We start from the raw sequence: 115,343 nt of genomic DNA on the forward strand, positions 1-115,343 counted from the left end.
TTACCTAAACCTGTTAAGGCACTCGCTTTAGCGACTTTAAAGCTCAGGTTGTCAGGTTGTATAGCGAGTAACTTTTCAACTTGCTGTTCTGCCATTTTGTATTTACCTAAACGAATAAGTAAATTCAGGTACTGAGAGCGCGCAGGTATATGATTGGGCGCTAACTCAAGGGCACTGGCCAGTAAAAATTCAGCATCGTCATAAATTTTTAGCTCTAACCCTATTTCAGCAAGCAGACACATGCCATCGATGTGGCGTTGATTATCTTGCAAAAAATGTCGACAAATTTGTTCCGCTTTTAATAATTTCCCTTCGTGCATTAATTCAGTTACCGCGAGTAAGGCCGGAGGTAATTTTTTTAGTTTCTCTAACTGATTGGCGGCTTTTTGCACCTTGTCTTGTTGCTTTTCATCTCGGTACAGGTGAATTAATGCTTGCCAACTAGCGACTAAACTCGGGTTAAGTTTTACCGCCTTTTCAAATGAAATTTTAGCCAGTGCGGGTTCATCTAAGGCTAAATAGATAAAGCCTTGTTCTTGATTAGCGCGGCTATGTGTTTCATCCAGTTTAAGTAATGCATTAATACTGCTTAATGCCGCAGGGATAGTTTTTGCATAGCGTTGGGCAACGGCAATTAAATACCATAATTCAATTTGGTGCTCTTGGTCTGTGGTTTGTTTTTGTAGTTGTTTACTTTGTGTAATGGCGTCATTGAATTTTGTTGTTTGGATCAATTGTTGAATTGATTTTAATTGGTCTTCATTAGCAGAGTGAGATCTTGTGTCCAATGACTTAGCTCCAGGGTAGGTTAGCGTATTATTTTTAGGTTAAAACACGATTATTTTATCAATAAAAAGCCGTTTGATACAAATATCAAACGGCTTTATTTATCACTTTAGTGTTGACTTAACTAGCTTTTAATCATCAATCTAGACTTAATAAAAGTCGTAAGAGAATCTAAAACCAATAGTGCGAGGTCGGTTAGAAACTACTTTTGGCGTATACTGTTGAGTATCAATATATAATATTGCACTTTTATCAGTTAAGTTGTCGATGAAAAGCTCAGCTTTCCATTCGTCGTTAGTTACACCAAAGCTTAAATTTGCTACCACATAACTATCCTGTATATAACGACCACCGGCAAGGGTATCGCCATTACTGTCTTGATAATTAACGCCGGTATAAACATCAGCTTCTTTTTCAATGCTCAAACCTGAACCTGTGCCATAGATTAAATTAGTAGAGTCTTCTACCATGTACGCATCCATCACCATACCGGCAAGTCTCTCTCCGGTATAACTAATTGAACCGTTAACATAACCTGTCATACCTTGACCAATTGGATAGAAATACTGGGCTTGTAAATTACCTGAAAATTCAGCTGAATAAGGTAATCTACTGCCTTCTGGTGGCGCAATACCATTAAGCTGGGCATTAACTGACGTTAGCTCGGCATTTATCAAACTAAAAGCACCAGAGATAATTAAGTTATCTGTTGCAACCCAACTAAAGTCACCATCAATACCTTTAATTTCAGCATCACCAACATTATCAGTAAATACTAAGAAGCTGATATTGGTAGGGTCATATCGTGATGTTTGCAGATTAGATATTTTTGAATAATAGGCAGTAGCGTTGAAGCGTAAGTTTTGATCAAACAATGTTGATTTAAAACCTAATTCTACGTTATCTAAGCTATCAGTTGTTGAATACACTGGTATGCGGAAACCATCAAAGGCGCCTTCTTGACTTTTAGCTGAACCACCACCCACTCGGTTAGTAACCGGCGGTCTAAAACCTTCTGAGTATGATGCAAATACCATCACATCGTCATTAACTTGCCAATCAACTGAAGTTTTGATAATCGTATCATCAACGGTTAACGTGCCGTCACTATCAAGTAAGTCAGTTTCTAGTTGGCCACTAGCAATAGCTGATTGAATTGCTGCTGCTTCGTCAGCACCAAAAAACTCAGTTAATGCTGCTTCACTTCCGTCACCAAAGGCACGTAAACGACCACTGACATCGGCGGTTGTTGTAGAGCCTTTATAAATGTCATCAATTTGATACCAACGGGCACCAAAACTTGCGGTGACTGCGTCGGTAATATCGTACTCAAACTGACCAAATACGGCGATTTGATCTATGGTATGAGTAACATCATTAACAAAACTTACTTCTGAAGGGAAAGGGCCTTCACTACTATTAACGCCTTCATTTCCTACAAGTGTTCTTGCCAAATTAGGAAACTTCTCGGTATTAGCTATTTTGAATTGACCAACAGTTGATAACTCTTGAGTGTCGTAAAATACACCTGCGGTTACACGCCAGCGATTTTCAGCTGAGGTATTCATACGCAATTCGTGCGTAGTACGAGAGGTGCTAGTTTCTTCTTTATAATACTTAGTCGGGTCAAGACATTCTTGTTCTGCTTCAGGAACACCTGAATAGTTACAAACATAATAAGCAGAAAATGAACCACCGTTAGTATAGCCAGTGTAATCAATCGTTGAATTGATATCTCTGTTGAGATAACCACCGGTATAAACCACGGTAAGTTGCTCAAGTCGGCCTTCTAATGTCCAAGTCGTTAAACCAAAATCATCATTGTTGTTTTCTGGCATAAAACGACTTGTTGATGTTTCACCTTTAAGGTTTGGATCATAAGAAAACACACCTTCTGTATCAAGTGACTGTTGAGTATGTTGAACTAAAAGGTCCCAGTCATTATTGATTAAATAAGATAAACCAAAGCGAGCACCAGCATAACTTGCCGTGTTAAAGTTTTCTTCTACTAGAGCAGCATTTTGTGGTGCGGTAACAGAAATATTTTCAGGATTAGTTAATACACCACCAGAAATTCGACTAATAACTTCTGCACTACCTGTATAACCACCTTCACCCGGAACATTGAGTACATTATCTATCCAACCACCTTGGTAGTCGTTGTAAGCAGCAACACGTACAGCCAACGAGTCAGATAAAGACATATTAAAATACGCTTCAACAGAGTTACTCATGTCGCCGCCTTTGGTGGTACTTGTGCTGGTATCAAAACCTGCAGCAAAACCATCATGGGTTGGCTTGTTGGTGATTAAGCGTACGGTACCTGATTGAGAGCTAGCACCAAAAAGTGTGCCTTGTGGCCCAGGCAAAACTTCGATACGCTCAACATCAGTAGCATAAATATCTAAGTTACGCCCTTGCATTGATACCGGTTGCTCGTCTAAATAGAAAGCAACAGAAGGTTGTAGTGCTTGAACTGATGAAACTGAGATATTAGTTTGCGTAGTTGCTGCGCCACGAATATATATTTCATTTTGGCCAGGACCTGTACCCTGAAAAACTACGTTCGGTAAAAACTCTACGTATTGGTCAAAATTAGAAACGCCAAGTTTTTCTAGGCTATCACCGGTTAAGGCGGTAACAGTTACAGGCACTTCTTGAATTGATTCAACGCGTTTAGTCGCTGTAACTTCAATAGTCTCTATTGACGCTCTTTTTTTTGTTTCTTCAGCGTACAAAGTGCCTGACGCTGCTAGTGCGGTTAACACAGCGCAGTGTAGTTTAGTGAATTTCATATTGATTTTCCCTTGGTATTTTATTGTGAAGAGCCTAATACGTTTAGAACTCTAACTACAAATACACTTAGAACTCTAAATATAAATACCATTAGAGTTCTAACTATATTTGGCTTTTGGAGTATCTTAACAAAATATAGGAATTTATTCAAAAATATAATAGAGTGCTCTTTTTTAGTGAAATCTCGTTGCACGGTTAATTGTTCACACAAGTGACTATTTACACCTTGATTAACAAGATATAATATCAACACAAATTAAATTTAGGGGAAGGCTTTGTCTTTATCCGCCAAGAGTCAATTAAATAAGACAGTATTCGTTAGTGCATCATCTATCATTATTGCGCTTTTACTTTATACAGTAGCACTACCTGAACAGGCACAGAGCTTGTTTACGCTTATTCAAACAAGCATTGTTGACAACGGCAGTTGGTTCTATGTACTCACCGTCGCTTTTATCTTCTTTTTTGTTATTTTTCTAGGATTCTCACGTTACGGGGATATTCGTTTAGGGCCTGATCATGCGACCCCCGATTATTCTATGCTGACTTGGCTTTCTATGTTGTTTGCCGCTGGAATGGGCATTGGCTTAATGTTCTTTGGTGTGGCAGAGCCATTGATGCACTATTTGTCGCCACCTACGGCAGAACAAGGCACGGTTGCTGCGGTTCAAGAAGCAATGAAAATGACATTTTTCCATTGGGGACTACATGCTTGGGCTATCTACGCCATTGTGGCCTTGGTATTAGCTTATTTTAGTTATCGCCATAATTTACCCCTAACGCTACGTTCTGCATTGTACCCCTTGATTGGTGAACGAATTTATCAATGGCCAGGGCATTTAGTTGATGTTTTTGCTGTGGTCAGTACGGTTTTTGGTGTTGCCACCTCGTTAGGTTTAGGCGCGTCGCAGGTAAATGCAGGTTTTGGTTATCTGTTCGGTATTGAGGTTTCTACGACCAATCAAATCATTATAATGATTGGTATTATTGGACTTGCCATTATCTCTGTTGCGACCGGTTTAGATAAGGGGATTAAAATACTTTCTGAAACCAACATGGTATTAGCGGTTATCTTGTTAACGTTGGTTTTTGTGCTCGGTCCAACGGTGTTTTTATTACAGGCTTACTTACAAAATATTGGTGATTATTTAGCTGATATAGTACATAACACCTTTAATTTATTCGCTTATAAAAAGACCACTTGGATAGGTGGTTGGACGATATTCTATTGGGGGTGGTGGCTTGCTTGGGCACCTTTTGTTGGCTTGTTCATTGCTAGAATCTCTCGTGGTCGCACGATTAGAGAATTCATAGTTGGTGTCATGTTAATACCCACCGTATTTACTTTGTTTTGGATGACTATTTTTGGTAACAGTGCCATTGATTTGGTGCATAACCAAGGGGTGGTTGAATTAGGAGAGATGGTCAGTAAAGACTCATCAGTGGCATTATTTATTTTTCTAGAAAACTTCCCATTATCTACATTGTTGTCTTTCTTTAGTGTCTTGATGATAGTGATATTTTTTGTCACCTCTTGTGATTCTGGTGCGATGGTAGTGGATATGCTCTGTTCGCATGGCAGTAATAACACACCCTTGTGGCAACGAGTTTATTGGGCGGTAGGTATCGGCATGGTCGCAGGGATTTTATTGTTAGCGGGTGGACTTGGTGCTCTGCAGACGATGACTATTGCCAGTGCCTTGCCTTTTGCTATCGTACTACTGCTTGCTATTGCTGGCTTGATTAAAGCATTGAGAGTGGAAGCTTTTAAACAAGACAGCCAGCTTATAACAGCGGTACCTCATTCAAACAATGGTCGTGATGATAGCTGGCAGGTGCGGTTAAATAATATTGTTGATTACCCAAACAAGGGCAATGTTAATAAATTTATTAGTAAGACAGTTGTACCTGCGTTTAAATCCGTTGCTGATGAACTAAAGAAAAACCAAATCAATGTGGTTGTTTCGGATGAAAATGGCCTAAGTTTATTGGTTGAACATGGTGAAGAACAGCAGTTTGTTTATCGGGTGCTTGCTCGAAAGCATTCACAACCAGACTTTGCTAATGAAGCCGATGATGATGAGCACAATTATTATCGAGCAGAAGTTCATTTAGGTGAAGGTGGACAAGATTATGACATTATGGGGTGGTCGAAGGCGGCAGTGATCAATAATATTATTGATCAATACCATAAACATTTGCACTTTTTGCATTTGTTACGTTAACCACTAACGGCGTCAGTTTTATCGATATTACTGGCGCTCGTTACATATAATCAGAGCCTATAACAAAATTGTTATAGGCTCTGTAATTCTAATAGCGGTGCAGCATCTATTTTGTCAGCATCCATCATATTTGATAAACGCTCCATTGAAGACAGCAGTTGCGATTGTTCCCATTGCTCTAAATTAGAAAATTTTTCAATAAAATGTTCTTGCAATGCTTGCGGTGCCTTAAGCAAAAGCGCTTTTCCATCATCAGTTAAATACAGGCCGACTTTACGTTTGTCTTGTGTATAACGCACTCTTGAAATAAGGTTTTTATTTTCTAACCGATCAATAATATTGGTCACCGTTGCGGGACTTAAATTAACTTTTTTGGCAACTTGGCTTGAATTGATACTGTATTCTTTATCGATCTCTAACATAATTAATAATTGTGGGCTGGTTAAGCCGGACGTTTTATTAAGATGTTTTGAATGTAAATCAATGGCGCGTATAACTTTTCTTAAGGAAATTAATAATTCCTGGTGTTTTTCCATAACAGTAGACTCCTAACTCCTAACTTTAAAATTCCGTAGTCTAATCAAAATTATAACGACCGACTAGAGAAATTATTGAAATAAACATTATTTAACTAAAATCACTTGGGTTTTTCAAATAACGTATAGGTATGATGGCTGAAAAGTCACGATCTCTCAATATAAAAATAACAGAGTATGTCAATATGAAATTTCCAAAAATAGGACCTGCGTTTCTTGTTACAGCAGCGTTTATTGGTCCAGGGACAATAATTACCGCGTCAATGGCTGGCGCAAATTATGGTGTATCACTTGTTTGGGCATTGCTATTTGCTATGTTTGCGACGTTAATTTTGCAAGAAATGGCGGCAAGGTTGGGTATCGTTAGTCAACAAGGCTTAGGCGAAAATATACGACAGGCGATTAAGCAGCCGTTTGCTAAGGCTTGTGTTGTTATGCTGGTGGTGAGCGCTATTGTGGTCGGTAATGGCGCTTATCAAAGTGGTAATATTTCAGGCGCAAGTTTAGGCTTAGTAGGTGTTGCAGAACAGTTAGGTTTTAAAGTGGCTTTTGGAGCTATTATTTTTCCAATCATGATTGGTTCGCTTGCTTTTGTCTTACTTATTACCGGAAGTTACAAAGTCATTGAGCGAGCTTTAGTGGTGTTAGTTGGCTTAATGAGTATTGCATTTATAGTGACATTTTTTTTAAGCAAACCACAATGGTACGAGTTAATGAATAGTTTTGTCACCTTTGAATTACCCACAGGTGCAACACTCACGGTTATTGCTCTCATTGGCACTACAGTTGTGCCCTATAATTTATTTTTACATGCTTCAACGGCGAGTAAAAAATGGCAGTCAGTTGATGATATATCAACAGCAAGGAAAGATTTACTGCTATCTATTCCGCTTGGGGCTTTAATCTCAGTAGCGGTACTTTCAACCGCGGCTTCGGCCTTTTTTGGTCAGCAACTCAGTTTGCAAAGTGCTGCCGACATAGCACCTGCGCTACAGCCGCTATTTGGTGACTCTGCAAGTTTATTTCTTGGCCTTGGCTTATTTTGTGCTGGCATATCATCTGCGATCACCGCCCCTTTAGCTGCGGCCTTTGCGTTAAGTGGTATTTTAAATTTAGACAAAAACCTTAACGCTTTTGGCTTTAGATTAACCTGGATGATTATTTTAATTATTGGTGTTGTTGTCAGCAGCGCAGGTTTTAAACCTGTTGCTGTTATTTGGTTTGCACAAGTAGCCAATGGCATTCTGCTACCTTTGATCAGCATTTTTCTCTTATGGATTATGAATACAAAAGTGCTAGGTGAGTACCGCAATAATTTATGGCAGAACATTGCCGCGGCCGGCGTTATTTTGATTACCTTGCTCTTGAGTGGGCGTAGCTTAATGTCAGCGTTTGGTTTGCTGTAAGCACTGAGTATTGATAACGATATAAAAATGCAGCTTATCTAGAACAATATTAATCGTTTGCAATAAATAAAAAGCCCTTAAATCAGCTGATTTAAGGGCTTTTTAGTGTTAACTAATGATTAAAAACCACATTGTTTACCTTGGTTTTTATCTTTTAACCAAGTATGCAAGGGGGCAAAATAATCAAGAATGGCGGTTGCATCCATCTGTTCATTGCCAGTCAATACTTTATACGCGGCTTGCCATGGCTGACTTGAGCCCATTTCAAGGACGGTATTTAACGCGGCACCGGCATCTTTGTTATTATAAATAGAACAACGATGAATAGGGTCCGTATTACCTGAAATGTCACATAAGGCACGATGAAATTCAAATTGCTGAATATGTGCTAAGAAATAACGAGAATAAGGTACGCCAGCCGGTACATGGTATTTGGCACCCGGGTCAAAAGCATCGATGTTACGATCAATTGGGGCGGTTACACCTTGGTATTTTTCACGTAATTCCCACCAAGCGCTATTATAGTTTTCAGGGGTAACTTCACCGGAATAAACTTTCCAACGCCATTGATCAACCATTAAACCAAAGGGAATAAAGGCAATTTTATTTAATGCCATTTTCATTAATAAACCAATGTCTTTTGATTCATCAGGAATGGTATCAATTAAGCCAATCTCTTTTAAGTATTTAGGCGTTACTGACAGGGCAATGGTGTCACCAATAGCTTCATGGAAACCGTCGTTAGCACTATTTTGATAATAAACGGGCTGGTTTTGGTAAGCACGTTGATAAAAGTTATGACCTAATTCGTGATGAATAACTGAGAAGTCTTCACCGGTTTTTTGGATACACATTTTAATGCGAATATCATCTTTGGCATCTAAGTCCCATGCTGAGGCATGACATGCCACATCTCGATCGGCGGGCTTAGTAAATAATGAACGTTGCCAAAATGTTTCTGGTAAGGCTTCAAAGCCAAGCGAAGTAAAAAAGCTTTCAGCGCCTTTTACCATTTTAATTTCGTCGTAATTATGGCTGGCAAGTTGTTTGGTAACATTATAACCAGGATCAGCATTTTCAGGTGCCACTAAGTCATAAATATTGCCCCACGATTGTGCCCACATATTACCTAATAAATGCGCTGGAATAGGTTGGTCTTGTGGCACTTTATCTTCGCCGTACGTTTTGCCTAATTCACTGCGCACATAACAATGTAGATCATCGTATAAGGGTTTAATTTGCCCCCATAAACGGTCAAGCTCTTTAGCAAAATCATCAGCAGGCATATCATAATTAGAACGCCACATTGCGCCCAAATCGGCATAACCTAGTCCTTGTGCGCCTTCGTTACCCAATTCTGCTTGGCGAATATATAAAGGCTTCATCGCTGGACTAATGGTGCGCCAACCTTGCCACATTTCTAATAATTCATCGTAGTTACGAGAGGTTGCCATAGTAGCGGTCATCTCGCCTAAACTTAAGGTTTCGCCCGATTTAGTGGTGTAATTGCCTTTACCATATAAACTATTTAATTCAGCGCCAATTTTTGCTAACTCAGCCGATTTAGCTGGATCTTGTGGTGCTGGCATCACTAAACTCTGCTTTAATATATTGAGTTTACGGCGTTGATCTGCACTGACTTCTACAGCGTCAAATTTAGCGGCTTGCATGGCAAATCGAACCCCAGCTTCTGTCGACTTTTGATCTGCTGCTGCGGCAAGTGCTGAAGTGTCTTGCGTAATAAAGTTTGCATTGATCCAAGCCGCACGACTGCCTTCAAGGTTAAGTTGCACCAGCTCTTTTTCGGTAGTGGCTAAGAATTTTTCTGCCTCTTGAGCGGTTAATGCTTTACTTACTACAGTGGCCGCTTTAGCTGCATTTTTTACTGTGTTATCACCATTACAAGCACTAAGGCTTGCTGCTACCAAGATAGCTGCTGTGGTTAATTTAAATGTCGATTGCATAAATATCCATTATTGTTTTTGTTAGCGCTTGATTTGCGCCTTAATCAACTTAATCTAGGGTCATGGCTAGTGTAGATTGAGATTATCATCTTGGCAATAGTCTTGATTTTGTTAAGGACATTCGGGGGGAATTGATAAATTTTGGACAAAAAAAAGCCCAGCGAAAGGGGTGCTGGGCCATCATATAAAATATACTAGGGAAAGTATGAAATTTGCTTTTCAAAAATTGCTTCAGGAAATGCCAAAAAATTATAGCTACATTAGGTGTTTTTAACTGTGTTTTTTCTGTAATAGTTTGTAATGAATGAGAGGAATAATTGCAAAACAACTCAGTAATATCATTTTAAGGTTAAAATATTATACGGAGAGTAAGTCGAAGTACATTATTTACCAAGCACCAAGCACCAAGCACCAAGAAAATATCAATTGAGATAACTTCAAGGTATTAATATTGCTGTAGAGAAAGTTAAATGGGTACGCATTTTTAATCTAGTGGCCATTAATTGACTTTTTTGGGTATTTGTTTAGACTTTTTTTAGTTCTGCATTTAATCCTAGTTGCGTTAGTTTAAACGCTTGTTTAAACTACTTGTATTAATTTGTTGATCACACTAGAACTACGGCGTTATTTACCTATGAGCACGAAGAATAAAATATTAGATGCAGCAGAAAGTTTGTTTGCAAATAAGGGTTTTAATGGTACCTCTCTACGTGAAATAACCGGTCAAGCCGATGTGAACTTAGCTGCGGTTAATTATCATTTTGGCTCGAAGAAAGAACTAATTAAAGCGGTTATGTCTCGTTACATGAATGAGTTATCTCCGCGTTTAGAAAGTGCTTTAAGACAAGTCTGTGAAATAGAATCACCTAACCTAACTGACGTGTTTTCTGCTTTTATCGATCCGCTATTATCCTTAAACAAGTTTAAAGACAATGGTACCAGTAATTTCTTGCAGCTTTTAGGCCGAGGTTATACTGACAGCCAAGGTTTTTTACGCTGGTTTTTAACCACTCAATACCCAGGTGTTATTGATAATTTTGTTTTAGCGGTACAAAAATCCTATCCAGAACTAAGTGCTGAAGAGATGTTTTGGCGTTTACATTTTACCATGGGCACAGTGGTTTTTACCATGTCTTCAAGTGATGCTTTGATTGATATTGCTAAAAGTGATTTCGACCGAGATCTGCAAATTTCAGATGTTATCCGTAATGTTATTCCCTATGTTGCGGCCGGTGTTGGCGCACCTATGCCCTTGAAACGTTAAGTTGTGCTCAGCTGAGTTAGCTAAAATATAAGATAAACATTACACAGATTTTGTTACAGGGTCCTTAGCAGGCTTATTATTTAATAGCGTCAGCATCTTTGTTTATGCATGCTAATTAGGTAAAGTAGCCGTATCTTAATATTGTAAAGTGTTGTTATGGGTCCAGTTATGTTTGATGTGCAAGGCACATCATTGTCTCAAGAAGATAAAGAAATACTTCAACATCCACTGATCGGTGGATTAATCTTTTTTACTCGAAATTATCAATCACCAAAACAAATGGCTGACTTAAGTCAGCAAATCCGCATGGCAGCTAAAAAGCCTATGTTATTAGCGGTTGATCATGAGGGTGGTCGTGTACAACGCTTTCGAGAGGGTTTTTCTTTAATCCCGGCTATGGGTAAGTTATGGCGAATGTCAGAACAAAACCTCGCCTTAGCAAAAGAACTCGCTAAACAAAGTGCGATCCTGATGGCATTGGAAGTGCAAGCGGTCGGTATAGATATCAGTTTTGCGCCCGTATTAGATATTAATAACATTAGCGACGTTATTGGTGATAGAGCCTTTCATCAACAACCCGATTACGTCACTGAATTAGCTGAGGCATTTATTAGTGGCTTACATCTAGTGGGTATGAAAGCAACCGGTAAGCATTTTCCGGGTCATGGTAGTGTTAAAGCTGACTCTCATATTGATTTACCCATTGATTCACGTACAAGCACTGAGATTTTTCAACAAGACTTAATGCCATTTAAGCAACTTATCAGCAAAGGAAAAGTGGATGCCTTGATGCCTGCACATATTATTTTCCCCGATGTTGACAGCCAAGCAGTAGGTTTTTCTCGCTATTGGCTACAAAACATTTTACGTGAACAACTCGGTTTTAATGGCGTGATTTTTAGTGATGATTTATCCATGCAAGGCGCGGCAAGTATTGGTGGTTACATTGAACGCGCTGAGGCAGCACAAGCAGCCGGTTGCGACATGCTTTTATTATGCAACAACCGTGATGGCTGTGTAGAGGTGCTTGATAATGCTAATATTTCTACATCGTTAGTCGGTAGTGAAAGGCTTAATAAGCTGCTGAAAACGCCAGATAAAAACACTAATTGGTCAAGGCTTAAAGAAAATGTAGTCTGGCAACAAGCGAGCCAATACCTTAACCAATATCGTTGATTTTTAGCTGAGATCGAAGCTGTTCAAATTACAAAGCAATAAACTTCAATAATAAACTTAAATAATAAAGAATATTAACAACATATCAAAATAAAAATATAATAATAAAAATATTGGATAAATTTATGAAACTCACTAAACAGCTATTCATTCCGTTAGCCCCTGTTTTAGCAGTAATATTTCATTTTACCTTGCAAGCTATTGGCCTGGACAGTAAAGCCTCTATCGCTGCGGCTATTACGCTATTAACGGTTATTTGGTGGGTGACAGAAGCACTGCCTATACCTGCCACGTCATTAGTGCCTTTTGCCTTGCTGCCCCTATTTGGCATTGTCGATCATAAAGTGGTCGCATCCGCCTTAGGTAGCCACGTAATTTTGCTCTTAATGGGCGCTTTTATGCTGTCAAAAGCCATTGAAAAAAGTGGCGCACATGAACGGTTAGCGGTTTACATGGTGCGCTTGGTGGGCGTTAATAGCGGCAGGCGTATGGTCTTTGGCTTTATGTTAGCGAGTGCATTGTTAAGTATGTGGATATCCAACACCGCCACAACCTTAATTATGTTACCTATTGCCTTGGCCATTCTAAAACATATTGATAATCAAAATCTTAAAGTAGCGCTGATTCTTGGTATTGCCTATGCAGCAAGTGTGGGTGGTGTTGCGACCCCGATTGGAACGCCGCCTAATGTGATCTTTATGGGCATTTATGAAGAACAAACCGGCATTGAATTTGGCTTTTTAGAATGGATGAAAATTGGCGTACCTATCGTGGTACTTGCTATTCCAATTATGGCCTTTTGGCTTACCAGAAATGTCAAACTTGAACAAGCGGTACACTTACCGGTATTAGGGCCATGGCGCGCGGAAGAAACACGCACCTTGTGGGTTTTTGGTTTAACTGCATTAGCATGGATCACACGTAAAGAACCTTTTGGTGGTTGGAGTGGAGCCTTAGATATTGAGATAGCAGGTGATAGCACTGTCGCTTTATTTGCTGTGGTGTTGATGTTTATTGTGCCTAACGGTAAAGGCTCACGCTTACTCGATTGGGACAGCGCTAAAACTATTCCCTGGGGTATGTTATTGCTATTTGCTGGCGGTATTGCCTTAGCTAAAGGTTTTGTCGCTTCAGGTTTAAGTGATTTATTGGGTGAGTGGTTAGCGTCATTTGCTAACTTACCGGCAATTATCATGATTGTTACTATTTGTTTGGTGGTGACTTATCTAACAGAAATAACTAGTAACACAGCAACAGCCACATTACTGATGCCCATTTTAGCGGCGGCGGCTATTGCCTCCGGTTATGATCCTAAAGTGTTAATGATACCTGCTGCGATATGTGCCAGTTGTGCGTTTATGCTACCTGTGGCAACAGCGCCTAATGCCATCGCTTATGGAACCGGTGAAATACAAATTAAAGAGATGGTAAAAGAAGGGGCAGTGCTCAGTTTTATTATTTCTTGCTTAGTGGGTATTACTTGTTACTTGTTATTGCTCTAACTGCCTTTAACGTCAAATTTAAATACTCGCGTTATGACCTTGGGTTATAACGCGAGTTTGATAAAAAACGGTTAAAACATTTTCTCTTTTTGCAAACGTGCTAATAAAATAATAGCAAACGCAGCACTATAAACACCAAATATAACTAGCATGACTTGTGGCATGGTAAAGCCTAAGAATTGCCAGTTAATATCACCGCAGTCGCCTGTCGCTTCAAACAAGGCCGGTAACCATTGATGTAGTGGCGCCCAAGTTGGGAAGTTTGGTATAAACTCACAACTAAATAAAAACGACATAGTTGATGATTGCATGTCGACATGTTCTAAAGCAATGATGAAGCCCCAAATAGCCCCAGTAGCCCATAAACCATAAGCGGCAATACGTATTAATACAAATTGACAACCTAAAGCCCCAACGACACCGGCTAAAAATATCCCCCAGATGGCGGTGCGCTGATAAATGCACATAATGCAGGGTTCAAGCCCCATCACATATTGAAAGTAGAGTGCGATTAATTCAAAACATAAGGCACTAACAGCGAGCAATTGCCAAGCTCGTTGATTTAAAGATAATTGGCTTAAGAAATTCACGACATATCGCCCATGATTAATTATTTAAGTAATATTGCTAGATATGCTAACAATAACAATAATAAAAAAGCGCCACAAGGGCGCTTTTGTTAAATTTTATATCAGCTTATAACTTGAACAAAACTTATTAGTGACCACCAGGGGCACTAGTTTCAGGCTTTGCACTGTGATGCTGAATAATATTTTCATCATAAAAATACTGGGTGTATTTGGTTAACTGTCCCGTTGAGATAGCCAGTAAACCAACGATAGTTAACACTATGGTATAAGGGAACGCCATAATAACCATACGACCATAAGATAAACGAATTAACGGCGCTAGTGCTGAGGTTAATAAGAACAAGAACGCTGCTTGACCATTCGGTGTTGCCACACTGGGTAAGTTTGTACCTGTGTTAATTGCTACCGCTAATAAATCAAACTGGTCGCGGGTAATTTGGCCAGCCATTAGTGCTTTTTGAATCTCTGTAATGTAAACCGTACCAACGAATACATTATCACTTACCATAGAAAGTAAGCCATTTGCCAGATAGAACATAACAAGCTGCATGTTACCTTCAAAGGTTAACACCCAAGTAATAACAGGCGTAAATAAACCCTGATCGACAATAACAGCAACTATCGCGAAGAACACAGCTAATAGAGCAGTAAAAGGTAGCGCTTCTTCAAAGGCATGACCAATTTGATGCTCTTCAGTAATACCCGTAAAAGCAGTGGCTAGAATGATGACAGATAAGCCAATCATACCAACGGGTGCTAAATGTAATGCCAGACCAACAATTAACCAAACGGCAATTGCACCTTGAATAATCAGTTTGGCATTATCAAGCTTATTACGTTTTTTACTTTCTGCAATATCGTAGTCGTTCAACACATTGTAAACATTTTCTGGTAAAGCAACGCCGTAACCAAACCATTTTACTTTCTCTAAAAGTACACAGGTTATCATACCAGCAAAAAACACTGGAATAGTTACTGGTGACATACGAATAGCAAACTCAAGGAATTCCCAGCCGGCTTGTTGACCAATAACTAAGTTTTGTGGCTCACCAACTATGGTACATACACCACCTAAAGCGGTACCCACACCAGCATGCATCATTAAATTACGTAAGTAGCCGCGAAACTGCTCTAAATCAACACGAGAGTATTCAGCTAATTCATGGTCACTGGTATGATCGTGGTCAACTTTAATATCTTTACCCGAAGCAACCTTGTGATAAACAGAGTAAAAACCAATAGCGACACTTATAATTACAGCAATGACGGTAAGCGCATCTAAGAAGGCCGACAAGAAGGCCCCAGAGAAACAAAACAGTAAAGACACCATCACTTTGGAACGAACTTTAGTGACTATTTTAGTGAATAAAAATAGTAACAAGCCTTTCATAAAGTAAATGCCGGCAACCATAAAGATTAATAATAAGATCACTTCAAAGTTTAAGATCATCTCATGCATGACTTGATTTGGACTTGTCATACCTATGGCAACTGCTTCAATAGCGAGTAAGCCACCGGGTTGTAAAGGGTAACATTTTAGTGCCATTGCTAGAGTAAATATAAACTCAACAACCAATGCCCAACCGGCAATGTAGGGGTCGACAACGAAAAATAGTAATGGGTTGATTACTAAAAATGTAATTATTGCGATTTTGTACCATTCTGGCGAATTGCCAAGAAAGTTTTTATAAAACGCATTCATGAATGATTGCTGCATGATGAACCTTTTGAAAATTAAGAGCTAGGGTTAGTGTGACTTAAACGTTTTTTAATTATTTTTTTTAATTATTTTTATAAATTTAAGAGTTCAAGAGTTTAAGCGTTAATTGAACTATTGTAAATAAGTCAGATCAAGCTTGTTGGGTATTGAAAAGGACCTTTAGGGCAGTAAATGTAATTTTCGCATCAAGAAGCACGCTTTAAAAAATGGCAAATTCAGCAGGTATAAGAAAAACTTTTGATTTTAGAATACTTAAAAAATAGCGATAAAGCTAAGGTGAATTTAACATGGCAGCTTTAGGGGATATTGGTTTATGACTAGCGCCAATGAAGTTGAGCGTTTGATGCCTCTCGCACTCATAGGTATCAAAAATCTTACTAAAATAGCTTTAAAAATTAATTTAACTACTTAGTTGCTATATAGTCGCTTTATAGTTGTTATAGAAAAAAAATACTGTTATCAGGCTGATGTTTGAACGGCTTTATCTGCTGATTCATGCACTTGATTATATTTTGAAATAGATGTTAGTATTTCCATTTTTACTAAGTTAGATTATTGCTTGAATCATTAAAGGTGTGTTTTTAATTACATCTGTGAACAAATTATCACTTTAACTTTTGGTTTTATTGTTAAGGCCCCGTGAAGTGTTTTGACTAGATTTTTGTCGGTTTATATACAATAGCTAGCTAAATTTATTGCCTGTATACAGATTAATAGATTGGGCTCTTGAGGAGAAAGTGGCTAGCAGGAAAACCAATGAAGCTACTTTTAAACACAATACATTCAACAAGTTATTCAATAATATTAAAATCATAATTTTTAACCCTTAGCTTTAAGCTGATTACTTACCAAGGATCTGTTAAATCACCTTAAGTCCTATTGCCAGTCTTTTAGACTTGGTATAGTTCACTAACGTAAAAAAGACATTACATATTGTTTTTATAGACCTTTAATTTTTACTATTTAATATGAGACCTTTTTATGCTTAAAAAATTTAATAAGTTATCCATTGTTTATCAATTAACAACGATTGTTTTTATTATTACATTGGCAGTTTTTTCGCTATTAACACTTTATGTTTCTTATGACACCAGTAGAGGCGCAATTAAAGGCGTTGAGCAACAACTGAATCGTGAATTAAAGTCGATATCAGGAAATTTTGAATTTTTTCATGAGACCTTAGAACAAAGGACCAGTCAGTTAGGTGATATTTTCTTTAATATGTTTTCAAATGACCTGAGCATTGATATGGCTAATATTAGCCGAGTAGGTAACTTTGATGTGCCGACATTAATGCATGGCGATAAAGCAATTAACGGCAATTTTTCATTACCCGATGAATTCACCAAAATGACCGGGGGAAGTGCGACTATATTTATGAAATACAATGATGACTTTATTCGTGTTTCTACCTCTTTACGTAAAGAAAACAATGATAGGGCTTTTGGTACCTTGTTAGGTAAAAGTCATCCTGGTTATTCCACTTTAATGCAAGGTAACACCTATAAAGGACCTGCCTTTTTATTTGGTCGTAACTACATGACTAAATATATTCCTTTTAAAGATGTCAACGGTGCGGTTATAGGAATTATGTATGTTGGTTTTAACTATACGGCATCGCTAGCAACATTTAAGGAAAAATTAGCTAAAATTAAGTTTGGTGATACGGGTTATTTGTATGCAATTTCAGCTAAAAAAGGCCCTAAGCAGGGAACTCTAGTTATTCATCCTTCCATTGAAGGAAAAAATCTTGTCGCAATGGAAGATGCGTCAGGCAAAAAAGTTTTTAAAAAATTACTTGATGGTGATTCAGGTGTTATGCATTACCAATGGAATAATGCCCAAGGACAGGCCCAGGATAAATTAGTTGCCTATAAGCATGTTAATGGCTGGGACTGGGTTATTGCTGCAGGAAGTTATACCGATGAATTTACAAAGGAAAGCGTTTCACTGCGTAATAATTTAATTGCAATGACCATTTTGAGTGCGTTGGTTATTTTGGCGCTAGTTTATCTTTCGTTAAAGCATTGGTTGAAACCCTTAAATGCCATTGCTCAAAGTTTGAAACTATTGGGACAAGGAGATCTCAGAACGCGTGTTACGGTAGAAGGCTCGGAAGATTTTGAAGATACCTCTAATGAAATACAATTTTTAGCGGGTCATTTAAATAAAATGGCGCAAGAATTTTCAATATTAATTAACAGTATTTTAAGTTCAGTTGATCTGATGGGCATTGCCTCAGAACGTGTCGCAGCGGTTGCTGCACAAACACGACAAGGAGCGGGTCAACAGTTAGATGAAGTAGATCAAGTTGCAACGGCCATAAATGAAATGGCCGCAACAGTGCAAGAAGTAGCATCAAGTGCGGTTACTGCCGACTCCCTAACGAAAGAGTCAAATGATCATGTTCAACGAGGTAACTTGGTTGTTAATAATGTCGCAAGTTCTATTCAAGACTTAGCTATTCAAGTTGAAGAGTCGGCAACAGCGATTGAAGCGGTTGAAAGTGAAAGTAAAAGTGTTGAAACTGTTTTAGAGGTTATTCGAGGGATAGCAGAGCAAACTAACTTACTTGCTTTAAATGCAGCGATTGAAGCTGCAAGAGCCGGTGAACAAGGTCGAGGGTTTGCTGTAGTTGCTGATGAAGTGAGAACACTGGCGCAAAGAACACAGACATCAACGGCTGAAATTCGTGTGATAATCGAGCGATTGCAACATAGCGCCACACAAGCGGTAGAAAAAATGCAATTAGGTCGAGACAAGGCCAGAAGTAGTGTTGAAGAAGTATCAAAAGCCGATGACGTACTCAATCAAATAACTGAATCTGTTGCGTCTATTTCTCAGATGACAGCCCAAATAGCGGTTGCGACTGAAGAGCAATCACGAGTAGCAGAAGATGTGAATCAACGTGTGGTAAATATTCGTGATATATCAAGCGAAACCTCCAATGGGGCAAACGAAATGCTTGAGTCAACATCACAAATGCAAGGTGCGGTAAAACAATTACACACCAAGACAACACGGTTTACAGTCTAAATTATTTAATAAATTGAGCTAGCCTGTAACAATTTTACTTGACCACTTCAGTGTAACTGCCAGTTGTAAATAAAGTGCTTAAAACGGTCTTCGAATTCAATCATAAATCGATTCAAGGCCGTTTTTTAGTTTTTGTTATAGGGCGTTGTAAATACAAAGGATGCTGCTATGAAAATTTTTGGCATTTTATGACTACTTATTAGCATCACTTAAAAAACAAAGCACACCAATTATAATATGGCATAGCTACATTTGTTGTGTGGCTAGCAATAAAAAATCAAGTATAAATAAACAATAAAAACATAGCTTTATTTTTCGATCAAACGAATTAACTACTATGCCCAGAGTAATAAAATCACTACGCTAGTAATGATTAAAGCCATCCCCAAGAACTCTATTAAGGATATTTTTTCTTTAAATATTCTATAGGTAATAAACAAGGTGATGAAAAACTCAACTTGCCCTAATGCTTTGACATAAGCCGCATTTTGAAAGCTTGCTGCGGTAAACCAACCGATAGAGCCTATTAGGCTGGTTACGCCAACAAACAAACAAATACGCCAATACTTAACCATTAACCCTAATTGATTTTTGTCTTGAAAATAGACATAAACAAAAGATATGACTGATTGAACCGTGATCATAAATACTAAGGTGACCGCAGCACTGAGTAGTAAATCGGTTTCTAATGCTAAACTTGATTGTCTTATCAGCAATGTTGTTATGGCTAAACCTAAGCCAGCAGCAAGGCCAAATCCAGCACCCGGGTTACGAAATACATCGTCAAAAGTAAATTTTACTTTTGACACGAGTAAAACACCGACAACACCAACAGCAACAGAAAACCACCCTAAATAAGTTAAACTGGTTGAAAAGAGTAAGGCGCCAACAACAGCAACTAGAATAGCCTCTGTTTTTGCTAAACTAGAAGCGACTGAAAAATTACGATATTTAAAAGCAATAACTAAACAAACTGTGCCAATGATTTGGGCAAAACAAGCGATCAGTGCATATTTTAGGAAGTTTGGATTAATTGTTGGCATGTCTAGCTGGCGATATTCAAGTATCCACCATAGATACAACCAAGCAAAAGGTAGCACATATAAGTAGCGAACACCGGTATTTGCCATGGCATTTAGGTGGCTTGAAAGCTGCTTTTGTCCGGCGGTGCGAATGGCTTGCATAAGCGCCGCTAATAAAGTGAAGTAAATCCAAATGTCCAAAAAAATTCCTAAATATTATTGTATGCTGTTTAATAAATAAAAAGCACGATACAGCAGTTTACCCTATTGGTTAAGTAGCAGTACCGTGAAAGTGAGCGTATGGCTTTCATTTCGTTCCATAGACAAAAATGAGTGAGTAATGAGCGGCTAAAGTAACTTTAAATGTTCCCGTTTTATTTTTTATTACTATCTGTTATGCTCTTATCAAACCTAAGCAGTTTTGATGTGAGGACGACCTCACCGCTCTATTTATATCAGAGGACGACCTCTATATTATTGAGTGCTTACATGTCTTGGTTTATCTTATTTATTGCAGGAACCTTAGAAGCTGGCTGGTTAGTTGGTCTTCAAAAATCCGAATCTTTTACGAAACCCTATTATATCATCTTTGCAATTTTCTCTATGACACTTAGTTTAGTGTTATTTTCAGTTGCTTTAAAAGAAATTCCTATTACTACAGCTTACATTGTTTGGTTGGCTGTTGGTGCATCATCCATTGCTATCATAAACCATTATTTTTTTGAACAACCAATCACGCTTCAGCAATTATGCTGTTTTTGCTTAATATTTATTGGCGTGCTTGGCTTAAAAATATCTAATTAATATAATCAACAAAGTGAGTAAATAAATATGTCTGGTGAAATCGATCTAAAAAAACTAATTGCTGCAATGACGCCCGTTCTTGCTGAAACAGAATATGTTTTTGGCACGCTTGATACTAACAGCTATGAACAGCTAGCCCAGTTAGAACCTATTGGTACCTTTCAAGAAAAAGAAGGATTAACGGTTATCGTTAAAAAAGAAAAAGCGGAGGAGTTTAATATTATACATTCAGGTAGGTTTAAATGTATCACTTTAAATGTACATTCTAGCCTTGATGCTGTTGGTTTAACGGCTGCTGTTGCAACCAAATTAACACAATCAAATATTAGCGCAAATGTTATTGCGGCGTATTATCATGATCATATATTTGTTGCATCTAAAGATGCCGAAAAAGCATTGGCTTGTCTAAATGAACTTGTCCTTCAGGAACAATAATAAGGTAAGCCAAGTTATGTGTTTATCAGTAAAAATTGCTTTGTAGTAGCTTAAACTTAATCTGAGGCTTTTAGATATCAGGGCTTAACTAAACCTGCCGGTGACGTTTACTTTAAGCACTTTAAGTGATGTCACACGGCGAAAATATAAGCTTGTCGGCTAATTTTGGGGATTGTAAACAAGTATAAGGTCTACTTTATGCTTGGCAATAATATATCGCCCATAGATTGCCAAAACGTCTGTATATATCTTACGGCATAGCCTATAAACACATTTACTGGAAGCTAATATTGAATGTGTTTATAGGCTAAGCAAAATATCGCTTCTAATAATATACTTCACGCCTTGAGTAATCATTTGAGAGCTATGTAAGCAATGTAATGGATGCGTACCATGTGGAAAACATAAAACACCACCAACCGGTGTGCGAACACCTTTTAATTGTGCATTGTTAGGGGTTCTAGCAGGGCGTGTAGGGTCACTTTTATCCACTAAAAATTGTGTTTCTCCACCGGTAAATTCGTCACTTAGAAAAATCAAAAAGGAGTATAAACTATAGCGATCGCCAAAAGCATCGGTAACGGGTTTTTCATTAACTATTTTACTGCCAGGCCATGCACCATCAGTATGAGTGGAAAAATAGTCACCTTTTTTATAACGATAAAAACGAAAACGTTGATTTAATCCTAATGGTATTTTACCCGCAAAAGGAGGGGTACTTTCTACGTTGACTAATGGAGCTACTCGCGACCAAATAAGTCGTTCAGTGCTTGTATCTACAATACAACTTAGGTTCATGTTATGGCGAATATTACGGCCTAACGATACTGCCGCATCTTCTGTATATTCCATGCTTTCGGTCGCATCAATTAATGCTTGGCATTCTTCTGCGCTTAATACATTTAATAACTGGAAAGCGCTCGGTACACCTTCAATTTCGCTGCGAGTAACAACTTGCGACGCTGCACGAGTAATTTTAAATGGGTTTTCTTCTCGGCTTGCCCATAACGGAATGTTACTGGCTAAACTGCCTGATTCATGGGCAGCAATATAAAATGGATGAGTATTAATATCCATCATTTTGGTGGTACCGCTTGTATTTCAATCATTAAATTCTCAGGAGCACGTACAAAAATTTGTACTTTTGATGAGTCAGAGGCTTGTTTGATAGAATAGTGTAAATCTAGCGATGAAATTCTGTCCATAACATCCTTGTAGTTATCACTGAAAAAACTGATATGGTGAACAATATTTTGTTCAGATGCTTCAGTTGCGTTGTGTTTACCAGGCTGTGACTGACCAAAAATATGGATAACATCTTTATCTCCAGCAAACAGAAAATAACCATCAAAAGAAAGCTTTGCTCTAGTACCTACTTTTACATCCAATAGAGCAACCAAAAAATCTCTCATTTTTTCAGGATTTTTAGCGCTTAATGAAATGTGATCAAATTTAATATTCATTTATATTCCTATTTAACTACAAATTAATTTTTAATCGTCAAAAAACTATTCAATTTTAGCCATATGAGTGTGACATCATCAAGTGCTTTATTTTCATAACAAATTTGATCATCAAGCTCAGCTATAATGTCATTTGAAAAACGTAAAGCAGTTAATGTTTTCAATTGTGCTTCGCTCAACCATTGCTTGCTACTTCAAATCCCATGTTAATTAAAATATGGCTAACTAATGACGCGGCAACATGATGAAAAGATAAAGTAGTGACACCTAGAGTGAGCTTGTTTGATACCTTACTTTTCATTATATTTTCCGAATAAGGTATTAACTATAACAAGGTGCTAACTATAATCAGGTGAAAGACTAAAAAGGTTTTATAAAATGTTACAAAACCTTTGGTAACTACTTAATAAAAATAGTGCTTAAACGATTACGGTCATTTCATTTAAAACAAACTCTTCAACACAACCTTCTGTTGCCGCCATATAATCAGCTAAATGCTGGTTGGCCATATGTGTTTGCCAAAGTTCACGTGTTTGCCAGTTTTCGTACAACATAAAATGTGCCGGGTTGGCATTGTCTTGATGTAAGTCATAATTGATACAACCAGCTTCAGCACGGGTAATGTCAATAAGCTTTAAAAGCTCTGCTTTTACTAAAGCAATTTTATCTGAATTTGCTTTGATGTTTGCTACTATGGTTAAAGTTGTCATGTTAATTTCCGTTGTCTTTTTAATGCGTTTAATTGTTGTTAACGTTTTTAAATATTTACTTTTAAAAGGTTTTTAAAAACCTTCTAACACTATTTTTCCGATTGATTTTCCTGATTCAAGTTCTGCATGAGCAGCTCTTAAATTTTTGGCATTAATAGTGCCTAAGTTTTTGCCCACCGTGGTTTGGATATGACCTTGGTCAATCAAGTCAGAAACTTTATTAAGTAAGCGGTGTTGCTCGCTCATATCAGTGGTTTTAAACATAGAGCGGGTAAACATAAACTCCCAATGTAGTGACAAACTTTTTAATTTAAGTTTGCTGATATCAAGGGATTTTGGATCGTCAATTAAGGCAATTTTACCCATAGGCGCTAACAGCTCAACATAGCTATCTAGGTATGAATCTGTGTGAGTTAAACTGGCAACATGCGTTACCTGGCCAATATTTAATTGTTCAATCTGCGCCGTTAATGGTTTGGTATGATCGATAACATGATCAGCACCCAATTTTTTCACCCAGGTTGCCGAACTTTCACGAGAGGCGGTTGCTATAACGGTTGCACCTGTGAGTTTATTCGCTAATTGAACTAAAATTGAGCCTACACCACCAGCAGCGCCAACAATCAATATAACCTCATTTGATTGCGTTTTTGCGTCAGGTTGTTGCTGTTTTATGGCTAAACGTTCAAACAATAATTCCCAAGCGGTAATGGCTGTTAGTGGTAATGCGGCGGCTTCGCTATCAGATAAGCTTTTCGGTTTATGACCAACGATTCGCTCATCAACCAACTGATATTCGGCGTTACTGCCTTGGCGATTTAAATCGCCAGCATAAAACACTTTATCACCGGGTTTAAAGTGGCTAACTAATTCACCTGTCGCGACGACTTCACCTACAGCATCCCAGCCGAGTACTTTGTATTCACCTTCTTCTGGTGCAGCATTCTGACGTATTTTGTAATCAACGGGATTAACCGCAATTGATGAGACTTTTACTAATAAGTCAACCCCTGAAGCGGTAGGCTGTGGTAGTTCAATATCAATTAAAGAGGCTGAATCGTTAATAGGTAATGATTGAGTGTAGGCAATTGCTTTCATGTTTTTCCCCTGAGTATGTTTCAATTAATCGTTAAGTTATCTTGGCAGTAATATTAGGCCTTGCTTGATAATAAAGAAACCGCATAATGATTGAATCTTTATCAAATTATTTTTGACAATCATGTTATTAGAAGATCTTAATGTTATTTTAAAAGTCGCTGAATTTCGCAGTATTACCGCAGCAGCAGCGAGCTTAGATATGAGTACAGCCACCGCCAGTGCGGCAATTAAACGCGTTGAACGTGCACTTGACGTTGAACTATTTATCCGAACAACTCGGCGTTTAAGGCTTTCTATTGCTGGTGAAAGATACATTCCCCATTGTGAACAAGCATTACAAATGCTCGACCAAGCTAAGCAAAATGTTAAAGACGACTTAGATATTATTGATGGTGAGTTAAGAATATCAGTACCGTCTGACTTAGGTCGGCATTTAATTTTGCCTTGGCTTGATGAATTTATGCAAACGCATAAAGGGGTTAGTGTAAAACTTCATATTAGCGATAGTAATATCGACTTTTATCGTGACCCGGTTGATATCGCGCTACGTTACGGCTCACCCACGGATGCTAATTTATATGGTTTCAAAATTTGTAATGTGCCGCGAGTACTTTGTGCAACACCTAAGTATTTAGAAAAAAATGGTGCCCCTAAACATCCTCATGATTTAACCACACATAATGGTCTATTATATCAATTGCATGACATGCTTCATGATGTTTGGGCGTTTTCCCAGCAAGGTAAAATCATTAAAGTAAAAATGCAAAGTAATCGTACGTCAAATGACGCTGAACTGGTTAGACGATGGTGCGTGAGCGGTAAAGGGATAGCGGCGAAATCTAGTTTAGATATGTCAAATGATTTGCTTTCAAATAAGATTATTCCAATATTAACCGAATTTACCCTTAACCCGACTGAGTTATGGCTTATTTGCCCAAGTAGACAAACCATTACTCCTGCCGTTAGATTACTTAGGGAGCATTTGAAAATGAAATGTGCTGAGGTATATAGTCAACTTATTGATAAAGGTATTGTAACTAAGGCAGATGTTGAATAGCAGAGTTAATTTATTACTTAAATATATTCACACCTGCACTAGACTATATAGCCACCCACCCAATGAATATGGACGATACTAATGTTAACACAATACTAAGTGTTAGGTTGCCAGTGGATAAGCGTACAGGGTCAAGAGGTTAGGTTAGTGTTTCCTGGAAGCGCATTATAGTCTTTCCGTCCTGAATTAAGTCATACTTAACTAGTTCAGGTCATGTGCCTGCTTCATACGAATAATGCCTCCAAAAAACATTGATGTTTTCAGTTTTTCTTTCGACGCTACAGGTACCACCATTGCTAACTAACGAATTCTCAGGGCATGTAATTCTTATTGCTAGCTATATTGTTTTCGAAGTGCGTGAAATATGATTGCTGTTATTTAATCAGAGACGGAAATTATGAATAAAACCACTTAAAAATCGTCAGTATGAAACTCGTTAACTAGTGTTTCGTCGAATAAAGGCGGCGAAACGTTGATGATAAAAGACGATTTACCAAGCGCTTGATAAGCGATTTTAATCAAATTCATGATACATCTAATAAAATCATTTAGACATATGCCAATTCATGCCGGTAGAATAACGGTGATCAAATCCTTTCCATGGTTTTGGTGTTTTACCATCAACAGCAACTTGATTCGAACTGCTAGATAAATCAAGGTATTCACACTTATCTAATTGTTGTTTTAAATGACAGTCCATCATAGCGAGTGTGAAATGCTTATTGGTGTTGTTTAATACCAAACTATCCCAAGAGGCCTCATGGTAATGGCCGATGTCTATTTCATTTATTTTATCTAAACTTACTTTAGAATCATCATAAGTTATTAGTTGGCCAATTTTCCTGACTAAAAGCGATATAATTATAACGAGAACTAATTTAACGTTAAGCCGATATAGATAAAATATCGGCTTTTTATACCAATCTCATTAAGTTTGTGATCTTGTTGTGCTGAGAAAAATCTATTAAACCGATCATTGCTTCTCCTATAGCTTTCAATATATCTGGAGCCGAGATTATAGGAATTGTCATAAAAAACATAGAAGTACAATACTCCGCTTGGCCATATTCATAATCTCTGGTTATGGTTGAAAAATAAGAAACATTTCTGGCCTAGTTTTGATATTATTTAGAAAAAGAAGAAGTAGTTAAATTCATGCAGACTAGACAACTTACACATGCCGAGGGTCCACTCTGGCAAGAGGCTATTGCGTTGTATTGCGATATATTTCCTCAATGGGAGCGAGAGCCGATAGTTGACATTGAACAAGCTATTAACAACGGACAATCTCGATGCATCTTGCTGTGCAAAGATAATCGAGTGCTCGGTATGTCATTAACTGAGCTTTACTCGCCCTTGTCTTTTGCCATGTTAGGTTATTTATTCATTGCGCCGCATCATCAGGGCAAAGGTTTGGGCAAACTGCTATGCAATGAATTGTTTGATTTTTTCGATGCTAACGCTGATTTAAAATGGTTATTAGTCGAGGCCGAGTCGGGACCTGAAGACTTTTACAAGCAATTAGGGTTTACCACGCTCAATGTTGAATATCTTTCACCCCATTATGATAATATGCAATCAACGCCAATGGCATTGATGTATCACGCTAGCTCGAAACACCCCCCCCCCTCTAAATATCAACTTGCTGACATCATTGAACAAATATTCTTGCAAAGCTATTACCTGATGCCTGATGATCCAAGATTAGAGCAACAACGCAACCGTATCTTATCCAAGGAAAATTAATGTCATTCGAGCAGAACATCGGACAACAAATCATTTTAACCAAGTTTTTTGAATATATTCGCTCAGAAAATTTTGAACAATGTTTCCATTGGGCAAAAACAGAGTTACAAGCCAACAATTCTCCCGCTTTTACGCTTGTTAATCAATTAGAAGACCAAGCCACAATAACCACTCAAAGTATCGAGAACATTAACAACGATGAAATATTATTATTGTTTTGTGCTTGCTATGGCTACGCTCGCCACGAGGTCGAAGAGAGTAATTGGTATAATCATGCTGAAACATTAGTGCGCTCAAGCATTACCGCATTAAAAGCGTTACCCTCGTGTGCATTCAACAAAACGCTACAACAGTTCGCCGTAATTCAAATTGATATTTGCTATATCGATCGCGGTATTTATACCAGTCAAGAATGGTTGATGGCACAAGCAGCTGAAAATATTGATGCCCACTTAGTATGTATTAACGAACTAACCGCTGAGTTTAATGACGTTGAGTGCCAATTATATTCTGAGCATTTAGTGCAAGAGTTCAGCTCATATCGTCACTTTAGTGCAGGCGTTTCAATTATTGCCCAGCTGTGTGCTATCCGCTGGGGAGATCCTGAAATCCTTACTCAACAAATGGCCAAGCTTCGGCCAAAGTTTCTGGAAGCAGTAAAGGCATTAACCGACGATGACAAATACATTATGTCGACGGATTTGGAAGCGCTTTGGCCATCGTTAAGATTTTTTAGTGAAAATAGGCCAAAAGGTTCAGGAGAACTCTTTGTCGAACGTGGGGCAATTAATATTTCATACTTTGCTTGCGTCAATCACACGGTGACACGAGAGTTAAGGCAATCGCTATCAAACATCGTTGACCAAGCACCAAAAACACATAAACTCTATCTTGAAGACTGGGGAGCAGAAGCACCTCAACGCAATATGCTTAATGATATTTGGGCTGGAATTTCAAAAAACTTTGAAGATATTTATTCATGGCAATTGCCAGAGTTAACTATGCCATTCCGCAATAAAAACGGCAAAGACTCCAATCTTAATTTTGCAGTTGAGTTGATTTATTATCCCATGGGTATTTTTGCACTAAACCTAAAAGCACAATTAAATAATGTTAGCGCAAGTGGCGTTCGACATGCCATGTCACTGGGCACCCCATTTGCTATGGACCAAAAAATGCGCTGGCACAATCAAGATATGGGCTTACTAGAAGAGTTCGCTGAAAATCGTTTTATCGAATTAGCCAATAGCCTCAATAGCAATTTTGATCATTATGAAAAACCTGTTTCTGACATCCTCTCGTTTAATAAAACAGAGAATCGCTACGTATCTACATTGCTGGACCGGATAGTTGAATGTGTCGATGGCGAGTGCGCTGCAGTCACGGCTAAATCGATTAAATCACATTTTGCTTACCCTGTTTTTGTCCTGCAGCAACGAGAGCTGCGAAGCGCGGTTGATGACTGGTGCCTTAGGACTGTGAACTCAGAATCGTTTAACTTGAACCAAGATTGCTATAACCATGAAGAGTTTGCTTATACCAATCATCATGAGTGCGTTTTAGGTCTACTTCAACAACCTAATTGGGTGATAGAACAATCTGCCGAAATGATGGGTGTTGCTGCCGCCATTAATAATCTATTTCAGCTCACCAATAAACGGTTAGATAAACAACTGAAATTTAGCTTAGATCAAGCATTGCCAACGCTGAGCGATAAAAAAATTACTGCTTCAAAGCTTAAATCACGTGTAGAAAAGTTACAAACTGAAGGTGAGTGCCTCAAACAGTTCACCAACGATGCCCATTGGTTACTGGATTTGATAAGCGCAGGTAGTATGATGACCTTTCCGGATCATACACGTATGATCCAAAAGGTCTTCAAGCATATGGATTTTGAAAAACTCCATATCCGCACTCAGAGCACTTTAGATAAGATTCAAAATCGCCAAGAAGAAATTATTTCAGAAACAGCCAAGCTGTATGAAAAGATACGCACTCGAAATAGTAAACGCTTTACCCGTGTTTTATCTGGTTCAATGGCATTGATATCTATAGGTGCACTGAAAGATATCTTTGATATCCTTAACGGCAGCAAGTTAGGGGTTAACATTTCAGGCCCCCTACAGGTGAGTATTGTGGTCTTATTCGCAATGATGCTGATTATCTTGCTAGTAAATAAGAATGGCAATGAAAAATAACAGCTAGACGAAATTGTACAGCCTAGGCAAGATATGGATTTAAAATTCTGAATTTAAAAAACAAAAAGCTCCGACTCTTTCGAATCAGGGCTTTCATATTTTGGTACCGCAGGACGGACTTGAACCGTCACTTGTTTCGAAACCGGATTTTGAATCCCCTTAAGCTGCCTAAACAATGCTAGCTGTAATCTGCTGCTAAATTTTAATGATAAAAATTCTCAACCTGCCTGAATTATCAACTTAAGTGGCACTAGTCAATTATTATCAATTCTATTGCGCTTGTGTCCATTGGATCTTCTGGTACAATCTGTTTCAATTACAGTCAACTTTAAGTGATGTGGAGCCACATGGTTATAAAAGCGAACAGCCCAGCAGGATTTGCCGAGCAGTATATTGTAGAATCTATTTGGAATGGTGGATTTCCACCGGGTACTATTTTGCCCGCTGAACGTGAATTATCAGAACTTATCGGCGTCACAAGAACGACATTAAGAGAAGTGCTACAACGTTTAGCACGCGATGGTTGGTTAACCATTAAACATGGTAAGCCGACAAAAGTTAATAATTTTTGGGAAACGTCTAGCCTTAACATTCTTGAAACGTTAGCGCAGCTTGATCAAGAAGGAATTCCTGATTTAGTGGATAATTTAATGTCGGCGCGTACCAATATTAGTGCGATATATGTCCGTGGCGCAATTAAAAATAATCCAGAAAAAACCATTGAATTATTGTCAGCCATTGAAGATGTTGAAGATACTGGCGAAGCGTTTGCTGAGTTTGATTACAAGCTTAATAAAGACTTGGTTGTAGCCTCAGGAAACTCTATTTATTTATTGATTCTAAATGGTTTTAGAGGTTTGTATTCGCGTTTAGGTACTTTGTATTATTCTCATCCGCGCGGCCGTGAAATATCACGAAACTATTATAAAAAACTGATTGAACTAGCTAAAGCGGGCCAATGCGACGAAGCTGTATTTGCGGTCAGAAAATATGGTATTGAGTCAGGTAAACTTTGGATTGAGCTAAAAGACGAAGTATTAAAAGAACTTGCTGAATAACTAATAAATAATAGCTGAGCAGCAATAACCTGAAGTTAACGTTATTACGTAAAGTAAATCATGCAAAGTAAATCAGGCAACTAAATAGTTGCCTTTTTTTTTGCCAATTCATCTGGCTCTGGGCATTGCGCAATAATTTCGTCAACCCCGTATTTATTCTCTTGTAGCAGTTTCACATCAAATTTCCACAGGTAATATAAGTGCTTTAACACCTCATCTTTAGAGTCAGCGAGTGATACTTTTTGATGCGGAATATAGCGTAAAGTTAATGAGCGATCGCCACTAACATCGGCATTAATAATTTGGATGTTTGCTTCTAGGTTACTTAAATTGTATTGGTCAGATAACATAGTTCGAATTTGTTGATAGCCACTTTGATTATGAATAGCGCCCACTTCAATGTAGTTTTTATCACTGTCATCGTGTAAATGAAATAGTTTAAAATCTCGCATTAATTTTGGTGATAAAAATTGGCTTATAAAGCTTTCATCTTTAAAGTTTTCCATAGCAAAATGCACAGTATCAAGCCAATTACTGCCGGCTATTTCTGGAAACCAAAGCTTGTCTTCCTCACTTGGATTTTCACATATCCGTCTAATATCCATAAACATATTAAAGCCTAGTGCATAGGGATTTATACCTGAATAATAACGGCTGTTATAGTCAAGTTGTGCAACCACATTAGTATGGTTATGTAAAAACTCCAGCATGAAGGTATCTGTTACTAAGCCTTCATCGTACAGATGATTTAGGATAGTGTAGTGCCAAAAACAAGCCCAGCCTTCATTCATCACTTGCGTTTGTTTTTGAGGGTAAAAGTACTGAGAAATTTTCCGAACAATGCGTACTAATTCTCGTTGCCAAGGTTTTAATAGTGGGGCATTTTTCTCGATAAAATAAAGGATATTTTCCTGGGGCTCGGTTGGAAAAGTTGCCTTGGTTTTTTTGCCTTCTGTCTCATTATCTGCACCAATTCGCCACAGCATGTTTACTTGTGACTGCAGATAAGTTTCACGTTCTTTTTGACGTTTTAATTCTGCTTCCATTGATATTTTTTGTGGTCGTTTATAACGGTCAACACCATGATTCATTAGGGCATGGCAAGCATCAAGGCAAGCTTCAACCTCGTCAATACCATGTTTATTTTCGCAGTCAGCAATATATTTTTTAGCAAACAGTAAGTAGTCAATAATCGAACTCGCGTCTGTCCATGATTTAAATAAATAGTTACCTTTGAAAAATGAGTTATGCCCATAACAAGCATGTGCCATAACAAGGGCTTGCATCGCCATGGTGTTTTCTTCCATTAAATACGCAATGCAGGGGTCTGAGTTAATAACAATTTCATAAGCTAAGCCCATTTGTCCGCGTTTATAAGTTTGCTCGGTTTGAATAAATCTCTTACCAAAGGTCCAATGATTATAACCAATAGGCATGCCGACACCCGCGTAGGCGTCCATCATTTGCTCGGCGGTGATCACTTCAATTTGGTTCGTGTAGGTATCTAAACGATAATGTTGCGCAACACGCTCAATTTCACTTTGGTATTGTTCAAGCTTAGTAAAGGTCCAGTCACTGCTATCGTCAAGTGGTTTACGTTTAGTCATAAAAGCTCCAATGTATTGAATTCCTACGCGGCTTGTACTTTTTTTCTTTTGAATAAGGCTCTAAATACCGGATAAATATCTGCCACTGTTTTAATGTGCTCAATTGAAAAAGCATCATCGGTATCAGCAAGTTGAGCATATTGTTGCCATAGGCTTTGATGAGCACGCTGAGATATTTCTATATAACTAAAGTATCGGGTTTTTGGCAGTATACTTTCGCGCATTAATTGCTGGCAGTGCGGAGAGTCATCGGCCCAATTATCGCCGTCAGACGCTTGAGCGCCATAAACATTCCATTCTTTTTCATTATAGCGCTGTGTCATTATCTCAATCATTAGCTCTAAAGCACTTGATGCGATGGTACCGCCAGTTTCTTGCGAATAAAAAAACTCATGTTCGTCAACTTCTTTTGCTTGGGTATGGTGACGAATATAAACCACGTCGATGGTTTTATAAGTACGCGTTAAAAATAGGTATAAAAGAATATAAAAACGTTTAGCAATATCTTTAGTGGCTTGATCCATCGAACCTGAGACATCCATTATACAAAACATCACCGCTTTTGATGTTGGCAGCGCTTGTTTGGCGTAATGACGATAACGTAAATCAAAGGAGTCAATAAAAGGTACTTTACTGATTTTCTCTTTAAGATTGCCAATGGCCGTAATAAGTTTATGTTTAGCTAGAGTGTTATCGTGTCTATCTTGCTCTAGCAAGGTTAACTCAGCTTCGAGTGTTTTAAGTTTACGGCGTTTATCCGCGGTCATGGCAATTCTGCGCGCTATTGAGCCTTGTAATGATTTCACAATATCGATGTTGGAAGCGGCGCCTTCAGCGCAATAACCCGCACGGACCGTTTTATAATTAGTTACTTTATCTAACTGGTTTTTTTCTAAGTTAGGTAACTCTAAATCTTCAAAAAGTAAATGTAGATATTCATCTTTGGAAATAGTAAAGACAAAGTCATCATCGCCTTCGCCAGAATCACTTGCATCACCTTGGCCGTCTTGCCCTTGCTGTTGTGGTGGTCGAGCAATGTGATCGCCACTGGTAAACTGGTCGTTACCTGGATAAACGCGGTCTTTAATGCCACCACTACCTTGATGAAAAACGGGCTCATTTAAATCTTTTTTAGTGATGGTAATATTTTCACCACTGGTTATATCAGTGACGCCACGTTTATTAACTGCCTCAGAAACAGCCTGTTTAATTTGGCTTTTATAACGTCTGATAAAGCGCTGTCGGTTGACCGTGCTTTTGTTTTTACTATTTAATCGCCTATCGATAAAGTTTGTCATTTATGCTCCTAACTTAGAGGTACTAAGTACAACCTAAGAAGATTTTCTAACGCGTAAATACCATTCAGAAAGTAATCTGACTTGTTTTTTTGTGTAGCCCTTAGTCATCATGCGTTCAACGAAATCATCATGCTTTTGTTGATCATCGTTGGAGGTTTTATTGTTAAATGAAATCACAGGTAATAAGTCTTCGGTATTTGAAAACATTTTTTTCTCAATAACGGTGCGCAATTTTTCGTAGCTGGTCCATAAAGGATTTTTACCATTATTATTAGCTTTTGCACGCAGAACGAAGTTAACAATTTCATTTCTGAAATCTTTTGGATTACTGATCCCCGCAGGTTTTTCTATTTTTTCCAGCTCATTGTTCAGTGCTTCACGGTCAAATAGTTGCCCGGTTTCAGCATCACGGTATTCTTGGTCTTGGATCCAAAAATCAGCGTAAGTCACATAACGATCAAATATATTTTGGCCATATTCAGAATAAGACTCTAAATAAGCGGTCTGAATTTCTTTGCCGATAAACTCAATATATTTTGGTGATAAGTAACCTTTGATAAAGGCTAGATAACGCTCGCTGATCTCTTTGGGTAGTTGCTCTCGTTCTATTTGCTGCTCAAGTACGTAAAACAAATGCACCGGATTTGCCGCCACTTCTAAATGATCAAAGTTGAAAACACGAGATAATATTTTAAAGGCAAAACGTGTTGAAAGCCCTGACATACCTTCGTCGACACCGGCATAGTCTCGATACTCTTGATATGATTTTGCTTTTGGGTCGGTATCTTTTAAGCTTTCGCCGTCGTACACGCGCATCTTAGAATATATGCTTGAATTTTCTGGTTCTTTTAAGCGTGAAAGTACTGAGAATTGGGCTAAGGTTTCTAAGGTGTCTGGTGCACATTGGGCATGATTTAATTCACTATTTTCTAATAGTTTTCGATAAATTTTTACTTCTTCAGAGACGCGCATACAATAAGGTACTTTGACAATATAAACTCGGTCTAAAAAGGCTTCATTGTTTTTATTGTTTCTAAAGGTTGTCCATTCAGACTCATTGGAGTGGGCCAGTAAAATACCATTAAATGGCAGGGCGGAAAGACCTTCGGTCGGATTATAGTTACCTTCTTGTGTTGCTGTTAAAAGCGGATGTAATACCTTAATGGGGGCCTTAAACATTTCAACAAATTCCATTAATCCTTGGTTGGCACGACATAAAGCCCCTGAGTAGCTATAGGCATCAGGATCATTCTGAGCAAAGTGTTCTAATTGGCGAATATCTACTTTACCGACCAGAGCAGAAATATCTTGGTTGTTGTCATCTCCTGGCTCGGTTTTAGCCACGGCAATTTGGTCCAGAATGGAAGGATAAATTTTTATCACTTCAAATTTTGCGATATCGCCTTTGAACTCATGCAAACGTTTTGCAATCCAAGGTGACATGATGGTACTGAGATAACGTGCGGGTATATTGTATTCTTGTTGCAATATTTTTCCGTCGGCATTGGCATCAAATAAACAAAAAGGGTGATCATTGACTGGACTGCGTTTGCCGTTTGCACTCAGGACATAAATTGGCTCTTGCTGTATTAACGCTTTTAATTTTTCAGCCAATGACGACTTACCGCCACCCACTGGGCCCAGTAAATAGAGAATTTGCTTCTCTTCTTCTAAGCCTTGTGAAGCGTGAGTTAAATAGGCCACAATTTGCTCTATGGCTTCCTCCATACCATAAAAATCTTTAAAAGCGGGATAACGGGCAATAACCCGGTTGGAGAAAATTCGACTTAAACAAGGCTCATTCGAGGTATCTATCATGTCTGGCTTGCCAATGGCTTTTAACAACCGCTGCGCTGCGCTAGCATAGGCCATAGGATCATGACGACATAGACTAAGGAAGTCTTGAATTGAATAGCACTCTTCTTGTGCTTCGTCGTAACGTGATTGGAAATGTTGAAATATACTCATAACCGCCTCCAGAAGATAAATCGTTCAGGTTGGGCTGATAATGCGACTACTTGAGAAATGTTACTTATCAAACCCGACATAATACTGTGACTTTTTTTTAGCATTACTGTTTTACTTAGTATATGTATAAGTCTAGATGTTAATTATGAAAGCGCTTAAATATTAGCGAAAAGAATTGTAACCAGAGGGTGGTAGTGAGGAAGCTATGTTATTGAATAGACGATCAACTTTAAGGTATGTTGGTTGAAAAGGTGTATTGGTTGAATTTAAGGCAAATAAAAAGGCCAGCAATGAATGCTGACCTTTTAAATTGAAATTAATCTGCTTTAGCGATTAAGCGAAGTTTGCTGAGGCAAAATCCCAGTTCGCTAAGGCCCAGAAAGCTTCCATGTAGCTAGGGCGAAGATTACGGTAATCAATGTAGTAAGCATGTTCCCATAAATCTACTGTGATAAGCGGTGTAACACCTTCATCAGTAAGTGGCGTCGCAGCGTTTGATGTATTAACGATAGCAAGGCTGCCGTCAACATTTTTAACTAACCATGTCCAACTTGAACCAAAGTTATTGATGGCGCTAGCAGTGAATTTTTCTTTAAATTCTGCAAATGAGCCAAAGTTTGCATCAATAGCTGTTGCTAATGCACCTGTTGGTTCGCCACCGCCGTTAGGGCTTAAGCTGTTCCAATAGAACGTATGGTTCCAAATTTGTGCCGCATTATTGAAAACACCAGCTGTTGATGTTTTAACGATATCTTCTAAAGATTTTCCTGCAAAATCAGTACCTTCAATAAGACCGTTTAACTTTACAACATAAGTATTGTGGTGCTTACCATAATGAAACTCTAGCGTTTCTTTTGAGATATGTGGTACTAGTGCATCCATAGCATATGGTAGTGCGGGTAACTCGATAGTCATTATATTCTCCAGATAGTGATTATAAAAAATTATTCTTATGCAAATTTAAAGAGGTAGTTTGTTTTTCTAAAACCTAGTAAACTACTCAAGTATTAAAGCTTACATAGTTTACTCATGTATATAGGTATTACCATAGGTTTTATCAAGGCTATTATGTTTTAATATATAAGTTTTTTGCTTTAGTATTTATTGTTCTGTTTATTTTCATGAGTTTTACTTTAAGTACTGAGCACAATAAGTATTAATTTTTGAGGTTATTATGGATACGATCGAACGCATTAAAGAACAAATCAGTGAAAATAGCATCCTTCTTTACATGAAGGGCTCACCAAAATTACCTAATTGTGGTTTTTCTTCACAGGCTTCTCAAGCGTTGATGGGATGTGGTGAAAAATTCGCTTATGTTGATATCTTACTCAATCCTGATATCCGTGCTGAATTACCAAAATATGCTGATTGGCCAACGTTTCCACAACTATGGGTTGACGGTGAACTTGTTGGCGGTTGTGACATCATCATGGAAATGTATCAGCAAGGTGAATTACAAACCTTGATCACTGAATCTGCCGCTAAGCATAGCGCAGCAGAAAGTTCAGAGTAACTATTGAATTATCACCTAACATCACCATATCAGGTGGAGTTAACATTAAGTAATTTAAATTTATTTTAAAAATTGGAGAATATAATGAGTGTATTAGTAGGTCGCGCAGCACCAGACTTTACAGCAGCAGCAGTTTTAGGATCAGGTGAAATTGTAGATAGCTTTAATCTTGCACAAGCCATTAAAGGTAAAAAAGCGGTAGTATTTTTCTACCCACTTGATTTTACTTTTGTATGTCCTTCAGAGTTATTAGCTTTCGACCACCGTATTGAAGAATTCAAAAACCGTGGTGTTGAAGTTATCGGTGTTTCTATCGACTCTCAATTCTCTCATAACGCATGGCGCAACACCGCAATAAACGATGGTGGTATTGGTCCGGTTCAATATACTTTAGTTGCTGATGTTAAACATGAGATTTGTAAAGCATATGATGTTGAGCATCCAGAAGCTGGTGTGGCTTTTCGTGCTTCATTCTTAATAGATGAAGAAGGCAATGTTCGTCATCAAGTGGTTAACGACTTACCCCTTGGTCGTAACGTTGATGAAATGATCCGTATGGTTGACGCTTTACAATTTCACCAAGAACACGGTGAAGTATGTCCTGCAGGTTGGAACAAAGGTGATAAAGGTATGACAGCGACGACAGAAGGTGTTGCTGCTTACCTTAAAGATAATGCCGATAAACTTTAACGCTTAAGTTAATTTATCAGTTAAAAAGCCGCTTTTAGCGGCTTTTTTTGTGGCTGAAATTTACTGAAAATTTTAAAAGGCATATAAAAACCATTGAAAAATAGCATTTTATAACTAAGCTAATATCGAGAACGCTGAGAATTAATTTGTTTGGTATGAAAAAAACACTCTTTACTACAAAGACCAGCTAATACTGCAAAAACCAGCTAAAAAATAAACTCACCAAGGAATGTTGATGTTTTATCCAAAATGCATTTATGAAAATCTGCCGTACGCTTATTTTTTAGTTTGTGGCTATTTAATTGCTTTTTACGATACTTGGCCTGTGTTTGCCTCTGTCGGTTTATTCTATCTGGCGGGTTGTGCAACTTTGGTCACTCGCTCAGGCTATCGTCGCCTTGACCGTTATAAAGCTAATGAAAAGCAGCCAAATAACAAAAACACTTTACCTGAATGGCTTTACGAATACCTACCTTATACCTACTTTGCTTTTGCTACGGTTATGTTATTAAACACCAGTTTACCCAGCTTACAGTTTTTAGCTTTTTTTTTAATGATGCTAGCATTAAGAAATTTGCTTTTCAGAGTCAATAATCGCCGAAAAGCAAAGTCATTATTTTAATTTTAGCCAGTTAACTGTTGAGATGTGTAGCACAGCGATAGGGTCAAAATAGAACTGAAATTATTCTTCAGCAGCACTTTCCTGTGCAGTTTCTTCGGGTTGAATTAATGGCCAACCACCTAATTGTTGCCATTTATTCACGATATAACAAAATAACTCAGCGGTTTTTTCTGTGTCATATAGTGCCGAATGCGCTTCACTATTATTAAAATCAATTTGCGCTGTTGCGCAGGCTTTTGCTAATACCGTTTGCCCTAATGCTAAGCCTGACAAGGTTGTGGTGTCGAAACTAACAAAAGGATGAAAAGGTGAGCGTTTAATTGAACAACGTTGAGTGACCGCATTAACGAAACCTAAATCAAAGGCTGCGTTGTGTGCCACTATAATCGCACGCTGACAACCAGCCGCTTTCATTTTTTTTCGCACAAGTTTGAATATTTCCGTAATCGCTTTTTTCTCATCTACTGCGCCACGTAACGGATTAGTGGGATCGATACCGGTAAATTCTAATGCGGCTGGCTCTAGGTTAGCGCCTTCAAAAGGGTCAACATTAAAATGTATGGTCTCATCTAAACTTAATTGGCCAGTAGTTTCATCTAAGGTCAGTGTGGTGGCGGCAATTTCCAGTAACGCATCAGTTTGTGAATTAAAACCGGCGGTTTCAACATCGATAACGACGGGGAAGTAGCCGCGAAAGCGTTGAGCAAGTAGTGATTTTTCAGTAGTGGTGTTAGTCGCTGTTTTATTATCAGACATAAAGGCAAAGGGTACGGGTTAGCAAAAATATTATTTGAGATTATCGCAGAAATAAACGGTTAAGACATCACCCAACACTAAAAGCGTGAATTTATTTTTGGCTATATTTTAATTAACTGTTAAAGTTATTGACGATTTTGTCGATAGTAAAGATGTCGCTATAAAATTTACCTAAATTGACATGAAATTATTTTTATGAAAAAAACTATTACGCTGGTTACATTATCATTACTGATTGCCCAAACAAATGCAGGGACTAGGCAATATCGCGCAGATATTTCAAATTCTAGCTGGCAGTTAACCGATAATTCTCGCTTGCAATGCACCTTATCACATCAAATTCCACGTTATGGTCAAGCCAAATTTTATAGTTCGGCCAATCGAAAAATGAATATGGAATTTGAACTGGAAATGATGCGTCTGCCTGACAGCTATTCTTTAGCCGAAGTACGTTCTGAAGCGCCTAATTGGCGACCTGGCATTGCCGGTAGAACGTTAGCGAATATGACACTACATAAACAATTTTCTCCCGGCTTACCGAAAAAAATTGCCTGGAATATGCTTAATGAGCTTGATCAAGGCATGAGCCCAACATTTTACTATAACGACTGGTATAGTGATGACGATAAAATTACCGTTGGTTTATCTACCGCACGTTTTCAGCAAGCGTATCAAGCCTTTGTTAGTTGCGTGAGCAATTTACTAGACTTTAACTTTGATGATATCTCTTACACAGTGCTTAACTATCAATTTGGCTCTGATAAATTAACCAAAGCATCACAAAAGCGGATGAATATGATTGTTGAGTACTTAGCACTTGATTCCAAGCTAGACTTAGTGCTAATTGATGGCTATTCAGACAGTTATGGTGGCCGAAACACTAACTTGAAAATGTCACAACGCCGGGCAAATAATGTCAGAGAACTTATTGTTAGCAGCGGTATCGACGCGAGTCGCATTGAAGCGAATGGTTATGGCGAAAAGCGCCACGTAGCGTCTAATGAAACCATTATTGGCCGTGGCAAAAACCGTCGAGTTGTTATCCGTATGGAACAGCCATAGTTTTATCTTAAGCGGTTAAAAATAAATAGCACTTGAAGAGGCCTGTAGATTCACTGTAATCTACAGGCCTTTTTAGCTTTGGATGTGATTTATGAAATTTTTAGTTCGCCTTGTTGCCACTACGTTTTGCGTTGTACAGCTTGCCTGGGTTCAATTAGCCTCGGCGCAAGCAGCTGATGCCTTAACTTATGCAAACTATGACCAAGTAAAAATTAGCCACCTTTATCTAGACTTGAACGTTGATTTTGAGCAAAAGTCATTAAAGGGCTTTGCTGAATTAAGCCTTAACTGGCTAGACGACGATGTTGCTGATATTTATTTAGATACCCGCGATTTAGACATTCATCGTGTGATGGCAAAAAATGCCAGTAATCAGTGGGTAAAATTAAATTACCAGTTGGCTACGCGTGATGATGTGATGGGTTCAAAGCTAACTATTAACACACCTTTTCAAACGCCAATGATTAGAGTTTATTATAACTCACTGCCGCAAGCCTCTGGCTTACAGTGGTTATCTCCTGAGCAAACCGCCGGTAAAGACAAACCCTTTATGTTTAGCCAAAGCCAAGCAATTCATGCCCGCTCTTGGATACCCATACAAGATACGCCTAGTGTGCGCATGACTTACAACGCTCGCATTACCACCAGAGATGACTTGTTAGCTGTGATGAGTGCGAACAATGAACCTGATGCTTTGCGTGATGGCGATTATTCTTTTGCTATGCCGCAAGCTATTCCCGCTTATTTAATTGCTATTGCCGTGGGTGATTTAGAGTTTAAAGCGATGAGTAAGCAAACCGGTATTTATGCCGAACAATATATTTTAGATCGGGCCGTTGCTGAGTTTGATGATACGCAATTGATGATCGATGAAACTGAAAAGCTTTTTGGCGCCTATCGTTGGGGGCGATATGACTTATTAATATTACCACCAAGTTTCCCTTTTGGTGGCATGGAAAACCCAAGATTGTCATTTATTACGCCAACAGTCATTGCGGGCGATAAAAGTTTAGTCAATTTAATTGCTCATGAACTAGCACACTCTTGGTCGGGTAACTTAGTGACCAATGAAAGCTGGCGCGATTTATGGTTAAACGAAGGTTTTACCAGTTATGTTGAAAATCGTATTATGGAAGCGGTATTTGGCGCCGATAGAGCCTTAATGGAACGCGCATTAGATGCGCAAAATTTAAGTTATGAAATGGCTGAACTACCACCAGGCGATACTCAGTTGTATATCAACCTTAAAGGTCGTGACCCTGACGATGCTTTTTCTGGCGTACCTTATACCAAAGGGCAGTTATTCTTAGTTTACTTAGAAGAAAAGTTTGGTCGAGACAAATTTGATACCTTCATCATGCAATATTTTGATGATCACGCCTTTCAAAGTTTAGGTACCAAAAACTTTGTTATTTATCTCAAAGCTAACTTAACTGATAAATACCCCAATATCGTGAGTGATGTCGAACTCAATGAATGGATTTATGAGCAAGGTTTACCTAGTTACGCCCCTAAGCCACGCTCAAATGCATTTATTAAAATTGATGATACTATTGCAAAATGGACCAGTGATCAGCTCGAGTTGGCGCAAATACCGACCCAAAATTGGACCTTACATGAATGGTTACACTTTATTAATAATCTGCCTTTGAGCATTTCTAATCAGCGTATGGCAAGTTTAGATAAAGCCTTTAACCTCACCAAGAGTAGCAACGCCGAGGTTGCTCATGCTTGGTATTTGTTAGCATTACGCTCTGGTTATGACGTGGTGTATCCGGCGATGGCAAACTACTTAGAATCAATAGGTAGACGTAAGCTCATTGTGCCTTTATATAAAGAGTTGGCAACATCAGCAAAAGGCAAGCGTTGGGCACAAGCAGTATATAAAAAGGCACGTCCAGGTTATCACCCATTAGCACAGGGTACTGTTGACGCTATTTTGTTAAATTAAGTTCAACTTAAGTCCAGTTGTTGCGAGCAATGATTGCATTAATGAGCGAGTTAGCTAGTTAATATTCAAAAGTTAAGGTAATAGAAAGTAAAAAAAACATCGCCATTTGCGATGTTTTTTTATGTCTAGCCATTAGCTTTTGAATTTTTCATATAAATAATTATGGCTCTACTGTGCGTTTATCAACAATGATATCAACTTGGCGCAGCTTGTTTTGCTGTGAAATAACTACACGTATTTGCTGTAAATCTTTTTGGTAGTGTAAAGTTAAGCGGCCACGTTTGCGCTCTTGCTGAATCGGCTCACCATAACTTTTATTATAAAAGGCTATTACGCCATTTTCAGTTACTGAGGTGAAGTAATTGATCACCACAGGTGTTTTATCATCAAATTTGGCAAATACGCGCGCGCCTTCAATGACCGGAATATCAATTGTTTCTGACTCAATACCGGCGGCGTTGATGCTAAAACTTAACATCAGCAGTAATAAAGTACGGGATAAAAATGAGGTTTTGGGTATATAGCCCAGTGATTGCATTGCCAGTTCCTTTTAAATTTCAATGTAATGTGAATGTAATATGAATGATAAATTTTAACCTAGATCACCAAGACTATGATCACTTAGACTAAATAAAATCAGCCATGATAGGCTTGTTTATTTAATCATTAGAACGACAAATTATTAAATAAAGGCCGTAATAAAGTCGGTAATCTAGATCATTTAATTAATAACACAGGTAGAGTATTAAGTGTGCCCGTTGATTTTTTTGCTGTCAAATGATAGTAAAACCTTCGTTGAGAGCATTGAACCGCATGTCAACGCACGTTTAAACAAACATCACAATATGCATAATGTTTGGGCTTATCGTTTAAAAGCTAGCAACTTATTGATTGTTATTTGATTTGTTATGAACGGTCAACAAATTCATCACGATAATGGTCAACCCACAGTGCTGTAGCACCGCAAATAGCCACAGGCATCACAACTAAGTTTACTATTGGGATCATCGAGAATACGGCAGTTGTTATCCCAAAACTATAACTTAAGCCTTGGCGTTGCTTCAAGGCTTGACGCATATGGTTAAAACTAATTTTGTGGTTATCAAACGGATAGTCTTTATATTGAACTGCCATCATCCAAGCAAGAAATAAAAACCACAGCACTTGGCCGATAACCGGTAGTAGCCAATAAAGTAAAAAGAAAGCCAGTGCGCGTGGTAAATAGTAACCCAGTTTAGTTAACTCGCGACTTAGCGTTCTAGGAATGTCTTTAACAACGTCGAAAGCCCCAGCATTATTTAAGGGTTGATTAGTCAATAACGCCTCAACTTTCTCTGATAACAAACCATTAAAGGGGGCGGCTAACCAATTGGCAACAGAGCTGAAAATAAATGAAAAAACAATCAAGACAAACAACACAGCTAATGGCCAAATAAAATTACTGAGCCAAGAAAACGATTCGCCCAGCCAATTGTCTAAAGTCAGCATATAACTTTCGAGCTGCAAAAACATATAATAAAAAGCATAACTAAAAAGGATCAAATTAACCGCTAAGGGTACAAATACAAAACGTCGAATGCCAGGTGTGCGGATCAACTCAAAGCCTTTGATAAAATATCCAGCACCACCGTCGGCCAAAGGGGGTTTATTATTATTGTTCATTGTTGTTTTATTAACCTAACTAATTGATATTCATAGCCCGATTATAGGTTCCTTAGGCTAATATGAACAGTATTGTGATGTTACAAAGTACATCAATCTCTGATACAGTAAGCTTAGTTACTGATGTTTTATTTTAATTTTATTGGCTGACAGGAATTTAGCGAGTTGCTTGCTTTAATTTTAGCCAATAAAATATTGCGATTAGGTTTTTCGATTTAATGCGACTCAAGCATATAAAGTTGGCAGGTTTTAAATCCTTTGTTGATCCCACCAAAGTTCACTTTGAACAACAAATGACCGCCATTGTTGGACCAAATGGCTGTGGCAAGTCCAATATTATTGACGCTGTGCGTTGGGTCTTGGGCGAAAGTTCTGCAAAAAATCTGCGTGGCGAAGCCATGACTGATGTCATTTTTAATGGTGCAGCCAGTCGAAAACCTATTGGCCAAGCGAGTGTCGAGCTAGTTTTTGATAATACTCAGGGCCGCATTCAAGGTGAGATGGCCGACAGAAGCCAAGTTTCCGTGCGTCGTGTCGTTAATCGCGAGAGTATCAATACTTACTTTTTAAATGGCACAAAGTGCCGGCGTCGCGATATTACCGATATTTTTCTTGGTACCGGTTTAGGGCCTCGCAGTTATGCCATCATAGAACAAGGCACTATTTCTCGTTTAATCGAATCAAAACCACAAGAGTTACGGGTGTTTCTTGAAGAAGCGGCGGGCATATCAAAATATAAAGAACGCCGTAAAGAAACCGAAACTAGAATACGTCACACCAGAGAAAACTTAGCACGGCTCAGTGATATTCGTCTTGAACTTGATGTACAAATTGACAAATTGCATCAACAAGCAGAAGCAGCCAAACGCTTTCGTACCTTGAAACAACAAGAACGCAAATATAAAGCCGAGCTGGCGGTGTTACGCTGGCAAAAATTTGATCAGCAACGTCAACAACATCAAACGCGAATTCTAGCGCTTGAAAGTAAAGTTGAAAGTCAAAATGCTGAACTAAGTCAAAATGATTTAGTGATGATTGAATTAAAAGCCACAATGCAGGCATGCAATGATAATAATCAAACACTGCATCAGCAAAAGCTTAATGTAACGCAAAATATTGCTCGCGCTGAACAGCAAGTTAAGTACTTAAAAGAGCAGTCAGAAAAAAGTCAAACCGACAACGAACTCACTCAACAGCAATTACTCAATGCACAACAGTTAATTTTAACCGAGCAAGCGCAGTTGCAATTGTATAATACACAATTAAATGAACAACAACCGCAGCTGCAAGCGACAGAGGCGGCGTTAAAAACTTGTCAAACAGCATTGGCGGAACAGCAAGTAGAACAGAAAGAATTGCAAAGCCAATGGCAACAACACCAGCAAAAGCGCGACAAAAATCAGCAGCAAAAATTGACCATACATGCTCATATTACTCAACAACAAACCATTATTGAACAGGTTACTCAGCAAAGCATTAAATTGCGTCAGCAAATAGCTTTATTACCACAACAAGACCCTGCTGCTGAACAGGCATTAGTACAAGAAAAAACGCTGGTAACAGGCGCTATTGAACAGTTGCAAAAACAACAGGATCAGAACACTGATAAAGCAGCAAACCTGCAGCAAGTGTCTCAAGAATTAAGTCAAACCTTTGCAGTAACTGCTGGCCAGCACACGGTTAAAAGTCAAGTGATTGCAGCATTGCAGATAAAGCTTGCTGACACATCGCCTTGGAGTGAAAAACAAGCCCTATGGTTTAGTCAGCAAAGCATTACTGACGTTGTGTCGTTGCAGAGTCAACTTGATGTGGCTCATGGCTGGGAGCAGGCGGTTGAAGTGGTATTATCACATTGGTTAGCAGGCCATGTTATTGAAACCTTGCCTAACGCTGATACGGATGGCAACTTAACGGCAGATAACTTGTGTTTTGTTTATCGAAACAGTGCTGAAATTTCGGCTCAAAGCTCTGATCAAAGCTCTGATCAAAGCCGTGATCAAAGTATGGATAAACATAGCATCGAGTTAAGCACAATTAACGCTAATACTTTAGCCCATAAAGTGAGGGGTGTTAGCGCGCTAACTCGCTATTTTAATAATATTTTTCTGGCTGAAAATTATCGTGAAGCTAAGCAAGAATTATCGAGTTTAGCGAGTCACCAAAGTATTATTTGCCCAGACGGCACTTGGTTGCATCATCACATGCTAACCAAAGGCAAGCTTGAACAAGGTTACGACTATATTAGCTTGCAACGCCAGCTTGCCAGCGAGCAAACTGCGATTCAGGATTTATCGAGCACACAACAAAATACCGAGCAGCAGCAAAGCCAAATCAGCGAACAGCAAGCGCGATTAGCAAGTGAAAAAAGTACTATTAGTCAAAACATAACCTTAAAACACGCTAAACTTAATGAGCTTAACAACTTGATTTCATTAAAAGCTCAGGCGAATGAACAACAACAAAGTCAGCAGCAAAAATTAACTGAGCAAATAGATGACTTGCTAAAAAGTGAGCATATAGCTACAAAAAAGTTAGCTGATTTTCAAGCACAAATAGCACAAGTATCTGATGACAGCGGCGATAGTGTGGATGATTTTTCTGAACAACAAACACGATTACAAGCGTCAATTGAGCAAATTCAAACGCGCAGCCAAGCATTGCATCAACAACGACATCAATCGAGCTTAGTGGTTGAACAACTTAAAAGTCAGCGTATGCAAGGTGAACAAAATATTCGCTCTAATCAAGAAAATGTTAATTTACTGACCCAAAGGTTGAGCAGTAATAGCCAAGTTTTTACCGAAAACAGTCAGCCAATACAAGAATTTGAGCAACAGTTACCCGAATGGCTCGATAACCTAGTCGCCATTAATGACAAGCTGCAATTTAATCAGCAAACTTTGAATGACAGCCAAACAGGTTTAGCAACATTAGAATTACAGCAAAAAAGCAGTCAAAATAAAATCAGTGCGCTTAATCAGCAGTTAGCGCGTTTACAATTAGATAGCGAAGGTTTTAAATTAAGAGCTGAAAGTAGCCTGGAAATTCTAGCTGAGTTACAACAAAATATTGATAGCGTTATTGAGGCCATGCCCGCCAATGCGAAAGAATCGCTCTGGCAAGCGCAGTTAATTAAATTGGCTAAAGATATACAGTTATTAGGGGCTATTAATCTAGCCGCCATTGAAGAGTATGAAAGCCAGTTCAAGCGTAAAAGTTACCTTGACCAACAAGATCAAGATCTTAATAATGCAATAAGCACGCTAGAGGCGGCAATTGCAAAAATAGATAAAGAAAGCCGTCATAAGTTTAAACTGACCTTTGATCAGGTTAATAAAGACCTACAGGTGTTATTTCCTAAGGTCTTTGGTGGTGGTCAAGCGTACTTAACCTTGACCGGTGAAGACCTACTGGAAACAGGGGTTACCATTATGGCCAGACCGCCAGGTAAAAAAAATAGCACAATTCACCTATTATCTGGTGGAGAAAAAGCGCTGACCGCATTATCATTAGTCTTCGCGATTTTTAGATTGAACCCGGCACCATTTTGTTTACTTGATGAAGTGGATGCACCTTTAGATGATGCAAATGTGAGTCGTTTTTGTAATCTAGTGCGAGAAATGTCGCAAACAGTGCAATTTATATATATAAGTCATAATAAAATAGCCATGGAGATGGCGTCACATTTAACCGGAGTTACTATGTTTGAACCAGGTGTTTCACGTATGGTAGCGGTTGATATTGACGAAGCAATCGCCATGGCAGAAGCATAGGCAAGGTAATGGAAGATAATTTCAGAAACACATTAATTATTATTAGTGCTATCGTGATAGTCGCTATTTTTATTCATGGTTATTGGACTATTAGAAAACAAAAAAATCCTTATAAATTAAAAACTAAAGTAGATCCTGTAGCATCACAGCCACGGGGTTTTGATGGCTCAGGTTTTGATCAAGACGGGGTCAGTAAGCCAAAAGTAGTTGGCGCTAGCGCCCAAGATGATGAGCTTGCTGTTAAGTCTCATCGTGTTGAGGGTAGTGCAGACTTTTATAGCGAAGCACCCATGCCAAATGATGTTCCTCTAGCTGACTTTGACGAAAAAGGTCAAGAGCAAGGACTAAATTTTGGTGCTCTGCATAACGATACTGAAGCCGTACCAGAGCATTTAAAGCAACAAGGGTTGTCAGACGCCGCTGATTATGAAAAAGGCTGCTTTGAAGAGACAGCTGTTAATAAAACGGCCAGCACGGAAGCTAATAGAAAAAAAGCGCTGCAAACTAAACCGGTTTATCAACAACCAGTGACACAGGCAAAGCCAGACATATTAGTGAATAAAGCCGCTGCGCTTAATAAAGATGAGCCTAGTTCGTCGGCAACACCGGCAAATGAAAAACCTAGTGCTATCAATATTGAGCCGCAAGTTATTGTGCTCTCGGTTGTTATGCCAAAAGGACAAGTGATGTCAGGCGCTGCGTTATTACCCACATTACTGACTTTAGGAATGAAATATGGCGAAATGAATATATTTCACCGCCATGAAGATAACGCCGGTAATGGAAAAGTGACTTTTAGCCTAGCCAATATGATGAATCCGGGTACTTTTAATCTTGATGATATGGAAAACTTTAGCACCCAAGGCATCACCCTCTTTATGACCTTACCTAATCCTTGTGATGCTTTTTCAGTGTTTGAGCAAATGTTAAATGCGGCTAAACAAATGGCGGTAGAGTTTCATGGCCAATTACTTGATCACAAGCGTAGTGTGATGACCAAACAAACTGAACAGCATTATATTAGCCTTATTCGCGAGTTTGAACGCAAGAGTCGCATCGGCTCACAATAAAGACTGTTCTCCTCGATAAATTTCATGGTCAATAATGTGCAACCGTAAAATTGCCGCGCATTATTGATCGTAAAACACTCACTCTCAAAGTAAATAAAACTTATGTCTGAACAAACGGTTACTACACGCATTACTGAAATATGTCAGTTGCTTAATCACTACAATCATCAATATTACGTGCTTGATGAGCCCAGTGTACCTGACATTGAATACGACCGGTTAATGCGGGAATTAATGACCTTAGAAACCGCACACCCAGCACTGAAAACCCTTGATTCACCTAGCCAAAAGGTGGGTGGGGCGGCGCTTAAATCTTTTAGTCAAGTAACTCATCAATTACCTATGTTGTCATTAGACAATGTTTTTTCCGCAGATGAATGGCAAGCATTTGTTAAACGACTACTGGATAGGTTAAATCGAGGCGGCATAAAATCAAGGCTTGATTTTGCCATTTGCGCCGAGCCTAAGTTGGACGGTTTAGCAGTAAGTTTACGTTATGAAAACGGTGTTTTTGTTCAAGCGGCCACTCGTGGTGATGGCACTGTGGGTGAAAATATTACCGAAAACGTGCGCACCATAAAGTCTATTCCATTACGTTTACAAGGGACAAGTTTTCCTGATATTTTAGAAGTTCGTGGCGAAGTGTTCATGCCAAAAGCCAGCTTTGACGCTTTAAATAAACAGGCGATAAAAAAAGGTGAAAAAGGTTTTGCTAATCCCCGCAATGCCGCCGCAGGCAGCTTACGACAGTTAGACTCTAAAATTACCGCAAAACGTAACTTGGGCTTTTATGCTTATGGTATTGGCTTTGTTGGCGCTTTAGAAAACCTAGCAGAGCGTGGCGATGACAGAAAAAGTATTGACGAAAACTGGTTGGCAAATTCTCATTATCAGCGTTTATGCCAAATAAAAGCGTTAGGCTTACCTATGTGCCCGGAAGTAAAGCTACTGGAAAATGCCACGCAAGTAGAAGCCTTCTATCAAGATATTTTACAACAACGCGCTGCCTTAAGTTATGAAATTGACGGTACCGTGTTTAAAGTGGATGACATTGCACTGCAGCAGCAACTTGGCTTTGTTGCTCGCGCACCGCGTTGGGCTACCGCCTATAAATTTCCGGCTCAAGAAGAGCTAACCATACTGGAATCTGTCGACTTTCAAGTGGGCCGAACCGGTGCAATAACACCGGTTGCTCGCCTTAAACCGATATTTGTTGGTGGCGTTACTGTTAGCAATGCTACCTTGCATAATCAAGACGAAATCGACCGTTTAGGCATACAGATAAACGATACTGTTATCATTCGTCGCGCCGGTGATGTTATTCCCCAAATCGTCAGTGTGGTGCTTGAACGTCGCCCTGAAAATGCCGAGGTTATTAGCTTTCCAACCCTGTGTCCGGTTTGTCAGTCTGCGGTTTTAAAGGCAGAAGGAGAGGCGGTATTACGTTGTACTGGCGGTTTATATTGCCAGGCACAACGTAAAGAAGCCATTAAACACTTTGCTTCGCGCAAGGCGCTTGATGTTGACGGTTTAGGCGATAAATTAGTTGAGCAGTTAGTGGATGAAGGCTTGATAAAAACGCCTGCCGACTTATTTAAATTGACCACACTTGATGTCAGTACCATGCAGCGCATGGGGCAAAAGTCAGCTGATAATTTAATTAAAGGCCTTAAGGTTGCAAAAAATACCACCTTAGCAAAATTTGTTTATGCTTTGGGTATTCGGGAGGTAGGTGAAACTACCGCAGCAAACCTAGCACAATATTTTCTTAATTTTACCGCGATTAAATCGGCGAACGAAGCACAATTACAACAAGTACCCGATGTGGGTGTGATAGTGGCAAAAAATATTATTAACTTTTTTGCCCAAGCACATAATGTTGAAGTCGTTGAAGAGCTTGAAAATATTATGTCATGGCCAGATATTGAACCTAAGAGTGACGATGAATTACCGCTAAAAGATCAAATCTTTGTACTCACCGGCACCTTAAGTAAAATGGGCCGCAATGAAGCTAAAGCGGCACTACAAGCTTTGGGTGCAAAAGTGTCGGGCAGTATTTCAGCCAAAACCCATTATTTAGTTGCGGGTGAAAAATCAGGCTCTAAATTAGTCAAAGCACAAACCTTAGGCGTTAGCGTCTTAACAGAAGATGAGATGATCGCGCTGCTCAATAGCTAAGCAACTAAATAGCCAAGCAACTAAATAGCTAAGCGCAAAAAGGTATAAATAAACAATACTATGGGCAAGGGCAGTAATATGGCAAATAGTATTGTTTCACACCATTCAATGGTTCGATAGAACTTAAACCAAGCAGCATTTTCTTCTCGTGTTGAGGGCAGCACCTGAAAGAAAAACATAAATGCTGAAACCACTAAGCTTTCAATCGCAACAAATAAAATAAGTATCGCTAACCAAACCAATACACTAGGGGTTTTGAGTTGAATTTGTGACTGCAAAGCAATATAAAGCACAAAAAAGAATAGGCTCCAGGCTAAAAGTTGCCATTTAAAACGGGCAAAGGTAATCGCAATATAATTAAAGAGTTCTGGGGTAATTGAAAATGGCATTAAGTGAAAAGTAACTCCTGCTCGTTATTATTAAGTTAATGTAGATAAAGACTTGAGAAAACCCAAAGTGATTAATTTTTATTGTCGCTGTTGCCTTGCTATCAGGCAAAATACTGACGCAGGTTCAGTATATCGATTAACGTGATGAAATGTCAGTGGTACTATGCCAGTAAGATAAAAAATTTAACTTGTCTGCGTTAGTATATGTAAACTTTATACCGCATATTAGCTGCCTGTTTACGTGCTATTTAAGCGCGAAAATACTGTGCTGAAAAAAGTGTACTGAAACGTCTAGTGAACATAGTGCTAACTTAGGTCAAAAAATGACATAACATTAAGGTGAGCGCGCCATGAAGGAAATTAATCGCATGAATAAAAAAATACATTGGGCTGTGATCATCATGATCAGCACCCTAGCTAATTCTGCTACCGCAACCCCCTTAACAAAGCATCTAGTGCTTACACAAGAAAAAAACTCACCAGTGCAAAGCTTTGAGCAAGTTGCCAGTACTGCTGGCATTACTTATATAAATAATGATGTCAGTAATCATGCAGAAGAAAACCCTAAACTAGCAGCCAAGCCACAAAAAGCAACGCCCTTAGCTAGAATACTAGCGCAGTCGGAAAATCACTTGTCAGCAGACACCTTTAATGAAGATAAAACATTAAGCTTAGAGATTAGTGAACTTAGAGACAATAGTGGTTTAGTTTATTTAGGGGGTAAAGTTTCTCTCGCTGACCTTAGCCGTTACTTAGAGCAACTAAAAACGGCATTAGGCGAAGAGCAATATGCTATTTATCGCCAGTATCAAGCGGCGCGTGATCAGCAAACTTTTCATATTACCTTGGTCAATCCGTATGAATATCAAACGATTAATAAAGCACAATTAAAATTACCAGAGCAATTTCGTGTTGTTTTACATGGTTTAGGCCGCGTTGAAAATGATGAGAAAAAGAGCTACTTTGTGGTTGCCTCTTCTGCGGATGGACAATTTATTCGTCAAAATTTATTGTTAAAAAATAAAGACTTTCATGTCACCTTAGGTTTTTATCCTGACGATATTTATGGGGTCAGTAAAGGCCAAGATACGCTAATCAACCAATAAGTTTCATTACTTAGCATAAGCGATTAAAGTATTTATGTTAAAATAAATTTTTTACGCCATTTTTCAAGCCATTTTTTTAGGCTATATTTTTAGACTGTATTTTAGGAGAAGAGATGAAACTAACCTTGGCACTATGCCTAGCAATAATGACCTTAACCGGTTGTACAACGTCTTCAACGGGTCGTTCACAGTTAATGATGATGTCAGAAAGTGACCTTAATAAAATGGGGAGCGCATCATTTGAAGAAATGAAAAACAAAGAAAAAATTAGCCAGTCGCCTGAAATTAATCGTTATGTGCAATGTGTTGCTAATGCGATCACCAAGAATGTGCCAAAATCTGCTCATAACGGCGCTTGGGAAGTAGTGGTATTTGATTCAGAACAAGTCAATGCTTTTGCACTGCCAGGGGGTAAAATAGGTGTTTATACTGGGATATTAAAAGTTACAGAAAACCAAGACCAATTAGGCGCTATTATTGGTCACGAAGTTGGGCATGTAATCGAACATCATTCTAACGAGCGCTTATCGTCAAATCAGGTTAGCCAAATAGGCCTATCAATTGTCAGTGGGGTACTTGAAAGCCAAAATGTTGAAAGTCGAAATACCGTCATGGCAGGTTTAGGTTTAGGTGTGCAGTATGGGGTGTTAATGCCCTATGGTCGCAGCCATGAAAGTGAAGCGGATATTGTCGGCCAAGACTTAATGGCAACATCAGGTTTTGACCCAAAAGCGAGTATCAAGCTGTGGCAAAATATGGCGAAATTATCAAAAGCTGCGCCACCTGAATTTATGTCGACTCATCCATCAAACGCCACGCGTATTAAACAGTTAACCGCACACTTGCCTATATCAATGCCAATTTTCAAACAAGCAATAGCGCCTAAATGTCTACAACCGGCAATTTAACTTACCCAGTTAACTTAACTGGGTAAGTTAAGTTTCAGTTTCAAACTTAAGCTTGCAACTGAAACTAAGGCCGCTGCGCTAATATTTGTTCATGTTAAGTGACCCTATTAGCGCAGCGGTTTTTTTAGCTTGAGCAAGTCGCTTATTTTTTCGTAATACGCCAAAAAGCGAAACTAGCCACAACAAATAAAATCATTGGGTAGTAGGCATTGGCGACCACTTCTAAAGGGGATATTTTTAAGGTAGCGCCTAGCAATAAAGCTTGAGCACCGTAGGGTAATAAACCTTGGTTTATACAAGCGTAAATATCTAATAAACTGGCTGAATGAGCTGGGCTGAGTTCACCGTCAGTAGCTAAGTCTTTTGCCGTTTCACCGGTTACAATAATAGAGACAGTATTGTTTGCAGTGAAAAAATTACAACAAAAGGCTAAAGCGCCAATACCAATACCAGCAGCACGCTTTTTATTGTTTGGGCTAATTTTATGCGTTAAGCCTTCAATACTCGCTGTTAGAGCACTTAAGCCCCCTTGGCGTTTAATTAATTCACTTAGACCACCAATAAATAACGACAAAATAAAGATATCTTGCATACTGGCAAAGCCTTTATTGATATCACTTACCCAACTCGCCAATTGATAACCGTTGTTGAGCATACCAATGGCCGCGGCTAAGATAATACCGATAATGAGCACCATAAAGACATTCACACCTGACAGCGCTAATACCAAAATAACGATATAAGGCAAGAAACCGATAACATCAAGGTCTTGGCTAACCTCGTGGTTTAAGGCAACGCCATTGGCGGCTAAAATAGCTAAACAAATTAATGCGGCAGGCACAGCAAACTTAAAGTTTACCCGAAACTTATCTTTCATGTGCGCACCTTGGCTGCGGGTCGAGGCTATCGTGGTATCAGAAATTATCGATAAATTATCACCAAAAATAGCCCCAGATATAATACAGCCAGCAATAAGGCTAGCATCGATATCAGCAGACTCAATAAAGCCTAAAGCAATTGGCGCTATGGCAGCAATGGTGCCCATTGACGTTCCCATGGCGGTGGCAAGAAATGCCGCGACTAAGAAAAGCCCAGGGAGTAAAAAGTAATCAGGAAAAAAAGATAACCCTAGTTGCACACTAGCATCAACACTACCCGTTGCTTTAGCCACAGTCGCAAAAGCGCCAGCCAAAAGATAAATAATACACATAGTAATGATATTTTGATGACCAGCCCCAGCTATAAAGTGGCTAATTTGCTCATTTACTGTCTCTCTACCCATATAAATAGCTAATAATATGGCTGGAATAATGGCAATGCTGGCGGGTAGTTGGTAGAAGGCAAAGTCAACGCCTTGTAGTGTTAAAACGATACCCGTACCCAGAAATATTGCCAGAAAAGCGCCAAAAGGTAAGAGGCTTTTTAAACTTTGTTCTGGGTTGTTTTTGGGCAATGACGCTGGCGTAGGTTCAGATGAAATATTATGGCTCATGAATAGGATCTTTTTAGTTATTATTTTATTCAAACTAAACAATAACTGTATTTGGTGGAATGTCTATATTGAATAGCATTATATGGTGTAAATTTCACTTGTCAATCTAGACGTCTAGATGTTCGTTTTATTTTTCAATATCTGCCTTTAGCACAAGGAGACTACTTGTGGGGCTAACACTACTGAGCTCATGCTGAACTTATGTTTATGTTAAGTTCTGCTTGCTTAGTTAAAGCTCAGGAAAAGCTCAGTTAAGAATAGAAAATCATATGAGAAATAGTGAAATCATTCGATGAACATCAGGTGAATTGCTTGGTAGTTTCATAAAAAAATCCCTACTGGTTTTCGCCAGCAGAGATTATCTACTATGGCTGAAGTCTTGATATTATTTTCTCGCTTGATACAAGATGCGAGTTAAATCAAGATCACAACAGCTCATATTTTATTTTGGTAACTCAGATGTTAGTACCCAATAGTAGTTTAATTCCTTCATTTTTTTCGAAAAGTCATCGAATTTCAGTGGTTTAGTAATATAGCCACTAGCACCTAAACGATAACACTCTTTTATTTCTGGCTCCGTTTTTGAGGTACTTATCATCACAACCGGAATACTGCACAGGTCATCATCGGCTTTCATTATTTTTAGCGTTTCAATACCGCCTTGTCTGGGCATTCTAATATCTAAAAAAACAATATCTGGACGGGTAAATTTACTTTTGTCCTCATAAGGTGCTGCGTTTCTTAGATAAGCAATGGCCTGCTCACCGTCTATGACATGTGCTATGGTATTTTTAATATTAAAATCGTTGAAAGCATCTATCATCAGCTCTGCATGATCGATATTGTCTTCCACCATTAATGCCGAAATAGGTTTAAAATCATCCACACTTGTCTCCTTGTTGGTTTGGGTTTTTTAAAGATAAATTAGCCCATTGTTGATACGTTAAATATTAATCTTTTTATGCTTCTTTTTTGAATTTAAGGGTGAATTTACTACCTACGCCTAATACTGAGTCTGCTTCGATACTGCCATCGTGGTGTGCAACGATTCGCTTAACGATACTTAAGCCTAAGCCAGAGCCTGAAAACTTCTTACCATTAGCCAGTCGATTAAACGGCGAGAATATTTTTTGGGCGTGTATTGGATTAAATCCAATGCCATTATCCTGTAAAATAATATCAATATAATTACCATTATCTTGCATCGTTATGTCGATAATTGGTCGGTTATTATTGAACTTTATGCTGTTAGCGATAAGATTTTGGAACAGCAGTTGCAACAACGCAGGGTTGCCTGAAATGGTAGCAAGTTCGTTTGGCATATTAGCTTCGAAATCAATTTGCAGGGCGCTTTTTAGGGAAGCCACTACTTTTTTGACTACCAACTTCAAACAGACCGTTTCAAAGCTCTGGTTTACATAGCCAACCGATAAGTAACTTTGCAAGTCAGAGACTAAGTTTTGTACTTCTGAGGTACTTGTTTCAAGATAATCAAACCATTGTAATTCATCTGTTGTGCAACTGATTCTTTCCATCAAATCTGACTTTAACGCTCTGGATACACCTTTAATACGGTTAATGTGGCCATTGAAATCGTGCGATAAACTGTCACAGAATACTTGCATGTCTTGATTATATCCAGTGGTCTCCTGTTGGTGTCTGAAACGTTCAATAGCATACTGGCATGTTTTGTAGAGTAATTGTGCGGTCAGTTCGTCTTTAGATAGATAGTCTTGCACGCCCTTGTGGAGCAAGTTTTGGGCTATTTCAATGCTGTGTAGTGAGGTCAATGTTACCATAGGCAATGGATGGGTTTGTGAACTTAACCACTCTACTGTTTGTTCTATTGTTGAGTCAGGAAGCTGTAAGTCGCACAAGCAGATATCAAAGTGCTCAGAAAACAACAGTGATTTTCCGGCTGCTAAAGTGTCAGCTCGAACAACTTGAGCCTGTATTGCAGTAATAGACGCAAACGCATCTTCAATAATCTCAAAATGATCGGGGTTATCTTCTATTACTATCACTTTCATATTAGGTGTTATCCGTGGTCATTAATCCAAATACCTTGTACATAATTCAAACACAAAGCATTTACAAATCAGATACAAAATATACACATATAAAGCGGTTTATATATAAAATATACTTAGACATTATCAACTTATATTGATAATGTCTAAACATATCACAACGAAAAATTTGTGTGAAATAGGCATTGAGCGATCTAAAGTACTACCCGTAATGGATCAGAATATATTTTGCGTATTTAGCCAAACCCAGCTTTAATTTTTAAAAAAAGGCTTTCAATACACGCTTAATATGATCTGATTTTTCAAAAGTTTTAAACAGCCTTGTTAATAGGTTTTAAAGCAAATATACATACAGGGATGAGATCAAAAATGAAAATACTAATTGTTGATGATGACGAAATAGATATGGCGATCGTTAAAAGAGCGCTAACCTCGTCTTTGCAAAATAATTATGAAGTGAAATACGCCGACTCTGTTGCCAGCGGTCTTGCGATGATGGATGCCGAATCCTTCGACATTATTTTGCTGGATTATCACATGCCTGAAGTTAATGGCATTGAAATGATTATCGAAATACGTTCCCGCCCCAACTTAGGCAATACTGCCATCATTGTTATCAGTGCAGCGCAAGGCTCATCAATCGCGCTTAATTGCATTGAAGCGGGTGCACAAGACTTTATCCCCAAAAGTGATGTTTCATATATTAAACTCCATCAAGCGATTATTCATTCAACTAAGCGCTTTGAGATGGAACAAAGAATGCATCAAAGCTACCTAGCCGTAAAAAATATGGCGGAAAATGACCAGTTAACTGGCTTGCATAACCGTTACTATTTTGATGAGACACTTAAGTTCATGATTGCCAATAGCAAACGACTGAAGGTCTCAGTGGGCATGTTAGCGCTGGATTTAGACAACTTTAAGTACGTCAATGATACCTTAGGTCATGATGCAGGAGACCAATTATTGGTTGAATGGGTTGCTCGAGCCAAAAAATATCTCCGAGATAACGATGGCTTTGCACGACTCGGTGGTGACGAATTTGCTATCACCTTGGCGAATATACATTCGGTTGAAGAAGTTAACATGATTGGTAATCGCATCTTAAAGTCAGTGCAAAAACCTTTCTACATTGATGGCCATCGCATCAATTGCACGGTAAGTATTGGCGCCGCTTTGTATCCTAATGATGCTGATAGCCGTCATAAATTGGTCAAGTGTGCTGATATCGCGATGTACCGAGCAAAGCAAAACGGTAAAAACTCATTACGCTTTTATCAGTCACACTATCAGGATGAGTTGAACCGTCGCTTCCTAATCCAAAGTGAAATCAGTGACATTCTTAGAGAATCTTCGTTCAGGTTATTCTATCAACCGGTTTTTTCTGCCCATAACGAAAAAATACAAGGTGTCGAAGCGCTGATTAGATGGCCTGATACACCAAAATTTTATACACCCGATGAGTTTATTCCTATTGCAGAGGAAACACGTTTAATTCATGACTTAGGACAGTGGGTTATTAATGCCGCCTTAACTGAATTAGCCTCATGGCAAAAGCGTTTTGATCCTAACTTTACCATGGCAATTAACATTTCAGCGCTGCAATTGCAGGATGCTCAATTGACGCAAAAAATTAAAATTAAAACCGAAGAGCATGGTGTTTTTCCCGAAACCATTGTCTTAGAAATTACTGAAACAGCATTACTAGAAGATGACGAGGTGACGCGAGATACGCTGCATTCGCTTTCATCATTAGGCTTTAAAATTGCCTTGGACGACTTTGGCATGGGATTTTCCTCCATCGCCCATTTGAACAATTTCCCGATTGACATTGTTAAACTGGATAAATCACTACAGAAAAATGAATCGGATGCCAGCACTAAAAAATGTTTGTTGGAAGCGGTCACCCATATGCTGAAATTACTCAATTTTACCGTTGTTGCCGAGGGGATTGAAACAGACAGTCAGTTGGCTTTATGCCATAAGTTGAAAATTGACAAAATACAAGGTTACTTACTGGGTCGGCCTATGCCAGCGGATTTGTTAGAGGCAAAGTTACTTGAACAAAGTTAATCACCCAAGCGGCGCTTTATCATGTGACGCAATATTAAGCATACAAGTCAATACTAAACCGAGTGAACTAAAAAGATGAAATCAGCGGCAATACCCAATAATGAATTGGCTCGTCTAAACGCTTTGGATGAGTATAACATTTTAGATACGCTAGCAGAGCAGGCTTATGATCAGCTAACCGATCTAGCGTCTAGTGTTTGCGGTACACCCATTGCTTTGATTTCTTTAATTGATGAAAAGCGACAATGGTTTAAGTCTCATCACGGGCTTGACGCGCAAGAAACACCGCGCGAGATTGCTTTTTGCGCGCATGCTATTCACCATGATGAATTATTTGAAATACAAGACAGCCGCAAAGACGAGCGTTTTCATGATAACCCCTTAGTGACTGGGCCCACGCAAGTGATTTTTTATGCCGGAGCGCCTCTAGTAACACCTAGTGGCCTGCGATTAGGCACCTTGTGTGTTATCGACAATAAACCATCATCCTTGACCGCACTACAAAAAAAGCAGTTGATCATTATTGCTCAACAAGTGGTTACGCAATTAGAACTGAGAAAAGCGGGGCGAATTCAACATGATCTTTTGGCGCAATCACGGTCATTGGAGCAATCGCTGTTATTAACTAAAAGCTTAGAAGTAAAAAACAAAGAGCTAGAGCAGTTTGTCTATACCGTATCCCATGATTTGAAATCGCCTTTGGTGACCATCAATGGTTTCACCAGTATGTTAGCCAAAGAGTTATCAGCTCATACCACGGAAAAGCAGAAACATCGTTTTGAAAGAATACTTGAAAATTTAACTCATATGGGGGATTTGTTGACTAATTTATTAGAGCTTTCAAGAGTCATGAAAGCTGAAATAAGCAAAGCGCCGATTGATCTCACCACGCTGATTGAGCAAAATTGGCAAAGATTGATAACAGGGTACAAAGAGGTGGAGGTCGAATTGGTGTTAACCAAGCCGCTGCACGCCATCGGGGCTAATCAAACCCTGTTGTCTCAATGCATTGATAATTTGTTAAGTAATGCCATTCGGTACCGAAGTGCTGAGCGCGATTTAACATTAAAAATTCATACCGAAGAGTTGGAAGCTTCAGTCTCTTTGTTTATTAGTGACAATGGCATAGGCATAGCAAAAAGCGATCAAAAACGTGCTTTTAATGTCTTTGAGCAAATTAATCCAGGCCAAGGCACAGGTATTGGTTTGAGTCTAGTTAAGGCCGCCATGGAAAAACATAACGGCTTGGTAAGCCTAGTGTCTGAATTAGGTCAGGGTAGTTGCTTTGAACTGCGTTTCCCTAAAACGTAACCACTATCATTTTACTAATAACAATAACAATCAATTAAATAAGCCATAAAAGGAATGCAGATGAACGAATGGTTGCAACAATTCGCTAACCCCAATTTTATGCCTCACGGACACTGTTACCTTTGGCGACCTGACATATTATGGACCCACGTTACAGCCGATATCACCATTGGTGTTGCGTATTATCTGATCACCCTTATTATCGGTATATTGCTGTATAAACGCAAAGAAAGCGTGCCACACAAAGACATATTTGCCTTATTTATGGCGTTTATTTTCTTTTGTGGTACCACACATTTTGTGGCGATTTATGTCACTTGGTATCCCGCTTATGAATATCAAGGTTGGATAAAAGCCTTGACCGCTTTTACCTCTATTTTAACCGCGATTGTCTTGGCGCCTAAACTACCTCAGCTTATCCGATTACCAGGTGTGGAAGTCAAATATCATAGCGCTATGGCAGAGCTTGAAGTGATAAAACAAAAAAACAAGCAAATGAGCTCAATTTATTCAGTCACACTTGACCGAGAGGATCGGATACTTGAGTTGAAAAAAGAAGTGAATGCGCTAATGAGCGAACTCGATCGAGCAAAGAGCTACGATGTTTAATGAAAAAAAATACCTATGTTAAAGTTTTTTGTGCTGAGCCATTATTGTCAGGAGTATAAATGAATACCAAAAATGCTGTACTGACTACCTTGCTGTTGTTCTTTATCACACTTGAAGTGCTAATTGCCCTAGATTATGAGTCAAAACAAAAAGAGTTAAATCAAAAGCGCGTTGCGATTTATACAGAGATCAATGAACTTAAAAGCCAGATTGGCTTCGTTGGTTTAATCGATAATTTTAAAAACGCTATTTTGCGCGCTGAAGATAGCCTCTATATCGACAAAGCTTCGGAAAATTTACGTGAAGCCACCATTCAATTGTATAAGATTGAGCTGCAAGGTGGGTTAATCCTTGGCGAGCTAAAAATGCCAGCGACTAGAGATATGCTGACAGCTTACCGAGAACGCTTAACTTTGCTGCCTAGTTTACTTGATAAAAATACCAACGTGCGTGAACTTGGTCGTTATTTGAGTTACGACGACGAACCGTCTCATTTGGAAATAGCAGCGATATACCAGAAACTTTCTGCCTTATTTGCAAGCCAATTGTCTGATTTACTCGATCGAAGCTTTAAGTTGGGTTTATTGGTGATGGTTGCCTTGTTACTCACCTTAGTGGCCATAATCCGATTTTTCTTTAAAAAGCAACAAGCAGCCCTCGAGCTAAGTAAGGCGCTCAATGTCAAAATGGAAAGTCACGAAATTGATATGGCACGTTCACAAGCCATTTTATTGAGTGTGATGCAAGATGTGGAAAAAGAAAAACGTCAGGCTACCACACTTAATAAAAAATTAATCAATAAGAACAAGCAGATGGAGCAGTTCATCTACACCGTGTCTCACGATCTTAAATCACCTTTAGTTACCATCGCAGCATTTAGCCAAAAGTTGCAAGCAGAACTTGTTGATACCTTGACAGAAAAGCAAAGCTATCGATTGAACCGTATTATACAAAATGCTGATAACATGGAACTACTATTAGCCGATTTACTCGACTTATCTCGTATAGTACAACAAGCTATTACCACCACTAATGTCAATGTTAACGTCGTGATTGAACAGCAATGTCTTGCTTTAGAAGAAGCGATTGGAGAAGCGAATGCGAGGATCAAGGTTGCTAAAAATTTAGATCCCGTGAGTGCGAATGAGCGCTTACTCTCTGAAGTAATATTAAATTTATTGAGTAACGCACTACGTTACTTAGAGCCTGCCCGCCCTTTAATTATTGAGATATTTACCACAAAAACTTCGTCTGCTACCACCCTTCATATCAAGGACAATGGCATAGGTATTGACCCAAAATATCACCAATTAATTTTTGATCTATTTGAAAGATTATCCACTACAAAAGGCAGTGGGGTTGGCTTGACGATCGTGAAAACAATCATGGATAAGCACAAGGGGCGGGTGTTAATTGAATCTCAACTGGGCGAAGGATGTTGTGTTTCTGTTAAATTTCCCAATGTTGAGCAAAATACAAATACAATAGCTAGCTGAAAATGCTTGATGAGTTTTTGATCACCAAGCAGCAATTAACCGTCTGAATAATAGCTTAAATTTCGATGCTGATTTCAAGTGTTTGGCACAAAAACGCTTTAAATAACTTAAGTAATATCTTGCTGAATATTTACTTTAGCGCCTAGTTTTCTGCTAAATAGAGTATCGCGATCCACCTTAGATTTATACTCGATGAATCCCTTAACTCTTGATTTTCAACATAAAAAACTTTAACACAATATTTTTATTAGATAAAAAATTTAATGCTAGAAAGCCTTTAACTCATGTTGTTAAAGGCTTTCTAGCATTTATTTAAGGTATTATGGCGTTAAGTAATAGTACGTCTTTTTCGACAAATGTTGATCAGCCCTTTAGTTGAGCCATCCATATCTAAAGGTATATCAATATTTGACAGCTTACTAAATATGTCATTCCCGAGCGCTTTGCCTAATTCTACACCCCATTGATCAAATGAGTTTATTTGCCAGATAACGCCTTGAACAAATACTTTATGCTCGTACAGGGCAATTAAGCTACCTAAAGCTTTCGGGGTTAATTTTGGCATTAAGATGGTGTTACTGGGTTTATTGCCTTTCATGACTTTATGAGATGATAAGTAACTTATCTCATCGGTGCTGCATTTTGCTTTGGTCATCGCGGCAATAACTTGTTCTTCAGTTTGACCTTCCATTAACGCTTGGCTTTGTCCCAAACAGTTGGCAATTAACATGTCATGATGATCTGAAATATCAACATGAGGGTTAAGCGGAAGAATAAAGTCGACCGGTATGGGCGTTTTACTTTGATGAATTAACTGATGAAAAGAATGCTGTCCATTGGTTCCTTCACTACCCCAAATAATAGGGCCGGTATCGTAGTTGGTTTCTTTATTATCTAAGTTGACCGATTTACCGTTACTTTCCATATCCAGTTGTTGTATGTATGCCGGTAAACCACGTAAATAGTGGTAGTAGGGCAATAATACTTGCGATTGTGCACCATGGAAATTTCGATACCAAATACCTAATAGTGCCATAATTACCGGCATATTTTCTTCAAATGGTGCTTGTCTAAAATGTTCATCCATTTCAAATGCGCCATGTAAAAACGCTAAGTAGTTATCAAAGCCAATACCGATAGCAAGTGGTAAACCAATGGCTGACCAAATAGAATAGCGTCCACCGACCCAATCCCACATGGGGAAGATATTTTTTTCACTGATACCAAAACTTTTAGCCGCTTCAATATTAGCCGATACACAAGCAAAGTTATGTTGAATATCACTGAATTTAGCTTGTTTTAAAAACCATTCTTTCGCCGTTTCAGTATTTCTTAGAGTTTCTTGGGTGGTTAATGTTTTTGATGAGGTGATCACCAAGGTTGTTGCTGGATCTAAACCCGACAGCACATCATGAATATGACAACCATCCACATTGGCGACATAATGTACATTCAAGTGTTTTTGACGATATGGTTTTAAGGCTTCAGACATAATTTTAGGCCCTAAAAATGAGCCGCCAATACCAATAGCAACAATATCTTTAAAAGCCTTGCCGCTATAACCTTTGGTAACGCCCGATGAAACATCATTCACAAAACCTTTGATTTTTTCTAAGGTGTCATTGACCAAGGGCATAATATTTTCGCCATCAACATAAACCGGCTGATTAGAAAAATTACGCAGGGCGGTATGTAACACTGGGCGATTCTCAGTGGTATTTATTGGCGCGCCAGAAAACATTTTTTCTATTTTTTCATCAACACCGCACTGTTTCGCCAAATCAACAAGCAAGTTCTTTGTTTCTGGTACCAAATGATTCTTGGAGTAATCTAAGGTTAATCCTGATGCGGTTATGGTGAATTTATCAAAGCGTTCAGGGTCAATACGAAATAAAGATTTTAAATGTATTATTTTGCTGTCTAAATAATGAATTTGTAAGTTTTGCCATGCCAGTGAATTAGTTAACATGTGTATTAAGCCTTTCTAATAAAATTTAAGTTTTTTCAAAAAATGGAGTCGAGAGCAAAAAATGATTTTTGCTCTCGACAACAGTGTTATCTATTCAATGTTAGTGCTATTGGCTTTAACAAGCCAAAACGCTAATCTAATTTACTGAGCACTGCTTGATGAGTCGGTGGTTGGCAACCTATTTTTGAGACGTTAATCGCCGCCGCCAAAGAGCCAAATTTTAACGCGTAAGCTAAGTCTTGCTGTTTTGCTGTTGGTGTTAGCGCATTATCACGAAGTAATTGAGCTAGCATCGCTGAAAAGAAAGTATCTCCAGCACCTACGGTATCGCCCATAGGCACAGCTTTAAATACATCTTGTTTAATATTAAGGTTTTCGGTAATAAAGTGCGCACCCTGTTCACCTAAGGTCAGTACCACCATGCCGTTGGTCATCTGCTTAAGCATAGCGCTAGCGAGATGTTCTGGATCACCCGTTAAATCTTGCAATTGTAAGTCTTCATCACTGACTTTTACAATGTCGGCAAAGGTGACAAATTGTGCAATGGCGGCAACATATTTACCGTGGTCAATTTCAACACCTTTACGGACATTGACATCGATACTAATTTTTACGCCTCTAGATTTCAGCTCGGCCATCACCGGAATCAATACCTCAAGCATTTCAGGCACGAGTGCTAAAGAACCGGTATGAAAAAGATCTAAATCTTTTGGCAGCATGTCTAAAAGCTGCTCAGCGCTAATATCTAAGTCAGCAACTGACTTACGATACAAGCTGTAGTCTGGGTTACCTTGTTCATCTTTATACACTAACGCTAACGAGGTTTTTTGCATCGAGCGGTTATTAACCGGGATATTGATACCTTCTTTGACGGCAGACTGGTAAATTTTATCGCCAAATATATCAGTTGAAATAGGTGATAAGTAACTACAGTCAAGTCCCTGTCTAGAAAAGCTTCTTGCTACATTATAGGGAGAACCACCAATAAAAGGACGGTAATCGTCATTTTCTTGCTCGATCATATCAAAAAGCGCTTCACCGAAAACAGCTACTTTAAATGTCATGTTAATTCCTTTCTTTACCTGTTGCGGGTTTGTTAAAACACAACAGGTTAGTTTTAATTGTTAATGTGCTGAAATCGGCATTGTGAGGTGAAACAGGAATATAAATACCGTCGATTTTAATCTATGCTTAATAAGCGTTCAGCTGTGTATTCATTGGTGATTAAGCCATTGATTAATTTAGATCTAAGTGCTCCTAGTATGGCAAATACCTTTTCTTCACCAGCGGCAATAGCATATACCGCCTTGTCAGAGTTTATTTTTAAAGGCGTACTAGCAACCCGTTGGTTAACGGAGCAGTCAATTAAATTACCCTTGATATCTAGAATCCAACTAATTAACTCACCGACAGCACCTTTGGTTTGTAACTCTTTGAGTTCTTTTGGGGTAACAAAACCATCGATATAAAGTGGAGAATTAATAGCTAAATTACCAACGCCAACAAAAGTAACATCAGCTTGTGCGGCTAACTTTAAATTATTAGCGACATAATGTTGCGCGTGCAACTGCTCTTTTTCTTCTTTACTATTGGGTAGTACCGGTAATGGCATAGGGTAATGCTTAGCGTTAATTTGTTCAGCCATACGCATAACAACATCGTATGAAGAGGCTGAACCATCAGAAGCCATATTACCCAATAGCGCCACTATTTGATGTTGTTCACAGTTCAATAAGGAGAGTTCTTCTACACAAGCGCGTAAAACTCGGCCTGTTCCCATGGCTATCACTTTGGGTTCAGATGATTTTAAGTGCATTTCTATTTCCTGAGCACCTGCTTGAGCAAGCCCTAAGGTAGATGACGGTACACCATCGTCACTTGGCACCACAATACAAGATTTTAAGCCAAAGCGATTTCTGAGCTTTACTTGAAGATCCATGCACTTAGCTATTGGATGTTCTAGCCTGACTTTAATCAAGCCTTCGCTAACCGATAACGCCACCATGCGTTGTGCAGATTGACGCGAGACATTAAGCTTTTTGGCGATTTCTTCTTGTGTATTACCGGCAACGTAATATAACCAGCCGGCTTTAGCTGCATCGTCTAGCTTTCTTGTTTCTGCATTAGATCGCTTTAACATGGTTTACCTCTCGATTTTAAATGATGAACTTAGCGAAGGTACCTGTTCAAACAACTGGTTCCAATGTCCTATTGTACTAACACCCTCGAGTATTTGAGTAGCGCTATCTTTATTTTTTAAATGACTAGCCCCAACATATCGGATGACATGCATGTTGGCTGCGAGTGCAGCACGGATACCCGCGTTGGAATCTTCTATCACTAAACAGTTTTTCGGTGCTACGCCCATTTTTTTCGCCGCATGTAAAAATAAATCTGGTGCGGGTTTGCCATTTTTTACTTCAGAGGACGTAAATACCTGGCCGTCAAAATACTGTTCAAGTTTGGTATAATGCAGTGAGTGTTTTACTTTCTCTGGACTGCCACTGGTAGCAACACAACTGTCGACATTAAGTTGAGATAATAGCCACTGCAAATGATCCGTCTGTTGGAGCTCAGCGGCAAAAACCTCTATCAAAGCGGCTCGATAACGCTGGCGAAATTCACTGGTTAAAATAACCGCAAAGTCGGCGAAAACTTTAGCGGTAACATGCTCAAAATTAAACCCTAAGAAGTGAGTAAGAAAATAATCCTCTGACACCACTACACCGATTTCTTCAAGCATATTAAGTAATACGCGCTGGCTTAATATTTCACTATCGACTAAGACTCCGTCGCAATCAAAGATGACTAAATTTATCGAGTTATGCCGAGATAAAGCCATAGATTCAGTCATCTTTGTTTTTCCTATTGTGTGGTTATTTTAAATAAGTCTTTAGAGTAGCAAGAGTACCGATATCCCAAAGCATTTCCAACCAAAAGGTAAAGTTTTTAGTAAAGTTGTCATCATTACTAAGATTACCAAAGATATCATTCATTTGTAAAAATACTGACGGGTCTTCTTTGGCTAAAGTCGCTTGTGTTATTAACCTTGTTGCTTGTGGATCATCAAGCGTAAAGTTACTGTCACCATTACCGCCTTCAAAACAAAGTCGGCACCATAAAGCCACCACAAGCGCGAGGCCTTTACCGTCTTTATTATTTGCTATATTGGCGGCTATTATGGGTAGAATAAACTTAGGTAAGCGGTTTGATGCATCTTGGCAAAGCCTAGGCACAGTATCGCGTATCTCTGGATTAGCAAATCTAGCTTCGATAATGGCAAAATAATCATCAAAACTAACCCCAGGTACCGGTGCAAGTGTTGGGATAATTTCATCACTGACCAGCTTTTTAAGGTATTTACTGATCAAGGGATCGGCCATCACGTCATGCACAAAAGCAATATTTAACAGCGCGGCAGGGTAGGCAATAGCGGCATGACCGCCATTAAGAATGCGCAATTTCATTAATTCAAATGGTGCGACATCGTCAACAAATTCAACGCCTACTTGCTCTAAAGGTGGGCGACCATTGACAAAGTTGTCTTCTAATACCCATTGTCTGAACGGTTCACAAAAAACCGGCGCTTGGTCTTCAATATCAAACAATGTGGTTAAACGTTCACGCTCTTGAGCCGAGGTTGCAGGCGTAATGCAGTCAACCATCGAGTTTGGAAACGTCACATGAGTGTTGATCCACAAGGCTAGTTCTGGGTCAATCGCATTGGCCATTTCATTAACCACACGTTGCACTACACGGCCATTATGTGGAATGTTGTCACAAGACATGACCGTAAAAGGGGCTATTTCTTGTGCTCGGCGAATTTTAAGTGCCGCAATAATTAAACCAAATACGGTTGAAGGTGAGTCGATATTGGCAATATCGGCTTGAATTTCTGGATGAGCCAGGTTAAAAGCACCTGTTTTGTCATCCATAAAGTAACCACCTTCAGTAATGGTTAATGAAACGATGCGAATTTCACTTTCACTGAGCGCAGCAATTAACGTGGCGGCGTCATTTTCAATAAAATCGATCATCGATGCCGTAACTTGAGCGGTCAGGTTATTATCATCTAATTCAACAACCGTTGTTAACCAGTCTTGTTGCTTAAGTTTATCTCGCATCGCCGCATCGTATGACTTAATGCCAGCACCGCGAATAGCCCAATCGTGAGCCGTTCCTGTGTTAAATAATTTGTGCATATACATAGCTTGATGCGCACGATGAAAATTACCGACACCGATATGAATGATGCCTGGCGACAAAGATTCTCTACTATAGTGAGGTTTTTCAACCTTACTTGGCAGTGTATCTAGGGTTTGATTGTTTAGCTTAATTGACATATATAACTGCTCTTAGGTATTCAACCGGCTAAATAGCAACAAGGCTAGCGTGTTGTTGAGGCAAAGTGATACCTGCGGCATCAAAATGTAGCATCTTGTTTTCTACGGCACTTAAATAAATATTGTCGCCATAAACATAAGGGCAATCGCCACCGGCTTTTACGGTAAAGGTGGCTTTACCTTCGACATGCACATGTAAAAAAGTTTCAGAGCCAAGATGTTCGATAACCCCTACTTTTCCAGGCCAGGTACCTGATGTTGTTGATATAGTGATATGCTCAGGTCTTATGCCTAAGCAACAAGTGGCATCGGTAGCCGTTGGCTCAACAGCTATAAAGTTCATTTTTGGTGAGCCAATAAAACCCGCCACAAATTTATTCACTGGCGTGTTGTAAAGCTCAAGTGGACTGCCCACTTGCTCGATGATGCCGGCATTAAATACCGCAATACGATCGGCCATTGTCATGGCTTCTACCTGATCATGGGTAACATAAATCATGGTAGTGGCAAGGGTTTTATGCAGCTCAGAAATCTCTAAACGCATATTGACCCGCAAAGACGCATCTAAATTAGATAAGGGCTCATCGAATAAAAAAGCAGAAGGTTGACGCACGATGGCACGACCAATAGCAACACGTTGGCGTTGACCCCCAGATAATTGCCCGGGTTTACGGTCAAGGTAATCAGATAGGTTTAATGTTTTGGTGACACTCGCTATTTTTTTCTCAATCTCTGCTTTGCTAACTTTCGCACGCTTTAAGGGAAAAGCGATATTGTTGCGCACCGACATATGCGGGTACAAAGCATAAGATTGAAACACCATGGCTAAGCCTCTTTTAGCCGGTGGGGTATCAGTCGCATCTTGGCCATCAATTTCTATGTTGCCGCTGGTGGTGTCTTCTAAACCCGCAATCATTCTTAATAAGGTGGATTTGCCACAGCCTGACGGCCCCACAAAGACAATAAACTCACCATCTTTAATGGCTAAATCAATCGGTTTAATGACGCTAACATCACCAAAATCTTTTGTTACTTGTTTTAAATTAATACTGCCCATCTTGAAAATTCCTATTTAACGGCGCCGAAACTTAATCCACGCACTAATTGTTTTTGACTAAACCAACCCAAAATCAGGATCGGCACTATCGCCATCATTGACGCGGCAGACAACTTGGCATAAAACAAACCTTCGGGGCTTGAATAGCTAGCAATAAAGGCGGTTAATGGCGCGGCGTCGGCGGCGGTTAAAATCAGCGTCCAAAAGGCTTCGTTCCACGCTAAAATGACCGTTAACAATAATGTTGATGCTATACCCGGTAACGCGATAGGTAAAAGTACATACCAAATTTCTTCACCAATATTGGCCCCATCCATGCGCGATGCTTCAAGCACTTCACTGGGGATTTCTCTGAAATAGGTGTAGAGCATCCACACCATGATAGGTAAGTTAATTAAGGTCATCACAATCACCAAACCTACTTTAGTATCGAGTAAACCAAAATCACGAAACAACAAGTAAATGGGAATAAGCACACCCACCGGCGGTAACATTTTGGTTGAAAGCATCCACATTAATAAATGTTTAGTGCGTTTCGTTTGTACAAATGCCATGGACCAAGCCGCAGGGATAGCAATGAGTAGCCCTAAAATACTTGAGCCCAGTGAAATCACGATAGAATTCCAAAAGTGGTTAAAGTAAGGCGATCGGGCTAATACCTCTTCATAATTCTCTAGCGTCCAGTCAAACATAAATAAGCTTGGGCTAGCTGAGATAGCTTCCGCTTCTGTTTTAAAGCTAGTGATCAAGGTCCATAATATGGGAAAAAATATTAAGCTACTGATCGTCCAAGCTAAAAAGGTATAAATAATTTTTGATCTATGACTATTTTTTATCGACATTGCTTAATCCTCCAAGTTCTTACCAATTAATCGCATTAAGAAAATAGCAACTATATTGGCGATAATAACCGCAACAATGCCGCCTGCTGAGCCACCACCGACGTCAAATTGTAATAATGATTGGGTGTAAATGAGATAGGTGATATTGGTTGATTCATAGCCTGGACCACCGCTGGTGGTGACTAATATCTCGGCGAAAATTGACAGTAAGAAGATAGTTTCAATTAAAATCACCGCGGTAATGGCGCGCGATAAGTGCGGCAAAACGATGTAATAAAATTTACTGAAGGGACCCGCACCATCTAAATCAGCGGCGTCAAGTTGCTCTCGATCTAACGATTGAATTGACGTCAGTAATATCAGCGCAGCAAACGGTAACCACTGCCACGAGACAATAATAATGATGGACAATAAGGGTATTTGAGCAAAGAAATCAATCGGCGTCATGCCAAGCCAAGTCGCAAAATGTGCAAATAAACCATTCACCGGGTTCATCAGCATATTTTTCCACACTAAGGCAGACACCGTCGGCATAACAAAGAAGGGCGCTAAGACCATAATACGGACGTAGTTACGACCCCAAATAGCTTGATCGAGCAAAATAGCCAAACCAATACCACCGCCCAGGGTGATCAGTAAAACACCCCCCACCAGTAATATTGTATTGAAAAATGAAGCAAAAAATGCCGGATCGGTCAGGAAAAATTCATAGTTTAAAAAACCAATGAAGGCATTATTGCCCGGGGTAAGTAGATTGTAATCTAAAAATGAAAAATACAATGTCATGCATAGCGGTACCAACATCCAAGCCAACAGTAAAACAACTGAAGGAAATAACATTAATCGAGCTAGTGTTCGTGAATTTGACGTCGCCATCACCAGAACCTTTTAAAAGTAAAAATTTGGACAAGCCATTACGACTTGCCCACTAAGAAAAACTAATGTTCTATTTTGGATAACCTGCTTTGCGCATAGTACGGTCTACTAAACGCTGAGAGGCTTTTAACGCTTCCTTCACCGTCATGGTGCCGGTCAGTGCCGCCGCAAATTGTTGTCCAACTGCCGTGCCGATACCTTGAAACTCAGGGATAGCAACAAATTGCACACCCACATAAGGAACAGGTTTAACGGTTGGGTTAACAGGATCAGCCGATTGGATAGAATCTATAGTGATTTGTGCAAAAGGTGCCGCTTTCATGTACTCAGGGTTGTTATATAATGATGCTCTAGTACCTGGTGGTACTTTTGCCCAGCCTTTATTTTTAGCCACAAGCGCAGAGTAGTCTTTAGATGTCGCCCAGCTAATAAACTTTTGAGCCGCTGCAGACTTTTCACTACTTGCCGGAATAGCTAAGGTCCAAGCCCACAACCAGTTTCCGCGTTTGCCTAAACCTTTATCCGGGGCTAAAGCAAAGCCAACCTTGTCTGCTACGGCAGAATCTTTTTCGTTAGTAACAAAGGCTCCGGCAACAGTGGCATCAATCCACATACCACATTTACCCGTTTGGAATAAGGCCAAGTTTTCATTAAAACCATTAGCTGATGCGCCCGGAGGACCAGACTCTGCCATCACATCTACATAGTATTGCAAGGTGTCATGCCATTCTTGAGTGTCAAATTGTGGTTGCCAGTTTTCGTCAAACCAACGGGCACCAAATGAGTTAGACATAGCCGTTATTAGGGCCATATTTTCTCCCCAACCCGCTTTACCACGTAAACAGATACCATAAACACCGGCTTCTTTATCTGTCATGGCTTTAGCTGCTTGACGAATAAAGCCCCAACTTGGCTTTTTAGGCATTTCAAGTCCCGCTTTTGCAATCAAGTCGGTGCGATACATCACCATCGAACTTTCACCATAAAATGGGGCGGCAAAAAGTTTTTCGTCTACGGTTAAGCCACTTCTTATCGCGGGTAATAAATCATCAACATCATAGTTCGCCCCTAGGCTATCAAGTTCAGTTAACCAACCTTGTTTGCCCCAAATTGGCACTTCATATGTGCCTATGGTCATTACGTCGTATTGCCCACCACCGGTGGCCACATCAGTCGTGACACGTTGACGAAGGATATTCTCTTCTAAAGTCACCCACTTTAAGGCGATATCAGGGTTTTGGCGGGTGAAGTCATTGCTGAGTTCTTTCATGGTGATCATGTCACCATTGTTAACTGTGGCAATGGTGATTGTCTCTTTTGCGGCGGCTGCGGCACTCATGGTCATCACGCCACAAGCTAGCATCATTAATTTATTTTTCATCAGGTGTTCCCCATATTCAACGTTAATGTCTCACCAAAGGTGTTAAATGAGACTTTTATTATCATTATCATTGTCATTGTAAGTTATTGTAGTCTATAAGAAAATAAACTTGCCATGCCGCTTGGGCTTAAGCCCAGGTCAACATGGCTAGCGTTAATTAGCCGGCAAAGCCGGCTAATTTCTTAAAACTTAACCGAAATCTCTGAGGTGAAGCCGTCAAAGCCTGTGCCGATTTGGCCACCTGAATTAGCGCCTTCTTCTTGATCAACATATTCAAACTTCAACAATGTTTTGTCGTTAAACCAGTAACCTGCGGCAACTTGAATACGCTCAACCGTGTTGTCAGTTTGTGCGATTAAATCTGAAGTGTTTTCCGCTTCTGAATAACGCGCTGCTAGATAGAATTTGTTCGGTATTATGTAGTGTTGTGCTTCAAAGGTGTAGTACTCAACAGACGAGTCGCCTTTAATGACACTATTTGAGTCGAAAGTTGTACCATTAGCATCGGCAATACCGTCAACACCAAAGTAAGTAATGCCTGCTACGGCGTTACCGGCAGCATCGGCGAAAGTGTAATCATCAGTCGACTTACCTAACATGAAAATTAGGCTAGTTTCTGGTGTAGGTTGATACGCTAGGTTTAACTGAATAATTGACTGTTCAACCCCTGGCATAGCGCCAACATGGGTATCACGCTCACTTGAAGCACCTGCAGAGAAGTTGTAGTTTTCACCATCACCAAAGCGATAGTTAGTTGTTGTAACACCAGCAAGACTGGCTACACCATTTTCAAAGCGTAGTTGGTCGCCTTGGTTGGCTTGGAAATAATTTAAACCCGCTTTAAAACCGCCAGCAAATTCAAGTGTTCCTTGTAGTCGAAAGTTAAAGCCGCGATCTTCTTGGAAGGCTTCACCAAAACTTGACGTAGTGACATGGCCGGCAACATTATAACCGCGGATCATACCGCTATCGCGTGTCTCGCTGTAGCTTAATTGCATCCCATTTTCTGCGGTTGCATAGTCTGTAATACCGTTACCAATAAGTGCATTACCTTGGTTATCAGCGCCATCTTGAAAACCTTTAAATTGGAAAGGGGCTGCGCCTATGTTACCTAAACGAAGTGTTAGGTTAGCGTTATCGCGCGCTGCGCCAGAAAGGCCGAGTAGTTCAAATTCAATACCGGCGAAATCTTGGTGAAAGGCGAAATCTCGGTCGCCGTTATTACCAAAATCATTTGGCTCTTCTGCGATGTCGACATCAGCGACGATATACTCGTTGATGTGAAATTTAAATTGTAAATTAACTCTTAGACGACCAAAGCCTGAAGACTGTTCTTCATCTACTGGACGAAATGCACCCTCTTTCGCTTGAATGGCTTGGTAGTTTTGCAAGGCTAGAAAGTTAACTTCTGCAAGGCCGTCAAGAAATTCGGCAGATTGAACGTACGCCGGTGCTGATGCCGCCATAACAGCTGCTGCGAGTAAGCCAAACTTATGAGTTTTGCGGATTATTGCTTTAGACATGGTAATTCCCCTTTCGTTGTTTGATGAAACTAATGTTTTTTGTATATCTTGTATATTTTTCAACATAGTTAACCTGTTATATTTCGGATGTTATTTGTAAACTTATTAATTTGCTTACATTTACTGCTCTTGTTGGCATAAGGTCCGGTATGAGCATATGCCCAACAGATGTTTATAATCCCACGGTAATTTATTGTCGTCAACCAGTTTGTTTGAAAAATAGGCGAGATTTTAAATATAAATTATATTAAGCTTTTGATTCATTAACTTAGTGTGATTAATTAATTTGTTTTATGCAGTGAAAAGGTTTTTTTGCTGTGTAAATAGCTTGTTTTTGTTCTTTTTAAGGTATTAAAGAGCCATTACTTCAAAGTATTTAATGAGCGTGAATGAAGGCTGATGATGTAAGGATTCTTCTTTAGGCATGATTTTTAGGCATGATTTCTAGGTATGTTTTTCAGTGTGAATAGCGTCGTTTGTTACGAATATAAAGTGGCAGTATGTCAGCGTCTAGCATCATAGAAAAATACATTTATTTCGCAGGTTATTGATAATTTTTATCTTCATATTCGTCAATGCGGATGACTCAATTAGGTTTAAGTCAGCTTATATATGCTTAAGGACACTTTATTTAGACAAAGCTTAGGCAAAGCTTTTATCTTAAAGTAAAAAGGGTAGAGAGCTTAAGCGTGAATTTGCTGTTATGCCTAGCGATACAATATTTACTTAAGAGCATACTATTTACAGGTCATTTTTAGGTGACAAAATTAATTGAAAAACCTGATTGAAAACCTATGTGTCATCATTTAGTTGGATTGAGCATTATTAATGCTAGCGAGTTATATTGGAATAAAGTGTACTTTTGCCACTATTTTCAAGCTTAAGCGTCTGACCATTTTAATTTCGCCATGGTAAACTTGAGCATAATTTATCGTATAGAAGGAAGAGTAATGCATTTTGTTATCGTGGGTTGTGGTGCTGTGGGTGGTTATTTTGGTGGCCGTTTAGCGCAGCATGGTGAAAATGTTACCTTTGTTGCCCGTGGCCAGCAATTTCAACGCATGCAAACCTCGGGCTTAACCATTAAAAGTATTGAAGGCGATGTGCAGCTTGATCAGGTTAATGTGGTTAATGCACAAAGCCTAACGGCAGAAACTTTGCCAACGCCTGCCGATGTTATTTTTCTCTGTGTAAAGTCGTTTCAGTTACCGGCGGCAATTGCCCAAATAAAAGCCCTGATTTTACCTCACACGCGGGTAATACCCTTATTAAACGGTGTTAATGCTGTTGATGTTATGCAAAAGCACGGTATTGCTTTAGAAAATATTTTTGGTGGTTTAGCAAAAATTATTGCTGAGAAAACAGCTGATGGCGTGATAAATCATACCGGTTCAAAGCCTCATATCACCTTAGGCGCTTTTAGTGATGAAGTGTTAGTGGACTCAAGAGTTGAACAACTTGATGAAGTAAAAGCTGATCAAGTTAAGGCAGAAGAAACAGAGCGGCTTAGTGCGATAGCGAAATGTTTTAAATTAGCGGGCATTAGCGTCGGGGTAACCAGTGATATTAAGCTGGCATTATGGCGAAAATTTATACTTGTTGCTGCTTGGGGGGCATTGGCTTCGGCAAGAAAACTGAACTTGGGCGAAATTCGTGCACAAAGCCATATTACATTTTTATTAGAACGTATTGTTAATGAATATGCCGATATTGCGCGCAAAGCAGGGGTAAAGCTTGGCGATAAGCATATAAAGGAGACTTTAAGTTTTTTATCACGCTTACCTGATAGTAGCGAAACATCAATGCAACGAGATTTGGCCGCTGGACAGCATTCAGAGTTTGATGTGTTAATGGCTTATCCTATGACCTTAGTGACCGAATTTAATCTCTCAGTCCCAGTGTTAACTCAGTGTTATCAAAAAATAATGCCAAATTCTCCATAGCGAAATGAGATGGCTAGCGATGAGTTCTCTAGCTGCATTAAAGTTAAAAAATTATAATAAATAACAAATTCACCCGTGCTAGCACTACAGAGAAGGTTAAATTTGTGCTATTGTATCGGCGAATTTTTATCGTATCAATTAAGTGAAGATTAAATAATGTCTGAAAATAAACTTGAATCAATCGAACAACGCGTAAGTTATGGTGTAGGTCGTCAACTAGGTGACCAACTACGTAACAATCCTTTTAAAGATTTTGACGTATCTGCTGTGCAAGCTGGTTTAGCTGATGCAATTGCTAATACTGCAAGCCAAGTATCTGACGAAGCACTTAATGAAGCATTTGGTGTTGTATCACAAAAGATGCAAGAGCTAGAGCAAGCAGAAGCTAAAGAAAAGTCAGCTGAAGGCGAAGCTTTCTTAGCAGAAAATGCAAAACGTGAAGAAGTCACAACAACTGAATCAGGTTTGCAATACGAAGTAATAGCAACAGGTGAAGGCGAAAAGCCAACAGCTGCTAGCACAGTTCGTGTGCATTACCACGGTACATTTAGCAATGGCGATATCTTTGATAGCTCTGTTGATCGTGGCCAACCTGCTGAATTTCCAGTTAACGGCGTTATTGCTGGTTGGACTGAAGCATTACAATTAATGACTGAAGGTACAAAATGGCGTTTATATGTGCCTTACGGTTTAGCTTACGGTGAGCGTGGCTCTCAAGGTGCAATTCCTCCGTATGCTACCTTGGTATTCGACGTTGAGTTATTAGCGATTATTAGCTAAGTAAACTATTTTTTAAAAGCCCTCAAATGAGGGCTTTTTTATAAGTATAATTTATATAAAGTAAATCCAGTTTGAGTTATATATCACTGATGCATAAATCAGCTATCGAACAATTTTTCCAGCGCTACCTAACGGCGTTTCATCAGCAAAACATGTCAGATATGCAACAATGCTATCAGTTGCCTTGTACTTTGCATACGCCCGATAAAGTGGTATTAATTGCTAGTGATAAAGTATTTGAACAAGAATTTTTAGATATATTTACCGTACTAAGTCATGCAGAGATAAAGCGTTTTGTCGCCTTAAAAGCCAGTTTTAGTCAGTTGAGTGAAACCCTGATACTAGCTTGTGTTGATTGGCAGTTTATTGGCCCTCAAGCCGAAGTTTTTACCGATTTTTCAGCATTTTATCATCTAGCTTTGAGCGAAGGGCAATGGCGAATTTTTAATGTAGTGTCACAAGACCTGAGCCAATCAATTGATTTAAAGCACGCTTTTAATATTTTTTATAATAAAGTATAGAACACCCCTTATAACATTACCGAGTAGGAAGACGTTGTCATGAAAGTGAAAGTAGCCATTTTAGGCTGTAGTGGGCGCATGGGCCGAAATTTAATACAAGCGGCAATTGAGCACAAATCAGTTGAACTTGTAGGTGGTAGTGTTCGTGCGGGTTCATCATTTGAAAATTTTGATTTAGGTGAAATCGCTGGTATCGGTGCGATTGGTCAAAAAACCACGACAGACTATAAAGCATTGTTGGCTGCCGATGTGTTAATTGATTTTACCTCGATTGAAGCTACGCTTGAGCATCTTGACTGGTGTCAGCAGCACAACAAAGCCTTGGTCATTGGCACTACAGGTTTTTCTGATCAGCAAGTAGAAACGATCAAAATGGCAGGTAATAACATAGCCGTTATTTTGGCCCCTAATACCAGTGTTGGTGTAAATTTATTATTCAAGTTGCTTGAAGTTACGGCCAAAGCGATTGGCAACCATACTGATATCGAAATTTTTGAAGCACATCATAGATTTAAGAAAGATGCACCATCAGGCACAGCGGTGAAAATGGGCCAAGTTATTGCTGATACCTTAGGCCGAGACCTCAATAAAGTAGCCGTGTATGGCCGAGAAGGTATTACCGCAGAGCGCAGCCGAGAAACTATTGGCTTTGCTACTGTCAGGGCGGGTGATATTGTCGGTGAACATACCGCTTATTTTGCTGATATTGGTGAGCGCATTGAGTTGACTCACAAAGCAAGTTCAAGAATGACTTTTGCTTTAGGCGCAATGCGGGCGGCGTTTTGGTTAAGCGAAGCCCATGCCGGATTTTATGATATGCAAGATGTTTTGGGTTTTAAAGATAACTAAAATCCTACAGTAATTTAGCTAAATATTAGTGGGTTAATTTGTGCTATTTGCGAGTTAACTTTATAGAAAAGTGTTGTTTTTGGGGTCTTTACATCAATAACGTCAAAAACAGAGAGTTTTTACAATTATTACTAGACGAAAGACGCTTACAAGCGTATTATAAGTGGATTTTGTCAAAAATTTACTGTTCATGACGAACTGGTTAATATTTTTGACATTTTTTGTGCGTATCGCTTTTTATCGTTAATGGTTAAATTCTTAGTTATTTTACCATTAATTTTCTTTCTTCTTAACGGAGGTTACATTGACTAAATCTGCCATTTTAGTGCTTGAAGACGGCACTGTATTTAAGGGCACCGCTATCGGTGCAGAAGGGGCTGCTGTAGGTGAAGTAGTATTCAATACTTCAATGACAGGCTACCAAGAAATTTTGACAGATCCCTCTTATGCAGAGCAAATTGTTACCCTTACCTATCCACATATAGGTAACACAGGTACCAATAGCGAAGATGAAGAGTCTGACACTATTTGGGCAAAAGGTTTAGTAATTCGTGACTTACCACTGTTAGCAAGTAATTTTCGCAGTGAACAAAGTTTAGGTGACTACCTAAAAGCGAAAAATATTTTAGGTATTGCCGATATCGACACCCGTAAACTAACGCGCATTCTACGTGAGAAAGGCGCACAAAACGGTTGCATAATCGCGGGTGACTTAGTTGACGCCAGTGCAGAAGAAGCCAAGGCGCTAGCACAAGCACAAAGCTTTCCTGGCCTTAAAGGTATGGACTTAGCCAAAGTTGTTTCTACTACAACAGCTTACCAATGGCATGAAGGGAGTTGGGAACTAGGCAAGGGCCATAGTTCTTTCCAAGATAAGCCTGAAAAACTGCCATTTCATGTCGTTGCTTACGATTTCGGTGCTAAACGTAATATTTTACGTATGTTAGTAGACCGCGGCTGTAAAATAACGGTAGTACCGGCGCAAACTTCTGCTGAAGAAGTATTAGCCATGAAGCCCGATGGTATTTTCTTATCAAATGGCCCTGGTGACCCAGAGCCGTGTGACTATGCTATTACAGCAATCAAAAAATTCTTAACCACAGATATTCCAGTGTTTGGTATTTGTTTAGGCCATCAATTACTGGCGTTAGCCAGCGGTGCTAAAACGGTTAAAATGAAATTTGGCCATCATGGTGGAAATCACCCGGTTAAAGACTTTGCGCGAAATATTGTCATGATCACAGCGCAAAATCATGGTTTTGCTGTTGATGAAAATAGCTTGCCTGAAAACTTGAAAGTAACCCATACCTCATTATTTGATGGTTCAATTCAAGGTATTCATCGTACAGATAAAGCTGCATTTAGTTTTCAAGGTCATCCTGAAGCTAGCCCTGGCCCTGCAGATGCCGCACCATTGTTCGATCATTTTATCGATTTAATCGTTGCTGCTAAAAAAGCGTAGACCCTAGACAAGAGAAGAGAGAATATAAAATGCCAAAACGTACTGACCTAAAAAGTATCTTGATCTTGGGCGCGGGTCCAATTGTAATTGGTCAAGCATGTGAATTTGATTATTCAGGTGCACAAGCCTGTAAAGCACTTCGCGAAGAAGGCTACCGAGTTATTTTAGTTAACTCAAACCCTGCAACCATTATGACTGACCCAGAAATGGCCGATGCCACTTACATCGAACCTATTCATTGGGAAGTTGTTCGCAAAATTATTGAAAAAGAACGTCCTTGTGCGGTTTTACCGACAATGGGTGGTCAAACGGCGTTGAACTGTGCTTTAGAGCTTGAAGCCAAAGGCGTATTGAAAGAATTTAACGTTGAAATGATTGGCGCAACAGCTGATGCGATTGATAAAGCAGAAGATCGCTCTCGTTTTGACAAAGCAATGAAAGCAATTGGCTTAGACACGCCAAATGCTGAAATTGTACATACGATTGAAGAAGCACACGCCGCCAGTAAAATTTTAGGTTTCCCTTGTATCATTCGTCCTTCATTTACCATGGGTGGCACGGGTGGTGGTATTGCATACAATATCGAAGAATTTACTGAAATATGTACGCGTGGCTTAGATCTTTCTCCAACCTCAGAATTATTGATTGATGAATCTTTAATTGGTTGGAAAGAATATGAAATGGAAGTGGTTCGCGACAAAAATGATAACTGTATCATTATTTGTTCGATTGAAAACTTTGACCCTATGGGTATTCACACCGGTGATTCTATTACGGTTGCTCCTGCGCAAACGCTAACCGATAAAGAATACCAAATTATGCGTAATGCCTCGATTGCGGTATTACGTGAAATTGGTGTTGAAACCGGTGGTTCAAACGTACAATTTGGTATTTGTCCTGATACTGGCCGCATGGTTATTATTGAGATGAACCCTCGTGTTTCTCGTTCATCAGCACTTGCTTCAAAAGCAACGGGTTTCCCCATTGCCAAGATTGCTGCCAAATTAGCCGTAGGTTATACACTTGACGAGTTAACTAACGATATTACTGGCGGCGCAACACCAGCGTCATTTGAGCCGACTATCGATTATGTTGTGACTAAGATCCCACGTTTTAACTTTGAAAAATTTGCGGGTTGTGAAGACAGATTAACCACTCAAATGAAATCAGTTGGCGAAGTTATGTCAATTGGTCGTAATCAACAAGAATCACTTCAAAAAGCATTACGTGGCTTAGAAGTGGGCGTAAATGGTTTTGACTCTATGGTTGATGTAACTCAACCGGGTGCTAAAACTAAAATCATGCATGAGCTTCAAGAAGCGGGCGCTGACCGTATTTGGTATATTGCTGACGCGTTTCGTTTAGGCTTAACGGTTGACGACATTTACCGCTTAACCATGATTGACCGTTGGTTCCTCATTCAAATTGAAGATATTGTTTTAGAAGAAGCAAAAGTCGCTGAAGGCGGTTTAAAAGTATTAACAGCCGATTATTTACGTAAATTAAAACGTAAAGGTTTTGCTGATTCTCGTCTTGCTGATTTAATTGGTATTGCTGAAGCTGAAGTGCGTAAGAAACGTCATAAAGCGAATATTTTTCCAGTATACAAACGTGTTGATACTTGTGCGGCTGAATTTAGTTCAGACACCGCTTATATGTATTCAACTTATGATGAAGAATGTGAAGCAAATCCGACAGATAAAGAATCAATCATGATCTTAGGTGGCGGTCCAAACCGTATTGGCCAAGGTATTGAATTTGATTACTGTTGTGTACATGCGGCATTAGCATTACGTGAAGACGGTTATGAAACCATTATGGTGAATTGTAACCCTGAAACGGTTTCAACGGATTACGATACATCAGACCGTTTATATTTTGAATCTATCACTTTTGAAGATGTTTTAGAGATTGTACGTATTGAAAAACCTAAAGGTGTCATCGTGCAATATGGTGGTCAAACACCACTTAAATTAGCCCGTGCTTTAGAAGCGGCTGGCGTACCCATTATTGGTACATCTCCTGATGCCATCGATAGAGCAGAAGATAGAGAGCGTTTTCAACAAGCTGTAGACCGTTTAGGTTTGTTACAACCTGAAAATGCTACGGTAACTTCACTAGAAGAAGCCATGGCTAAAGCTGAATCAATTGGCTTCCCATTAGTTGTTCGTCCATCTTATGTATTAGGTGGTCGTGCAATGGAAATTGTTTATGACCTAGATGATTTACGTCGATACATGACAGAAGCTGTTAGCGTTTCAAATGACTCGCCAGTATTGCTTGATCACTTCCTTGATGATGCGATTGAAGTTGATATTGACCTAGTTTGTGATGGTACCGATGTAGTTATTGGCGGCATTATGCAACATATTGAGCAAGCAGGTGTTCACTCAGGTGATTCTGCATGTTCATTACCGGCATATAGTTTAAGTCAAGAAGTACAAGATGTTATGCGTCAGCAAGTTACTGACTTAGCTTTTGAACTTGGTGTTATTGGTTTAATGAATACACAAATGGCTGTAAAGGATAACGAAGTTTACATCATTGAAGTGAATCCTCGTGCTGCTCGTACCATTCCATTCGTTTCAAAAGCGACAGCAGTGCCTTTAGCGAAAGTTGGTGCGCGTGTTATGGCTGGCACAACATTGAAAGAACAAGGGATCATTAAAGAAATTATTCCTCCATACTTTTCTGTGAAAGAAGTTGTTATTCCGTTTAACAAGTTTCATGGCAGTGATCCTTTAGTAGGACCTGAAATGCGCTCTACGGGCGAAGTAATGGGTGTAGGTAATACGTTTGAAGAAGCGTACGCAAAAGCTTGTTTAGGTGCTGGTGTTTCAGTACCTAAATCGGGCCGAGCGTTAATTTCTGTTCGTAACAGTGATAAAGTACGTGTAGTTGAATTAGCAAAACAGTTGGTTGCTTTAGGATACGACGTAGATGCTACTCATGGCACTGCAGTGATATTAGGTGAAGCTAATATTCCATGTCGCCTGGTGAATAAAGTGCAAGAAGGTCGACCGCATATTCTCGATAGAATCAAAAATGGTGAATATAACTATATTATTAACACCACAGAAGGTCGTAAAGCGATTGAAGATTCTAAAGTTTTGCGTGGTGGTGCTTTACGTTACAAAGTCGCATATACTACAACCTTGAACGCTGCATTTGCCGTCTGCCAATCGCATGCTGCAGATGATCGCAATACCGTAACTTCAATACAAGAGTTACATAAACGCTGCAAATAAACGGCTAAATAATGAATTTGCTCATGGTGTGAAAACATGAATACAGAGCAAATTCATTTTAAACTTTATTTAAGCGAATTATTTTCTAAAGGTGGTTAACCTACTCATAGTAGTTAGGGTAAGCCGCCTTTCTTGCTAGAAAAAGAAGAGTGAAATGACAAAATACCCAATGACACTTCTTGGTGCTGAACAGTTAAAAGAAGAATTAAGAATTTTAAAAACAGAAAGACGCCCACGTATAGTCAAAGATATTGCTACTGCTCGTGAGCATGGTGACTTAAAAGAAAATGCTGAGTACCATGCGGCGAAAGAAGAACAAGGTTTCTGTGAAGGCCGAATTCAAGATATTGAAGGCAGGTTATGTAACGCACAAGTTATTGACGTAACAAAAATCCCTAATACCGGCAAAGTTATTTTTGGCACAACAGTGAAACTGCTTAATCTTGATACTGACGTTGAAGTAACTTACAAAATAGTGGGTGACGATGAAGCGGACTTTAAAACCGGACGTATCTCATTAAACTCGCCAATTGCTCGCGGTTTAATTGGTAAAGTAGTTGATAGTGAAATTGAAATTACTACCCCTGGTGGCGTGGTTGAATATGAAATTATTTCGGTAGATCACCTTTAGCATCTATGGTCATTTAACCTTATTTGACATGAGTTACCTATGTTAAATGAAAGCTATGTTAAATAGTGAAATGGTTAAATTTATTAAATAATAAATATGTTAACTGAAAAGCAAACCCACTTAATAGTAGATAAGTGGGTTTAAGGTGATTAAAACCAGTGACATTAATTTATAATATGTTACTGGTTTTTTTGTGCTAGACAAACATTGTTATGATCGCAACTAATCGCTTTAACATTAGTATAGCCAATGCGTTGCAGCTGCTCAGCAGCCAATGTGGCGCGACCACCAGAAGCGCAATGGAGATAAATTTCCATATCCCCATCAGTGCAATATTGAGCAATGTTCATCTCTAATACACCACGTGGAATGTTTATTGAATTTGTTACTGGCGAGGCAGCCGTCTCAGCAGGCTCTCTAACATCAATAAATGTGGCATTTTTGTGCGTAAATGCTTGTGCGGCGCTAACACAATCAACAGAGTTTTTAGCTTGTGCAACTAACTCAGGTACCGATAAAATCATTCTAAACCTTACATAAATTTATGTGATAGCTATAGTCTATGCTAAGCATAAAACTTTGTATATTAGTTTTTTCTAATGTTTGCTTTTTCTAATGTTTAGTTTGGTGCTTTGTTTCACTAGCAGTAAGCTAGTCATTTATCGATGAGTTTGGTTTTAACAAAATATAAAGTCCAAGACATAAAAAAAGAGCCGAAGCCCTTTTTTACATTACCAAAGCATTTAAATTAATTACATTTTTGGTATACGAATTTTCTTTTCTTCTGTTTGGCGAAAGATAACTAAGGTTTTACCGATCACTTGTACTTGAGTTGAATTAGTTTCACGACCAATAGCTTCAATAATAAGTGCTTTGGTTTCACGATCTTCTGTAGGGATTTTAATCTTAATTAATTCATGGTGGTTTAACGCGTAGTCAATTTCTGCAACTACTGCTTCGGTAAGGCCGTTATTACCTAGTAATACAACGGGTTTAAGGCTATGTGCCAGACCTTTTAAATACTGGATTTGTTTTTTATTTAAGTTCATTAACAATTATCATTACAAGTTAGCTTGAATTTTTGCTATTTTAACTCCATCTAGTGTGTATTACTAATTTTGTTTACGAAGTGTCAGCTTTTTACCGTATTTTTATGGTTTTTTTTTGGTTAATATAGTCATGTCGTTATTTTATTGGCAAATAAGACAAATCGGTATCTTGAAATGCAAGCAAGCTTTAAACAACAAAAATATATAAGTGGATTGAATGAGTAAGAATAAAGTCAGTGTCAGTAGTGCCCGATGGCTAAAAGAGCACTTTGATGATGAATATGTAAAAAAAGCACAAAGATTGGGCCTACGCTCACGTGCTATTTTTAAAATTGAAGAGATAAATAATAAAGATAAATTGATCAAGCCTGGCATGAAGGTGGTTGATTTAGGTGCGGCTCCTGGCGGTTGGTCTGAATACGCCACGAAAGTGGTTGGTGATAACGGGCAAGTTGTTGCATGTGATATTTTAGCAATGGCCCCTATTGCCGGTGTTGATTTCCTGCAAGGTGACTTTCGCGAAGAAGCGGTACTCAATGCTTTATTAACTCGCATTAATGGTAAGAATATCGACGTTGTTATGTCTGATATGGCAGCAAATTTTACTGGTAATGATACTGCAGACGCGGCCCGTAGCATGTATTTAGTGGAACTAGCACTTGATATGTGTAATCAAGTTTTAAAGAAAGACGGCGCTTTTGTAGTGAAAGTGTTTCAAGGAGAGGGCTTTGAGCAATTTATGAAAGATGCTCGAGTCGCATTTAAAACCGTGAGAACTCGCAAGCCTGAATCATCACGTGCTCGTTCACGTGAAGTTTATCTTGTGGCGACTGGCTTTAAATTGTAGTAAATTATAGTATATTGGGTGGAATTATTTCATCGCACCATTTTGAACATTAGCAAGAGGTCATTAAGTTGAGCGATATGGCAAAAAATCTTATTTTATGGTTAGTTATTGCAGTTGTATTGATGTCTGTCTTCCAAAGTTTTACCCCTGGAAGCGGCAAAGAACAACAAGTGGATTACACACAATTTATCCAAGACGTACGTCAAGGTCAAATTAGAGAGGTCGACGTTGATAAAAACGGCGTCATTAATGGTATTAAACGTAGCGGCGAAAATTTCGTTACCGTTATTCCTGGTGGCTATGATCGTGATTTAATCAACGATTTAGTGAAGCAAGGTGTTAATGCATCAGGTGAGTTACCGGAAGAAACTAGTTTCTTAACCACTATTTTTGTTTCTTGGTTCCCCATGATATTGCTTATTGGTGTATGGATTTTCTTCATGCGTCAGATGCAAGGTGGTGGTGGTAAAGGCGCGATGAGTTTCGGTAAATCGAAAGCGCGTTTATTAGGTGAAGACCAAGTTAAAACTACTTTTGCCGATGTTGCGGGTTGTGACGAAGCAAAAGAAGAAGTTGCTGAATTAGTAGATTATCTCAAAGAGCCTTCACGCTTTCAAAAATTAGGTGGTCGCATTCCATCAGGTGTTTTACTGGTTGGACAGCCAGGTACGGGTAAAACCTTGCTAGCTAAGGCTATTGCGGGTGAAGCGAAAGTACCTTTCTTTACTATCTCTGGTTCAGACTTTGTTGAAATGTTTGTTGGTGTTGGTGCTTCTCGTGTTCGTGATATGTTTGAACAAGCGAAGAAAGCTGCGCCTTGTATTATCTTTATCGATGAAATTGATGCTGTAGGTCGCCAACGTGGTGCTGGTATGGGTGGCGGTAATGATGAGCGTGAACAAACACTAAACCAAATGCTAGTTGAAATGGATGGTTTTGAAGGTAATGAAGGCGTTATTGTTATTGCCGCCACTAACCGTCCTGATGTATTAGATCCAGCATTATTACGCCCTGGTCGTTTTGACCGTCAGGTGACTGTTGGTTTACCTGATATTCGTGGTCGTGAACAAATTCTTAAAGTGCATATGCGCAAAGTACCTTTAGGTGATGATGTTAAAGCATCAGTTATTGCTCGTGGTACCCCTGGCTTTTCAGGTGCTGATTTAGCTAACTTAGTTAACGAAGCCGCTTTATTTGCTGCACGTTCAGCACGCCGCGTTGTTGGTATGGCTGAGTTTGAAAAAGCAAAAGATAAAATCATGATGGGCTCTGAGCGCCGTTCTATGGTGATGAGTGAGTCAGAGAAAGAAATGACCGCATATCATGAAGCAGGACACGCCATTGTGGGTCGTTTAGTGCCAGATCATGATCCAGTGTATAAAGTCAGTATTATGCCGCGTGGTCGTGCCCTAGGTGTTACTATGTACTTACCGGAACAAGACCGTTTTAGTCACAGTAAGCAGCATTTAGAAAGTAATATCTCATCTTTATATGGTGGTCGTATTGCAGAAGAACTTATTTACGGTTTTGACAACGTATCAACGGGTGCTTCAAATGACATTGAACGTGCAACACAACTTGCACGTAAAATGGTCACGCAGTGGGGCTTTTCTCAAAAAATGGGTCCTATGCTATTTGCTGAAGAAGAAGGTGAAGTGTTTTTAGGTAGATCATCGTCTAAGTCGTTAAATATGTCTGATGAAACTGCCCGTGCTATTGATGACGAAATTAAAGACTTCATTAATCGTAACTATGAACGTGCGTCAACTATCTTAAAAGAAAATGAAGATATTTTACATGCGATGAAAGATGCCTTAATGGAATATGAAACTATTGATGCATTGCAAGTTGACGATCTAATGAATCGCACTAAAGTTCGTCCACCAGCTGATTTTGGTGCCAATGACTCTGATGGTAAATCAGATAATAATGCCGATTCTAGCAAACCATCAGAAAAAAAAGATGAAGATAAAGAACCATCAGCTGAGCCTACTAACGCCGATGATGCTTCAGATGCTCCTGCTAAATAATTAGCAAGATAGCATTAAGAGCCCCAATGGTTTAAATCATTCGATTTATTAACTATTGGGGCTTTATATTATGTAAAGTTTGATTATTTATTTCCATTGCTATTAATTAACAAAAATCAACAGAGAGAATGCGGTGTTAAATCGTCTTAATTTTTCAAATTCATTAGTAGATTTATCAACACCACAGGTAATGGGTATTCTTAATGTTACGCCTGATTCCTTTTCAGATGGTGGCAAATATACGCAATTCGATTATGCGCTTGAGCAAGCTGAGCAGATGATTGCTGATGGCGCTACCATTATTGATATTGGCGGCGAGTCAACACGGCCTGGCGCTAAAGCGGTTAGCGAACACGATGAATTAGCACGGGTTATTCCGGTATTAAAGGCAATTAAACAACGATTTAATATTGTAGTCTCTATTGATACCAGTAAAGCCTCAGTGATGAGTGCTGCGATAGACGCGGGCGCTGATATGATCAATGACGTGCGTGCATTGCAAAACGATGGCTGTTTAGCCGCTATTGCCAACAGTAATATTCCGGTTTGTTTAATGCATATGCAAGGCATACCTAAAAACATGCAAAATAGCCCAAGCTATGACGATGTTATTAATGATATTATAGTGTTTTTTCAACAACGTATTGACACTTGCATAAGCGCGGGCATCGCCCGAGAGCGGCTCATATTAGACCCAGGTTTTGGCTTTGGGAAAACCCTAGAGCAAAACTTTTATTTGCTGGCCAATTTGTCTAAATTTAATCAATTAGGTTTACCTTTACTTGCCGGCTTGTCGCGTAAGTCTATGATTGGAAATTTGTTAAACCGAGAGGTTGAACAACGTCTTGCGGGCAGTTTAGCTACTGCAATTATTGCAGCCCAGCAAGGAGCCCATATTATTCGCGTTCACGATGTTCAAGAAACGGTGGACGCATTAAAAGTATTAAAAGCGGTAACTGATCAGCAATAAACGGTTACGTTAAACAGTGATGTATTAAAAAGGCTAATGCTAAAGCGATTAGCACAAGGGAGAAAGTAATGTCAGAAAGAAGATATTTTGGTACCGATGGAATTCGTGGCTTAGTCGGTCAATACCCAATTACCCCAAAATTTGTGATGAAATTAGGTTATGCCGCCGGTCGTGTTTTGGCTGCACAAGGCACTAAAAAGGTCTTAATTGGCAAAGATACTCGTATTTCAGGCTACATGCTGGAATCTGCATTAGAAGCGGGCCTTTCTGCCGCAGGTATTGATGTAGGTCTATTAGGGCCAATGCCAACACCCGCTATTGCTTATTTAACAAAAACTTTTCGTGCTGAAGCCGGTATTGTGATTAGTGCTTCGCATAATCCATATTACGATAATGGTATTAAGTTTTTTTGTCAAAACGGACAAAAGCTACCTGATGATGTTGAATTAGCCATTGAAGCTGAATTAGACAAAGACATGGGCTGTGTTGAATCAGCGCATTTAGGCAAAGTTACGCGTATTGCTGATGCGGCAGGTCGCTATATCGAATTCTGTAAGAGTAACTTTCCAAGTCACTACTCATTAAAAGGCATGAAGATTGTAGTCGATTGCGCGCATGGCGCAACATACCATATTGCCCCTAGTGTTTTTCGCGAGTTAGGCGCCGAAGTGATTGAAATAGGTACCTCACCTAATGGCACCAATATTAATCATGAATGTGGAGCCACATCGATGGCAGCCATCAGTGCTGCGGTTATTGAGCACCAAGCTGACTTAGGTATTGCACTCGATGGTGATGGTGACCGCTTAATGATGGTTGATCACACAGGTTATGTGATGGATGGTGATGAAAGTGTTTATGTTATCGCTTGTAACGACTTAAAAAATGGCAAAATTGACGGTGGTGTTGTTGGTACTTTGATGAGCAATATGGGCTTAGAGCTTGCCCTTGCTGATTTGGATGTGCCATTTGCCCGCAGTAAGGTGGGTGACCGCTATGTCATGGAAATGCTAAAGCAAAAGGGCTGGAAATTAGGCGCAGAAAACTCAGGACATGTCATTAACTTAAATCATACCTCAACAGGTGATGGTATTATTGCTGCATTGAATGTATTAACGGCTGTGTGTAATACCGGTAAAACATTATTTGAATTACGCCAAGGCATGAAAAAATTACCACAAATTTTAGTCAATGTAAGGTTTTCAGGTAACAGCGATCCTTTAATTGATCGTGATGTTGTTGCCGCGGTGAATAAAGTTAATGAAATATTAACGGGTCGCGGTCGTGTGCTATTAAGAAAATCAGGTACTGAACCCTTAATTCGTGTGATGGTTGAAGGCCCTGAACATCATGAAGTTACTGGCTTAGCACATGAAATTGCCGAGGCTGTAAAACAAGCTTTTTAGTCAAGAATGTTAGTTGATTTTAACGGTCGAGTGAATAATGAGCAATTAAACATGATATTGCTTGAATTACTTGTATCTTGCCGGCAGGTTAGTTAATATCTCGCCGCTTTGATTTAGGAATGAAAAATGAATAGACGTGCAATAGTTGCAGCAAACTGGAAAATGAATGGCAGTTTGGCATTAGTCAACTCAATGGCTTCAGAGTTAAGTAAGGTTACGTTAAATAAAAATGTTGAAGTTGTCGTTTGTCCTAGCTTTCCATATTTAGCGGCATTTAGTTTGGCAAGTTCGAAGGCGAACTTAGCAAGCACGTTTAGTTTAGGTGCGCAAAACCTAAGTGAACATGCTAAAGGCGCTTTTACAGGTGAAGTATCAACATCAATGTTACAAGAAGTTGGTGTTAACTACGTTATTGTTGGACATTCTGAACGTCGTAGTATTTATAAAGAATCAAGTTCATTGGTTGCAGAAAAAGTTCAGGCGGCATTAGCTGCTGGCCTTAAACCTATTTTGTGTGTAGGTGAAAGTGAAGAAGAACGTGTAGCTGAACAAACCGAACTCGTTTTAGCCGCGCAATTACAGCCGGTTATTGATGAAATTGGTATTGAGAAATTTGTAGATGTTGTTATTGCGTACGAGCCTGTTTGGGCAATAGGTACTGGAAAAACAGCATCGCCAGAAATGGCACAAACAACCCATCAGTTTATACGCGAATTTATCGCAAAAATTGATGAAAACGTCGCAGTTAAAGTGCCATTGTTGTATGGTGGCAGTGTCAATGCGACAAACTGTGAAGAATTATTTGCACAAGCTGATATCGATGGTGGATTAATCGGCGGTGCTAGTTTAAAAGCCGAGGAATTTAAAATAATTTGCTCGGCAGCAAAGGGAAAATAAAATGTTGTATCAAGTGTTAATTGTAGTGTATTTGATCGTTGCGTTGTGTTTAATTGGCTTAGTGCTGATGCAACAAGGTAAGGGCGCAGATATGGGCGCATCATTTGGCGCTGGTTCATCAGCCACTATTTTTGGTTCAAGCGGTTCTGGTAACTTCTTAACAAAAGCGACAACTTACTTAGCGATAGCATTTTTTGCCATCAGCTTAGTTTTAGGTAACTTAACCGCTAACCGTGTTAATGCAACTGACGAGTGGAATAATATTGAAACTCCTGCTGGGCAAATAGCTCCAGCGACAGATGCTATACCTACTGAAAGCGTTGAGCCTAAAGCTGAAAACGCTGACGTACCTGGTAGTGACGCTGCTGTAAAAAAAACTAGCGACGTACCAAACTAGTTTTAAAATATTTGCAGATTTGGCGGAATTGGTAGACGCGCCACACTGAGGGGTTGTAGCCTCAAAAAGTTAACTTGTTAATTAACCTCATTATTAGCAAGCTAGCAAGTTAACTTAGTAAAACAGATAGTATAGTTTAGTATTGCGCGGTTGTGGCGGAATTGGTAGACGCGCCAGCTTGAGGGGCTGGTGATTTAGGTCGTGGGGGTTCAAGTCCCCCCAACCGCACCACTAAACTTATACAAATAGATATTTAAAGGCTGATTCGTAATGAATCGGCCTTTTTTCGTTTGGTTGCTAATTGGTATTTATTTGGTTACTAATTATTCCTGGCGGGTTAGCAATCTCGGCAGATACTTCCCTGACATAGATCTTATATTTGTCTTTATCTTAGATAAAATTTATATTTTTAATCTGATATGCCACTTAATTAGTCGGCTTTCAAATAACCATCAAACCATCAAACCATCAAACCATCAAACCATCAAATCAATGCACTTAAACTAAATGATGCATATTGTCATCAATGTTCGGGAAAGTGTCTAATAATCGCTGTTTAGAGTGTTCTGATGGGAAAGAACTACCTTAGCTATTGGTATTATTACGAATACTAACTTTGTGCGTAGTGCTGACATTACAGCTAAAAATCTTGCCATATATTTTCTAATGAATTAACTACTAGCGTAAACGATGTAATGCCCTTTTATATGGAAGCCAGTATGATTTTTTGAGGTGTGTTACTAAGACGTATTAATAACACACCACTTATTATAATAAACACTAAATAAAGCCACTTAACCATATGAACTTAATGTATTTTATTTGTCTTTGTTCAGATTGTATTACTGAGAGGTCTTAGTAACACGCCCTAATATATATGTGATTTAGCATTACTAGTTTCTAATGCATTGAAAGTATGCGATATTAATGTTAATTTAATGTTATTTGTGGTGCGTGTGTTACTAAGGTGCGTGTGTTACTAAGGCGTATACATAATAAGCTGTTAGCTTTTCGACGGAGATCGGATTGACCTATCGTACTATTGCAATAAAATCTCTTGAAAGAGCAAAGTTAGAGCTCAATAATACTGATGAACATCGTATAAAGTATGCGGCGTTAGAATTGAGAATGACTCTGGAATCAATTATTTTTGATCGAGCTAAGTTATATAAAGAAGAATTGTCGGAGCTGGAATTCAATCAGTGGCAACCTAAGAACTTACTTCAAACACTTCTTGATATTGACCCGATTGCTGATAAATCGGAAGGTTTCAGAATGGGAGAACAAGAAACCATTGGTAAACCCGCAAAGCTCATAACTGATTTAGGGGTAGACCGTCGCTTAACACTTAAAGAAGTTAAAAATTACTACAATAAGCTAGGTAATTTCCTACATACAAATACACTTGAGCAGATTCAAGCTAATAAATATGCTCCTCCTGCTAAAATGAAATTAAGGTGTACCGAATTAATTTCTATTTTAGACGAGGTATTAAACTCTCCAATCTATAATACTAGAATGAAACACACGACAAGAACTCAATGTGTTAAATGCGATAAAAAAATTGTTAGGGCTATTCCTGATGATTTCTTTAATTTAGAAGTGAAATGCCCAAATTGTGATGCTGAATACTTAATTACAAATGGGAACAATGGCTTTGTTACATGGACACCTCAACGTAAAGATGTTCCATGTGCAAGTAATGAATGTTCTACTATTTCCAAGTTCTTTAACGTAGAACTTGTTACAGGAACTGAATGGCATTGTAGTGGTTGCGGTAAAAGAAATAGACTTTCGCTAGGGGTTATATTGGCGGAAAATCAAAGCTAACAAGCCATTCAAGCTGGACTTTTAACAGTTGGTTAGGTTCCGCTCCAATTAAAAGCCTCTTAATGGGGCTACATGGACTCCCCTTTGTCAAGCAATAGCATTCTCTGACAACAAGAAGATCTGACAGCAGCTCTACATTCGGCGTTTATTAGCTTTGTTACGCTATCGCCCTGATGATTTGCGCTTGAGCAATGCCTCATTCGTTAAACAGTGTTGTGAACACTTCCCGATTAAACAGGCTTTCTTGCTCTCGGTCTGACCGTGTTATCGTCAATTGCTAATGCACAGACTCGGTGGGGTTAACCGTTTAATTAACCACTTTCTTACATAAAACTATTTCACATAATCTACCTGATACTCTTTATTTGAGTGTAATAACGCCCAAATTAATCGCGCATTTTTCGCTGCTAATGCAACGGTTGCTCGTTTAAAACCTCGTCGTTCAACAAGGTCTTTTACCCACAAGCTGGTGCGGTCAGTTTTGTTTTTACAGTTCGCAATAACGGCTCTTGCGCCATGAATAAGCGAGGTACGAATATGCTTTTCACCTCGTTTGCTAATTCTGCCTAAATGGACTTTGCCGCCGGTACTGTATTGTCTGGGCACTAAGCCTATCCACGCCGCAAATGAGCGACTGGTTTCGAAATGCTTGGCGTCATTGACGGTAGCAACAACTGCTGTAGCGGTTATTTCACCTATACCTGGAATACTCATTAAACGTTTTGCGTCTTTCATTTGATTCGCTAATGCATATAACTTTCTATCGTATTTCAGGATTTCTTCGTTTAAGCCTTTAATGCTTTGCCATAAATCATCGAGTAATTCACGGGCGAGAAACGGTAAGTTATTGTCACCATCTTCTAAGATATCAGCAATGGCACGTTGTGCAGGGTAGCGTCCTTTAGGCATGATGATGCCAAACTCAGCTAACAGGCCTCGCAAACGATTAATCCGCGCAGTTCTGTCTTTAATTGCGCTCTGGCGAATTCGGTGCAAACATAATACGGCTTGTTGCTCTTCACTTTTGATACTGACAAAACGTGTTTTAGGTCGCGTGGCTGCTTCACAAATAGCTTCAGCATCGTTAGCATCATTCTTTTCGTTTTGTCGATACGGGATAACAAATTTAGACGCCATAATGCGCACATCATGACCCAGTTTGGTAAATTCCCGTGCCCAGTAATGTGCGCCTGAGCATGCTTCCATGCCAATAATACAAGGTGGCAGTTTAGTTATTTCTGCTAACAGCTTGTTTCGTTTGATAGTTTTACGTAATTTACACTTGTCATGTTCATCAATACCGTGAATACTAAAAACAAGTTTGGCTAAATCGATACCAACAGCTTTAATTAAAGTCATATGGACTCTCCTTTAATTGAATGTTTTAACACCTTTCAATATGGCACATAGATGCCGTTTGGTAAGGGGAGTCCATATCATTCGTTGAGGCTGTAGAATAACTAATTCAGCTAAAATCACTGAATTTTTGTGTTCCTGTATCGCGCTGTAGACGATTTACTCGATATAGGTAATGCATTTGGTACCCCGAGTTTAGGGGGAATTCATAATAAACGAGTTATTCTACAAGCTCGTTAGCTACCCAGTAATGAACATGGACGTATTATGAAAGTTTTATTTCTCTTATTTATTATTTTCTTTTCTACATACAGCAATGCTGTAGTTAAGAGACATGATGTTCCTCCTGAAAAATATGTCCTTAAAAAAGTGCCTGAATATCTAATTGATATGCCTCACGAAGGCCATGGTGTATTAATAAATTCACAATGGGTAGTGACAGTAGCGCACACTATTTTTTATGATTATGTTGGTAAAGATCTAATAGTTGGTTCAAAAGCTTATGAAATTGAAAGCGTTCATATACATCCTGATTATGCGGAACCTAATAAAAGTTTACTTAAAGGCGATTTAGCACCTTTAATGAGCTTTTTTAAATCTAGAAGTGATATTGCGCTAATCAAACTATCATCAAAGGTTAGTGGTGTTAATCCTATCAATATATACAATGGCAAAAGTGAAAAAGGTAAAACAATAACTGTTTATGGTAAGGGAGCTACTGGAAGCGGGTTAACTGGTGAAAATGTTAATACAAAATCACTCCGTGTAATAAACCATTTTCAAAATGTTGTAGAAAATGCAGAAGGTAATTGGTTAGCATTTAAATTCGATGAACCGGCAAATGCCTTACCACTTGAAGGTATGCACGGCTCAGGAGATAGCGGAGGAGCTTCTGTCGCATTTGTAGAAGGAGTTCCTTTCCTAGTAGGTTTATCAAGTTGGCAATTGGGACATGGCGATATATCTACTTTTAAAGGTGGTCTGTATGGGACTACTGCTTATCAAGTAAGAGTGTCAAATTATCACAACTGGATATTGAGTGTATTGGGTAGCTAAGAATTTAAAGCGGGACTGCTAACAGTTTGCTCGGTTTCGCTTCGCTACACATCTTAGCAAACAATTATCAGCCCCTTAAATGGGCGTTGGTAGTTAACAGGACACCCATGGTAACGAGCAGCCCAAAAAAATAGTTTTGTGATTTATTACGATGAGTGTCTTTGTCATTTGTATTTGTAATTTTACAGCTTGGATAGCGCGCGATATATGGTTGGCAAGCAAAACAAACAGGTCAGTTAGTTTGGATTCACCTATCAACAGTTCTAATCTTGGATTTCAGCGGCATTTCTGCTACCGGTAAAATGGCCACCGGTTGGGCTGCGATCAACTTTCGATAGTGGACAGCGGCTGGTCCAGATTACGCCATTGTTCAATGCCGCCTACTATTATTAATGAGCTGGTGACCGCAGTATTCTCATTCATGCTCATCCATGCCCAGGAAGAAGGTCAGTGCCGGCGCCGTTAATATTGAGCCACCCATCCCCAACAAACCCAAACTTAAACCTATGATCACGGCGCTTAACAGCAACATTACTAACATTAAGTTGTAGATACCTTGATTTATATCATACATTACGAATATATGATATAAAGGGTAGTTTAATCAAGGAGTTAATTATGGCGGTTCAGGTTAATGTTTTTTTTCACCAGGACACCGGCACATTAAGTTACCTGGTAGTCGACAGTCAGGCGCAACATGCGGTAATCATCGACAGCGTGTTGGATTTTGATATCGGCTCAGGGGAGGTTAAAGCAGAGTTTGCCAATCGGCAGTTGGCATATATTGCTGATAACAACCTTAAACTAGTGTGGATCCTGGATACTCATGCCCACGCAGATCATCTCAGTGCGGCCAATTACTTACGCACGAAAACTGGGGCCAAGACCGTAATAGGCCAAGGGATCACCGAGGTTCGATCACGCTTTTCCAAGACCTTTAATCGAGCCACTAGTGGGCCTGGCGAACAGCCTGATTTTGATTGCTTGTTAGCAGAGGGGCAACAACTGACGTTTGGTTCGGCTGCTTTGTCTGGCATCAGTACCCCAGGTCATACTAGTGATAGCCTCAGTTATCTGATTGAAGACAATGTATTTGTTGGCGATACCCTGTTTATGCCAGATGCAGGTACAGCCCGTTGTGATTTTCCTGGCGGTGATGCAGATATTTTATGGGATAGCATTGCTCGCCTGCATGAGTTGCCGGATGATTATAAGATTTGGGTATGTCACGACTATCAGCCGGATGGGCGTGAACTGCGCTATCAAACTACGGTAAAAGAAAGTCGTGAATCCAACATATATGTGGGTAGTCACAGGCAAAAAACCGAGTATGTCGCATTACGTAAAAAGCGTGACGCAACACTCGGCGCGCCCAAACTGTTGTATCCGTCTTTACAAGTTAATTTGTGGGGCGCATCTTTGCCTGAATGTGAAAGTAATGGTGTTCGATATATCAAGATCCCCTTAACCGATAGAGTAACAAGCTAAAAAGGAAATAAAACTGATGGAAAATATTTATCTACAGGCCTTGATGGGCGGGGGCCTCATAGGTGTCGCGTCTTTGCTTCTGATGTTATTTAACGGCCGTGTCGCAGGGGTATCTGGGATTACCCACGGCGCGATCACCTCATTGGCGCCCGCGAATTGGTGGCGCTGGTTGTTTTTAGTAGGATTAATTATCGCGCCGTTAATTACCGCCCTGTTTGGTTATGGCTTACCCACTAGCATGCCAGTTGGCTTACCGCAATTGGCTATCGGCGGATTAATCGTTGGCGTTGGCACCCATTACGGCTCAGGGTGTACCAGTGGGCATGGGATATGCGGTATTGGCCGCTTATCTAAACGCTCGTTGGTCGCCACATTAACCTTTATGCTCAGCGCTATCGTTACTGTCGCTTTTGTCAATCACGTCATTGGATAACTGTCATGAAACATAATTTAACTGCCTTGATTGCGGGCCTGCTATTTGGAGCGGGTTTAACCATTTCAACTATGGTCGACCCAGCCAGAGTTCTGGGTTTTTTAGACATATTGGGCGTTTGGGATCCCACTTTAGCCTTTGTCATGTTAGGTGGTATAGCGGTCTACTTACCCGGTTACCATTTTCTAATCAAGCCTCGTCAAAGTACTTTATTAGCAGGCGATTTTCATGTACCGCAAAAAAAAGGGGTAGATAAACCCTTGATTATTGGCTCAACTTTATTTGGAATTGGCTGGGGATTAAGCGGCATTTGCCCAGGGCCAGGATTAGCCAATCTTTCCGGCGGTTTGCCCGCTATTTGGGTCTTTGTGTTGTGCATGCTGCTTGGTATGTTAGTGGCATCCAAGTTAAAATAAGCACTATCAATGGAAATCAACGACATGTATGCCAACGCTGGAAAGGCCGCCGTATGGTTAAAAGCCATGGCGAATCAGCATAGGTTGATGATTTTGTGTTTGTTAAATGACGGGGAACGCTGGGTCTTAGAGTTAAACAAACAGATAGCGATCCCACAATCTAGCTTGTCACAACATCTCAGCCAGTTTTGCTGGAAAAAGTTAGTGGCCACCAGACGTGACGCGCAAACTATCTATTACTCGTTGGCCAGCGCAGTAGTGCAAGCGATCATTGCCACCCTCTATCAAGTGTATTGTGCGCCAAAGCAAACAGCATAGAAAAAGGGGACTGACAGAGAGGAAACGTTTTCAACAGAAGTTTAGCCGTTACTCAGAGCATGGAATAGAGCATGGAAATTTTAGCTGCAGGTTTGGAAAGGTTAGGGAATGTAGCTAAAGAGTACGTCATCGTACTTTATTCTAGCCATAAACAAGAGCGGTTTAAGGTAAATGTTGTCTAGGATTTATAGCCTCGAACGTCCTTGTGAAGCTATAGTAAAATCCTTTGCCCTACGATTACCATATGTGCTAAAAGTAGGGCAGAGGTCAGCGTTGCGTTGCTGATTTTTTTGTCAATAATACCTTAAGATGACGGTGGCTCCGTCAAGGACTTCGCTTTGAATGTTAGTATCCAAAACGAAACTGCCCCTTAATCGCTAATCTTCTTCATCTAAGGTCATCAGTGACGTATTACCACCAGTAGCTGTGGTATTAATACTGATCGCTTTTTCTGTTAATAATCGTTGCATTAAATTATCAAAATATTTTGAACTGATCACAGGTAAAATTGCACCTTGACGTTCTGCCAATTTTTCACTGATATAATGTTTACGGTCGCAATGACTATCAACAACAACACCTGATAATCCAGGCTGTGCCAGCAAGGTTGTTAAATGGCATAAACGGGCAATTTGAAAAATATTCTCATCTTCGCCTGTGGCAATAAGTTCATCTCTAAAAGCTATTGCTTGATCATAAAACAAGTCAGAAACAACCGAGATCACGGTATTACCGGTTGCCAAAGCGGTTACGACAGAAAGTAACCAAAAGTGAAAACTAACATTTTCGTCAGCAAAACAGATGATGTTGCCACGATTTTCTAAATATAGCATATTAGACTCACCCGTCGGACCCGGTAAAACGCTTGGCTCCTTCAAGTGTTTTTCAATATCAATTAATTGTGAGCGCGCCGCTTCTAAAGTATGCGTTAAATCGTCTGCTAAATTATCAATGATATCGATATGAGCTATTTTTTCTAATACTTCGCTAACACAAGATATACGGGTATTTAACTCGCTCAAGCGCCAGATTTTTTCTGCTGTACTCGCTCTGTCCATAAATAATACGGCTTGTGCATCGGTATCGCTGTTTGAGGCTTGTGCTTGCTGTGGTATTAAATTAAGTTTCTTGGCATCGGGCGTTGTTATTTCTTTAACTAAACGCGTTAAATAATATGGGCCACCTGCTTTTGGCCCTGTACCTGAAAGACCACGACCACCAAAAGGTTGCACACCGACAATAGCGCCAATCATATTGCGATTTATATACACGTTACCTGCTCGTGATAGCTTCGCCAAATTTATCGCTCGCTGTTCAATGCGGGTATGTATACCCATAGTTAAGCCAAAACCTGTGCCGTTAATATCATCAACGGCTTTTTCTATTTCATCGCCTTTAAAGCGAACAATATGTACACAAGGACCAAATACTTCCTGCTTCAGCACGCTAATATTCTCTATTTCATAAAGTCGTGGCGCAAAAAAGAAATGTTCGTTATCTGCTATTTCATTTGTTATCTCATCAGCAATATCGCATTGGTATAATAGTTGACCATGGGTTTTCATATAGTCACTGTGAGCGTTGAGTGAATCTAGCGCTTTTTGATCAATAACAGGACCTACGTCAGTACGCAGTTTTTCTGGGTTACCCACATGCAATTCTGCTAATGCGCCTTTAAGCATGGTAATAACATCATCAGCAATATCTTCTTGTAAAAATAATACTCGAAGTGCAGAACAACGTTGACCTGCAGATTGAAATCCTGAAGAAATAACATCATCAATGACTTGTTCAGGTAGGGCGGTAGAGTCAACTAACATACAGTTTTGACCACCCGTTTCAGCAATAAAGGGCACTTGATCCCCGCCTCTCTCAGCCAATGTTTGCGAAATCATAGTTGCTGTTTTACTAGAACCGGTAAAAATAACCGCTTGTATACCTGCATTAGGAATAATAACGCTACCCACATCACTACCCTTTGCAATAACGGCTTGTACAACGCCATGGGGTAATCCAACAGAGGTCATTAATTCAATAGCGCGCAATGCAATTAAACTTGTTTGCTGGGCTGGTTTAGCTAACACAGTATTACCCGTAGCAATGGCAGCAGTTACTTGCCCTATAAATATAGCTAACGGGAAGTTCCAAGGGCTGATACATAACACCACACCACGGGCTTCTGAACGATCATCTTCTGCAAGTTCAATCGCTTGTTGTGCATAATAGCGACAAAAATCAACTGCTTCTTTGACTTCATCAATACCATCTTGTGCCGTTTTCCCTGCTTCTTTGATGCATAAGGCAATTAACTCGTCGATATGATGTTCAAGAACATCAGCAACACGGCATAATAAGGCCGCGCGTTCAGATACAGGCGTTTGTGACCATGAAGCAAATGCGTTTTGAGCGGTTTCGACCATCGCGAGCATTTCATCCTTGCTGTGATGTCGTTGAAAACCAATAATTTCACTATGCTTTGCTGGATTTCTAATAGCGATTGCCCCTTCTGGCAGATCATTTTCAGAGAGCAAATTATTCACAAGCCAGTTATCCAGTGATTTTTTTAAAGGGGTTACTGTATTGATATCGGTTAAATCTAGGCCCTTGGAATTATCTCGACCGACACCTTTTTCATCATGGTATAACGCGATGGGTTTGATTATTTGGCCGTTATATTTGTCTTTTAAGCGATGTATTTTTTCAATGGGATCGACAAGTAAAGATTCGACCGGTTGTGACTCATCAATAATGGCATTAACAAAGGAAGAGTTAGCGCCATTTTCTAACAAACGACGCACTAAATAGGCGAGTAGATCTTTATGAGGACCCACAGGTGCGTAGACGCGACATTGAACATTTTCATTGCTAACAACTTGGTCATATAACGAGCCACCCATGCCATATAGACATTGAAATTCAAAACTTGTTTTGTCATCGCCCGCCAGTTCAAGAATAGTAGCGACAGTATAAGCATTATGCGTCGCAAACTGTGGAAAGATGGTATCTCTATATTCTAATAATTTTTTCGCACAGGCGATGTAAGATACATCAGTAGAAGCCTTGCGAGTGTATACCGGAAAATGCGGATAACCCCCTTTTTGGCTGTTTTTAATCTGAGTATCCCAATAAGCACCTTTTACTAAGCGCACCATCATTTTTCGGTCAACACGCATGGTTAGTTCACGTAACCAGTCAACTATAAAGGTGGCGCGTTTTTGATAAGCTTGCAGGGCCATTGAAAAGCCATTCCAACCTGCTAACTCATCATCACTAAATACCGCCTCAATAACATCAAGGGATATATCTAATCGCTCAGATTCTTCCGCATCAACAGTTAAGCCAATATTGTAGCTTTTGGCTTGCAAACAAAGTGCCTTAAGTTTGGGAGCAGCTTCAGCCATTACCCGTTCTTTTTGGGCAAATTCGTAACGAGGATGGATAGCAGAAAGCTTAACTGAAATACCAGGTAATTTGCGCGGGTCGTTTTCACCCGACGCACGAGCAACTGCGCCAATGGTATCTATGGCAACTTGATAAGCTTTATAATACTTTTCAGCGTCGACCATAGTTCGCGCACCTTCACCTAGCATGTCGTATGAATATACGAAGCCTTGCCGCTCTTTCTTGGCCGCATGATCAGTTGCTTCTTGAATCGTTTCGCCCATAACAAACTGCTCACCCATAATTTGCATGGCGTAGTTCATTGCCTTGCGAATGACAGGCTCACCTAATCGACCAATAACCTTCTTCAATAAACCAAAGCTATCTTTTTCGCGTTCATCAGCATAGTCAACCATGGTTCCGGTCACTAATAACCCCCAAGATGAGGCATTAACGAACAGTGAATCACTGCTGCCTATATGGCTGTCCCACTGTCCTTTAGATATTTTGTCACTAATTAGGGCATCTTGAGTATGCTTATCTGGTACACGTAATAAGGCTTCGGCTAAACACATTAACACCACACCTTCTTCACTTGATAATGTGTATTCTGCCAGTAAGGCATCTATCGCACCGTTTCCTGATTCGTCTCTACGTATTTTCAGCGACATTTTACGGGCTTTTTCCCACGCTCTGCTGACAGCATCATCGTTAACTTCAGCTAAGGGTAAAATATGCGCTACCGCAACACTTTCATCAATACGATAGAACTCGCGAATTTTTTGACGCGTAGGGGACTCTGTGATGTTTGAATTATTAAAAAGCATATACTTCACCTCAAATTTTTTAAAAATGTTTTGCAATTACATAAGTTAATTACAATTTAATTTACTGGTTCGATTGCATGTAAAACTCAGTAGGTGTGAATCCACAGAAGCTCACATTGTCATTAGGGTACTCTTCATCATTTTTATGCAGATTAAGTTAATATTTTTCGCTCATCAAAATAGCGGTAGACTGACCACTGAAGCCTAGTTCACTAAAATATTTGAATACACTTTGACCCATAAAAAAGCACCTAACCTAAACACTTGTTTTGCGCTGAATAAAATTGAATTTTTGCCCTAACTTTGACGGTCACTTTTTAACTCTTCAGTCTTAAATAGGCGCATGACCCATATAAAGAAGAAGGGTGCGAAAAATAAAACCAATATTGTTGTAGCCGTAATACCCCCTAGTACACCAATGGATATCGCGTTTTGCGCTCCTGACCCTGGCCCTGCGGCAAATGCCAAAGGCATCACACCTAAAATAAATGTCAGTGATGTCATCAAAATAGGGCGAAGTCTTTGTTTAGCCGCCATCACCGCTGAATCATAGGGATTCATGCCTTCTTCGAGGTTGGTTTTTGCAAATTCAATAATCAAAATTGCATTTTTAGCCGCCAAGGCAATGGTCATTAATAAGCCCACCTGAAAGTAAATATCATTTGCTTGTCCAGACCACCATGTGGCCAAAACAGCACCAAATATACCCAGTGGAACAGTTAAAATAATCGCCAAGGGAATTGTCCAGCTCTCATATAAAGCTGCCAATGCTAGAAACACAGCTATGATTGAAATCATGTAAACAATCCATGCCTGACCACCCGATTGTTTTTCTTCATAGGATAAGCCGGTCCACTGCAAACCAATTCCACTTGGCAAGCTTTCAGCGAGTTTTGATATCTGGTTAAGGGCTTCACCTGAACTAATGCCTTGTGCGGCCTCACCTTTAATTTCAAGAGAAGAATTGCCGTCAAATCGCGTTAGCTTGGATGCGCCATATGTCCATTCGCCTGATCCAAACGTTGACAGAGGCACCATTGCACCGGATGCGTTGCGCACGTGCCATCGTTCTATATCATTTGGCAGCATCCGATACTCAGCGTCCGCTTGCGCGTAAACTCTCTTTATGCGGCCGTTTTCTATGAAGTCGTTGATATAAGAACCACCAAGAGCGGTACTTAAGGTTTGATTAATTGTTGCCATTGACACACCTAATGCTAGCGCTTTGCCGGCATCGATATCAATATCATATTGTGGACTAGGCGGCAGTCCGTTGAAACGAACCCTATTTAGCAAATCGCTTTGATTTGCCTTTTCAATGAATTGTTGCATTGCCTCATTAAAGGCGACTTGTCCCAAACCAGCCCTATCGACTAGTTGAAATTCAAAACCACTTGAGTTTCCTAGCGCTGATACTGCTGGCGGCACAATTGGAATGATCATGGCGTCTGGCACAGTTGACAATGCCTTGCCAGCTTGTTCACTGATCTGGAAGACGCTTTGATTTTCTCCGCGCTCCGCCCAAGGTTTCATTTTAATAAAACCGATACCCACATTTTGACTGTTGCCAGAAAAGCTGAAACCCGCAGCAGTGAATATTCCTTCAACCGCACCGTTTGTCTGGTCTAAATAGAAGTCCTCGACTTGCTTATTTTTCTCAACGGTTTGTTGTAGCGTTGAACTTACAGGCCCGCTAACTAGGGTGAACATGCGTCCTTGATCTTCATCAGGCAAAAATGAAGTGGGTATTTTAACGAATAAACTAATTGCAGCCGCAATCATGGCTAAGAAAACTAATGGTAAAACAATTCGACTTGCCAATAACTTCACTAGTAAGTTTTCATGTCCTCTCTTCAACTTTTTAAAGCCCCGATTGAACAAGCCAAAAAATCCTGTTTTCTTTTCTGTCTTGCCTTGTTTTAAAACGATGGCGCACAAGGATGGGGAGAGACTTAGCGCTATAAAAAGCGAAATGCCCATGGCTACGGAAATTGTCACCGCAAATTGTCGATAAATTACGCCTGTTGAACCTTCAAAGAAGGTAATCGGAATAAACACCGCCCATATTACAACCGTTGTGCCAATAAGCGCCCCTGAAATTTCTTTCATGGCTTTAATTGAAGCAGCCTTTGGCGTCATATCAGGATTATTTTCCAATTTGTTTTCAATGTTTTCGGTAACCACTATCGCATCATCAACCAACATACCAATGGCTAATACCAGCGCAAATAATGTTAAAATATTGATGGAGTAACCAAAAACATAAAGAAACGCAAACGTGCCGAGTAACACAACGGGTATTGCCACTGTTGGGATCAAAGTCGCACGTGATGTTTGTAAGAATGCGTAAAGGACTAAAATAACCAATAAGGCAGCAATCACCAGCGTTTTGATTACTTCATAAATTGACGCTTGTACAAAAGGTGAAATATCTACTGGATAGGCGATTTCTAATTGCTCAGGAATGATGTCGCTAAATTCTTCAATTCTGTCTTTCACCGCTTGAATGGTTTGTAAAGCATTGGCATTAGGAGTCAACTCGATCGCAATTCCTGATGCAGGCCGGCGATTGTAGCGTCCAATGACACTGTAACTTTCTGCACCAATTTCAACGCGGGCAACATCACCTAAGGTTGCTTGGGAGCCATCCTGATCAACCGTTAGTAAAATTGCTTCGAATTCTGCTACGGTTTCAAGTAATGATTGTGATGTAATTGTAGCGTTGAGTTGTTGTCCTTTTACACTCGGCGCACCACCAATTTGACCGGTAGCTAGCTGTACATTTTGCTCCTGAACGGTATTAATGACATCTTGTGTTGTAATGTTGAGATTGTACATGGATTGTGGATTGAGCCAAATACGCATAGCGTGCTCAGGGCCGAATGTCCTAATTTGTCCCACGCCATCTATCCGGCTAAGTGGTTCTTCAAGGTTAGACGCCAAGAAGTCAGAGATTTCATTTCGTCCATATGAATCATCCGTTGAATAAAAACTAACGATAAGGGCGTAACTGCTGCCCGCTTTTCTGACCGCAACGCCTTGTCTCTGGACGGCTTGAGGAAGCGATGACTCTGCTTGCGACACTTTATTTTGTGTTTGTACCTGCGCGATATCAGCGTCAGTTCCTGGCTCAAAAGTAAGATTGATATTTGCACGCCCTGATGAGGAACTTTGAGATTGGATATAACGTAAATTATCGATACCCGTCAGATTTTGCTCGATTACTTGTGTCACCGTATTTTCGAGTGTTTGCGCCGATGCGCCTGGATAAGTAACCGATATTGATATCTTAGGTGCGGCTATATTTGGATATTGTTCAACCGGCAGTGATGTAATGGCTAGAGAGCCTAAACCCATAATAACGATGGCAATAACCCACGCAAAAATGGGTCTGTTAATAAAAAATTTAGAGATCATTAATTCGAGCTCGTTTTGTTATTTTCAGCATTAGCGGTAGCATGGTCATCAGATTTCGTTGCTCCAGAGGACGTATTAGTTGAATCCTTCGATTTGATGTTTTTAGGCGCTACTTTGGCGCCCGGCTGCAACATCATTGCCCCCACTACGATAACGGTATCACCCGTTTTAAGACCGCTTTTGATTACCCAATTATTTTTGTAAGTGCCGCTGGTGACCACTGCACGCTTGTTTGCTATATTATTAGCATCGACAACCCAAACCACCTTTGAGCCATCGGCCTCTATACTGACGGCTTTTTGCGGCACTATGATTGTTTCTTCAATTCCCATTTCCTCAATTGTTCCACGCACGAACATACCAGGTAATAAAGCTGCATTTGGGTTTGGAAATATAGACCTCAACCGAATCGTACCCGTGTTTTCATCTACGGCTAAATCAGTCGCATACAGACTGCCTTTGTGGGGATAGATAAAATCGTTATTGCCAAATAAAAGCGTTACCTCAAATTTTGCGTCCTCGCCTTTGGTCATGCGACTGGTCATCAAACTTTGCTGCAAAGTCTTCGCATCGGCGGCCGACTGAGACAAGTCGACGTAAACTGGATCAAGTTGTCTGATTGTTGCTAAAGCTGTTTGTTGTTGGGCAGTAATGAGGGCGCCCTTAGTCACAGTTGATGGGCTAATATAGCCTGAAATGGGGGCATGTACTTTTGTGTAATCAAGGTTAATTTTTGCTTTTTTTACCTTAGCCAGCGAGAGGGCAACAGCGGCGTTGGCTTTTGCCACACTTGCCTTTGCGCTATCAAACGTTTGCTCGCTTACTGTGTTGGTTTTTATCAGGCTTTGATAGCGGCTTTGGAATGCAAGGGCAAGCTCAAGTTCAGCTTTGCTATTTTGCAAACTCGCCTTTGCACTTTGATAATCGGCCTGATATCTTGCTGGATCAATCTGGTAGAGTTGCTGACCTTCTTCAACAAGGCTACCTTCTTCAAAAAAGCGTGATTGAATGATGCCGCTCACTTGAGGACGAATATCAGCCGTCATAAATGCTTTCACGCGGCCAGGCAACTCATGATTTAAAGCGATTGCTTGCTCTTTTATTGTTACCACGCCTACTTGGTGTGCAGGGCGCTCTTTTGTTTGCAATTCATTATCTTGAGAAGCCTCTGATGTGCTTTTATCAGCGTTATCTCCACAGCCGGCAGTTATAAGTAAGCCAAGCGCTGCGATGAAAAAGAAATACTTCATCTTCCTCCTTAAGTTTTTATCAATTACGAATTTTTTAAGTCTTAGCAGAAATCGAGTCGAGATAAATTTTAGATAAGACCCCACACCATCTCATGTTTAAAGACTCAATGATACCGGTGCAAGTGACCTGGACTCATGCTACTTGTAAGGATGTATTAATTTTTGAAGCTGAAAGGTCTTGCAACCCTGGATTTATCGTACCTATTATCTTACCTATAATTATCTTACCTATAATTATCTTACCTATAATTATCTTACCTATAATTTTGTAAAATCGCTTAAAGTTTGAAACTGAGAAAGTCAAAGCTTATGGACTATAAATGAGACAAATTAATATTTGGAACTCAGTAGTCTTATCCCACTTTCGTGGACAGACAATAATCGTTGTACGGATACATCAGGAGATTTTTTATAACAAAAGGTAAACGTTATCAAAGATACTCTGTTGAGCTTAATCGTATGGCGTTACTCAAAGCTTAGGAAGTTGGTGTTACTGCTGAAGCGTTTGTGAAGAACTAGGGCTCAGTTTGTCTATAGGTAGAATAAAACGTCATTTTTCATAACATGAAAATATATGATTCCTCATTTTTTTATATTTACTTCTCTTTGATATCATTGAGTGAGAGAAATCGGTTATTTTCGTCTATTAATCAACGGATTTCACATAATTCATAATTTAAAAAGAACAATAGATAAAGTGGTAAAAGTTATTTTAATATTAATTGCTTGCAAGATTTTAGTTTTTTAAGCGTTCCATTTATTAATTAGCGGAATACAAAATAACACTGTTTTATGTGCTGTGTTAGTTAGAATAGGTTGGGCCTCAATCAGTATGGGTCATGGCACTATTACTTAGACAACGTGACGCAACAAAAAGAAGTAAAAGTTTAAATGAGTAAAGCTAAAGGAGGATCAACTATCACCCCAAAGAAAGTAAATAGCGTCCCTTGTGATGCTGAACACTGTGTTCAAGTGCGCGGAGCTCGCGTTCACAACCTGAAAAATATCAATATAGACTTACCTCGTAACGCACTCGTTGTATTTACGGGCATCTCTGGTTCTGGAAAGTCATCGCTTGCTTTCGGGACTCTGTTTGCAGAATCACAGCGCCGCTATCTTGATTCAGTCTCTCCTTTTGCTCGCCGATTAATCGATCAAGTAGATGAACCAGACGTCGACTCAATCGACGGTCTGCCACCAGCGGTCGCACTGCAGCAGCAAAGAGGCACGCCCTCTGTTCGCTCTTCTGTAGGGAGTGTGACAACAATTTCCAATGCATTACGCATGCTTTATTCTCGTGCTGGGCAGTATCCGCAAGGGCAAAAAATACTGTATGCAGATTCTTTTTCTGCAAACACACCAGAAGGTGCTTGCCCCAAATGCCATGGCATTGGGCGAGTTTTTGAAGTCACAGAAAAGATGCTTGTTCCTGATGATACTAAGACGATTAGAGAGGGTGCCATTGCAGCATGGCCACCTGCGTGGCAAGGTAAGAACCTTAGCAGAATACTGGTTTCTCTTGGACACGACATTGATAAACCGTGGAAGATGCTACCGAAGAAGACGCGTGACTGGATCCTGTTTACTGAAGAAACACCCACCGTGCCGGTTTACCCCGAATATGATTTCGCGCAAACGTTAGAGGCGATTGATAAGGGTGAAAAGCCTCATTATATGGGCACGTTTGCGAGCGCTAAACACTTTATTATGCACTCCTTTGCGACCACCCAAAGTCTAAGAACTAAAAAACGTGTTTCCCAATTCATGTATATTTCTGAATGCCCAGACTGCAAGGGAAAGAAATTAAAACGAGAGTCTTTAAGGGTTAAATTTGCTGGACTTGATATTGGTGAACTGTCGCGCTTAACTTTAAATGAGCTAGCTAAACGCTTACGCGATGCTGGCAATAAAGCCTCAACAAAAAGTGACCCGCATCAAGAAAAAAACATTGTTGTTCAGCGAATTACCCGAGATATTTTGGTTCGCGTTGAAGCGCTCACAACGCTTGGCTTGGGCTACCTGTCTTTGGAGCGCAGCACACCAACCTTGTCAGGGGGCGAACTACAGCGCTTGCGCTTGGCAACACAGATCCGTTCACAGCTGTTTGGCGTCGTTTATGTATTAGATGAACCTTCGGCAGGTCTGCACCCAGCCGATACTCAATCCTTGTTAGGGGCATTGGATGAACTGATTCGAGCTGGCAACTCCTTATTCGTGGTTGAGCACGATGTTAGCGTTATTCAACATGCTGACTGGATTGTAGACATTGGCCCAAACGCGGGCAGCCACGGTGGCGAAGTGATTTACAACGGACCGTTAGAAGGTTTGCGTGCAGTTAAAGGTTCACATACCAGTCACCATCTTTTCTCACCCCTTGCTAGCGCGAAACAGTTGCCAAGAAAGCCTACGGCATGGTTGAAGTTAGAAGGGGTTGAACGAAACAATCTTCAGGGGCTAAATATTGAATTCCCTCTCGGTGTTATGTCAACTGTTACTGGCATTTCAGGTTCGGGTAAATCTAGTCTAGTGAGTCAGGCACTTGTCGAACTGGTTTACGATGCGCTGGGTCAAAAAAAGACCGTTGAGGTGCCCAGTGACGAGACGGCCTTACTTGAACGAGAGTTAGAAACATCAACCAGTGGACAGATCGTTGCGGGCATGGAGCTTGTGCGACGATTAGTCAGCGTTGATCAGAAGCCAATTGGTCGCACTCCGCGCTCAAACCTTGCAACCTACACCGGCCTGTTTGATCATGTGCGGAAGTTATTTGCCTCGACTCGAAAGTCGAAAGCACGCGGTTATGACGCTGGTCGTTTTTCTTTCAACGTTGCTAAGGGACGCTGCTCGAATTGTGAAGGCGTGGGATTTGTTAGTGTGGAATTGTTATTTCTCCCTAGTGTCTACTCCCCTTGTTCAGTGTGTCGAGGCCAGCGTTATAACGACAAGACACTTGAGGTAACATATCGCGACAAAAACATCGCCGAAGTCCTTGCTTTGACGGTAGAGACTGCGCGCGAATTCTTTGAAAATGAACCTTCAGTAGTGCGGGCACTAGATGCGTTGCTGCAGGTTGGGCTAGGCTACCTCAGACTTGGTCAGCCCGCCACAGAACTGTCGGGAGGTGAAGCTCAGCGGGTTAAACTTGCAACAGAATTGCAGCGGTCACAGCGCGGCGATACGCTTTATGTGCTCGATGAACCCACTACGGGCCTGCATCAAGAAGATGTGTCGATGTTAATGCTGCAATTAAATGGATTGGTTGACTCAGGTAACACCGTTATTATGGTTGAGCACGATATGCAGGTTGCTAGCAGCAGCGATTGGGTTATCGACATTGGACCTGGCGCTGGTGATGAAGGTGGATTAGTTGTCGCACAAGGACCACCAGCACAAGTAGCAAAATCGAAGACCAGTCTAACGGCGCCATTTATGTTGTCTTAGACTCAGGAGAATGTGCGAGCATATTAATGTATTAAACTGGCTATTAATGTTTGCGATAAGACATTAAAGTTTGAAACTCACACTAACATTATGAAAGCGCTTTTAAGTGGTTGTTGATTTATTTCTAATATAACTTTACTTGTCTGTCGCTGTTTTAAAATGTCATGAAAACTATGCAATCGGCGCGGCAAAAAAAACCAGCTCTGCTTACAGTGCTGGTTTTAGTTATTAATTACTCATTAAATAATTATGCGCTTAACGACGCCATATCAATAACAAAACGATAGCGAACATCAGAGCGTTCCATTCGCTCGTAGGCGGTATTAATTTCGTCAATATTGATCATTTCACACTCGGGCAATACGTTGTTTTCACCACAAAAATCAAGCATTTGCTGAGTTTCTTTAATGCCACCAATTAATGAGCCTGCAATACGACGACGACCCATTAATAATGGTACCGTGTTAACTTCGTCAACTGGACCTATTTGTCCAACAATAACAAGTGTCCCGTCTATATCGAGTAGGGGTGTATAAATTGATAAATCATGTTTTACAGGTACGGTATCAATGATGATATCAAATGCAGACTTCGAACCTTCCATTTCATCATCGTTTGTTGATACTAAGTAATGTTGTGCGCCTAAGTTTATCGCATCATCTTTTTTAGACTCACTACGGCCAATGACGGTGACGGTTGCTCCCATAGCGACAGCGTTTTTAACTGCCATATGGCCAAGTCCGCCTAAGCCAACGACTGCAACACGGCTACCTTCTTTAACGTCCCATTTGTGTAGTGGAGAATACGTAGTAATGCCAGCACATAAGAGTGGTGCAACGCGTGATAGCTCTAAACTTTCAGGAACGGAGAGTACAAACTCTTCACGCACAACAACATGTTTTGAATAACCGCCTTGGGTCATTTCTCCACTTATTCTGTCTTTACCCGAGTAAGTTCCAACCATACCCTCGCGACACAGTTGTTCTTCGTGGTTATCGCATTGGTCACAGCTTTTACATGAGTCGACCATACAACCAACAGCGACTGTATCGCCTTGCTTGTATTTTGTAACGCCGCTACCTATCGACATTACTTTACCTACAATTTCGTGTCCAGGTACTAGAGGGTATTCGCTGCCGCCCCAATCGTTTCGTACGGCGTGTAAATCTGTATGGCACACACCACAGTAAAGAATTTCAATTTCTACATCATTATCGCGTAAATCGCGGCGCTCGAAAGAAAACTCAGTGAGTTGAGAGCCTTGGCTTTTTGCTGCATATCCTGTTGTCTTCATCATAACTCCATAGTCTATTAAAAATTTAAGACTATGGGAGTATGGAACATGAGTTCTGAATGTAAACCCCCCTTGTTGTGTCTGTATAGTGTCGCCTCAATTAATTTTATAAATAAACAGGGTGCGGTAAGTTAACGTTCGCGAATTATCAAAGGTACTCAAGCAAGTTTAAAGAAGCAATATTAAACAAACTCAGTCAAAGGGGTTTGTCGGTCACACTGGACTTCCAGTTAGACGCTTTTTCTTGTTAAGTGTATAGTTTGATTGGGTTTGTAATTACACATCTACCTATTGTTGTAGCTTATTTTTAGACTTTAACGCCCTTAATCAATGTTAAGTTAATATTTATTATTTATTTAATTCAAGGTTTAATGGTTTTTTATTGAATTGTGATAGCATTTGTATGTTAATAAATAAATTAAGCTTTAACTAATATTAGAAGTTTTCTGTTTTAGATTGCATTTGTCTGAGTCACAAAGGGTGTTCGGGGAGTTATCTTCACGAACAACAAAGTGTAAGGTCAACAATAAAAGGGCGAATTGATTTGAGCGTAAACATAGCGCTGATTGCTGAAGGTGGTGGTCAACGAGGAATATTCACTGCAGGTGTGTTAGATGCTTGGTTAGAAAATGACTTTGATCCTTTCGATTTATTTATAGGGACGTCATCGGGATCGCAAAATATCACGAGCTTTTTATCTCGTCAAAAAGGCTATGCTAAACAATTAATCCGTGGTTTATCACGTCAAAAGCGTTTTTATAAGCTAGGCCGTGGATTAGTTGGGGGCAATGTTGTGGATTTGGATTGGTACTTTGATAACACCATTCAAGGTAGGTTTGCCTTAGACTTTGCAGCGGCAAAGAAATCATTGGGAAAACGAGAATTATTGATCACCGCAACAAATTCACGTGATAGGCAAGGTTATTTTTTGCGCCCAAACGGCAATAGTACTCATTGGCGAAAATTGCTTAAAGCCTCGAGTGCATTACCTTTTTTATATAAAGAAGGAGTTAAACTTACGCCTAGGTTAACTGCTCGTTCGTTTAATAAGGCACAAGCACCTCAAGCTGATTATTACCTTGACGGTGGCCTAGCTGAGCCGTTACCCGTGCGTGAAGCCTATCGCCGCGGTGCGCGAAAAATAGTTATTATTCGCACTGTTAATGCTGATCTTCATGCTCAGTCGGTTTGGATAAACAAACTAAAGTCATGGATTTACTCGTCTGGACATTGCCCAAAAACCATTGATTATTTGGTTCAGCATGAGCAAGCTTATCGTCAAGAACTCGCCTTTATCGCTGACCCTCCTGATGATGTTGAGCTCATTCAAATTTTTGCTAAAGACCATCTTCGAAGTAAAAGCTTAGGCAGTTCGGATATGGATTTACAGCATGATTATCGTGCCGGTATCGATGCGGGTAATGCTTTTTTGCAGACATCATAAATTTTTCACTCGTGATATCAAAGACGGTTTCTGTTGTTTGACAAAGGGTTTGCGCATTTGATAGTGTGGATGGGTCAGGGAGGGGCACTTTATGCCATTTTTGGCTAGGTATACCTCTCCGGTTATGTTGAAGCATATAGGAGAAATAATGACTATAAGTAATCAAATAAATCAGCAAAAAACAACTAAATTCACAGTGCCAGGCATGGATGAAGCGTCTGCTAACCGAGTAATATCGACTTTAGACAACCGTATGGTGGCACTGATCGATTTGGCCCTTACGCTAAAGCACGTTCATTGGAACGTTGTTGGCCCCAATTTCATCGGCGTTCATGAAATGCTAGACCCTCAAGTAGACGCGGTGCGTAATATGACCGACAGCATCGCAGAGCGAATAGCTACTTTGGGCGGATCACCGGTAGGAACTCCGCAATCTATTGCTGACCGTCGCACTTGGCATGACTATTCGCTAGGTAAGGCATTGGCCATCGAGCATTTGGCCGCCCTTGATTTAGTGTATAACGGGGTAAACGGTGATCATCGCAAAGCAATGGGTGAAATGGCAGAACTTGATCCGGTATCGGAAGACATGCTAATTGGTCAGTTGACTGATCTTGAGCAGTTCCAGTGGTTCATTCGTGCGCATCTTGAATCCTCTGATGGTGATTTACTCACTGCCAACAGCCAAACCGAGTTGGCTGCAGCAAAATCTGCACTTTCTTAAACCCAGCGGATCGAATTACATTTATCTACGATGGCGCCTTTGGCGTCATCAATCTCTTCTACATATATTTCAATACGGTATCAAATTCCACGAATTCATCCGACGCTTAAATAACTAAGCTATAGCTAAAATTTGCTCTTTTCTGACTCGTCATCGGCATCCTCGTTCTCAGTGCTTGCATCTTCGTCTTCGATTTTTGGCATACCATCGGAATTTAATAACTCATACCAGGGTCAATTGGATAGTACATTCTTCTTGGCAAAGCGATGGATAAGTCGGGATCACTGGCTACTAGGTTAGTAGCAAACGCGGTTCCAATAGCGGTTGATTGACTGAAAGCCTAATTTTTAGCTTTAAATTTCTAACCATCTAACTATATTAATTATAGACTTTTTTGCTTCTAAATTGGTATTAGTGGCCTTTACTCGTGCGTCATGGCCCATTTAGTCATATCAGGGGATTGATAAAGTACATATCTTATAAAAGGTAGAGTACTTTTTTTGGTAAGTCTGCCGCTGTTGTCAATTTTATGTGTAGCTCTGCAAAGATATGTGAATACAAGCTAGAGCTAGTTGAGCGTGATTTTTTGATGAGGGTTTAATTACGCTAGTACTTGTTGGTATAACCTGATTAAGACTTATACCAAGCTTACTAACTTTATGATTATTTTACTTCGTTATCTATTTTATTTTAATCATTAGAAAAATTATTGATTAAAATAAAACTCTTATATCTGTTTTTTCCTGCGTATACAATAGCTCACCTAATTAATGAAGCGGATACTATTTGCCTTTTACTTTTTAGCGACAAAAAAAACCAGTATCAAGATACTGGTTTTTCATTAACAAGCACAAATAAGCTTATTTATTAGTCATAAATTATTTAGCAGCGGTAGTCGCTTTTGCCATAGTTTCTTTAGCAGTGCTGGTCGCTTTTGCCATAGAATCTTTAGCTGTGTTAGTCGCGTTCGCCATAGAATCTTTAACTAAGTTGGTTACTTCTTCAGAAGTTTTAGTGACAACATCATAAGTCTCTTTAGCTGAAGCAGTAACTTTCGCTTGAAGCGCTTCAGTGTAAGCTTTTTGTGACTCAATCGCTGCGGCTAAATCTTTCTGAGCTGACAATGCTTTAGTTTGAGCTGCACTGTCGTTCAGGATCGTAGTCATTAATGCTGATTGCTGATTGATTAATTGCTCAACCGTTTTAGTATTAAGTTCTACAAGGGTATTAAATGGCTTCATTGCTGCAGTGAACTGGTCTGTATTGTTTAATGATTTCATTGCAGTAGTAAATTGTTCAGTTAATTGTGTAAACATAATGATAGTTCCTATTTAGTTTTATATTATACTGCGGTGCAGCAATTCAATTCAAATTGAGTATAAGTGGTCACAACAGAGTCGTCAATGTTTTTTTTGCTGCTGTGCAGCATAAAGTTTTAATGCCAGTTCAAGTCATTGTAAAATAATAGTTATAATTTAAAAGTAAATC

At 39.6% G+C, this 115,343-nt stretch carries 92 protein-coding genes and 1 tRNA gene; 49 read left to right on the forward strand and 44 right to left on the reverse strand.

Annotation, left to right across the window (positions count from 1 at the left end; all coding sequences use genetic code 11):
- Both H4J61_RS01285 and H4J61_RS01290 read right to left on the reverse strand, forming a co-directional pair.
- A partial coding sequence (locus H4J61_RS01285; protein ID WP_404852051.1) for a tetratricopeptide repeat protein occupies positions 1-788 on the reverse strand: 788 nt, incomplete at its 3' end.
- Positions 789-935: 147 nt separating this feature from the next.
- A complete protein-coding gene (locus tag H4J61_RS01290; protein WP_182182969.1) occupies positions 936-3,581 on the reverse strand; it encodes a TonB-dependent receptor in 2,646 nt (881 codons plus the stop codon).
- A gap of 276 nt (positions 3,582-3,857) precedes the next feature.
- Here H4J61_RS01290 and H4J61_RS01295 point away from each other — a divergent pair, with 276 nt between their 5' ends.
- Positions 3,858-5,807: a choline BCCT transporter BetT gene (locus H4J61_RS01295; RefSeq protein WP_182182971.1), complete on the forward strand. Its 1,950-nt coding sequence runs from the start codon at positions 3,858-3,860 to the stop codon at positions 5,805-5,807.
- A 71-nt stretch (positions 5,808-5,878) separates the two neighbouring features.
- On the opposite strand, the gene H4J61_RS01300 is transcribed toward H4J61_RS01295, so the two are convergent.
- Positions 5,879-6,343: a MarR family winged helix-turn-helix transcriptional regulator gene (locus H4J61_RS01300; RefSeq protein WP_182135159.1), complete on the reverse strand. Its 465-nt coding sequence runs from the start codon at positions 6,341-6,343 to the stop codon at positions 5,879-5,881.
- A gap of 185 nt (positions 6,344-6,528) precedes the next feature.
- Between H4J61_RS01300 and H4J61_RS01305 the strand changes: the two genes are divergently transcribed.
- On the forward strand, positions 6,529-7,749 hold the full coding sequence (locus H4J61_RS01305; protein ID WP_182182974.1) for an Nramp family divalent metal transporter: 1,221 nt from the start codon (positions 6,529-6,531) through the stop codon (positions 7,747-7,749).
- A 119-nt stretch (positions 7,750-7,868) separates the two neighbouring features.
- Here H4J61_RS01305 and H4J61_RS01310 read toward each other — a convergent pair whose 3' ends face one another.
- Entirely contained in the window at positions 7,869-9,713 is a 1,845-nt protein-coding gene (locus tag H4J61_RS01310; protein ID WP_182182976.1) for a M2 family metallopeptidase, read from the reverse strand.
- A gap of 634 nt (positions 9,714-10,347) precedes the next feature.
- Here H4J61_RS01310 and H4J61_RS01315 point away from each other — a divergent pair.
- The 3 genes from H4J61_RS01315 to H4J61_RS01325 all read left to right on the forward strand — a co-directional run bounded on the left by H4J61_RS01315 (position 10,348) and on the right by H4J61_RS01325 (position 13,655).
- Positions 10,348-10,977 carry a TetR/AcrR family transcriptional regulator gene (locus H4J61_RS01315; RefSeq protein ID WP_182182978.1) on the forward strand — a complete coding sequence of 210 codons (630 nt, stop codon included), beginning with the start codon at positions 10,348-10,350 and terminating at the stop codon, positions 10,975-10,977.
- Between the two features lie 156 nt (positions 10,978-11,133).
- On the forward strand, positions 11,134-12,153 hold the full coding sequence (gene nagZ / locus H4J61_RS01320) for a beta-N-acetylhexosaminidase (protein WP_182182981.1): 1,020 nt from the start codon (positions 11,134-11,136) through the stop codon (positions 12,151-12,153).
- A 125-nt stretch (positions 12,154-12,278) separates the two neighbouring features.
- Positions 12,279-13,655 carry an SLC13 family permease gene (locus tag H4J61_RS01325; protein WP_182182984.1) on the forward strand — a complete coding sequence of 459 codons (1,377 nt, stop codon included), beginning with the start codon at positions 12,279-12,281 and terminating at the stop codon, positions 13,653-13,655.
- A gap of 71 nt (positions 13,656-13,726) precedes the next feature.
- Here the strand turns inward: H4J61_RS01325 and dsbB are convergent, their stop codons facing one another.
- Complete coding sequence (gene dsbB / locus H4J61_RS01330; protein ID WP_182182987.1) at positions 13,727-14,245, reverse strand: disulfide bond formation protein DsbB; 519 nt, start codon at positions 14,243-14,245, stop codon at positions 13,727-13,729.
- Positions 14,246-14,372: 127 nt separating this feature from the next.
- A complete protein-coding gene (gene nhaB, locus H4J61_RS01335; RefSeq protein ID WP_182182989.1) occupies positions 14,373-15,962 on the reverse strand; it encodes a sodium/proton antiporter NhaB in 1,590 nt (529 codons plus the stop codon).
- Between the two features lie 984 nt (positions 15,963-16,946).
- On the opposite strand from nhaB, the gene H4J61_RS01340 reads away from it, so the two are divergent.
- Entirely contained in the window at positions 16,947-19,001 is a 2,055-nt protein-coding gene (locus H4J61_RS01340; RefSeq protein ID WP_182182992.1) for a methyl-accepting chemotaxis protein, read from the forward strand.
- A gap of 335 nt (positions 19,002-19,336) precedes the next feature.
- Here the strand turns inward: H4J61_RS01340 and H4J61_RS01345 are convergent, their stop codons facing one another.
- On the reverse strand, positions 19,337-20,224 hold the full coding sequence (locus H4J61_RS01345; RefSeq protein ID WP_182182995.1) for a DMT family transporter: 888 nt from the start codon (positions 20,222-20,224) through the stop codon (positions 19,337-19,339).
- 288 nt (positions 20,225-20,512) lie between these two features.
- On the opposite strand from H4J61_RS01345, the gene H4J61_RS01350 reads away from it, so the two are divergent.
- Positions 20,513-20,827 (forward strand): multidrug efflux SMR transporter, encoded by a 315-nt coding sequence (locus H4J61_RS01350; RefSeq protein WP_182182997.1) that lies wholly within the window; start codon positions 20,513-20,515, stop codon positions 20,825-20,827.
- A 27-nt stretch (positions 20,828-20,854) separates the two neighbouring features.
- Positions 20,855-21,262: an ACT domain-containing protein gene (locus H4J61_RS01355; RefSeq protein WP_182182999.1), complete on the forward strand. Its 408-nt coding sequence runs from the start codon at positions 20,855-20,857 to the stop codon at positions 21,260-21,262.
- 300 nt (positions 21,263-21,562) lie between these two features.
- On the opposite strand, the gene H4J61_RS01360 is transcribed toward H4J61_RS01355, so the two are convergent.
- The 6 genes from H4J61_RS01360 to H4J61_RS01380 form a co-directional block, all read right to left on the reverse strand.
- Positions 21,563-22,342, reverse strand: a complete 780-nt coding sequence (locus H4J61_RS01360) for an oxidoreductase (protein WP_259363049.1) — start codon at positions 22,340-22,342, stop codon at positions 21,563-21,565.
- Positions 22,339-22,725, reverse strand: a complete 387-nt coding sequence (locus H4J61_RS01365) for a VOC family protein (RefSeq protein WP_182183001.1) — start codon at positions 22,723-22,725, stop codon at positions 22,339-22,341. The genes H4J61_RS01360 and H4J61_RS01365 overlap by 4 nt, the downstream gene beginning before the upstream one ends.
- A gap of 23 nt (positions 22,726-22,748) precedes the next feature.
- On the reverse strand, positions 22,749-22,904 hold the full coding sequence (locus H4J61_RS01370) for a hypothetical protein (RefSeq protein ID WP_182183003.1): 156 nt from the start codon (positions 22,902-22,904) through the stop codon (positions 22,749-22,751).
- Positions 22,901-23,026, reverse strand: coding sequence for a hypothetical protein (locus H4J61_RS17835; protein WP_259363050.1), 126 nt, complete (start codon positions 23,024-23,026; stop codon positions 22,901-22,903). Before H4J61_RS17835 ends, H4J61_RS01370 begins: the two co-directional genes overlap by 4 nt.
- A 118-nt stretch (positions 23,027-23,144) precedes the next feature.
- Complete coding sequence (locus H4J61_RS01375) at positions 23,145-23,435, reverse strand: putative quinol monooxygenase (protein ID WP_182183005.1); 291 nt, start codon at positions 23,433-23,435, stop codon at positions 23,145-23,147.
- Positions 23,436-23,507: 72 nt separating this feature from the next.
- Positions 23,508-24,533: a zinc-binding alcohol dehydrogenase family protein gene (locus H4J61_RS01380; RefSeq protein ID WP_182183007.1), complete on the reverse strand. Its 1,026-nt coding sequence runs from the start codon at positions 24,531-24,533 to the stop codon at positions 23,508-23,510.
- 121 nt (positions 24,534-24,654) lie between these two features.
- On the opposite strand from H4J61_RS01380, the gene H4J61_RS01385 reads away from it, so the two are divergent.
- Positions 24,655-25,590 carry a LysR family transcriptional regulator gene (locus H4J61_RS01385; protein WP_182183010.1) on the forward strand — a complete coding sequence of 312 codons (936 nt, stop codon included), beginning with the start codon at positions 24,655-24,657 and terminating at the stop codon, positions 25,588-25,590.
- 544 nt (positions 25,591-26,134) lie between these two features.
- On the opposite strand, the gene H4J61_RS01390 is transcribed toward H4J61_RS01385, so the two are convergent.
- The gene (locus H4J61_RS01390) at positions 26,135-26,332 is read right to left on the reverse strand and encodes a hypothetical protein (protein WP_182183012.1); all 198 of its coding nucleotides are present in this window, start codon (positions 26,330-26,332) and stop codon (positions 26,135-26,137) included.
- 413 nt (positions 26,333-26,745) lie between these two features.
- Here H4J61_RS01390 and H4J61_RS01395 point away from each other — a divergent pair, with 413 nt between their 5' ends.
- The 3 genes from H4J61_RS01395 (at position 26,746) to fadR (ending at position 30,592) form a co-directional block, all read left to right on the forward strand.
- The gene (locus H4J61_RS01395; protein WP_182183015.1) at positions 26,746-27,336 is read left to right on the forward strand and encodes a GNAT family N-acetyltransferase; all 591 of its coding nucleotides are present in this window, start codon (positions 26,746-26,748) and stop codon (positions 27,334-27,336) included.
- On the forward strand, positions 27,336-29,534 hold the full coding sequence (locus H4J61_RS01400) for a hypothetical protein (RefSeq protein WP_182183017.1): 2,199 nt from the start codon (positions 27,336-27,338) through the stop codon (positions 29,532-29,534). The genes H4J61_RS01395 and H4J61_RS01400 overlap by 1 nt, the downstream gene beginning before the upstream one ends.
- Positions 29,535-29,881: 347 nt before the next feature.
- Positions 29,882-30,592, forward strand: a complete 711-nt coding sequence (gene fadR / locus H4J61_RS01405) for a fatty acid metabolism transcriptional regulator FadR (RefSeq protein ID WP_182135195.1) — start codon at positions 29,882-29,884, stop codon at positions 30,590-30,592.
- A gap of 80 nt (positions 30,593-30,672) precedes the next feature.
- Here the strand turns inward: fadR and H4J61_RS01410 are convergent, their stop codons facing one another.
- The 4 genes from H4J61_RS01410 to H4J61_RS01425 all read right to left on the reverse strand — a co-directional run bounded on the left by H4J61_RS01410 (position 30,673) and on the right by H4J61_RS01425 (position 36,380).
- Positions 30,673-32,199 (reverse strand): SpoVR family protein, encoded by a 1,527-nt coding sequence (locus tag H4J61_RS01410; RefSeq protein WP_182183020.1) that lies wholly within the window; start codon positions 32,197-32,199, stop codon positions 30,673-30,675.
- Positions 32,200-32,222: 23 nt separating this feature from the next.
- Complete coding sequence (locus H4J61_RS01415) at positions 32,223-33,497, reverse strand: YeaH/YhbH family protein (RefSeq protein WP_182183022.1); 1,275 nt, start codon at positions 33,495-33,497, stop codon at positions 32,223-32,225.
- 33 nt (positions 33,498-33,530) lie between these two features.
- Positions 33,531-35,465: a PrkA family serine protein kinase gene (locus H4J61_RS01420; RefSeq protein ID WP_182183024.1), complete on the reverse strand. Its 1,935-nt coding sequence runs from the start codon at positions 35,463-35,465 to the stop codon at positions 33,531-33,533.
- Between the two features lie 333 nt (positions 35,466-35,798).
- The gene (locus tag H4J61_RS01425) at positions 35,799-36,380 is read right to left on the reverse strand and encodes a Fe-Mn family superoxide dismutase (protein WP_182183027.1); all 582 of its coding nucleotides are present in this window, start codon (positions 36,378-36,380) and stop codon (positions 35,799-35,801) included.
- 259 nt (positions 36,381-36,639) lie between these two features.
- On the opposite strand from H4J61_RS01425, the gene H4J61_RS01430 reads away from it, so the two are divergent.
- The 3 genes from H4J61_RS01430 to H4J61_RS01440 all read left to right on the forward strand — a co-directional run bounded on the left by H4J61_RS01430 (position 36,640) and on the right by H4J61_RS01440 (position 38,293).
- Positions 36,640-36,981, forward strand: coding sequence for a Grx4 family monothiol glutaredoxin (locus tag H4J61_RS01430; RefSeq protein WP_220461162.1), 342 nt, complete (start codon positions 36,640-36,642; stop codon positions 36,979-36,981).
- Positions 36,982-37,065: 84 nt separating this feature from the next.
- A complete protein-coding gene (locus H4J61_RS01435; RefSeq protein WP_182135205.1) occupies positions 37,066-37,671 on the forward strand; it encodes a peroxiredoxin in 606 nt (201 codons plus the stop codon).
- A 235-nt stretch (positions 37,672-37,906) separates the two neighbouring features.
- Positions 37,907-38,293 (forward strand): hypothetical protein, encoded by a 387-nt coding sequence (locus H4J61_RS01440; RefSeq protein WP_182183029.1) that lies wholly within the window; start codon positions 37,907-37,909, stop codon positions 38,291-38,293.
- 60 nt (positions 38,294-38,353) lie between these two features.
- Here the strand turns inward: H4J61_RS01440 and rnt are convergent, their stop codons facing one another.
- Positions 38,354-39,049, reverse strand: coding sequence for a ribonuclease T (rnt, locus tag H4J61_RS01445; RefSeq protein ID WP_182135208.1), 696 nt, complete (start codon positions 39,047-39,049; stop codon positions 38,354-38,356).
- 195 nt (positions 39,050-39,244) lie between these two features.
- Here rnt and H4J61_RS01450 point away from each other — a divergent pair, with 195 nt between their 5' ends.
- Complete coding sequence (locus H4J61_RS01450) at positions 39,245-40,111, forward strand: OmpA family protein (protein ID WP_182135210.1); 867 nt, start codon at positions 39,245-39,247, stop codon at positions 40,109-40,111.
- Between the two features lie 91 nt (positions 40,112-40,202).
- Complete coding sequence (locus tag H4J61_RS01455; RefSeq protein WP_182183032.1) at positions 40,203-42,062, forward strand: M1 family metallopeptidase; 1,860 nt, start codon at positions 40,203-40,205, stop codon at positions 42,060-42,062.
- A 160-nt stretch (positions 42,063-42,222) separates the two neighbouring features.
- On the opposite strand, the gene H4J61_RS01460 is transcribed toward H4J61_RS01455, so the two are convergent.
- Positions 42,223-42,600, reverse strand: a complete 378-nt coding sequence (locus H4J61_RS01460) for a hypothetical protein (RefSeq protein WP_182183034.1) — start codon at positions 42,598-42,600, stop codon at positions 42,223-42,225.
- A 368-nt stretch (positions 42,601-42,968) separates the two neighbouring features.
- Entirely contained in the window at positions 42,969-43,724 is a 756-nt protein-coding gene (gene cysZ / locus H4J61_RS01465; protein WP_182135216.1) for a sulfate transporter CysZ, read from the reverse strand.
- 218 nt (positions 43,725-43,942) lie between these two features.
- On the opposite strand from cysZ, the gene smc reads away from it, so the two are divergent.
- The 3 genes from smc to ligA all read left to right on the forward strand — a co-directional run bounded on the left by smc (position 43,943) and on the right by ligA (position 50,745).
- Positions 43,943-47,497: a chromosome segregation protein SMC gene (gene smc / locus H4J61_RS01470; protein WP_182183036.1), complete on the forward strand. Its 3,555-nt coding sequence runs from the start codon at positions 43,943-43,945 to the stop codon at positions 47,495-47,497.
- Between the two features lie 8 nt (positions 47,498-47,505).
- Positions 47,506-48,567, forward strand: a complete 1,062-nt coding sequence (zipA, locus tag H4J61_RS01475) for a cell division protein ZipA (protein ID WP_182183039.1) — start codon at positions 47,506-47,508, stop codon at positions 48,565-48,567.
- Between the two features lie 102 nt (positions 48,568-48,669).
- The gene (ligA, locus tag H4J61_RS01480; RefSeq protein ID WP_182183041.1) at positions 48,670-50,745 is read left to right on the forward strand and encodes an NAD-dependent DNA ligase LigA; all 2,076 of its coding nucleotides are present in this window, start codon (positions 48,670-48,672) and stop codon (positions 50,743-50,745) included.
- 20 nt (positions 50,746-50,765) lie between these two features.
- Here the strand turns inward: ligA and H4J61_RS01485 are convergent, their stop codons facing one another.
- Entirely contained in the window at positions 50,766-51,134 is a 369-nt protein-coding gene (locus H4J61_RS01485; protein ID WP_182135223.1) for a hypothetical protein, read from the reverse strand.
- Positions 51,135-51,502: 368 nt separating this feature from the next.
- On the opposite strand from H4J61_RS01485, the gene H4J61_RS01490 reads away from it, so the two are divergent.
- The gene (locus tag H4J61_RS01490) at positions 51,503-52,240 is read left to right on the forward strand and encodes a hypothetical protein (RefSeq protein WP_182183043.1); all 738 of its coding nucleotides are present in this window, start codon (positions 51,503-51,505) and stop codon (positions 52,238-52,240) included.
- A gap of 113 nt (positions 52,241-52,353) precedes the next feature.
- The gene (locus H4J61_RS01495; RefSeq protein WP_182183045.1) at positions 52,354-53,148 is read left to right on the forward strand and encodes a M48 family metallopeptidase; all 795 of its coding nucleotides are present in this window, start codon (positions 52,354-52,356) and stop codon (positions 53,146-53,148) included.
- Between the two features lie 142 nt (positions 53,149-53,290).
- On the opposite strand, the gene H4J61_RS01500 is transcribed toward H4J61_RS01495, so the two are convergent.
- The 3 genes from H4J61_RS01500 to H4J61_RS01510 all read right to left on the reverse strand — a co-directional run bounded on the left by H4J61_RS01500 (position 53,291) and on the right by H4J61_RS01510 (position 56,670).
- A complete protein-coding gene (locus H4J61_RS01500; RefSeq protein WP_182183048.1) occupies positions 53,291-54,640 on the reverse strand; it encodes a Na+/H+ antiporter NhaC family protein in 1,350 nt (449 codons plus the stop codon).
- Between the two features lie 442 nt (positions 54,641-55,082).
- Positions 55,083-55,526 (reverse strand): response regulator, encoded by a 444-nt coding sequence (locus H4J61_RS01505; RefSeq protein WP_182183051.1) that lies wholly within the window; start codon positions 55,524-55,526, stop codon positions 55,083-55,085.
- A 73-nt stretch (positions 55,527-55,599) separates the two neighbouring features.
- Positions 55,600-56,670 (reverse strand): hybrid sensor histidine kinase/response regulator, encoded by a 1,071-nt coding sequence (locus tag H4J61_RS01510; protein ID WP_182183053.1) that lies wholly within the window; start codon positions 56,668-56,670, stop codon positions 55,600-55,602.
- Between the two features lie 369 nt (positions 56,671-57,039).
- On the opposite strand from H4J61_RS01510, the gene H4J61_RS01515 reads away from it, so the two are divergent.
- From H4J61_RS01515 to H4J61_RS01530, 4 genes are all read left to right on the forward strand, one after another.
- Positions 57,040-58,743 (forward strand): GGDEF domain-containing response regulator, encoded by a 1,704-nt coding sequence (locus H4J61_RS01515; protein ID WP_182183056.1) that lies wholly within the window; start codon positions 57,040-57,042, stop codon positions 58,741-58,743.
- Between the two features lie 75 nt (positions 58,744-58,818).
- The gene (locus tag H4J61_RS01520; protein WP_182183059.1) at positions 58,819-60,054 is read left to right on the forward strand and encodes an ATP-binding protein; all 1,236 of its coding nucleotides are present in this window, start codon (positions 58,819-58,821) and stop codon (positions 60,052-60,054) included.
- A 60-nt stretch (positions 60,055-60,114) separates the two neighbouring features.
- Positions 60,115-60,663 (forward strand): hypothetical protein, encoded by a 549-nt coding sequence (locus H4J61_RS01525; RefSeq protein ID WP_182135239.1) that lies wholly within the window; start codon positions 60,115-60,117, stop codon positions 60,661-60,663.
- A gap of 59 nt (positions 60,664-60,722) precedes the next feature.
- Complete coding sequence (locus H4J61_RS01530) at positions 60,723-62,159, forward strand: ATP-binding protein (RefSeq protein ID WP_182183062.1); 1,437 nt, start codon at positions 60,723-60,725, stop codon at positions 62,157-62,159.
- A 328-nt stretch (positions 62,160-62,487) separates the two neighbouring features.
- Here H4J61_RS01530 and pgi read toward each other — a convergent pair whose 3' ends face one another.
- From pgi to H4J61_RS01580, 10 genes are all read right to left on the reverse strand, one after another.
- Positions 62,488-64,134 carry a glucose-6-phosphate isomerase gene (gene pgi, locus H4J61_RS01535; RefSeq protein ID WP_404852053.1) on the reverse strand — a complete coding sequence of 549 codons (1,647 nt, stop codon included), beginning with the start codon at positions 64,132-64,134 and terminating at the stop codon, positions 62,488-62,490.
- Positions 64,135-64,259: 125 nt separating this feature from the next.
- The gene (locus H4J61_RS01540) at positions 64,260-65,192 is read right to left on the reverse strand and encodes a carbohydrate kinase (protein WP_182183066.1); all 933 of its coding nucleotides are present in this window, start codon (positions 65,190-65,192) and stop codon (positions 64,260-64,262) included.
- A 116-nt stretch (positions 65,193-65,308) separates the two neighbouring features.
- Positions 65,309-66,268, reverse strand: a complete 960-nt coding sequence (locus tag H4J61_RS01545; RefSeq protein WP_182135246.1) for a sugar-binding transcriptional regulator — start codon at positions 66,266-66,268, stop codon at positions 65,309-65,311.
- 3 nt (positions 66,269-66,271) lie between these two features.
- Positions 66,272-66,982 (reverse strand): HAD family phosphatase, encoded by a 711-nt coding sequence (locus tag H4J61_RS01550; protein ID WP_182135248.1) that lies wholly within the window; start codon positions 66,980-66,982, stop codon positions 66,272-66,274.
- Between the two features lie 22 nt (positions 66,983-67,004).
- A complete protein-coding gene (locus H4J61_RS01555) occupies positions 67,005-68,471 on the reverse strand; it encodes a mannitol dehydrogenase family protein (protein ID WP_182183068.1) in 1,467 nt (488 codons plus the stop codon).
- 28 nt (positions 68,472-68,499) lie between these two features.
- Positions 68,500-69,528: an ABC transporter ATP-binding protein gene (locus H4J61_RS01560; RefSeq protein WP_182135252.1), complete on the reverse strand. Its 1,029-nt coding sequence runs from the start codon at positions 69,526-69,528 to the stop codon at positions 68,500-68,502.
- An 11-nt stretch (positions 69,529-69,539) separates the two neighbouring features.
- The gene (locus H4J61_RS01565) at positions 69,540-70,370 is read right to left on the reverse strand and encodes a carbohydrate ABC transporter permease (protein ID WP_182182768.1); all 831 of its coding nucleotides are present in this window, start codon (positions 70,368-70,370) and stop codon (positions 69,540-69,542) included.
- 3 nt (positions 70,371-70,373) lie between these two features.
- Positions 70,374-71,246: a carbohydrate ABC transporter permease gene (locus tag H4J61_RS01570; protein WP_182183070.1), complete on the reverse strand. Its 873-nt coding sequence runs from the start codon at positions 71,244-71,246 to the stop codon at positions 70,374-70,376.
- A 70-nt stretch (positions 71,247-71,316) separates the two neighbouring features.
- Positions 71,317-72,627 (reverse strand): sugar ABC transporter substrate-binding protein, encoded by a 1,311-nt coding sequence (locus H4J61_RS01575; protein WP_182183072.1) that lies wholly within the window; start codon positions 72,625-72,627, stop codon positions 71,317-71,319.
- Positions 72,628-72,809: 182 nt separating this feature from the next.
- Positions 72,810-74,150 (reverse strand): hypothetical protein, encoded by a 1,341-nt coding sequence (locus tag H4J61_RS01580; protein WP_259363051.1) that lies wholly within the window; start codon positions 74,148-74,150, stop codon positions 72,810-72,812.
- Between the two features lie 950 nt (positions 74,151-75,100).
- Between H4J61_RS01580 and H4J61_RS01585 the strand changes: the two genes are divergently transcribed.
- The 7 genes from H4J61_RS01585 to greA all read left to right on the forward strand — a co-directional run bounded on the left by H4J61_RS01585 (position 75,101) and on the right by greA (position 83,584).
- The gene (locus tag H4J61_RS01585; protein ID WP_182135261.1) at positions 75,101-76,093 is read left to right on the forward strand and encodes a ketopantoate reductase family protein; all 993 of its coding nucleotides are present in this window, start codon (positions 75,101-75,103) and stop codon (positions 76,091-76,093) included.
- A 156-nt stretch (positions 76,094-76,249) separates the two neighbouring features.
- Positions 76,250-76,873 carry an FKBP-type peptidyl-prolyl cis-trans isomerase gene (locus H4J61_RS01590; RefSeq protein WP_182135263.1) on the forward strand — a complete coding sequence of 208 codons (624 nt, stop codon included), beginning with the start codon at positions 76,250-76,252 and terminating at the stop codon, positions 76,871-76,873.
- Between the two features lie 71 nt (positions 76,874-76,944).
- The gene (locus H4J61_RS01595; RefSeq protein WP_182183075.1) at positions 76,945-77,394 is read left to right on the forward strand and encodes a hypothetical protein; all 450 of its coding nucleotides are present in this window, start codon (positions 76,945-76,947) and stop codon (positions 77,392-77,394) included.
- Between the two features lie 39 nt (positions 77,395-77,433).
- Entirely contained in the window at positions 77,434-78,243 is an 810-nt protein-coding gene (gene dapB / locus H4J61_RS01600; RefSeq protein WP_182135267.1) for a 4-hydroxy-tetrahydrodipicolinate reductase, read from the forward strand.
- 304 nt (positions 78,244-78,547) lie between these two features.
- Positions 78,548-79,705, forward strand: a complete 1,158-nt coding sequence (gene carA / locus H4J61_RS01605) for a glutamine-hydrolyzing carbamoyl-phosphate synthase small subunit (RefSeq protein ID WP_182135269.1) — start codon at positions 78,548-78,550, stop codon at positions 79,703-79,705.
- Between the two features lie 29 nt (positions 79,706-79,734).
- On the forward strand, positions 79,735-82,953 hold the full coding sequence (gene carB / locus H4J61_RS01610; RefSeq protein WP_182135271.1) for a carbamoyl-phosphate synthase large subunit: 3,219 nt from the start codon (positions 79,735-79,737) through the stop codon (positions 82,951-82,953).
- 154 nt (positions 82,954-83,107) lie between these two features.
- Positions 83,108-83,584: a transcription elongation factor GreA gene (gene greA, locus H4J61_RS01615; protein ID WP_146878345.1), complete on the forward strand. Its 477-nt coding sequence runs from the start codon at positions 83,108-83,110 to the stop codon at positions 83,582-83,584.
- Between the two features lie 179 nt (positions 83,585-83,763).
- Here greA and H4J61_RS01620 read toward each other — a convergent pair whose 3' ends face one another.
- Together H4J61_RS01620 and yhbY are read right to left on the reverse strand one after the other, a co-directional pair.
- Positions 83,764-84,108, reverse strand: a complete 345-nt coding sequence (locus H4J61_RS01620; RefSeq protein ID WP_182183078.1) for a rhodanese-like domain-containing protein — start codon at positions 84,106-84,108, stop codon at positions 83,764-83,766.
- Positions 84,109-84,336: 228 nt separating this feature from the next.
- Positions 84,337-84,633 (reverse strand): ribosome assembly RNA-binding protein YhbY, encoded by a 297-nt coding sequence (gene yhbY, locus H4J61_RS01625; protein WP_182135275.1) that lies wholly within the window; start codon positions 84,631-84,633, stop codon positions 84,337-84,339.
- 217 nt (positions 84,634-84,850) lie between these two features.
- Between yhbY and rlmE the strand changes: the two genes are divergently transcribed.
- The 8 genes from rlmE to H4J61_RS01665 all read left to right on the forward strand — a co-directional run bounded on the left by rlmE (position 84,851) and on the right by H4J61_RS01665 (position 93,010).
- A complete protein-coding gene (rlmE, locus tag H4J61_RS01630) occupies positions 84,851-85,480 on the forward strand; it encodes a 23S rRNA (uridine(2552)-2'-O)-methyltransferase RlmE (RefSeq protein WP_182135277.1) in 630 nt (209 codons plus the stop codon).
- A 68-nt stretch (positions 85,481-85,548) separates the two neighbouring features.
- Positions 85,549-87,510, forward strand: a complete 1,962-nt coding sequence (gene ftsH / locus H4J61_RS01635; RefSeq protein ID WP_182183080.1) for an ATP-dependent zinc metalloprotease FtsH — start codon at positions 85,549-85,551, stop codon at positions 87,508-87,510.
- 190 nt (positions 87,511-87,700) lie between these two features.
- Complete coding sequence (gene folP / locus H4J61_RS01640) at positions 87,701-88,480, forward strand: dihydropteroate synthase (RefSeq protein WP_182183283.1); 780 nt, start codon at positions 87,701-87,703, stop codon at positions 88,478-88,480.
- Between the two features lie 68 nt (positions 88,481-88,548).
- Positions 88,549-89,886 (forward strand): phosphoglucosamine mutase, encoded by a 1,338-nt coding sequence (gene glmM, locus H4J61_RS01645; RefSeq protein ID WP_182135281.1) that lies wholly within the window; start codon positions 88,549-88,551, stop codon positions 89,884-89,886.
- A gap of 126 nt (positions 89,887-90,012) precedes the next feature.
- Positions 90,013-90,783, forward strand: a complete 771-nt coding sequence (tpiA, locus tag H4J61_RS01650; RefSeq protein ID WP_182135283.1) for a triose-phosphate isomerase — start codon at positions 90,013-90,015, stop codon at positions 90,781-90,783.
- A 1-nt stretch (position 90,784) separates the two neighbouring features.
- Positions 90,785-91,180: a preprotein translocase subunit SecG gene (gene secG, locus H4J61_RS01655; protein ID WP_259363052.1), complete on the forward strand. Its 396-nt coding sequence runs from the start codon at positions 90,785-90,787 to the stop codon at positions 91,178-91,180.
- Between the two features lie 146 nt (positions 91,181-91,326).
- Positions 91,327-91,411, forward strand: a tRNA-Leu gene (locus H4J61_RS01660).
- 795 nt (positions 91,412-92,206) lie between these two features.
- Entirely contained in the window at positions 92,207-93,010 is an 804-nt protein-coding gene (locus H4J61_RS01665) for a hypothetical protein (protein ID WP_182183083.1), read from the forward strand.
- 333 nt (positions 93,011-93,343) lie between these two features.
- Here H4J61_RS01665 and H4J61_RS01670 read toward each other — a convergent pair whose 3' ends face one another.
- Positions 93,344-94,369: an IS110 family transposase gene (locus H4J61_RS01670; RefSeq protein ID WP_182183086.1), complete on the reverse strand. Its 1,026-nt coding sequence runs from the start codon at positions 94,367-94,369 to the stop codon at positions 93,344-93,346.
- Between the two features lie 264 nt (positions 94,370-94,633).
- Here H4J61_RS01670 and H4J61_RS01675 point away from each other — a divergent pair, with 264 nt between their 5' ends.
- Positions 94,634-95,422 (forward strand): trypsin-like serine protease, encoded by a 789-nt coding sequence (locus H4J61_RS01675; protein WP_182183088.1) that lies wholly within the window; start codon positions 94,634-94,636, stop codon positions 95,420-95,422.
- Positions 95,423-95,837: 415 nt separating this feature from the next.
- Here the strand turns inward: H4J61_RS01675 and H4J61_RS01680 are convergent, their stop codons facing one another.
- Entirely contained in the window at positions 95,838-95,963 is a 126-nt protein-coding gene (locus tag H4J61_RS01680) for a hypothetical protein (RefSeq protein ID WP_259363053.1), read from the reverse strand.
- Between the two features lie 77 nt (positions 95,964-96,040).
- Here H4J61_RS01680 and H4J61_RS01685 point away from each other — a divergent pair, with 77 nt between their 5' ends.
- From H4J61_RS01685 to H4J61_RS01700, 4 genes are read left to right on the forward strand one after another with little or no spacing between them, the layout of a single operon-like run.
- Positions 96,041-96,910 (forward strand): MBL fold metallo-hydrolase, encoded by an 870-nt coding sequence (locus H4J61_RS01685; protein WP_182183091.1) that lies wholly within the window; start codon positions 96,041-96,043, stop codon positions 96,908-96,910.
- 16 nt (positions 96,911-96,926) lie between these two features.
- Entirely contained in the window at positions 96,927-97,343 is a 417-nt protein-coding gene (locus H4J61_RS01690; RefSeq protein WP_182183093.1) for a YeeE/YedE family protein, read from the forward strand.
- Positions 97,344-97,348: 5 nt separating this feature from the next.
- Entirely contained in the window at positions 97,349-97,759 is a 411-nt protein-coding gene (locus H4J61_RS01695) for a YeeE/YedE family protein (RefSeq protein WP_182183096.1), read from the forward strand.
- Between the two features lie 9 nt (positions 97,760-97,768).
- The gene (locus H4J61_RS01700; protein ID WP_182183098.1) at positions 97,769-98,077 is read left to right on the forward strand and encodes a helix-turn-helix transcriptional regulator; all 309 of its coding nucleotides are present in this window, start codon (positions 97,769-97,771) and stop codon (positions 98,075-98,077) included.
- 377 nt (positions 98,078-98,454) lie between these two features.
- Here H4J61_RS01700 and putA read toward each other — a convergent pair whose 3' ends face one another.
- The 3 genes from putA to H4J61_RS01715 all read right to left on the reverse strand — a co-directional run bounded on the left by putA (position 98,455) and on the right by H4J61_RS01715 (position 106,952).
- Positions 98,455-102,285, reverse strand: a complete 3,831-nt coding sequence (putA, locus tag H4J61_RS01705; protein ID WP_182183100.1) for a bifunctional proline dehydrogenase/L-glutamate gamma-semialdehyde dehydrogenase PutA — start codon at positions 102,283-102,285, stop codon at positions 98,455-98,457.
- A 297-nt stretch (positions 102,286-102,582) separates the two neighbouring features.
- Positions 102,583-105,702, reverse strand: a complete 3,120-nt coding sequence (locus H4J61_RS01710) for an efflux RND transporter permease subunit (RefSeq protein ID WP_220461163.1) — start codon at positions 105,700-105,702, stop codon at positions 102,583-102,585.
- The gene (locus H4J61_RS01715) at positions 105,702-106,952 is read right to left on the reverse strand and encodes an efflux RND transporter periplasmic adaptor subunit (protein ID WP_182183102.1); all 1,251 of its coding nucleotides are present in this window, start codon (positions 106,950-106,952) and stop codon (positions 105,702-105,704) included. The genes H4J61_RS01710 and H4J61_RS01715 overlap by 1 nt, the downstream gene beginning before the upstream one ends.
- 891 nt (positions 106,953-107,843) lie before the next feature.
- On the opposite strand from H4J61_RS01715, the gene H4J61_RS01720 reads away from it, so the two are divergent.
- Positions 107,844-110,393 (forward strand): excinuclease ABC subunit UvrA, encoded by a 2,550-nt coding sequence (locus H4J61_RS01720; protein WP_182183105.1) that lies wholly within the window; start codon positions 107,844-107,846, stop codon positions 110,391-110,393.
- 247 nt (positions 110,394-110,640) lie between these two features.
- Here H4J61_RS01720 and H4J61_RS01725 read toward each other — a convergent pair whose 3' ends face one another.
- Positions 110,641-111,687: an NAD(P)-dependent alcohol dehydrogenase gene (locus H4J61_RS01725; RefSeq protein WP_182135303.1), complete on the reverse strand. Its 1,047-nt coding sequence runs from the start codon at positions 111,685-111,687 to the stop codon at positions 110,641-110,643.
- 526 nt (positions 111,688-112,213) lie between these two features.
- Between H4J61_RS01725 and H4J61_RS01730 the strand changes: the two genes are divergently transcribed.
- Together H4J61_RS01730 and dps are read left to right on the forward strand one after the other, a co-directional pair.
- On the forward strand, positions 112,214-113,131 hold the full coding sequence (locus H4J61_RS01730) for a patatin family protein (RefSeq protein ID WP_182135325.1): 918 nt from the start codon (positions 112,214-112,216) through the stop codon (positions 113,129-113,131).
- Between the two features lie 148 nt (positions 113,132-113,279).
- Positions 113,280-113,855: a DNA starvation/stationary phase protection protein Dps gene (gene dps, locus H4J61_RS01735; RefSeq protein WP_182183107.1), complete on the forward strand. Its 576-nt coding sequence runs from the start codon at positions 113,280-113,282 to the stop codon at positions 113,853-113,855.
- A gap of 878 nt (positions 113,856-114,733) precedes the next feature.
- On the opposite strand, the gene phaP is transcribed toward dps, so the two are convergent.
- A complete protein-coding gene (phaP, locus tag H4J61_RS01740; RefSeq protein WP_182135311.1) occupies positions 114,734-115,171 on the reverse strand; it encodes a TIGR01841 family phasin in 438 nt (145 codons plus the stop codon).
- Positions 115,172-115,343 lie beyond the last annotated feature (172 nt).

It is taken from the genome of Colwellia sp. MB3u-4 (assembly GCF_014077065.1).
Taxonomy (GTDB): Bacteria; Pseudomonadota; Gammaproteobacteria; order Enterobacterales; family Alteromonadaceae; genus Cognaticolwellia.

Bases quoted from the DNA above. Each gene is read 5' to 3' on its own strand.
- H4J61_RS01290 (WP_182182969.1), bottom strand. From the start codon at position 3,581: ATGAAATTCACTAAACTACACTGCGCTGTGTTAACCGCACTAGCAGCG.
- H4J61_RS01300 (WP_182135159.1), bottom strand. From the start codon at position 6,343: ATGGAAAAACACCAGGAATTATTAATTTCCTTAAGAAAAGTTATACGC.
- H4J61_RS01305 (WP_182182974.1), top strand. From the start codon at position 6,529: ATGAAATTTCCAAAAATAGGACCTGCGTTTCTTGTTACAGCAGCGTTT.
- H4J61_RS01310 (WP_182182976.1), bottom strand. From the start codon at position 9,713: ATGCAATCGACATTTAAATTAACCACAGCAGCTATCTTGGTAGCAGCA.
- H4J61_RS01315 (WP_182182978.1), top strand. From the start codon at position 10,348: ATGAGCACGAAGAATAAAATATTAGATGCAGCAGAAAGTTTGTTTGCA.
- nagZ (WP_182182981.1), top strand. From the start codon at position 11,134: ATGGGTCCAGTTATGTTTGATGTGCAAGGCACATCATTGTCTCAAGAA.
- H4J61_RS01325 (WP_182182984.1), top strand. From the start codon at position 12,279: ATGAAACTCACTAAACAGCTATTCATTCCGTTAGCCCCTGTTTTAGCA.
- nhaB (WP_182182989.1), bottom strand. From the start codon at position 15,962: ATGCAGCAATCATTCATGAATGCGTTTTATAAAAACTTTCTTGGCAAT.
- H4J61_RS01340 (WP_182182992.1), top strand. From the start codon at position 16,947: ATGCTTAAAAAATTTAATAAGTTATCCATTGTTTATCAATTAACAACG.
- H4J61_RS01350 (WP_182182997.1), top strand. From the start codon at position 20,513: ATGTCTTGGTTTATCTTATTTATTGCAGGAACCTTAGAAGCTGGCTGG.
- H4J61_RS01355 (WP_182182999.1), top strand. From the start codon at position 20,855: ATGTCTGGTGAAATCGATCTAAAAAAACTAATTGCTGCAATGACGCCC.
- H4J61_RS01360 (WP_259363049.1), bottom strand. From the start codon at position 22,342: ATGATGGATATTAATACTCATCCATTTTATATTGCTGCCCATGAATCA.
- H4J61_RS01365 (WP_182183001.1), bottom strand. From the start codon at position 22,725: ATGAATATTAAATTTGATCACATTTCATTAAGCGCTAAAAATCCTGAA.
- H4J61_RS17835 (WP_259363050.1), bottom strand. From the start codon at position 23,026: ATGAAAAGTAAGGTATCAAACAAGCTCACTCTAGGTGTCACTACTTTA.
- H4J61_RS01375 (WP_182183005.1), bottom strand. From the start codon at position 23,435: ATGACAACTTTAACCATAGTAGCAAACATCAAAGCAAATTCAGATAAA.
- H4J61_RS01380 (WP_182183007.1), bottom strand. From the start codon at position 24,533: ATGAAAGCAATTGCCTACACTCAATCATTACCTATTAACGATTCAGCC.
- H4J61_RS01385 (WP_182183010.1), top strand. From the start codon at position 24,655: ATGTTATTAGAAGATCTTAATGTTATTTTAAAAGTCGCTGAATTTCGC.
- H4J61_RS01395 (WP_182183015.1), top strand. From the start codon at position 26,746: ATGCAGACTAGACAACTTACACATGCCGAGGGTCCACTCTGGCAAGAG.
- H4J61_RS01400 (WP_182183017.1), top strand. From the start codon at position 27,336: ATGTCATTCGAGCAGAACATCGGACAACAAATCATTTTAACCAAGTTT.
- fadR (WP_182135195.1), top strand. From the start codon at position 29,882: ATGGTTATAAAAGCGAACAGCCCAGCAGGATTTGCCGAGCAGTATATT.
- H4J61_RS01410 (WP_182183020.1), bottom strand. From the start codon at position 32,199: ATGACTAAACGTAAACCACTTGACGATAGCAGTGACTGGACCTTTACT.
- H4J61_RS01415 (WP_182183022.1), bottom strand. From the start codon at position 33,497: ATGACAAACTTTATCGATAGGCGATTAAATAGTAAAAACAAAAGCACG.
- H4J61_RS01420 (WP_182183024.1), bottom strand. From the start codon at position 35,465: ATGAGTATATTTCAACATTTCCAATCACGTTACGACGAAGCACAAGAA.
- H4J61_RS01425 (WP_182183027.1), bottom strand. From the start codon at position 36,380: ATGACTATCGAGTTACCCGCACTACCATATGCTATGGATGCACTAGTA.
- H4J61_RS01430 (WP_220461162.1), top strand. From the start codon at position 36,640: ATGGATACGATCGAACGCATTAAAGAACAAATCAGTGAAAATAGCATC.
- H4J61_RS01435 (WP_182135205.1), top strand. From the start codon at position 37,066: ATGAGTGTATTAGTAGGTCGCGCAGCACCAGACTTTACAGCAGCAGCA.
- H4J61_RS01440 (WP_182183029.1), top strand. From the start codon at position 37,907: ATGTTTTATCCAAAATGCATTTATGAAAATCTGCCGTACGCTTATTTT.
- rnt (WP_182135208.1), bottom strand. From the start codon at position 39,049: ATGTCTGATAATAAAACAGCGACTAACACCACTACTGAAAAATCACTA.
- H4J61_RS01450 (WP_182135210.1), top strand. From the start codon at position 39,245: ATGAAAAAAACTATTACGCTGGTTACATTATCATTACTGATTGCCCAA.
- H4J61_RS01455 (WP_182183032.1), top strand. From the start codon at position 40,203: ATGAAATTTTTAGTTCGCCTTGTTGCCACTACGTTTTGCGTTGTACAG.
- H4J61_RS01460 (WP_182183034.1), bottom strand. From the start codon at position 42,600: ATGCAATCACTGGGCTATATACCCAAAACCTCATTTTTATCCCGTACT.
- cysZ (WP_182135216.1), bottom strand. From the start codon at position 43,724: ATGAACAATAATAATAAACCCCCTTTGGCCGACGGTGGTGCTGGATAT.
- smc (WP_182183036.1), top strand. From the start codon at position 43,943: ATGCGACTCAAGCATATAAAGTTGGCAGGTTTTAAATCCTTTGTTGAT.
- zipA (WP_182183039.1), top strand. From the start codon at position 47,506: ATGGAAGATAATTTCAGAAACACATTAATTATTATTAGTGCTATCGTG.
- ligA (WP_182183041.1), top strand. From the start codon at position 48,670: ATGTCTGAACAAACGGTTACTACACGCATTACTGAAATATGTCAGTTG.
- H4J61_RS01485 (WP_182135223.1), bottom strand. From the start codon at position 51,134: ATGCCATTTTCAATTACCCCAGAACTCTTTAATTATATTGCGATTACC.
- H4J61_RS01490 (WP_182183043.1), top strand. From the start codon at position 51,503: ATGAATAAAAAAATACATTGGGCTGTGATCATCATGATCAGCACCCTA.
- H4J61_RS01495 (WP_182183045.1), top strand. From the start codon at position 52,354: ATGAAACTAACCTTGGCACTATGCCTAGCAATAATGACCTTAACCGGT.
- H4J61_RS01500 (WP_182183048.1), bottom strand. From the start codon at position 54,640: ATGAGCCATAATATTTCATCTGAACCTACGCCAGCGTCATTGCCCAAA.
- H4J61_RS01510 (WP_182183053.1), bottom strand. From the start codon at position 56,670: ATGAAAGTGATAGTAATAGAAGATAACCCCGATCATTTTGAGATTATT.
- H4J61_RS01515 (WP_182183056.1), top strand. From the start codon at position 57,040: ATGAAAATACTAATTGTTGATGATGACGAAATAGATATGGCGATCGTT.
- H4J61_RS01520 (WP_182183059.1), top strand. From the start codon at position 58,819: ATGAAATCAGCGGCAATACCCAATAATGAATTGGCTCGTCTAAACGCT.
- H4J61_RS01525 (WP_182135239.1), top strand. From the start codon at position 60,115: ATGAACGAATGGTTGCAACAATTCGCTAACCCCAATTTTATGCCTCAC.
- H4J61_RS01530 (WP_182183062.1), top strand. From the start codon at position 60,723: ATGAATACCAAAAATGCTGTACTGACTACCTTGCTGTTGTTCTTTATC.
- H4J61_RS01540 (WP_182183066.1), bottom strand. From the start codon at position 65,192: ATGACATTTAAAGTAGCTGTTTTCGGTGAAGCGCTTTTTGATATGATC.
- H4J61_RS01545 (WP_182135246.1), bottom strand. From the start codon at position 66,268: ATGTTAAAGCGATCTAATGCAGAAACAAGAAAGCTAGACGATGCAGCT.
- H4J61_RS01550 (WP_182135248.1), bottom strand. From the start codon at position 66,982: ATGACTGAATCTATGGCTTTATCTCGGCATAACTCGATAAATTTAGTC.
- H4J61_RS01555 (WP_182183068.1), bottom strand. From the start codon at position 68,471: ATGTCAATTAAGCTAAACAATCAAACCCTAGATACACTGCCAAGTAAG.
- H4J61_RS01560 (WP_182135252.1), bottom strand. From the start codon at position 69,528: ATGGGCAGTATTAATTTAAAACAAGTAACAAAAGATTTTGGTGATGTT.
- H4J61_RS01565 (WP_182182768.1), bottom strand. From the start codon at position 70,370: ATGTCGATAAAAAATAGTCATAGATCAAAAATTATTTATACCTTTTTA.
- H4J61_RS01570 (WP_182183070.1), bottom strand. From the start codon at position 71,246: ATGGCGACGTCAAATTCACGAACACTAGCTCGATTAATGTTATTTCCT.
- H4J61_RS01575 (WP_182183072.1), bottom strand. From the start codon at position 72,627: ATGAAAAATAAATTAATGATGCTAGCTTGTGGCGTGATGACCATGAGT.
- H4J61_RS01580 (WP_259363051.1), bottom strand. From the start codon at position 74,150: ATGTCTAAAGCAATAATCCGCAAAACTCATAAGTTTGGCTTACTCGCA.
- H4J61_RS01585 (WP_182135261.1), top strand. From the start codon at position 75,101: ATGCATTTTGTTATCGTGGGTTGTGGTGCTGTGGGTGGTTATTTTGGT.
- H4J61_RS01590 (WP_182135263.1), top strand. From the start codon at position 76,250: ATGTCTGAAAATAAACTTGAATCAATCGAACAACGCGTAAGTTATGGT.
- dapB (WP_182135267.1), top strand. From the start codon at position 77,434: ATGAAAGTGAAAGTAGCCATTTTAGGCTGTAGTGGGCGCATGGGCCGA.
- carB (WP_182135271.1), top strand. From the start codon at position 79,735: ATGCCAAAACGTACTGACCTAAAAAGTATCTTGATCTTGGGCGCGGGT.
- greA (WP_146878345.1), top strand. From the start codon at position 83,108: ATGACAAAATACCCAATGACACTTCTTGGTGCTGAACAGTTAAAAGAA.
- H4J61_RS01620 (WP_182183078.1), bottom strand. From the start codon at position 84,108: ATGATTTTATCGGTACCTGAGTTAGTTGCACAAGCTAAAAACTCTGTT.
- yhbY (WP_182135275.1), bottom strand. From the start codon at position 84,633: ATGAACTTAAATAAAAAACAAATCCAGTATTTAAAAGGTCTGGCACAT.
- rlmE (WP_182135277.1), top strand. From the start codon at position 84,851: ATGAGTAAGAATAAAGTCAGTGTCAGTAGTGCCCGATGGCTAAAAGAG.
- folP (WP_182183283.1), top strand. From the start codon at position 87,701: ATGGGTATTCTTAATGTTACGCCTGATTCCTTTTCAGATGGTGGCAAA.
- glmM (WP_182135281.1), top strand. From the start codon at position 88,549: ATGTCAGAAAGAAGATATTTTGGTACCGATGGAATTCGTGGCTTAGTC.
- tpiA (WP_182135283.1), top strand. From the start codon at position 90,013: ATGAATAGACGTGCAATAGTTGCAGCAAACTGGAAAATGAATGGCAGT.
- secG (WP_259363052.1), top strand. From the start codon at position 90,785: ATGTTGTATCAAGTGTTAATTGTAGTGTATTTGATCGTTGCGTTGTGT.
- H4J61_RS01670 (WP_182183086.1), bottom strand. From the start codon at position 94,369: ATGACTTTAATTAAAGCTGTTGGTATCGATTTAGCCAAACTTGTTTTT.
- H4J61_RS01675 (WP_182183088.1), top strand. From the start codon at position 94,634: ATGAAAGTTTTATTTCTCTTATTTATTATTTTCTTTTCTACATACAGC.
- H4J61_RS01680 (WP_259363053.1), bottom strand. From the start codon at position 95,963: ATGTTAGTAATGTTGCTGTTAAGCGCCGTGATCATAGGTTTAAGTTTG.
- H4J61_RS01685 (WP_182183091.1), top strand. From the start codon at position 96,041: ATGGCGGTTCAGGTTAATGTTTTTTTTCACCAGGACACCGGCACATTA.
- H4J61_RS01690 (WP_182183093.1), top strand. From the start codon at position 96,927: ATGGAAAATATTTATCTACAGGCCTTGATGGGCGGGGGCCTCATAGGT.
- H4J61_RS01695 (WP_182183096.1), top strand. From the start codon at position 97,349: ATGAAACATAATTTAACTGCCTTGATTGCGGGCCTGCTATTTGGAGCG.
- H4J61_RS01700 (WP_182183098.1), top strand. From the start codon at position 97,769: ATGGAAATCAACGACATGTATGCCAACGCTGGAAAGGCCGCCGTATGG.
- putA (WP_182183100.1), bottom strand. From the start codon at position 102,285: ATGCTTTTTAATAATTCAAACATCACAGAGTCCCCTACGCGTCAAAAA.
- H4J61_RS01710 (WP_220461163.1), bottom strand. From the start codon at position 105,702: ATGATCTCTAAATTTTTTATTAACAGACCCATTTTTGCGTGGGTTATT.
- H4J61_RS01715 (WP_182183102.1), bottom strand. From the start codon at position 106,952: ATGAAGTATTTCTTTTTCATCGCAGCGCTTGGCTTACTTATAACTGCC.
- H4J61_RS01720 (WP_182183105.1), top strand. From the start codon at position 107,844: ATGAGTAAAGCTAAAGGAGGATCAACTATCACCCCAAAGAAAGTAAAT.
- H4J61_RS01725 (WP_182135303.1), bottom strand. From the start codon at position 111,687: ATGAAGACAACAGGATATGCAGCAAAAAGCCAAGGCTCTCAACTCACT.
- dps (WP_182183107.1), top strand. From the start codon at position 113,280: ATGACTATAAGTAATCAAATAAATCAGCAAAAAACAACTAAATTCACA.
- phaP (WP_182135311.1), bottom strand. From the start codon at position 115,171: ATGTTTACACAATTAACTGAACAATTTACTACTGCAATGAAATCATTA.